Annotated in this window: 79 protein-coding genes, 1 other RNA gene and 1 other annotated feature; of the genes, 54 read left to right on the top strand and 26 right to left on the bottom strand. The window is 45.7% G+C overall.

The window, feature by feature from the left end; translation table 11 throughout:
* Positions 1-27: 27 nt before the first annotated feature.
* Positions 28-846: a potassium channel family protein gene (locus BCT11_RS16535; protein WP_039974721.1), complete on the bottom strand. Its 819-nt coding sequence runs from the start codon at positions 844-846 to the stop codon at positions 28-30.
* 42 nt (positions 847-888) lie between these two features.
* Here BCT11_RS16535 and BCT11_RS16530 point away from each other — a divergent pair, with 42 nt between their 5' ends.
* From BCT11_RS16530 to hldE, 3 genes are all read left to right on the top strand, one after another.
* On the top strand, positions 889-2,145 hold the full coding sequence (locus tag BCT11_RS16530; RefSeq protein WP_102388768.1) for a methyl-accepting chemotaxis protein: 1,257 nt from the start codon (positions 889-891) through the stop codon (positions 2,143-2,145).
* 118 nt (positions 2,146-2,263) lie between these two features.
* Positions 2,264-5,107 carry a bifunctional [glutamate--ammonia ligase]-adenylyl-L-tyrosine phosphorylase/[glutamate--ammonia-ligase] adenylyltransferase gene (gene glnE, locus BCT11_RS16525; RefSeq protein WP_102388767.1) on the top strand — a complete coding sequence of 948 codons (2,844 nt, stop codon included), beginning with the start codon at positions 2,264-2,266 and terminating at the stop codon, positions 5,105-5,107.
* A gap of 77 nt (positions 5,108-5,184) precedes the next feature.
* Positions 5,185-6,615, top strand: a complete 1,431-nt coding sequence (hldE, locus tag BCT11_RS16520; protein ID WP_038866208.1) for a bifunctional D-glycero-beta-D-manno-heptose-7-phosphate kinase/D-glycero-beta-D-manno-heptose 1-phosphate adenylyltransferase HldE — start codon at positions 5,185-5,187, stop codon at positions 6,613-6,615.
* A gap of 308 nt (positions 6,616-6,923) precedes the next feature.
* Here hldE and tolC read toward each other — a convergent pair whose 3' ends face one another.
* Positions 6,924-8,246 carry an outer membrane channel protein TolC gene (gene tolC / locus BCT11_RS16515; RefSeq protein ID WP_102388766.1) on the bottom strand — a complete coding sequence of 441 codons (1,323 nt, stop codon included), beginning with the start codon at positions 8,244-8,246 and terminating at the stop codon, positions 6,924-6,926.
* Positions 8,247-8,475: 229 nt separating this feature from the next.
* On the opposite strand from tolC, the gene nudF reads away from it, so the two are divergent.
* From nudF to parC, 6 genes are all read left to right on the top strand, one after another.
* Positions 8,476-9,123 (top strand): ADP-ribose diphosphatase, encoded by a 648-nt coding sequence (gene nudF / locus BCT11_RS16510; protein WP_038866210.1) that lies wholly within the window; start codon positions 8,476-8,478, stop codon positions 9,121-9,123.
* Positions 9,124-9,126: 3 nt separating this feature from the next.
* Positions 9,127-9,570, top strand: coding sequence for a DUF1249 family protein (locus tag BCT11_RS16505; RefSeq protein ID WP_038878249.1), 444 nt, complete (start codon positions 9,127-9,129; stop codon positions 9,568-9,570).
* A gap of 61 nt (positions 9,571-9,631) precedes the next feature.
* Positions 9,632-10,438, top strand: a complete 807-nt coding sequence (cpdA, locus tag BCT11_RS16500; RefSeq protein ID WP_038866216.1) for a 3',5'-cyclic-AMP phosphodiesterase — start codon at positions 9,632-9,634, stop codon at positions 10,436-10,438.
* A gap of 57 nt (positions 10,439-10,495) precedes the next feature.
* Entirely contained in the window at positions 10,496-11,080 is a 585-nt protein-coding gene (yqiA, locus tag BCT11_RS16495; RefSeq protein WP_042605358.1) for an esterase YqiA, read from the top strand.
* Positions 11,081-11,327: 247 nt separating this feature from the next.
* Positions 11,328-13,208: a DNA topoisomerase IV subunit B gene (gene parE / locus BCT11_RS16490; RefSeq protein WP_038866219.1), complete on the top strand. Its 1,881-nt coding sequence runs from the start codon at positions 11,328-11,330 to the stop codon at positions 13,206-13,208.
* A gap of 3 nt (positions 13,209-13,211) precedes the next feature.
* Positions 13,212-15,500 carry a DNA topoisomerase IV subunit A gene (parC, locus tag BCT11_RS16485; RefSeq protein WP_102388765.1) on the top strand — a complete coding sequence of 763 codons (2,289 nt, stop codon included), beginning with the start codon at positions 13,212-13,214 and terminating at the stop codon, positions 15,498-15,500.
* Between the two features lie 38 nt (positions 15,501-15,538).
* Here parC and degS read toward each other — a convergent pair whose 3' ends face one another.
* From degS to zapG, 3 genes are all read right to left on the bottom strand, one after another.
* Positions 15,539-16,606: an outer membrane-stress sensor serine endopeptidase DegS gene (gene degS / locus BCT11_RS16480; protein WP_038866223.1), complete on the bottom strand. Its 1,068-nt coding sequence runs from the start codon at positions 16,604-16,606 to the stop codon at positions 15,539-15,541.
* Between the two features lie 180 nt (positions 16,607-16,786).
* Positions 16,787-18,154 carry a Do family serine endopeptidase gene (locus BCT11_RS16475; protein WP_038866225.1) on the bottom strand — a complete coding sequence of 456 codons (1,368 nt, stop codon included), beginning with the start codon at positions 18,152-18,154 and terminating at the stop codon, positions 16,787-16,789.
* A gap of 199 nt (positions 18,155-18,353) precedes the next feature.
* Positions 18,354-18,797, bottom strand: a complete 444-nt coding sequence (gene zapG, locus BCT11_RS16470; protein ID WP_038866227.1) for a Z-ring associated protein ZapG — start codon at positions 18,795-18,797, stop codon at positions 18,354-18,356.
* 197 nt (positions 18,798-18,994) lie between these two features.
* On the opposite strand from zapG, the gene zapE reads away from it, so the two are divergent.
* The 8 genes from zapE (at position 18,995) to sspB (ending at position 25,581) form a co-directional block, all read left to right on the top strand.
* Entirely contained in the window at positions 18,995-20,098 is a 1,104-nt protein-coding gene (gene zapE / locus BCT11_RS16460) for a cell division protein ZapE (RefSeq protein ID WP_102388763.1), read from the top strand.
* A 254-nt stretch (positions 20,099-20,352) separates the two neighbouring features.
* A complete protein-coding gene (rplM, locus tag BCT11_RS16450) occupies positions 20,353-20,781 on the top strand; it encodes a 50S ribosomal protein L13 (protein ID WP_005436093.1) in 429 nt (142 codons plus the stop codon).
* Positions 20,782-20,796: 15 nt separating this feature from the next.
* Positions 20,797-21,189 (top strand): 30S ribosomal protein S9, encoded by a 393-nt coding sequence (gene rpsI, locus BCT11_RS16445; RefSeq protein WP_038866232.1) that lies wholly within the window; start codon positions 20,797-20,799, stop codon positions 21,187-21,189.
* A 564-nt stretch (positions 21,190-21,753) separates the two neighbouring features.
* Complete coding sequence (petA, locus tag BCT11_RS16440; RefSeq protein WP_038866234.1) at positions 21,754-22,344, top strand: ubiquinol-cytochrome c reductase iron-sulfur subunit; 591 nt, start codon at positions 21,754-21,756, stop codon at positions 22,342-22,344.
* Positions 22,344-23,609, top strand: a complete 1,266-nt coding sequence (locus BCT11_RS16435) for a cytochrome bc complex cytochrome b subunit (RefSeq protein WP_038866236.1) — start codon at positions 22,344-22,346, stop codon at positions 23,607-23,609. Before petA ends, BCT11_RS16435 begins: the two co-directional genes overlap by 1 nt.
* The gene (locus BCT11_RS16430) at positions 23,606-24,343 is read left to right on the top strand and encodes a cytochrome c1 (RefSeq protein WP_038878240.1); all 738 of its coding nucleotides are present in this window, start codon (positions 23,606-23,608) and stop codon (positions 24,341-24,343) included. Before BCT11_RS16435 ends, BCT11_RS16430 begins: the two co-directional genes overlap by 4 nt.
* Before the next feature lie 97 nt (positions 24,344-24,440).
* Positions 24,441-25,076 carry a stringent starvation protein SspA gene (sspA, locus tag BCT11_RS16425; RefSeq protein ID WP_102388762.1) on the top strand — a complete coding sequence of 212 codons (636 nt, stop codon included), beginning with the start codon at positions 24,441-24,443 and terminating at the stop codon, positions 25,074-25,076.
* 22 nt (positions 25,077-25,098) lie between these two features.
* Entirely contained in the window at positions 25,099-25,581 is a 483-nt protein-coding gene (gene sspB / locus BCT11_RS16420; RefSeq protein WP_038866241.1) for a ClpXP protease specificity-enhancing factor, read from the top strand.
* Between the two features lie 52 nt (positions 25,582-25,633).
* Here sspB and BCT11_RS16415 read toward each other — a convergent pair whose 3' ends face one another.
* From BCT11_RS16415 to BCT11_RS16400, 4 genes are read right to left on the bottom strand one after another with little or no spacing between them, the layout of a single operon-like run.
* Complete coding sequence (locus BCT11_RS16415) at positions 25,634-26,308, bottom strand: BON domain-containing protein (RefSeq protein ID WP_038866243.1); 675 nt, start codon at positions 26,306-26,308, stop codon at positions 25,634-25,636.
* 22 nt (positions 26,309-26,330) lie between these two features.
* Positions 26,331-26,921 carry a phosphoheptose isomerase gene (locus tag BCT11_RS16410; protein WP_038866245.1) on the bottom strand — a complete coding sequence of 197 codons (591 nt, stop codon included), beginning with the start codon at positions 26,919-26,921 and terminating at the stop codon, positions 26,331-26,333.
* 3 nt (positions 26,922-26,924) lie between these two features.
* On the bottom strand, positions 26,925-27,293 hold the full coding sequence (locus BCT11_RS16405) for a YraN family protein (protein WP_038878239.1): 369 nt from the start codon (positions 27,291-27,293) through the stop codon (positions 26,925-26,927).
* The gene (locus tag BCT11_RS16400) at positions 27,280-29,091 is read right to left on the bottom strand and encodes a penicillin-binding protein activator (protein WP_039974726.1); all 1,812 of its coding nucleotides are present in this window, start codon (positions 29,089-29,091) and stop codon (positions 27,280-27,282) included. The genes BCT11_RS16405 and BCT11_RS16400 overlap by 14 nt, the downstream gene beginning before the upstream one ends.
* 68 nt (positions 29,092-29,159) lie before the next feature.
* On the opposite strand from BCT11_RS16400, the gene rsmI reads away from it, so the two are divergent.
* From rsmI to lpxC, 16 genes are all read left to right on the top strand, one after another.
* On the top strand, positions 29,160-30,023 hold the full coding sequence (gene rsmI / locus BCT11_RS16395; protein WP_038866251.1) for a 16S rRNA (cytidine(1402)-2'-O)-methyltransferase: 864 nt from the start codon (positions 29,160-29,162) through the stop codon (positions 30,021-30,023).
* Between the two features lie 382 nt (positions 30,024-30,405).
* An RNA gene (rnpB, locus tag BCT11_RS16390) (RNase P RNA component class A) lies at positions 30,406-30,834 on the top strand.
* Between the two features lie 176 nt (positions 30,835-31,010).
* Complete coding sequence (gene rsmH, locus BCT11_RS16380; protein WP_038866252.1) at positions 31,011-31,961, top strand: 16S rRNA (cytosine(1402)-N(4))-methyltransferase RsmH; 951 nt, start codon at positions 31,011-31,013, stop codon at positions 31,959-31,961.
* A gap of 5 nt (positions 31,962-31,966) precedes the next feature.
* On the top strand, positions 31,967-32,284 hold the full coding sequence (gene ftsL / locus BCT11_RS16375; protein WP_038866253.1) for a cell division protein FtsL: 318 nt from the start codon (positions 31,967-31,969) through the stop codon (positions 32,282-32,284).
* Positions 32,281-34,092 carry a penicillin-binding transpeptidase domain-containing protein gene (locus tag BCT11_RS16370; RefSeq protein WP_096030829.1) on the top strand — a complete coding sequence of 604 codons (1,812 nt, stop codon included), beginning with the start codon at positions 32,281-32,283 and terminating at the stop codon, positions 34,090-34,092. The genes ftsL and BCT11_RS16370 overlap by 4 nt, the downstream gene beginning before the upstream one ends.
* A 60-nt stretch (positions 34,093-34,152) precedes the next feature.
* Entirely contained in the window at positions 34,153-35,634 is a 1,482-nt protein-coding gene (gene murE / locus BCT11_RS16365; RefSeq protein WP_102388761.1) for a UDP-N-acetylmuramoyl-L-alanyl-D-glutamate--2,6-diaminopimelate ligase, read from the top strand.
* Positions 35,631-36,995, top strand: a complete 1,365-nt coding sequence (gene murF / locus BCT11_RS16360; protein ID WP_039974729.1) for a UDP-N-acetylmuramoyl-tripeptide--D-alanyl-D-alanine ligase — start codon at positions 35,631-35,633, stop codon at positions 36,993-36,995. The genes murE and murF overlap by 4 nt, the downstream gene beginning before the upstream one ends.
* Positions 36,995-38,077: a phospho-N-acetylmuramoyl-pentapeptide-transferase gene (gene mraY / locus BCT11_RS16355; protein WP_038866256.1), complete on the top strand. Its 1,083-nt coding sequence runs from the start codon at positions 36,995-36,997 to the stop codon at positions 38,075-38,077. Before murF ends, mraY begins: the two co-directional genes overlap by 1 nt.
* Before the next feature lie 39 nt (positions 38,078-38,116).
* The gene (murD, locus tag BCT11_RS16350; protein WP_102388760.1) at positions 38,117-39,430 is read left to right on the top strand and encodes a UDP-N-acetylmuramoyl-L-alanine--D-glutamate ligase; all 1,314 of its coding nucleotides are present in this window, start codon (positions 38,117-38,119) and stop codon (positions 39,428-39,430) included.
* A gap of 18 nt (positions 39,431-39,448) precedes the next feature.
* Positions 39,449-40,645, top strand: a complete 1,197-nt coding sequence (gene ftsW / locus BCT11_RS16345; RefSeq protein ID WP_038866261.1) for a cell division protein FtsW — start codon at positions 39,449-39,451, stop codon at positions 40,643-40,645.
* Complete coding sequence (gene murG, locus BCT11_RS16340) at positions 40,632-41,699, top strand: undecaprenyldiphospho-muramoylpentapeptide beta-N-acetylglucosaminyltransferase (protein ID WP_039974732.1); 1,068 nt, start codon at positions 40,632-40,634, stop codon at positions 41,697-41,699. Before ftsW ends, murG begins: the two co-directional genes overlap by 14 nt.
* 22 nt (positions 41,700-41,721) lie before the next feature.
* A complete protein-coding gene (murC, locus tag BCT11_RS16335) occupies positions 41,722-43,179 on the top strand; it encodes a UDP-N-acetylmuramate--L-alanine ligase (RefSeq protein WP_038866265.1) in 1,458 nt (485 codons plus the stop codon).
* Between the two features lie 191 nt (positions 43,180-43,370).
* On the top strand, positions 43,371-44,156 hold the full coding sequence (locus BCT11_RS16330; RefSeq protein ID WP_038866267.1) for a cell division protein FtsQ/DivIB: 786 nt from the start codon (positions 43,371-43,373) through the stop codon (positions 44,154-44,156).
* A complete protein-coding gene (gene ftsA / locus BCT11_RS16325) occupies positions 44,149-45,411 on the top strand; it encodes a cell division protein FtsA (RefSeq protein ID WP_102388759.1) in 1,263 nt (420 codons plus the stop codon). The genes BCT11_RS16330 and ftsA overlap by 8 nt, the downstream gene beginning before the upstream one ends.
* A gap of 30 nt (positions 45,412-45,441) precedes the next feature.
* Complete coding sequence (gene ftsZ, locus BCT11_RS16320) at positions 45,442-46,689, top strand: cell division protein FtsZ (protein WP_038866270.1); 1,248 nt, start codon at positions 45,442-45,444, stop codon at positions 46,687-46,689.
* A 101-nt stretch (positions 46,690-46,790) separates the two neighbouring features.
* Positions 46,791-47,708, top strand: a complete 918-nt coding sequence (gene lpxC, locus BCT11_RS16315) for a UDP-3-O-acyl-N-acetylglucosamine deacetylase (protein ID WP_038878223.1) — start codon at positions 46,791-46,793, stop codon at positions 47,706-47,708.
* A 103-nt stretch (positions 47,709-47,811) separates the two neighbouring features.
* Here lpxC and BCT11_RS16310 read toward each other — a convergent pair whose 3' ends face one another.
* Positions 47,812-48,270 carry a DciA family protein gene (locus BCT11_RS16310; protein WP_038866275.1) on the bottom strand — a complete coding sequence of 153 codons (459 nt, stop codon included), beginning with the start codon at positions 48,268-48,270 and terminating at the stop codon, positions 47,812-47,814.
* Positions 48,271-48,690: 420 nt separating this feature from the next.
* Here BCT11_RS16310 and secA point away from each other — a divergent pair, with 420 nt between their 5' ends.
* From secA to carB, 5 genes are all read left to right on the top strand, one after another.
* Positions 48,691-51,420 carry a preprotein translocase subunit SecA gene (gene secA / locus BCT11_RS16305; protein ID WP_102388758.1) on the top strand — a complete coding sequence of 910 codons (2,730 nt, stop codon included), beginning with the start codon at positions 48,691-48,693 and terminating at the stop codon, positions 51,418-51,420.
* Between the two features lie 338 nt (positions 51,421-51,758).
* Positions 51,759-52,157 (top strand): 8-oxo-dGTP diphosphatase MutT, encoded by a 399-nt coding sequence (mutT, locus tag BCT11_RS16300; protein ID WP_102388757.1) that lies wholly within the window; start codon positions 51,759-51,761, stop codon positions 52,155-52,157.
* 113 nt (positions 52,158-52,270) lie between these two features.
* The gene (dapB, locus tag BCT11_RS16295) at positions 52,271-53,080 is read left to right on the top strand and encodes a 4-hydroxy-tetrahydrodipicolinate reductase (protein ID WP_038866282.1); all 810 of its coding nucleotides are present in this window, start codon (positions 52,271-52,273) and stop codon (positions 53,078-53,080) included.
* Between the two features lie 481 nt (positions 53,081-53,561).
* A complete protein-coding gene (gene carA, locus BCT11_RS16290; RefSeq protein WP_038866284.1) occupies positions 53,562-54,701 on the top strand; it encodes a glutamine-hydrolyzing carbamoyl-phosphate synthase small subunit in 1,140 nt (379 codons plus the stop codon).
* Between the two features lie 16 nt (positions 54,702-54,717).
* The gene (carB, locus tag BCT11_RS16285) at positions 54,718-57,951 is read left to right on the top strand and encodes a carbamoyl-phosphate synthase large subunit (protein ID WP_102388756.1); all 3,234 of its coding nucleotides are present in this window, start codon (positions 54,718-54,720) and stop codon (positions 57,949-57,951) included.
* Between the two features lie 80 nt (positions 57,952-58,031).
* Here the strand turns inward: carB and BCT11_RS16280 are convergent, their stop codons facing one another.
* Together BCT11_RS16280 and BCT11_RS16270 are read right to left on the bottom strand one after the other, a co-directional pair.
* Entirely contained in the window at positions 58,032-58,424 is a 393-nt protein-coding gene (locus BCT11_RS16280) for a hypothetical protein (RefSeq protein ID WP_198593958.1), read from the bottom strand.
* A gap of 549 nt (positions 58,425-58,973) precedes the next feature.
* Complete coding sequence (locus tag BCT11_RS16270; protein ID WP_241909026.1) at positions 58,974-59,840, bottom strand: hypothetical protein; 867 nt, start codon at positions 59,838-59,840, stop codon at positions 58,974-58,976.
* Between the two features lie 269 nt (positions 59,841-60,109).
* On the opposite strand from BCT11_RS16270, the gene BCT11_RS16265 reads away from it, so the two are divergent.
* Positions 60,110-60,889: a TSUP family transporter gene (locus BCT11_RS16265; protein ID WP_102388754.1), complete on the top strand. Its 780-nt coding sequence runs from the start codon at positions 60,110-60,112 to the stop codon at positions 60,887-60,889.
* Here the strand turns inward: BCT11_RS16265 and BCT11_RS16260 are convergent.
* The 10 genes from BCT11_RS16260 to gltB (BCT11_RS16215) form a co-directional block, all read right to left on the bottom strand.
* Positions 60,825-61,685: a LysR family transcriptional regulator gene (locus tag BCT11_RS16260; RefSeq protein WP_102388753.1), complete on the bottom strand. Its 861-nt coding sequence runs from the start codon at positions 61,683-61,685 to the stop codon at positions 60,825-60,827. The genes BCT11_RS16265 and BCT11_RS16260 overlap by 65 nt on opposite strands.
* A gap of 130 nt (positions 61,686-61,815) precedes the next feature.
* On the bottom strand, positions 61,816-62,436 hold the full coding sequence (locus BCT11_RS16255; RefSeq protein WP_038866298.1) for a TRIC cation channel family protein: 621 nt from the start codon (positions 62,434-62,436) through the stop codon (positions 61,816-61,818).
* 77 nt (positions 62,437-62,513) lie between these two features.
* On the bottom strand, positions 62,514-63,338 hold the full coding sequence (gene btuF, locus BCT11_RS16250) for a vitamin B12 ABC transporter substrate-binding protein BtuF (protein ID WP_198593957.1): 825 nt from the start codon (positions 63,336-63,338) through the stop codon (positions 62,514-62,516).
* Positions 63,338-64,291 (bottom strand): cobalamin biosynthesis family protein, encoded by a 954-nt coding sequence (locus tag BCT11_RS16245; RefSeq protein ID WP_102388751.1) that lies wholly within the window; start codon positions 64,289-64,291, stop codon positions 63,338-63,340. Before BCT11_RS16245 ends, btuF begins: the two co-directional genes overlap by 1 nt.
* 14 nt (positions 64,292-64,305) lie before the next feature.
* On the bottom strand, positions 64,306-65,001 hold the full coding sequence (mtnN, locus tag BCT11_RS16240; protein WP_005436177.1) for a 5'-methylthioadenosine/S-adenosylhomocysteine nucleosidase: 696 nt from the start codon (positions 64,999-65,001) through the stop codon (positions 64,306-64,308).
* Between the two features lie 65 nt (positions 65,002-65,066).
* Positions 65,067-65,495 carry a DUF1499 domain-containing protein gene (locus BCT11_RS16235; RefSeq protein ID WP_038878196.1) on the bottom strand — a complete coding sequence of 143 codons (429 nt, stop codon included), beginning with the start codon at positions 65,493-65,495 and terminating at the stop codon, positions 65,067-65,069.
* A 91-nt stretch (positions 65,496-65,586) separates the two neighbouring features.
* Entirely contained in the window at positions 65,587-66,999 is a 1,413-nt protein-coding gene (locus BCT11_RS16230) for an FAD-dependent oxidoreductase (protein ID WP_039974748.1), read from the bottom strand.
* Between the two features lie 20 nt (positions 67,000-67,019).
* A complete protein-coding gene (gene gltB / locus BCT11_RS16225) occupies positions 67,020-71,483 on the bottom strand; it encodes a glutamate synthase large subunit (RefSeq protein WP_102388750.1) in 4,464 nt (1,487 codons plus the stop codon).
* A gap of 451 nt (positions 71,484-71,934) precedes the next feature.
* The gene (locus BCT11_RS16220) at positions 71,935-73,404 is read right to left on the bottom strand and encodes a glutamate synthase subunit beta (protein ID WP_102388749.1); all 1,470 of its coding nucleotides are present in this window, start codon (positions 73,402-73,404) and stop codon (positions 71,935-71,937) included.
* Positions 73,404-77,954: a glutamate synthase large subunit gene (gene gltB, locus BCT11_RS16215; protein ID WP_102388748.1), complete on the bottom strand. Its 4,551-nt coding sequence runs from the start codon at positions 77,952-77,954 to the stop codon at positions 73,404-73,406. Before gltB (BCT11_RS16215) ends, BCT11_RS16220 begins: the two co-directional genes overlap by 1 nt.
* Positions 77,955-78,508: 554 nt before the next feature.
* Between gltB (BCT11_RS16215) and BCT11_RS16210 the strand changes: the two genes are divergently transcribed.
* The 4 genes from BCT11_RS16210 to BCT11_RS16195 all read left to right on the top strand — a co-directional run bounded on the left by BCT11_RS16210 (position 78,509) and on the right by BCT11_RS16195 (position 84,281).
* On the top strand, positions 78,509-79,453 hold the full coding sequence (locus tag BCT11_RS16210; RefSeq protein ID WP_038878188.1) for a TIGR01212 family radical SAM protein: 945 nt from the start codon (positions 78,509-78,511) through the stop codon (positions 79,451-79,453).
* Positions 79,454-79,503: 50 nt separating this feature from the next.
* A complete protein-coding gene (locus tag BCT11_RS16205) occupies positions 79,504-81,249 on the top strand; it encodes a diguanylate cyclase (protein WP_102388747.1) in 1,746 nt (581 codons plus the stop codon).
* A 220-nt stretch (positions 81,250-81,469) separates the two neighbouring features.
* Positions 81,470-83,830: an aerobic respiration two-component sensor histidine kinase ArcB gene (gene arcB / locus BCT11_RS16200; protein ID WP_042605375.1), complete on the top strand. Its 2,361-nt coding sequence runs from the start codon at positions 81,470-81,472 to the stop codon at positions 83,828-83,830.
* A 1-nt stretch (position 83,831) separates the two neighbouring features.
* Positions 83,832-84,281: a hypothetical protein gene (locus BCT11_RS16195; RefSeq protein ID WP_038866326.1), complete on the top strand. Its 450-nt coding sequence runs from the start codon at positions 83,832-83,834 to the stop codon at positions 84,279-84,281.
* Between the two features lie 69 nt (positions 84,282-84,350).
* On the opposite strand, the gene arcA is transcribed toward BCT11_RS16195, so the two are convergent.
* Positions 84,351-85,067 carry a two-component system response regulator ArcA gene (gene arcA / locus BCT11_RS16190; RefSeq protein ID WP_038866329.1) on the bottom strand — a complete coding sequence of 239 codons (717 nt, stop codon included), beginning with the start codon at positions 85,065-85,067 and terminating at the stop codon, positions 84,351-84,353.
* Positions 85,068-85,428: 361 nt separating this feature from the next.
* On the opposite strand from arcA, the gene BCT11_RS16180 reads away from it, so the two are divergent.
* Together BCT11_RS16180 and BCT11_RS16175 are read left to right on the top strand one after the other, a co-directional pair.
* Positions 85,429-85,836, top strand: a complete 408-nt coding sequence (locus tag BCT11_RS16180) for a DUF3293 domain-containing protein (protein ID WP_038866331.1) — start codon at positions 85,429-85,431, stop codon at positions 85,834-85,836.
* A gap of 53 nt (positions 85,837-85,889) precedes the next feature.
* The gene (locus tag BCT11_RS16175; RefSeq protein ID WP_038866333.1) at positions 85,890-86,372 is read left to right on the top strand and encodes a putative 4-hydroxy-4-methyl-2-oxoglutarate aldolase; all 483 of its coding nucleotides are present in this window, start codon (positions 85,890-85,892) and stop codon (positions 86,370-86,372) included.
* On the opposite strand, the gene BCT11_RS16170 is transcribed toward BCT11_RS16175, so the two are convergent.
* Complete coding sequence (locus BCT11_RS16170; RefSeq protein WP_038866336.1) at positions 86,369-86,839, bottom strand: hypothetical protein; 471 nt, start codon at positions 86,837-86,839, stop codon at positions 86,369-86,371. The two genes, BCT11_RS16175 and BCT11_RS16170, sit on opposite strands and share 4 nt — an antisense overlap.
* 440 nt (positions 86,840-87,279) lie before the next feature.
* Positions 87,280-87,399 (top strand) — a sequence feature (Thr leader region).
* A 53-nt stretch (positions 87,400-87,452) separates the two neighbouring features.
* Between BCT11_RS16170 and thrA the strand changes: the two genes are divergently transcribed.
* From thrA to BCT11_RS16150, 4 genes are all read left to right on the top strand, one after another.
* Positions 87,453-89,912 carry a bifunctional aspartate kinase/homoserine dehydrogenase I gene (gene thrA / locus BCT11_RS16165; protein ID WP_042605376.1) on the top strand — a complete coding sequence of 820 codons (2,460 nt, stop codon included), beginning with the start codon at positions 87,453-87,455 and terminating at the stop codon, positions 89,910-89,912.
* Between the two features lie 20 nt (positions 89,913-89,932).
* Complete coding sequence (gene thrB, locus BCT11_RS16160) at positions 89,933-90,889, top strand: homoserine kinase (RefSeq protein ID WP_038866340.1); 957 nt, start codon at positions 89,933-89,935, stop codon at positions 90,887-90,889.
* Positions 90,886-92,166 carry a threonine synthase gene (gene thrC, locus BCT11_RS16155; protein ID WP_102388746.1) on the top strand — a complete coding sequence of 427 codons (1,281 nt, stop codon included), beginning with the start codon at positions 90,886-90,888 and terminating at the stop codon, positions 92,164-92,166. Before thrB ends, thrC begins: the two co-directional genes overlap by 4 nt.
* 139 nt (positions 92,167-92,305) lie before the next feature.
* A complete protein-coding gene (locus BCT11_RS16150; protein WP_102388745.1) occupies positions 92,306-92,965 on the top strand; it encodes an NAD(P)H-dependent oxidoreductase in 660 nt (219 codons plus the stop codon).
* 111 nt (positions 92,966-93,076) lie between these two features.
* Here BCT11_RS16150 and grcA read toward each other — a convergent pair whose 3' ends face one another.
* Positions 93,077-93,454 carry an autonomous glycyl radical cofactor GrcA gene (grcA, locus tag BCT11_RS16145; protein WP_005434930.1) on the bottom strand — a complete coding sequence of 126 codons (378 nt, stop codon included), beginning with the start codon at positions 93,452-93,454 and terminating at the stop codon, positions 93,077-93,079.
* Positions 93,455-93,780: 326 nt separating this feature from the next.
* Between grcA and nfo the strand changes: the two genes are divergently transcribed.
* The 3 genes from nfo to BCT11_RS16125 all read left to right on the top strand — a co-directional run bounded on the left by nfo (position 93,781) and on the right by BCT11_RS16125 (position 96,398).
* Positions 93,781-94,668, top strand: a complete 888-nt coding sequence (gene nfo, locus BCT11_RS16140) for a deoxyribonuclease IV (RefSeq protein WP_102388744.1) — start codon at positions 93,781-93,783, stop codon at positions 94,666-94,668.
* 354 nt (positions 94,669-95,022) lie between these two features.
* Positions 95,023-95,703 carry a uracil-DNA glycosylase gene (gene ung / locus BCT11_RS16130; protein ID WP_102388743.1) on the top strand — a complete coding sequence of 227 codons (681 nt, stop codon included), beginning with the start codon at positions 95,023-95,025 and terminating at the stop codon, positions 95,701-95,703.
* Positions 95,704-95,846: 143 nt separating this feature from the next.
* Positions 95,847-96,398, top strand: coding sequence for a hemerythrin domain-containing protein (locus tag BCT11_RS16125; protein ID WP_045422041.1), 552 nt, complete (start codon positions 95,847-95,849; stop codon positions 96,396-96,398).
* A gap of 228 nt (positions 96,399-96,626) precedes the next feature.
* On the opposite strand, the gene BCT11_RS16120 is transcribed toward BCT11_RS16125, so the two are convergent.
* The gene (locus BCT11_RS16120) at positions 96,627-96,812 is read right to left on the bottom strand and encodes a DUF3545 family protein (protein WP_039977404.1); all 186 of its coding nucleotides are present in this window, start codon (positions 96,810-96,812) and stop codon (positions 96,627-96,629) included.
* A gap of 722 nt (positions 96,813-97,534) precedes the next feature.
* Here BCT11_RS16120 and BCT11_RS16115 point away from each other — a divergent pair.
* Positions 97,535-98,971 carry a sodium:alanine symporter family protein gene (locus BCT11_RS16115; RefSeq protein ID WP_038876224.1) on the top strand — a complete coding sequence of 479 codons (1,437 nt, stop codon included), beginning with the start codon at positions 97,535-97,537 and terminating at the stop codon, positions 98,969-98,971.
* Positions 98,972-99,079: 108 nt separating this feature from the next.
* Positions 99,080-99,856, top strand: coding sequence for a peroxide stress protein YaaA (gene yaaA / locus BCT11_RS16110; protein ID WP_102388742.1), 777 nt, complete (start codon positions 99,080-99,082; stop codon positions 99,854-99,856).
* The last annotated feature ends 88 nt before the right edge of the window (positions 99,857-99,944 follow it).

The raw sequence follows: 99,944 nt of genomic DNA, 5'->3' as shown, positions 1-99,944 counted from the left end.
TTGTGATCAAGAGACAGCCTTAGGGTCCTATTTTTTTGTCTGCTGCTTTTGTTCTTGAAGCTCTTCTTCAATCACTTGTAGCCGGTTCAAAATCTGTTCTTGTCTGTCTAGCACCTGCTCTAACAGCTTTTCTTTATTTTTGGAGCGATGATCTTGCTGTCTGGTTGGCGCAGTCAGAATCGATGTAATCAAGCCAGAAATCATACCGAAGATACCGACACCACAGATGATGACCAGTACAGCCAGTAGTTTGCCGCCTGTCGTCACCGGATAATGGTCACCATAACCAACTGTTGAGATGGTCACAAATGCCCACCACAATGCATCTGTTCCCGTTTGGATGTTTGCCTCTGGACTTTGTCCTTCAATAAACAACATGGCACTGGAACCAAGAGTTATCAGAACCACCATTAGCAATAAGATAGAGGCTAGAGTGGTTTCTCGGCGGTTTTGCTTGAGCTGTAAAAGAATGAACTTTGAAGAGCGTAAGACCAAAATGACACGCAAGATGTGAAACAGTCGAGCGAAGCGTAAAGGCTCAACCATTGGGATACTCGCCACAAAATCGATCCAGTGATGCTTAAGAAATGACCTGCGATCTGTGGCCCGGATCAAATCTATGGTGAGCTGTAATAGAAAAATACTACAGATTATAAAATCCAGACCGATAAGAACTTGACGGGTTTCGTTATCAAGCGGGAAAAACAACAGGCCAGAGATCACAAATAGTGCCATAAAGGACAATATTAGTGATAGCAGCCCCATCGGTTTGGTGCTGTCTTTGATATCATGGTTTTTCATACGAAGCTCGAAATAAATCGCGCAGGCAATGTTAAGTGCGCGCATAAGTATAAGTAAGACTATATAAGACTCGGTGGAGAACTGACAATGGAAAAGCTGGCATTTAAGCCGTGGGAAAGGGTGATATCCGACATCAAGCTCGTTCCGAAAATGGTCATGTTGATGGTATTTAGCACCATCCTAATTGTGGCGAAGCAACTGTGGGATGCGAGCACATTCTACGATTCATTACTAGCGGCAACTCAGAACGAACAAGTTGCCCAGCAGCATTATGAAGCGTATCTCACTCAAGTTGCTTGGCAAACAGCGATCTTAATTGTGGTGTTTGTGGTACTACTGCTGGCCGCTGCGCGCGTGATGTTGCGTCAGACGCAATACCTTAATGAAGCCATCAAATTAATGGCAAGTAAGAACCTTTCTGTTCCTTTTGGAATGGATTGTAAAGACGAATACGGCGATGTGGCTCGTGAACTTGAGACCACTCGTCGCCAACTGCATGATGTCATTCAAATGCAAATCAACTCTTCGGAAGAGCTTTCTACTCTCACAGAGGTGATGACATTGAGCATGTCCGAGACGAAAGAGTCAGCACAAGAAGAGTTTAATGAAATCGACCAGCTTGCGACGGCCATGAGCGAGATGTCTTCAACCGTACAAACTGTAGCTGAACATGCGCAAACAGCGTCAACTTTAACCGAGCAAGCTTCAACTCAAGCGGTGACTGGCCAGCAGTTCTTGCAAAAAACCGTGTCTAAAATGAGTGAACTCTCTTCTGATATTGCGTCTTCGGCAAGTGCCGTTAACCAAGTAGAAGAACGCGTAGAAGCGATTGGTAGTGTAGTAGGGACTATTCAAGGTATCTCAGAGCAAACTAACCTACTTGCGTTGAACGCAGCGATTGAAGCGGCGCGTGCAGGTGAAGCAGGTCGAGGTTTTGCCGTGGTTGCGGATGAGGTTCGTAACCTTGCCCAGCGTACACAACAAGCGACCGTTGAAATTCAAGAAATGATCACACAGCTTCAATCGAGTGCTGAATCTGCCGTCGAATTGATGGAAAAGAGCGTGGTTGAAGCAGCTGAAGGGGTTGAGTTGGTGTCCAATGCAGGCTCTGAACTGGATGGCATCGTGGGTCAAGTGACACAAATCAACGACATGAACTTCCAGATTGCGACGGCTTCAGGCCAACAAAGTAGCGTCGCAGAAGAAATGAGCCAAAACCTCACTAACGTTCGTGAGTTGGTGGAAGCATCTGTTGTTGTTGTAACGGAGCTGCTTGAAACGTCTGAAATGATGCAAACTAATGCCGAAGAGTTAGATGAGAAGATTAAATCCTTCCAAGTCTAAGTCTAACAAGCTTTGATAAAACGCCCACAAACCTTTTGTGGGCGTTTTTATTTGTGCTAACTCTGGTATAAATAAGTGATAACACCTAATCACAGTGCTTTTCAAACAAGGAAGAAAAATGCAGCTGCCTTCGTCACTGATTTCTGTCGCGGATTCTGCGGTTCAAAACGCCGAGCAAGCGGGATACTTTCAACAATGGCCAACCGAGATTGCTGAGCAATTTCGTTTTGTGTCTGGGTTAAGTAAGTTCATAACCGAAGCGATTCATCGTGATGAGACACTCGCACAAAACTTGCCAAGCATGCTGGCAGAAAGGAGTCGACAACAAGCCTATCGTGTACGCCTCGCAGAGCTTCTGGCGGAATGCCAAGATGAAATGGCTGGACACCGTGTGCTGCGCCAATTTCGCAACCGTGAAATGGTCTACATTGCGTGGAAAGACTTCACCCACACTTGGACGCTAGAAGAGTCACTTAGTCACTTATCACAATTGGCAGAAGCGATGATCTTCGAGACCTACCAATGGCAATATAAGATTTGTTGCAATGAGTGGGGAACCCCAACCAATGCCGAAGGCGAAGCGCAACCTATGCTGATCATCGGTATGGGTAAGTTGGGTGGTGGCGAGCTGAACTTTTCTTCCGATATCGACTTGATCTTCACCTATCCAGAAAATGGTGAGACGCAAGGTGCACGTCGTAGTATTGCCAATGCACAGTTCTTTACCCGTTTGGGTCAACGCATCATTAAAGCGCTCGACCAACAAACCTTTGATGGTTTCTGTTACCGCGTTGACATGCGTCTACGTCCGTTTGGTGAAAGTGGCCCCTTGGTCATGAGCTACGCAGCTCTCGAAGATTATTATCAAGAGCAAGGGCGCGACTGGGAACGTTACGCGATGATCAAAGCACGCGTCATGGGCAGCGAAATGTATCCGCAATACCAAGAATTGCGCCAGATGCTGCGCCCATTTGTGTTCCGCCGTTATATCGACTTCAGTGCGATTCAATCTCTGCGTCGAATGAAATCGATGATCAGCAGTGAAGTACGTCGCCGTGGTTTGAGTAACAATATTAAATTAGGCGCTGGTGGCATTCGTGAAATTGAGTTTATTGCTCAAGTATTCCAGTTAATTCGTGGTGGTCGAGAGCCTTCTTTGCGAGGTCGTGGTTTACTAGAAACCTTGAATGCCATTGGTGAATTAGGCCAGTTAACCCCATCAGAAGTCGAGAATTTAGAAACGGCCTATAAATACTTACGTAAGCTGGAAAACTTGCTGCAAGCGATGGCCGATAAACAAACCCAAACCTTGCCTGATTGCGATGATGAACGCCTAAAACTGGCCATTGCGATGCGATTTGATGCTTGGGATGATTTGATGGCTCAAACTCAACAGCATATGGCTAACGTACATAAGGTGTTTGAGAACTTAATTGGTGATGACGAAGAGGACGAGACGGAAACCATCGCACGTCATTTCCATGAACTTTGGGACATGGCGACCAAGCAAGATGTGCTTGAACATGTGTTGCAAGAAGACATCAAAACGGAGAACTCGGAAGCGCTTGCTAAAACCATCATGCAGTTTAAGGCAGACTTAGCGAAAAAAACGCTTGGCCCACGTGGGCGTGAAGTCTTAACTAAGTTAATGCCGAAAGTCTTCGATGCGGTGTTCGCCCATCCTGATGCACAGTTTGGTCTGCCACGAGTTCTGCATTTGCTGCATAACATTTGCACGCGCACTACGTATTTAGAATTGCTGGATGAGCACCCAGCCGCATTGGTGCAATTGGTGCGTCTGTGCACTGCAAGTCCGATGATTTCCGAGCAGCTATCGCGTTACCCAATACTGCTTGATGAGCTGATCGACCCTCAGCACCTTTATAACCCAATCCCACTCGACAGCTACCGAACGGAGCTGCGCGACTTCCTTGCTCGTATTCCAGAGGATGATATGGAACAGCAAATGGAGGCGTTGCGTCAGTTCAAGCAGATTTGCATCCTCCGCATTGCTGCAGCAGACATTGCTGGAGTGTTACCAGTGATGAAAGTAAGTGACCACTTAACTTACTTAGCTGAAGCCATCGTAGAAGCGGTAGTGAACCAAGCTTGGCTACAAGTGTCGGAAAAGTATGGTGAACCAACACACGTAAAAGATCGTGAAGGTAAAGGTTTTGCTGTGATTGGTTATGGGAAAGTTGGTGGTTGGGAATTGGGCTACAACTCAGATCTCGACATTGTGTTTATGCACGATTGTCCGGTGAATGTGTATACCGATGGTAAGAAAGAAATCGACGGTCGTCAGTTTTACCTTCGTTTGGCACAGCGCATCATTCATATTTTCTCGACCCGCACTGCATCAGGCATTCTGTACGAAGTGGATACTCGCTTACGTCCTTCTGGCGCATCAGGATTACTGGTAAGCCCGACCGATGCATTTGATGATTATCAACATCAAGATGCGTGGACTTGGGAACATCAGGCGTTAGTACGTGCTCGCATGATTTATGGTGACGAACCATTAGCGATAGCTTTCCATAACACGCGCCATGATGTGCTGTGTAAATCGCGTGACCAAGATACGCTGAAGAAGCAGGTGGTCGATATGCGGGAAAAAATGCGTGATCACCTTGGCGGGAAAAAGTCTGAGCGCTTTATGCTTAAGCAGGATAAGGGCGGTATTACCGACGTTGAATTTCTCGCTCAATACCTTGTGCTCAACTACAGTCACAGTAAGCCTAAACTAATACGTTGGTGCGATAACGTAAGAATTTTTGAAACCTTGATTGCTCAGGGTGTTATGGAAGAAAATCAAGCGATGCAGTTAACTCGCGCATACACATTGATGCGTGATGAGATTCATCGCCGTAATTTACTTAATTTGGATGCTGATGTGGCGGAAGATAAGTTTGTTGCGGAGCGCGAGTGGGTGAAGCAAGCATGGAATCAATGGTTTGCCTAAGCAGAAGTCATGTGCAAGGTTCAGCCTAGAAAAAGGCTGTGTTAAACTCACCACGATTTAATTTTTGGAGACCAATAATGAAACCAATTCTACCTGATTACAACAGCGCTGGTGTGCTTATCATCGGCGATGTCATGCTAGATCGTTACTGGTATGGCCCGACTGGACGTATTTCTCCTGAAGCGCCAGTACCTGTTGTGAAAGTAGAAAACAATGAAGAGCGTCCAGGTGGTGCTGCGAACGTCGCAATGAATATTGCTTCACTTGGCGGTCACGCTCACATTGTTGGTCTAACGGGTATGGATGAGCCAGCGAAAGTGCTGACTGAAACCCTGAACTCGCTAAAAGTAAAATGCGACTTTGTGGCGCTTCCTGAATACCCAACGATTACTAAACTGCGTGTCATGAGCCGTGGTCAACAGTTGATTCGTTTGGATTTTGAAGACAAGTTCGAGAACACAGATGCAGAGCCTGTATTGTCTCGCATGGAAGCCGCGCTACCAAGCGTGAAAGCGGTCATCATGTCTGACTACGCAAAAGGTTCGCTTGAGCATGTACAGGCGTACATCCAAAAAGCACGCGCAGCAAACATTCCCGTATTTATTGACCCTAAAGGGGCGGATTTCGAACGCTACCGTGGCGCAACCCTTCTGACTCCAAACATGAAAGAGTTTGAAGACGTTGTGGGCAAAGTGAAATCTGACCAAGAGTTAGTAGAAAAAGCGCTAGCTTTAGTTGAAGAGTTCGAATTTGAAGCTCTGTTGGTGACACGCAGCGAAAACGGCATGACATTGATTCGCCGTGGTGCAGAGCCATTCCACCTACCGACACAAGCGAAAGAAGTGTATGACGTAACAGGTGCGGGTGATACGGTTATTTCTGTATTAGCAGCATCGGTAGCCGCTGGTAAATCGTTTGAAGAAGCTTGTGCACTAGCAAACGCAGCCGCAGGTGTTGTGGTTGGTAAATTAGGTACATCAACACTATCTGAGATTGAATTGGCTGAAGCTATTCACGGCAGTCAAGATACAGACTACGGCGTGATTTCAGAGCAAGCGCTGATTGAAGCCGTGAAGAAAGCACGTGCAAAAGGCGAGAAGGTTGTGATGACCAATGGTTGTTTCGATATTCTACACGCAGGTCATGTTTCTTACCTAAATCATGCTGCTGAGTTAGGTGACCGCCTAATCGTTGCAGTGAATACTGATGACTCAGTGAAACGCTTGAAAGGCCCAGGTCGTCCAGTGAACCCAACAGATCGTCGTATGGCAGTCTTGGCGGGTCTTGGCGCGGTTGATTGGGTTGTACCGTTCAGTGAAGACACACCACAGCGTTTGATCTCAGAAGTGCTGCCTAGCTTATTGGTGAAAGGTGGTGATTACAAACCAGAAGAGATCGCGGGTGGTAAAGAAGTGATCGCTGCAGGCGGTGAAGTTCGTGTACTGAACTTTGAAGATGGTTGTTCAACCAGCGAGATCATCAACGCTATCAAAGGTGGTAAGGGTTAATACCTTGCTCGCCAAACTGATTACTACAAACTGATTATTAAAGGTCGCTTTCGAGCGGCCTTTGTTGTTTTTGGAGGAGTGCATCTAACCACAAACGTATTCCAGACCTCCCTCTTTTCAAGGGGGAGTTAGAGGGGGGGAATACTCGGTCTGATTGAAAACCAGTGTCGTCAATTAGATCGAGAAGCAACCCCTTCCGAATCCTCCCCTTCGAAGGGGAAGGGGCCTAGAGCGCACTTGGCTTGGTTACTTAGCCCAAAAAAAACGCCAGTTGAAATCAACTGGCGTTTTTCGTGTTACTTAGACGTTTATTTTGCTGGCTTAAGGCCCGCGTCTACATCTAGGATGTCTTGCTCACTTAGCGTACCAACTGCTTGGCGTAGTTGAAGACCTGCAAGAATGTAGTTGTAACGTGCATCTGAAAGGTTTTTGTTTGCATCGTAAAGACGACGAGTTGCGTCTAGCACGTCAACGATAGTACGAGTACCAACATCGAAACCAGCTTCTGTTGCTTCAAGTGCAGACTGTGCAGAAACCACAGATTGTTCGTACGCTTTTAGTGCGCCGATAGAGGCGTTAATGTTGTTGTTTTGTGCTCGCACTTCTTTCACAACACTACGGTATTCAGCTTCTAGGTTTTCACTAGCAGCAACGTAGCTGTATTCCGCTTGTTTCACTTCAGATGTTGTACTACCACCTGTGTAAAGTGGCACGGCTAGGTTTACACCAACATTGAAGCCATCGGCTGTATTATCGTTAATGCTTTCCGCAGTATCAGCGTAGTTGTAACCACCGTCCAGAGATAGCGTTGGTAGGTGACCAGAACTCGCTAGCGAAATATTGTCACGCGCAATGTCTTGTGAAATACGTGCTGATAAAAGGCTTAGGTTGGTTGTTTTTGCTTCTTCTACTAGTGTTTCAGCTGGTGTGCTTGGACGACTTGCAGAGAAACGAGCAGTATCAAGAACATTTAGGTTTTTGTGTTCTTGGCCTGTAATTTCACGTAGTGACTCGTAGCTGTTGATCAGATCGTTTTCTGCTAGAACTTCATCAGCCAATACTGCATCAAATTGTGCTTGTGCATCATGTACGTCAGTAATTGCCGATAGGCCAACTTCAAAACGTTGTTTAGTTTGCTCTAGTTGGCGACCAACAGCGGCTTTCTCTGCACGGACAAACACTAGGTTGTCTTGTGCACGCAGTACTTCAAAGTAAGCTTGAGAAACGCGAAGGATCAAACCTTGTTGCGTTGCTGCATAAGTTGCATCTGATTGACGTGCCGTTTTCTCTGCAGTGTCTAGGGTAATCCAAGACGCGCGGTTGTACAGCTCTTGTGTAAAGCCAACGCCAGCAGATAAGACGTTTTGGTCCGTCGATACTTTACCACCTAAGTCTTGATCTCTGTCGCCACGTGTAATGTCATAACCCGCGGTTAAGTTGATTTGTGGTAGTAGGGCACTGCGGCTAGAGTTGATTGCTTCAAAAGCTTGATCACGCTGCGCTGCTACGCTGAGCAATTGTGGGTCATTTTGTTTTGCTAAGTCATAAATTTCAGCAAGGGAGTCTGCCCATGCTGCTGTGCTCATACTGCCTAGCGCTGCACTGATAAATAGTGGAAGCAGTTTTTTCATTTTCCATTCCCGCGGTCAATAGATTGGTTAATTCTCAGTAGTTTAACTCAATTTGGACGATATTTACTCTAAACTTTGCACTTTTTTACACGTAATTATCCACCTGTGCAATAAATTTTTGAGAAAGGCTTAAAATAATTTATAACTATTGTACAAAAAGTTGAGCCAAGTCCTTTGAGCAAGCGAATAACAATGAGTAAACTACAAGATTCACTCAGAGAGGTGTTGAATGCAACAGTGTGACAAGCAACAAAATGATTTTACTCCCCAAGATGTGGAAATAATCTCAAAGGAAACCGTGTTTAAAGGTTTCTTTAAAATGGTGAAATACCGTTTTAAGCATAGGTTATTTGCTGGTGGTTGGAGTGGGATTGTCGAACGAGAAATGTTCGAACGTGGTCATGCTGCGGCCATGCTCCCGTATGATCCTGTGACTGATCAAGTTGTGATCATTGAACAGATCCGAGTTGGGGCATTGGAACATTCATCTCCTTGGCAATTCGAAATTGTTGCAGGAATGATAGACCGTGATGAGTCCGCTGAAGAAGTGATTCGTCGAGAAGCAGAAGAGGAAGCAGGGATCCAAGTGGGACGCGTCACCTCGGTTACTTCTTATTACCCTTCTTCTGGTGGTTGCTCGGAAAAATTAGATGTGTTCATTGGAGAAGTGGATGCAACTAAAGCGCATGGCATTCATGGTTTAGACTATGAGAATGAAGATATTCGTGTTCATGTACTGAGTCGCGAAACGGCGTATCAATGGGTGAAGGATGGAAAATTCGAAAATGGTGCTTCTATCATTGCATTGCAATGGTTACAACTTAACCATCAAGAATTGAAATCACAATGGGGAGTTTCCCCAATCGGTGGAGAATAAGTAATGGCACAAGTAGCGGTAAAACAGCGATACCATGTTGACTTAGCGGGTCTGATGAGAACCTATGAGACCAACTACGCTAAGCTCAATGCTTTGCTGCCTGCTTCTGCCGAAGTTGGTGATATTCGTTGTTATCAAGCAGCGAACATGGTTTACCAACTGACCGTGAATGAAATCACAAAATACACCACAGTTGTTGAGATATGTCAGAGTGATGAGATGCCGGTGTTTCCTTTACCGACGATGTCTGTCAGGCTTTATCACGATGCAAGAGTTGCTGAAGTATGCTCAAGCGGAGAGTTCTCTCGCATCAAAGCTAAATATGATTATCCCAACGACCAGTTGATGCAGAAAGATGAAAAACATCAACTTAATACGTTCCTTGGTGAATGGCTGACGTTCTGTTTACGAAGTGGCATTAGTCGATCGCCACTTGCCTTCAATTGATTGTCACGTCACTAAGGGAAAATAACAAAAAATTAAATAGTGGACGAATCAGGTTTTCATTTTGCAATCATCTAGTGACAGCATAAAGCTTATACAAATCACGGATACTCATCTGTTTGCCGCAGATGAGGGCAGTTTGCTGAGCGTAAGAACCGCCGACAGCTTTGAAGCCGTGGTGAAAGAAGTTCTTCATCGTCAAGTGCAGTTTGAATACATCTTGGCGACGGGTGATATTTCACAAGATCACAGTGCCGAGTCTTACCAGCGTTTTGCCGAGGGTATTGCGCCGCTGGAGAAAGCGTGTTTTTGGTTGCCTGGCAATCACGACTTCAAACCAAACATGGGGACGGTTCTACCATCACCTCAAATTCAATCTGTTGAGCACCTTTTGCTAGGTGAACATTGGCAGTTGATCTTGCTAGATTCACAAGTTGTGGGCGTGCCTCATGGGCGTTTAAGTGATCAGCAACTTTCCCTATTAGAAGAAAAGTTGTCTGACTACCCAGACCGACACACACTTGTGTTATTGCACCATCACCCGTTGTTAGTTGGTAGTGCTTGGCTTGACCAGCATACACTGAAGGATGCTGAGGCATTTTGGCAAGTTGTAGACCGTTTTGAGAACGTAAAGGGCATTTTATGTGGTCATGTGCACCAAGACATGAATGTTCTTTATAATGGTATTCGAGTGATGGCAACGCCTTCAACCTGTGTGCAGTTTAAGCCGAACTCCGATGACTTTGCGTTAGACACAGAGTGCCCAGGGTGGCGAGAATTAGAACTTCACCCGAGTGGTGACATTTCTACTGAGGTTAATCGCCTGACGGATGGGCAGTTTCAGCCAGACTTTACCTCAAACGGCTACTAACCAAATATCACGCCCGAACTTTATGTTCGGGCTTACTTTTTCTTCTGTGAGGCTTTTATGAGCAAACCGGCGCTACTACTGTATATCCATGGTTTTAACAGTTCGCCACTTTCAATGAAGGCGAATTTGATGAAAGAGTACTGTGAACAGCAGCGCCCAGACATTAAAGTTGTTGTGCCTCAATTGCCATGCTTTCCACAGCTTGCCGCTCAATGTCTATTAGACATTGTTGAGCAATATAAAGGTGACTATAACATTGGTTTAGTGGGCAGCTCTCTGGGGGGCTACATGTCTACGTGGTTGAACGCGCAATTTGGTTTTCGTGCGGTCGTGGTTAACCCTGCGGTTAAGCCTTATGAGCTGTTGGTTGACTATTTGGGGGAGCAAACTAACCCATACACGCACGAAACCTATACACTTGAAGCTTGTCATATTGACGAGCTGAAAGCTCTTGATGTAAAAACCATCGCGTCGCCTCAATCTTTCTGGCTGTTACAGCAAACAGAAGATGAGGTTCTGGATTATCGCCAAGCGGTAGAGAAATTTACCGATGCTAAGAAAACCGTAGAAGAAGGCGGTGATCACAGTTTTATTGGCTTTGAGCGTTATCCTGCTCAAATCATTAAATTCTTAAATTTGTGATTTCTAGAGCGATTGGAATAGGCTCATAGTTTTTATTGATATATCCAACCGTTTCTTGACATAGCGGGTATGCTTTCCGACTATGTTTTGCCGAAAAGATCTTAGGGGTGTAAAGCCCTGACTACTTTGTTATGCATGACCGATCAATGAGAAGGGTGCTGACGGGGTAGCTTTTTCGTTTCTCGAGTATCGCTCACCCATCGGTGAGGCTCGGGTTACAAGTAAACTTTGAGAACAATTCCGTATTATGACTGAACAATATAATGCTGGTGCCATTGAAGTACTGAATGGCTTAGAGCCAGTACGTCGCCGACCAGGGATGTATACGGATACAGCGCGCCCAAACCACTTGGGCCAAGAAGTTATCGATAACAGTGTCGATGAAGCGCTAGCCGGACATGCCTCAAAAGTACAAGTCATCCTACATGCTGACCAATCACTAGAAGTGATCGATGATGGTCGAGGCATGCCTGTTGATATCCACCCAGAAGAGAAGGTTTCAGGTGTTGAACTGATCCTATGTAAGCTTCACGCGGGTGGTAAGTTTTCCAATAAAAACTACCAGTTCTCTGGTGGTCTACACGGTGTAGGTATCTCAGTAGTAAACGCACTGTCCAAGCGTGTGGAAGTGACCGTACGTCGTGATGGTCAAGTGTATGAGATTGCTTTTGAGCACGGCGATAAAGTTTCTGACCTAACGGTAGTCGGCACATGTGGTCGTCGTAACCGTGGTACCAGTGTGCATTTTTGGCCAGATGCTAAGTACTTTGATTCTGCAAACTTCTCAGTAACTCGTCTGGTGAATAACCTGCGTGCGAAAGCAGTACTTTGTCCTGGCCTAGAAATTACTTTCACAGATAAAGTAAACAACAAAGACTACAAGTGGTTCTATGAAGATGGTTTGAAAGACTATCTAGCGGAAGGTGTGAAAGGTTATACCGTTCTGCCAGAAGAGCCATTTACTGGTGAATTCTCAGCCGAAACAGAAGCAGCAAATTGGGCCGTGATCTGGCAGCCAGAAGGCGGCGAGATGATCACCGAGAGTTACGTGAACCTTATCCCGACGGCGCAAGGTGGTACACACGTAAACGGCCTTCGCCAAGGTTTGCTTGATGCAATGCGTGAGTTCTGTGAATTCCGTAACTTGTTGCCTCGTGGCGTAAAACTAACTGGCGATGATGTCTTCGACCGTTGTTCATACGTCCTGTCGGTTAAGATTCAAGATCCACAGTTTGCCGGTCAGACTAAAGAGCGTTTGTCTTCTCGTCAAACCGCTGCGTTTGTATCTGGTGTAGTGAAAGATTCATTCAGCCTTTGGTTGAACGAAAAACCACAACTTGCAGAGCAACTTGCTGAAGTTTGTATCGCGAACGCGCATCGTCGTATGCGTGCGAGCAAAAAGGTTGTACGTAAGAAGGTAGCATCTGGTCCTGCACTGCCTGGTAAGTTAACGGATTGTTCAGTACAAGACTTAAACCGCACAGAAATCTTCTTTGTAGAGGGTGACTCGGCGGGCGGTTCTGCCAAACAAGCTCGTGATCGTGAGTTCCAAGCGGTGATGCCACTGCGCGGTAAGATCCTAAACACGTGGGAAGTCTCTGCAGACCAAGTTTTGGCTTCTCAAGAAGTGCACGATATCTCAGTTGCTTTGGGTATCGACCCAGACAGCGACAACCTAGACAGCCTTCGCTACGGTAAGATCTGTATCCTTGCCGATGCGGACTCGGATGGTCTGCACATCGCAACGCTATTGTGTGCACTGTTCACACGTCACTTCCGTGCGCTGGTTGAAGCTGGTCATATCTATGTAGCGATGCCGCCTCTGTACCGTATCGACTGTGGTAAAGAAGTATTCTATGCCCTCGATGATGACGAAAAAGATGGCGTATTAGAGCGCTTGTCGAAGAAGAAAGCCAAAATCAACGTGCAACGATTCAAAGGTCTGGGTGAGATGAACCCACTTCAGTTGCGCGAAACTACCATGGATCCAAATACGCGACGTCTGGTTCAGTTAACCATCGATGATTCTGCGGCGACCATGGAAATGATGGACATGTTGCTTGGTAAAAAACGAGCAGATGACCGTCGCACTTGGCTACAAAGCAATGGCGATATGGCAGAGGTTTAACGGATGTCTACAGAAATTACTTATGATGGCGTTGAACAGTTGCCAATGCGCAAGTTCACTGAAGACGCTTATCTGAACTACTCGATGTACGTAATCATGGATCGCGCATTGCCATACATTGGTGATGGTCTAAAACCGGTTCAACGACGCATCATTTACGCAATGTCAGAGCTTGGTCTTTCGGCATCAGCGAAATATAAAAAATCAGCACGTACCGTTGGTGACGTACTGGGTAAATACCATCCGCATGGTGACTCAGCGTGTTACGAAGCGATGGTACTCATGGCTCAGCCATTCTCTTACCGTTACCCATTGGTAGATGGTCAAGGTAACTGGGGTGCGCCAGATGACCCGAAATCATTCGCTGCAATGCGTTATACCGAAGCAAAACTGTCCAAGTTTGCTGAAGTTCTACTAGGCGAGTTAGGTCAAGGCACGGTTGAATGGCAACCAAACTTTGATGGCACGATGAAAGAGCCACAAATGTTGCCTGCGCGTCTGCCTCATATCCTGCTAAACGGTGTAACCGGTATCGCGGTTGGTATGGCGACGGATATTCCGCCTCACAACGTTCGTGAAGTGGCAGATGCAACCATCCACTTAATCGACAACCCGAAAGCAGAACTGCCGGATGTGATGCAGTTTGTGAAAGGTCCAGATTACCCAACGGAAGCAGAAATTACTTCACCACAAGCGGATATCGAGAAGATTTACCGTAACGGTCGCGGTAGTATCAAGATGCGTGCGGTATGGCACAAAGAAGGTTCTGATATCGTCATTACCTCTCTGCCACACCAAGTATCGGGTGCGAAGTTACTAGAACAAATCGCGAACCAAATGCGCGCGAAGAAACTACCAATGGTAGACGACCTTCGTGACGAATCGGATCACGAGAACCCAACACGTATTGTCGTGGTGCCTAAGTCAAACCGCGTTGACTGTGACTTGTTGATGAATCACTTGTTCGCTTCAACGGATCTTGAGCGCAGCTTCCGCGTTAACTTGAACATGATCGGTCTCGATAACCGTCCTCAAGTGAAAGGTCTGGTACAAATTCTGTCTGAGTGGATTGAGTTCCGTCGTACTACTGTGCGTCGTCGTCTACAACACCGCCTAGACAAAGTGATGGCTCGTTTACACATCTTGGAAGGTTTGTTAGTTGCTTACCTAAATCTAGATGAAGTGATTGAGATCATTCGTACTGAAGACGACCCAAAAGCGGTCTTGATGGAACGCTTTGGTATTACTGATATCCAAGCGGATGCGATTCTAGATACTAAACTTCGTCATCTAGCAAAACTAGAAGAGATGAAGATTCGTGGTGAACAAGACGAGCTAGAAAAAGAGCGTGAGAAGCTAGAACAGCTGCTTGGTTCTGAGCGTCGTCTGAACACACTACTGAAGAAAGAGATTAAAGCGGACGCAGAGAAATACGGTGATGACCGTCGCTCTCCATTGGTTGAGCGTGCAGAAGCAAAAGCGTTGACTGAGCGTGACCTAGTACCAAGTGAGCCAATCACAGTGGTGCTTTCAGAGAAAGGCTGGATTCGCCATGCGAAAGGCCACGATGTTGATGCAGAAGGCTTAAGCTATAAATCTGGTGATAACTACCTTGCGCATGCTCGCGGTAAGAGCAACCAACAAGCGGTGTTCTTCGGTAGCGATGGCCGAAGCTACTCATTAGAGTCACACTCACTACCATCAGCGCGAAGCCAAGGTGAGCCGATTACTGGCCGCCTGAACATCACGGCTGGTAGCAGTATTCGCCAAGTGATCATGGGTGAAGATGAGCAGCTATGGCTAGTTGGCTCTGACGCGGGTTACGGCTTTGTATGTAAAGGCTCTGAGCTACTGTCTAAGAACCGAAGCGGTAAAGCCTTGGTGACGCTACCTGCAAACTCTGAGGTGATGACGCCGAAGACGATTGCGGATTTGGATTCGGATGAAATTCTCGCAATTACCAACCAAGGTCGTATGCTGTTGTTCCCGATTAAAGACCTGCCGCAATTGGCGAAAGGTAAAGGCAACAAGATCATCAATATTCCAGCGGCGAAAGCTAAAGAGCGCGAAGAGGTTCTGTCTCACTTGATGGCATTGCCACAAGGTGCTTCTCTGACGTTGTATGCCGGTAAGCGCAAGTTGGGATTGAAACCAGCGGACTTAGAAAACTTCCGTGGTGAACGTGGTCGCCGAGGTAGCTTATTGCCGAGAGGCTTGCAGCGCGTAACGCGTATTGAAGTGGATATGGGGGGAGCCTCAGACACTTCAGAAGAGCCAAGTGATAGCGAGTAACACACAAACAAAAATCCCAGCCAATGGCTGGGATTTTTTTATGCTTCTTGTTTGTCTTCGGCGATGGTGACTTTTACGTTCATCTCTTTACCCTTGCGGATAATCCCAACGTCGACTGACGTTCCTGGTCGCAAGTCAGTGACAATGTCCATAACGCTTTGTCGCCCTTGAACTTTGGTGCCATTGATACTGATGATGATGTCTTGTTTCTCAAAGCCAGCAGCACTTGCAGGGCCATTTGGATCAATGCCAAGTACGACAATGCCACCAATGTGTTCATTGCCCAATAGACGAGCGGTCACGGCGTTAATATCTTGGCCATCAATACCGATATAGCCACGGATTACTCGGCCATCTGCGATGATCTTCTGCATGATCTTGTTGGCGAGCGGTGCCGGAATGGCAAACGAGATACCGTAGGTTTCAAGGTCTGTCGCTTGTTGGAATGACGCGGTATTGATACCGACCAGTTCACCTTGGGTGTTCACCAATGCACCTCCAGAGTTACCCTCGTTGATTGCTGCATCGGTCTGAATAAAGGCTTGTCGACCATCACTGATTGATGAACGACCTGTCGCAGAGATAATGCCGAATGTTGTGGTTTGTCCCAAGTTGTAAGGGTTACCAATAGCCAGTACAACATCGCCCACCTGAGGCTTATATTCAGAGTTCAGAGGGATAACCGGTAGGTTAGAGCCTTCGACACGCAAAATCGCGATATCTGTGCGTTTGTCAGTCCCCACCAACTGTGCGGCTGCCACTCGGCCATCTTGAAGTGCGACAACAATTTGGTCTGCTTGCGCCACTACATGATAGTTCGTGATGATGTAGCCTTTCTCACTTACGATCACGCCGGAACCCAAGCCTTGTGTAGAAAGCTTGCTGCGGTCGTTTTCAACGTATTTTCGGCTGTAGATATTTACTACGGCAGGTGCGGCTTTTCTCACGGCTTGATTAAAAGACACTTCAAGTGAGGCGATATTACTCGGTTGTGTATCAACGAGGGCGTCAGGAATGACATTGCTACGCAAAGAAGGGACAGCGAGCAACACTATGACGGCAGTTGCTAAGCCTAAAAAGACAGAACGTAACAAAAAGCTAAGCATAACCTCTCCATGATTGGGCGCCCGATTGGGATAGAAAAGAGAAGGATAGCACTACATTGAAAAATAACAAAAGGGCAAGACGTGATTGCCTTGCCCTTTTAAAAAACCATGACATACAAGGTAAAGTATAGGAGTGTTCTCGAATAAAACGGAGAAGCACTCATCGCTCTTGTTGATGGATTATCGAATAACTAAGTAAACCGTGCGGTCTCCACGTTGAACATTGATTGCTAACACGCCTTTGTGCTTCTCAACGATGGCGCGCAGCTCCGCTAAGTTCTTCACGCGTTTGCGGTTCACACCAATGATGATATCGTCTTGCTCAAGTTGGTACTGTGCTGCAGGTGAGTTCTCGACCACGCTGGTCACCTTGACCCCTTGAATCTTATCGTTTGGTGTCGTGTTACTTAACTCGGCACCTTTTAAGCCCTCATGTAACGTTTCAGCTTTCGCTTTGATGTTGGTAGACTCGCCTAAAGTGACATCAAAACTCTTGCTCTTACCGTCACGAATCACACCAAGTTCAATTTTTTTGCCAGCACCTAGTGTTGCAACTTTGGCGCGAAGTTCAGAGAAGGTATCAATCGATTTACCATTGACGGAAACAATGACGTCTCCGGCTTTCAAGCCTGCTTTATCAGCGGCACTGTCTGGGACCACTTGACTAACAAAAGCGCCTTTGCTTGACTCGTAACCTAGTGCTTCTGCCAATTCTGAAGTGACTTCACCACCCTGAACGCCCAACATACCGCGTTTCACTTCACCAAACTCTAGAATTTGATCCGTTAGGTTTTGCATCATGTTGGATGGAATGGCAAAGCCGATACCAACATTACCGCCATTTGGGCCTAGGATTGCGGTATTAATACCAATCAGTTCGCCATTGAGGTTCACTAATGCGCCGCCAGAGTTACCGCTATTGATAGCCGCATCGGTTTGAATGAAGTTCTCAAAGTTCTCCACGTTTAAGCCGCTTCGGCCAAGTGCAGAAACAATACCAGAAGTGACCGTTTGTCCTAGACCAAATGGGTTACCAATTGCCACGGTAAAATCACCCACACGCAATGCGTCTGAATCTGCCACTTTAATTTGAGTTAGGTCTTTCGCCTTTTCTAATTTAAGCAAGGCAATGTCCGACATTTCGTCACCGCCAACCAATTCTGCGTCGTACTCTCTACCATCGTAAAGGCGAACTCTAATATCATCTGCGCCTTTTATTACGTGGTAGTTTGTTACTATCTGACCTTTCTTCGCGTCAATAATCACGCCTGAGCCCAACCCTCGGAATGGACGTTCGCGAGTTTGTTCTGTTGGAAATTCAGGGCCAAAGAAAAACTGAAACTGTTCTGGAATACGGCTGGTTTGCACCTGTTTGCCCTCTACCGCAATGCTGACGACCGCAGGGGTCACTTTTTCTAGCATGGGTGCAAGGCTTGGTAATTGCTCACCATCAACACTTAAAGGAAGTGCTGCCGTAGCTGAGATTGGGGTGATGATTGAACTTAAGCTTAAAGATAGAACGGTTAACGCAAGCAACGGTTTTTTCATCCAATAACTCCTCTTGAAACCAGTCTGCCAAAAAGAAATATCCTAACCATTATGTGTTTAAGTATTGGTCTGGATAATCGAAACGGGGTGGCAGGTCACTGCAAGTTAGAGATGAGTTGCTTAAGAAAAGTTCAAAAAGGGTCAACACAAATTGATAAGAAATGAATATGTATTGACCCAATAGGAAGAAGAGAGAAGATTAAGAGGCTTTTGCTGTGACGGCTTCAGGTGCGTCGATGATCTCTTTTTCTTTATCTTTCAAAAGGCCGGTTGCGCCATTAGCATAGTCTTTTGGTTGTTCATTGACTTCAGATGGTTGCTCTTCAATTTGCTCTGAAGACATCGCCGTTTTCTTGTCGAATGGGTTGTCTTGCTCAGGCAAGTTTGGCAAGAGTTCTGATGAAGTCTTTGCCATATGTTGGTACAGCTTAGTGTAATCTTTACCTAGCGTATCCAACATTTCTGCGGTTTGTGCAAAGTGATCGACCAGCTCTTGACGTTGTTGCTCTAGTTCAAATTTGGCTGCTTCTAGCTCTTTTTGCACAGACTTTTGTTTTTTGTATTCGGGGGTGGTTAGTCTACTAATGACTACGCCTACGATTGTACCGACCAGCAAACCCACAATGGCATAAATCCAAGGCATAACTGCTCCTTATAGTTGTTTTAACAAGTCTTTTACTACTTAGTTACACGCGGTGCTTGTCCATGTTACTATGGCTTGAACAGCCGATAAAGAAAAATAGCGGTATGTCTTCGGGGACTGATATCCACATCTCTCTATTCCTAATACTGACCCCGAGGTGACAAAATTTCTCTGTACCTCTGATACGACCCAGTGCCATGACACCATTAAAACGATACCAACAAGACATAGCCAAGCATGGATTCCAACGTGATGAAGCGCAATATAGCGCGGTCGTCGCTTTAGATGAACTTTTCCATGCCATCGCCGACTTTCAGTCAGCACCTATTCCTCAGCTTAGCACTTGGCAAAAGTTACTAGGTAAAAAAGTCGAAATGCCAGAACCTCCTAAAGGACTGTACTTTTGGGGAGGTGTAGGGCGCGGTAAAACTTACCTTATGGATGCCTTTTTTGACGCCTTACCAACAGAAAGGAAAATGAGGGTGCATTTTCATCGCTTTATGTACCGAGTACATGATGAATTAAGGCGTTTAGGTGATGTAGAAAATCCGCTTTCTAAAGTAGCAGACTTGTTTAAGAAAGAATCAGATATTGTTTGTTTTGATGAGTTTTTCGTTTCAGACATTACCGATGCAATGATCTTAGCGACGTTGCTTCAAGAGATGTTTAAACGTCAAATGATTTTGGTCGCGACCTCGAATATTGAACCTCAAAATCTATATCGCAATGGTTTGCAACGAGCACGTTTCATGCCAGCAATTGCCATGATCTTAGAGCGTTGTGATGTGCTCAATGTCGATAGTGGTGTGGACTACCGTTTAAGAACCCTAGAGCAAGCTGAAATTTACCATTACCCACTTGATGAGCAAGCGTCCGTTAACCTTAATCAATACTACCAACAGCTGATTGGGGAAAGAAAAGCCGCAACGAATACGATTGAAGTGAATCATCGTGAAATTGCAGTGATTGAGGCCAGTGATGGTGTGTTGCATGCTTCTTTTGCTCAGTTGTGCCAAACTCCGCGTAGCCAAAATGATTACATTGAGCTGTCTCGAATCTACCACACCGTATTGCTTGCGGACGTGATGCAGATGGACCGTAAAGTCGATGATGCAGCAAGGCGCTTTATTGCGTTAGTCGATGAGTTTTACGAGAGAAACGTGAAATTAATCATTTCCGCCGAAGTGGCGATGGAGGCGCTTTATAGCGATGGGCTACTGGAATTTGAGTTTAAGCGTTGTTTGTCTCGATTAACTGAGATGCAGAGTCGCGAATACCTAGCGAGAGAGCATCTGGCGTAAAAAACAGCAACTCATCTTAAAAAAGTGAAGAAAAAATTAGTGATTTGGCGCAAAAAAAGGTGATTTTTTCTTCGCTCTTCTCTATAATCCTGCGACCCACCGTTACTGCAGACCTGAATATCGAAGTTATTTCGGCATAGAAGGTCGAGAGAACCAACGACTCGAAGGGGTGATGACTGGGCTCTTAGACAGTGTGGGAACACAATACTGTGTTCCTTTAAAGTTTAAAATTTAATTAACGGGTTATTATTAGCATGAAAACTTTCGTTGCTAAACCAGAAACTGTAAAACGCGACTGGTATGTTGTAGACGCAGAGGGTAAAACTCTTGGCCGTCTAGCAAGTGAAATTGCATCTCGCCTACGTGGCAAACATAAAGCTGAGTACACTCCTCACGTTGACACTGGTGATTACATCATCGTTATCAACGCTGAGAAAGTTGCTGTAACTGGCAACAAAGCTAAAGGCAAAGTGTACTACCGTCACTCTGAATTCCCAGGTGGTCTAAAATCTATCACTTTTGAAAAGTTGATCGATCGTAAACCTGAGATGGTTCTTGAGCTAGCAGTTAAAGGCATGCTTCCACGTGGTCCTCTAGGCCGTGCTATGTACCGTAAGCTTAAAGTTTACGCGGGCGCTGAGCACAACCATGTTGCTCAACAACCACAAGTACTAGACATCTAATTGGGGATTTCGAAAATGGCAGAGAATCAATACTACGGCACTGGCCGTCGCAAAAGCTCAGCTGCGCGTGTTTTCATCAAACCAGGCAGCGGCAACATCGTAATCAACAAGCGTAGCCTTGATGAGTACTTCGGTCGTCCAACTTCTCGCATGGTTGTTAAACAACCTCTTGAGCTAGTTGAACTAACTGAGAAGCTAGACCTATACGTTACTGTTAAAGGTGGCGGTATTTCTGGTCAAGCTGGTGCTATCCGTCACGGTATCACTCGCGCTCTTATGGAGTACGATGAGTCTTTCCGTCCTGCTCTACGTGCAGCTGGTTACGTTACTCGTGACGCTCGTTGCGTTGAACGTAAGAAAGTTGGTCTACGTAAAGCACGTCGTCGTCCACAGTTCTCTAAGCGTTAATTTCCTCTTACTGGAAATTATGCTTTTCCAGAGTTTCTCTGGATACTGTGTACCAAAGCTCGGCTATATGCCGAGCTTTTTGTTTTTATAGCCTTCTGTTTTTATAACCTCAGTTAAACGTCTGTTTTTTGTTTCCCGTCGCTTCAGCATCTCTCCTTAATATCCTGGCAACATTTGTTTGTCTTATGTACTGCTTTATGCAATTTATTCGTGCTACAAATCGCACATGATAAAAGTGGAGAGTACCTTCACATTCTTGAAATATCTTTCTGCTTAATCCGCTGAAAACAACCGAAATAAAAGGTGTTAGCTCTTGTTTTTAGTCGTTATTCGTTTCGCTTTCTTGTTACAAATCACATCTATTTTTTATAATTTTGCCGCTTTTGTGACGGCGTGGGCGATTTGCCTCACAAATGTTACAAAAAGGTAGCTTTATCTTGTCAAAAAGTAGGGTTTTCTTTATCATTTCCCCCCAATAAATAGAACTAAATTCATAATTTGTTAGCCATGCTCTTATAAGCGGAATAATAACGATCCAAAGGGAGCAAATGGGAGAATGTTTGGATGAGCAACGCGCCTTTAAATAACGGTCGCAGGCGTTTTCTAACCGCTACAACGGCAGTTGTTGGTGGCTTAGGGGCAGCTGCCGTCGCCGTTCCTTTTATCAAATCATGGAACCCGAGTGCCAAAGCGAAAGCTGCTGGCGCGCCGGTGGAAGTGGATATCAGTAAAATTGAACCAGGCCAAATGGTCCGTGTTGAGTGGCAGGGTAAGCCTGTATGGGTAGTACGCCGAACTCAAGAAGTGGTCGATAATCTTAAGAGTATTGATGGTCAGCTTCGTGACCCGCAATCAGAAATGGAACAACAACCAGTTTATGCTCAGAACGAGTACCGCTCGATCAAACCTGAGTATTTTGTGGCGGTTGGTTTCTGTACTCACTTGGGCTGTTCACCTACTTACCTACCAGATACGTTCTCAGAACAAGTACAAGGCGTTAAGTCGGGCTTCTTCTGTCCTTGTCATGGTTCTAAGTTTGATATGGCTGGTCGAGTGTTCCAGGGTGTTCCAGCGCCACTGAACTTGGTCGTTCCTAAGCACATGTACTTGAGCGACACCAAGCTCATGATCGGTGTTGATGAGGGAGATGCATAATGCAAGCGATATTAGACTGGGTAGAAAAACGTATTCCAGCGATGAATGCTTATAAAAAGCACTTGTCTGAATACCCAATGCCAAAGAACTTCAACTTTTGGTACCTTTTCGGTTCCTTGGCAATGTTGGTACTTGTTAACCAGATTCTTACCGGTATTTGGCTAACGATGAACTACGTTCCGTCTGGCGATGGCGCGTTTGCTTCTATCGAATACATCATGCGTGATGTTGAGTACGGTTGGCTATTGCGTTACATGCACTCAACTGGCGCTTCGGCGTTCTTTGTCGTTGTGTACCTACACATGTTCCGTGGTCTGATCTACGGTTCTTACCAAAAGCCTCGTGAGCTACTGTGGATCTTCGGTATGTTGATCTTCTTGGTTCTAATGGCAGAAGCGTTCATGGGTTATCTACTACCATGGGGTCAGATGTCATATTGGGGTGCCCAAGTAATCATTTCTCTATTTGGTGCGATTCCTGTTATTGGCGACGACCTAACGCTTTGGATCCGTGGTGACTACATCATCTCAGGTGCAACACTAAACCGTTTCTTCGCACTACACGTAATTGCACTACCTATCGTTCTGCTTCTTCTTGTTGTGCTACACGTACTGGCCCTGCACGAAGTCGGCTCTAACAACCCTGATGGTATCGAAACGAAGCTACCAAAAGGCTCTATGGGTGACGATTACAATACGCAATTTAAGTTCCACGAATACTACACGAAGAAATACGACATCATCGACTCAATTCCTTTCCATCCATACGGTACGGTTAAGGACCTTGTTGGTGTTGCTGGCTTCTTGTTCTTCTTCTGTTATGTATTGTTCTTCAACCCAGAAATGGGTGGGTACTTCCTTGAGCCGCCTAACTTTGAGGCAGCAAACCCATTGAAGACACCTGAGCACATTGCTCCGGTATGGTACTTCACACCGTTTTACGCAATCTTGCGTGCGGTTCCAGACAAACTGTTGGGTGTAATCCTAATGGGCGCGTCTATTGTGGTGCTGTTTGTTCTTCCTTGGCTGGATCGCTGTAAAGTACGTTCGTACCGTTACCGTAGTAAGATCCATCTATTTAATATTATTCAATTCACTATCGCCTTTATTGCTCTGGGTATTTTGGGTGCATTGCCGGCAACGCCGTTGTACACGATTCTGTCTCAGATCTTTAGCTTGTGTTACTTCATGTTCTTTGTATTGCTGTTCTTCTACAGCAAAAATGAAGCAACCAAACCATTACCAGAGAGGGTGACATTCAAATGAAGAAGTGGATTGTAATTCTATTTGCTATGCTGCCGTCTCTTGTTATGGCAGCGGGTGCCAACGTTCCGTTAGATAAGGCGAACGTGGACTTAACGGATAAGGCTTCGCTGCAAAATGGCGCGAAACTATTCATGAACTACTGTTTTGCTTGTCACTCAACGCAATACCAGCGTTACGAGCGTGTTGCGACAGACTTGGATATTCCGATTGATCTAATGAAAGAAAACCTGATCTTCGATCCAGAAGCAAAGGTTGGTGATCTAATGGTAAATGCAATGCCTGCGAAGCAAGCGGCTGACTGGTTTGGTGCTCCGCCACCAGACTTAACTTTGGTTGCTCGAGTTCGTGGTGCAGATTGGCTATACACTTACCTGCGTTCTTTCTATGTTGACCCATCTCGTCCATTTGGGGTGAACAACATTGTATTCCCAAGTGTTGGTATGCCGCATGTGCTTGAAGAGCTTCAAGGTATTCCTATGCCAGTTTACGGCACTAAAATCGTAGATGGTGAAGAAGTACAAGTCGTTGTTGGCACACAAACCAGCGGTACTGGTGAGCTAAGTTCTGGCGAATACGACAAAGCAGTCGGCGACCTCGTGAACTTCTTGGTGTACTCCGGTGACCCTGTTCAACTAGAACGTCATGCAATTGGCTGGTGGGTAATGGGCTTCCTAGTTCTATTAACTATCGTTGTCGTGTTGCTCAAGAAAGAGTATTGGCGTGATGTGCATTAATTGTGCTATCATACCGTGCTAATTCCCAATTTTAATTGACGAATAATGGAGGCTAGCGCCTCCATTATTTTTATTTGTAAGTGTACTGGAGGGCTCCATGGCTGTAGCTGCCAATAAACGTTCTGTGATGACTCTTTTCTCGAGTGCATCAGATTTGTATAGCCATCAGGTTCGCATCGTACTAGCTGAAAAAGGCGTAAGCGTTGAAGTTGAGCTTGTAGATGAAGCAAACCTTCCTGCTGAGCTTGTAGAGTTAAACCCATACAGATCAGTGCCAACTCTTGTTGACCGTGAGCTAGCTCTTTACGATTCAAAAATCATCATGGAGTACCTGGACGAGCGTTTCCCTCATCCACCTCTAATGCCTGTTTACCCAGTAGCTCGTGGTAACAGCCGTTTGATGATGTACCGTATCGAACGTAACTGGTACTCACTCGCTGAAAAAGTGGTTAAGGGTAACGCGGAAGAATCAGAAAAAGCGCGTACTAAACTACGTAATGATCTTCTGACTCTAGCGCCTATCTTTGCTGAGTACGAATACTTCATGAGTGAAGAGTTCAGCCTAATCGATTGTTACCTAGCACCACTATTGTGGCGTCTACCTCAACTAGGTATTGATCTTGTTGGCCCTGGCTCAAAAGAAATCAAGGTTTACATGAACCGCGTGTTTGAACGTGATTCATTCCTAGCTTCTCTAACAGAAGCTGAACGTGAAATGCGCCTAGTTCGCTAATTAACGGTTCAGTTTACTTGTTATGGATATTGCTAAAATGACTGCTCGCCGTCCGTATATGCTTCGTGCATTTTACGATTGGCTAGTAGACAACGACTTAACTCCGCACTTGGTTGTAGATGCAACTATGCCAGGTGTGCGTGTACCAGTTGAGTTTATTCAAGATGGTCAAATCATCTTGAATATTGCTCCACGTGCTGTTGGTCATCTAGAGTTGGGTAATGATGCGATTACCTTTCAAGCCCGCTTTAGTGGTCGCCCGCATTCCGTTATCGTGCCAGTGTATGCTGTTCAAGCTATCTATGCTCGCGAGAATGGCGCTGGGACTATGTTTGAGCCTGAAGAAGCTTACACTCACATCGAAGAAGAAGGGATTGTTGAGGAAGATGTATCTCCAACGTTCTCTACCGTAAGCGATGAGCCTTCTGAGGCTGCGGAAACCGAATCGGAAGAGGAAGAAACGCCTCGCCCGAAAGGCAGACCAAGCTTAAGAGTTATCAAATAAAAAAAGCAGCGTTTACGCTGCTTTTTTCTTTTCATTTATCTACGCTGCAACACTAATTCACGTCAGTTTCTTCTATCGGCGTTGCTTTTGTTGTGGTATTCAAGTCACTGACTTCAGCTTCTTGGCTTTTCACCACTTCGGACTCTTCCACTTCGAGTGGTTTTTCATCGCCGTATTGGAACCCTTTAATGACTTGTTTTACTCCAGAAATGTTTCGTGCGATATCAGTTGCTTTCTGACTTTGCTCAGGTGTCACGTAACCAAATAAGAATACGTCGCTGTCTTCGGTAATGACTTTTACTTTCACACCGTTTAGATCGCTGTCAGTCAACAAGGCGGATTTTACTTTTGTGGTAATCCAACTGTCGTTGCTGATTTGAGTTACGCTCAGTGGCTCTTTCTGTTTAATTTGATTATGGATGTTCTCAACGCCATCAACTTCACGTGCTCGATTTTCAAACTCATTGATGAGCTCTTGAGTCGGTGCTTGTCCCATTAGAACAACCGTTCCGTTGTATGCGCTAGCGACGATACGAGCCTTGCCTTTGAAGGGGGCTTTGTTACCGATGGCCGCAACTTCGAATTCGATGTTGTTGTCTTGCCAAATCTCTTTGGTGGTTCGCGTATCAGTGACGATATTGGCAGTTGTCGCTGCCCCGGCAATAAATAAACCTGCACAACCACTCATACTGAGTGCTGCACATAAAATGACAAGACTACGTATCATAATTCTAAACTCTCAATCTGGATTATTCTTCGTGAGCTGGGAAAAGCACTTGGTCGATTAGATCGCACAGGCAGTGAAGTGTCACCATATGAACTTCATGAATGCGCGCTGTACGGTGGGATGGAATACGAATTTCAACGTCGTGCTCACCCAGTAGACCAGCCATTTCACCACCATCTTTACCCGTAAAAGCAATGATCGTCATGTCGCGAGTTACTGCGGCTTCCATTGCTTTAATGACGTTTTTGCTGTTGCCACTGGTTGAGATCGCCAACAAGATATCGCCCGGTTGACCAAATGCGCGTACTTGCTTAGAGAATATCTCTTGGTAGTGGTAATCGTTCGCTACAGCAGTCAATGTTGTGTTGTCTGCTGTTAAAGCCATTGCTGGAAGGCTAGGGCGTTCAGTTTCGAATCGGTTCAAAAGGCAAGAGACAAACTGTTGCGAGTTCGAAGCACTGCCACCGTTGCCACAGCATAGGATCTTGTTGCCATTGAGCAGGCTCGACACCATTGCTTGAGCGGCGTGAGTGATGGCATCTGGCAGCGCTTCTGCTGCCGCAATTTGAATTTGAATACTTTCTGTAAAACTGTCTTTAATGCTGTCTAGCATCGTTTATCCTTCAGAGATTGCATTTTGTATCCAGTTAATGTCTCTACCACTGTCGTGAATGGCGACCACATCAAACCGATAATCTATATTTTGTGCCATACGTTTTTGCTGGCTTAGCCAAATTTGGGCTGTTTTGACTAGTTTACGCATTTTTGCGCGAGTGACCATCTCTGCTGCTGAGCCAAAGCGATCATTATTACGATATTTGACCTCAACAAAGACGATAGTTTCACCTTGTTGGAAGATTAAATCAATTTCGCCGACTTTGGTCAGAAAGTTTTGAGCTATAAAGCGTAAACCCTGACGCTGCAAATATTGCTTCGCCAGGGTTTCGTATTGATCACCGATTTGTCGCTTGCTAAAGAGCCCCACGCTCGGCCCAGTCTAGCTCGCGTTGCACAACACAGTTGTTGTCAATGCTAAGTACACCTGTTTGGCCGCTTACTGAGTAACCCGGCAGAAGCTTCATCTGTGGTAACTCACCAATGAGCTTATAGGCGTCCATACCAAGTGCTTCTAAACGTTTTTCCATGTTGGATTGATCTGACCATAACTCGTTCATTTCTGCCATAACGGTAGGGTCAGGGTTGATCAACATTGGAATGTCACTGTAAGCCACACCAGATAGATCTTCATACGTTGCACCACCACTGTTACTGCGTGAATTTGAGAACAGTTTTGGCGGCTTCGCATCTGGGTTAATCGCTACTTCAATAAAGGGCTTAATCAGTGTTAGCTCAGAGCTTCGTGCGACAATGTAAACCGCATCGACATCACGACGACTGCGTGGTGGGCTCTCTAAAGAAATACGCATCAGTGACTGCATTTGGGCTATACGCTGCTGGCTCTCTTGTAGACCGAATACATTGTTAATGTTCTTCTGTAACTGACGTTTATCGCCAAAGTAGCTCGAAGCCACTTTATTTGAGCTGTACTTGCGCCACTCTTCATTGAAGGCTTCAACCACACGCTGACCGTAGGCGCCATTCGGAGCCAAGATCATTGGGAATTGGTAGCCCTGATTGAAAAGGTACTTCGCCGCTTGTGCGACTTCTTGCTCTGGAGACAGTGCTAGGTAACACATGTCTGTTCCTGGTTGAACTTCCTCTGGGATGTTCAATGCCAGTGCTGGGATCTTCACACCAGTTTCTGAGCCATCTAGTGTTGCTTGCAGTTTCTCAACGTTTTCTTTCTGTAGTGGTCCCACAACAAAGTCGATATTCTCATTGATTAAGCGCTGTTTGATTTGGTCTGCACTGTACGCGTGAGTATCAATTACGGTTAACGTTGCACTTGGGTCGCGTACATCATCATTCATCATTGCGAAGATGAAACCATCACGGATCAACTGAGCTTGCGGTGCAAATTTACCGGTTAGTGGTAACAACAGCGCCGTATTGTTTGGTTTCACAATATCCAGCGACAAGATATTTTGGATTTCTGCTGGCGTATAAACCGCAGCTGGGTGTGATGGATTTTCGTCTAACCAGCGCTCTAAGGTGTTTTGTAATTGAGGTAAGTTACTTGAAAGTGTTTTGGCGTAGATAGCTAATTGCAGCCACCCGTCCAGCACATCTTCATTTGGCGCTGTTTGCAATGACGTTAATTCGTTTTCAGAATAGCTGCCAAAATTCATCCAAATTCGGCTAGAGATCTCACGTTGTTCTGCGGATGAAGCATATTGACCTTGAGCTACGAGCTGACGGTTTGCTTCGAACGGTTGGTTCAGACTTTGATAAGCGTCAGCACGCAATTGGTAGTAGTCTTTCCACTGCTCACTTGGCAGCTTCCACCATGATTGGAAGTTCAACGTTTGCAGCAATTGAGAGTAATTGCCTTGCTTTTGTTGTATGGTCGCTCGAGCCAGTTGCCATTCAGCTTGTTGAACTTCGGTCAATTGCTGGCGGCCAAGTCGCTTGATAAGCAACTCTGCTTGATCCAATTCGTTGGCTTGAATCGCCGCTTTTGCAGCCATGATCAACCAGTCGTTTTGTAGGCTACCTTCCGTGCTATCAGCTTGAATCATGTAGTTCTGAGCAGACTGTGTAGGCTCTAGTGTAATGTCTACGCTATCTGGTTGGCGCGGGCCTGAAGAACAGGCGGCGAGCGTAATTGCCAGTGCAACAGGAGTGAGTAAGCGTGGTACACTGAGTCTCTTATGGTTCATCATTGCCGTGAGTTCTCTATAATTTTGTACAAAATTGTCTCTATATTAATCGTTGAAGTGATCGTAAACAAATGACAGATAAAAATAAGTTGCCGAATGAGGGGCCAACTCTCTACATCGTACCGACTCCAATCGGAAATTTAGCGGATATCACTCAACGTGCTATCGAAGTTCTGTCGAATGTGGACATCATTGCCGCTGAGGATACTCGACATACGGGCAAATTACTGTCTCACTTCAATATCCAAACCAAAACTTTCGCGCTACACGATCATAACGAGCAGCAAAAAGCGCAAGTTTTGGTTGAAAAGCTACTATCAGGTCAGTCAATCGCTTTGGTGTCTGACGCTGGTACGCCGCTAATAAGCGATCCAGGATACCACTTGGTAACAAAATGTCGTCAAGCGGGCGTTAGAGTTGTGCCTCTTCCTGGTGCGTGTGCGGTCATCACTGCGTTAAGTGCGTCTGGTTTGCCATCGGATCGTTTTAGCTTTGAAGGCTTTCTACCACCGAAAAGCAAAGGCCGTAAAGACAAGTTCTTAGAAATTGCGTCAGTAGAACGCACTTGTATCTTTTATGAATCACCGCATCGCATTTTAGACTCTCTACAAGACATGTTAGACGTTCTTGGCCCAGAACGAGAAGTCGTGTTAGCTCGTGAGTTAACGAAAACCTTTGAAACTATTCAGGGAATGCCACTTGGCGAACTGATTGAATGGGTGAAAAGTGACGGAAACCAACAACGTGGTGAGATGGTACTCCTTATTCACGGTCACCGTGATTCAAGCGAAGAATCGCTACCAGACGAAGCGACCCGCACTTTGGCTATTCTGACAAAAGAACTGCCGTTAAAGAAAGCTGCAGCATTAGCCGCAGAAATCTACAGCCTGAAAAAGAACGCACTTTATAAGTGGGGCTTAGAGAATCTGAACTAGAAGTCCGTAGAGCGTTGGCGCTTCGGTAGTTTCCTTTAAGCGCCGTTAGTTTTCAGAGTTATCTAGATAAGATTAAGAAGGGGAGTCGTTAACGCGACTCTCCTTTTGTTGTTTATGAGTGGAGGAGTTTTTAATCTTACATAGACAGGGGTAAGAAGTGCGTTGTTAATGTAACTGTGCATTTATTTTCCCACTTTAACTTTCAAGGCCATCCTTCGGAGCATCATGATCTCGAGTTCCAAACCTTAGTGCTCCATTTTTCTTTCTCTCGGAGCGAAGCGTTTCCATTCGCTGCTGTCTTTTTGAGCACTTAACCCGCCGTTTTCAGCAATTCTGTGATCTCACTAGACTCTGAGTAGATAACTCTATACAATCCGCCCTCGGAGCTGACTGGGTAGTCGCTGCTTTGTTGATGTCCTTCGGGAGACTGACGTTGAGGTCCCTTTGGGAGACTGACGTTGACGTCCTTCGGGAGACTGACAAAGGGGAGGAAAGTCCGGGCTTCATAGAGCAAGGTGCCAGGTAACGCCTGGGGGGCGCAAGCCTACGACAAGTGCAGCAGAGAGAAGACCGCCGATGGCCTTAGGGCACAGGTAAGGGTGAAAGGGTGCGGTAAGAGCGCACCGGACGACTAGTAATAGTTCGTAGCAGGGTAAACTCCACCTGAAGCAAGACCAAATAGGCCTCCACATTGCGTTGCTCGCGTAAGGAGGCGGGTAGGTTGCTCGAGCCAGTGAGTGATTGCTGGCCTAGACGAATGGCTACCGCCGCGCAAGCGGAACAGAACCCGGCTTATGTGTCGGCTCCACCTATTCGAGACCCATCACTACTTCGGTAGTGATGGGTTTTTTGCATTTTATTGACGCAAACTATGTCATTACCAATAAACTTGGCGCTGAATCACGTCTAACTTTAGACTTGAGGTGGCGATGATGTGGGAAATCAGTACACTAAAGAATCGCTTCAAGATCATTCAACGAGAAAGCTATGACCGAAACATTTCAACATATCTCAGTGTTATTAAATGAATCCATTGATGGCTTGGCTATCAAACCCGATGGTATCTATATCGATGGAACATTTGGCCGTGGCGGTCACAGCCGAACTATCTTGTCCAAATTAGGCGAAAACGGCCGCTTGTACAGCATCGATCGCGACCCTCAAGCGATTGCTGAAGCAGGCAAAATTGACGATCCTCGTTTTACTATCATCCATGGCCCATTTTCAGGCATGGCACAGTATGCAGAAGAGTACGATCTTGTGGGTAAAGTCGATGGTGTATTACTAGACCTTGGCGTTTCTTCTCCACAGCTTGATGATGCTGAACGTGGCTTTAGCTTTATGAAAGATGGCCCGTTAGATATGCGTATGGACCCGACTTCTGGCGTTCCAGTTTCACAATGGTTGATGGAAGCTGATCTTGATGATATCACTTGGGTGATTCGTGAGTTTGGTGAAGACAAACATGCACGTCGCATTGCCAAAGCTATCGTGGCATACCGCGAAGACGAAGAAAACGAGCCGATGGTTCGCACTGGTCAGCTAGCGAAGCTGATTTCGGACGCCGCACCAAAGAGCTTCAAAGAGAAAAAACACCCAGCAACCCGTGCTTTTCAGGCTTTTCGCATTTACATCAATAGTGAATTAGAAGAAATTGATACTGCACTAAAAGGCGCGGCAAGCATTTTGGCTCCAGAAGGTCGCCTATCGGTCATCAGCTTCCATTCGTTGGAAGACCGCATGGTGAAACGCTTTATCCGTAAAGAGAGCAAAGGCCCAGAAGTGCCACATGGCATCCCAATGACGGAAGAACAAATCCGAGCATTGGGCAGTGCAAACATGAAAGCGGTGAGCAAGGCGATTAAGCCAACGAAGCAAGAAATCGAACTCAACCCTCGCTCTCGTAGTTCAGTACTAAGAATTGCAGAAAAGCTTTAATTATTATGACGAAAACCACTCCTAATCTTGCTAAGTTGATTGCGACGGATTTGATTTCCGTTGGTCGCTGGTCGTTATTGTTGATGATTTTAATATTCTCATCGGCAATGGGAGTGGTCTTTGCCACCCATCATGCGCGTCAAGCGATCACTGAAAAAGATCATACATTGGTTGAGCGAGAGCGATTGGATAGCGAATGGCGCAACCTAATGTTGGAAGAAACAGCCCTCGCGGAACACAGTCGCGTTCAAGACTTGGCAAAGAAGGATCTTGAAATGAAACGACCAGATGGCGATAAAGAAGTGGTTATCACGCTAAAATGATTGGAAAGAAAGCCAAATCGAAACAAGGAAATTCGCGCAAGCCAGCAGCCAAAGAAAAGAAAGTGGTTGCTGCAAAGTCGCAACCCACCAAAGAAGCAAAAGAACCTCAAGAAACAGACGTTGTTGAACCCGAATCCTTTTTGATTCGCTGGCGCTTTCAGTTACTGCTGTTTTTCGTCTTTTGTGCATTTGCCCTACTCGTTGGGCGCGTTGCCTACATTCAAATCATCGAGCCTGATAACCTTATCAAGCAAGGTGACCTTCGTTCAGTCCGTGTTAAAGCCATTCCTTCTGCGCGCGGTATCATCTCTGATCGTAATGGCGAACCTCTTGCCGTTAGTGTTCCTGTTGAGGCTGTATGGGCCGATCCAAAAACCATCTTCAAAGAGGGCGCGCTACAGCAAACCAAAAGTTGGTATGCATTAGCTGACGTTCTTGGTTTGGACCGACAAGGTCTGATCAATAAGATCAAGAAAAATGAAAAGCGTCGCTTTATCTACCTTCAGCGTCAGGTAAGCCCTGCGATGGCTAACTACATTCGTGAACTCAAACTACCTGGTGTAGGTTTGAAATCTGAATCTCGTCGTTACTATCCTGCAGGTGAGGTTAGTGCTCACTTAGTCGGTGTTACGGGGATTGATGGTCATGGTCTAGAAGGTGTAGAGCGAAGCTATGATGAATGGTTAACTGGTGCTGCAGGCAAGAAAACCATTCGTAAAGACCGCTATGGCCGTGTTGTTGAGAATATTGCTCTTGAAGAGAAACAAGAAGGTAAACCGCTACAACTGACTATTGATCAGCGAATTCAAGCTGTTGCTTATCGCGCAATTAAACAAGCGGTTGCTGACCATCGCGCAACATCTGGTTCTGTAGTGGTGCTTGATGTAAAAACGGGCGCTGTGTTGGCGATGGTGAACGCGCCATCTTATAACCCAAATAATCGTAGCGATTGGCAAAGTTACAAAATGCGTAACCGAGTAATCACCGACTCTTTAGAGCCGGGCTCTACAATTAAGCCATTCGTTGTTTTAGCCGCCTTAGAAAATGAGGTCGCAGATAAAGACACCATCGTAGATACTGGAAACGGTATTCTTCAATTGGGTGGCAGCCGTGTTCGTGATGCACCAAAGGTAGGAAAAGCGAGCTTAACGACCATCTTGAAGAAATCGAGTAATATCGGTGTGACCAAGTTAGCTATGCGTATGCCAGTAGAAGCATTGCTTGGTTTATACAGTTCTGTTGGTTTGGGAGAACTTTCTGGCTTGAACTTAGTCGGTGAAGTTGTGGGTATTTTTCCGAGTCGCTCGCGTTGGTCGCCAATTGAACGCGCCACCATCGCCTTTGGTTACGGTTTATCGGTGACCCCAATTCAGTTAGCGCATGCTTACGCAACCTTGGGTAACTTAGGTAAATATGAGCCGATTCATATTATCGAAAGTAACGACAACGATATGGCTCGCCAAGTTGTTAGCCAAAAAAATGCACGCCTTGTACTCGATATGCTGGAAACGGTAACGCAAAAAGGCGGTTCAGCCCGTCGTGCTGCGGTTCCGGGCTATCGAGTTGGTGCCAAAACGGGTACGGCTCGAAAAGCAACCGCTGGTGGCTATAGTGATGAGTACATCAACTACACGGCCGGTGTTGCTCCTGTGAGTGATCCAAGACTTGCATTGGTTGTTGTAGTTAATGAACCGCAAGGTGATGACTACTATGGCGGTTCAGTTGCTTCGCCAGTCTTTTCTGAAATCATGAAAGGCGCGCTGCAAATTCTGAATGTTGCCCCTGACGAAAACAAATTCCAACAGTAGGCTTCGATGTTTACTGAGAAACAAAATCTAGAAAGCTGAGCTAAAGCTCGGAGAACAAATATGACCAAAGCCATCAGTATGGACGCGCTGCTTTCCAATTGGGTTGATTGCCCAAGTTTGTCGTCCGTTCTTGTCTCTGAACTGGAACTCGATAGTAGACGAGTTCAGTCCGGCACTACTTTTGTTGCCATCATTGGCCATGCTGTCGATGGACGTGATTTTATCGCGAAGGCCATCCAGCAAGGTGCTAACGCGGCGATCGCTCAAGCCTGTGAGCGAAAAGCACACGGTACGATTGAGATTGTTGATAATGTTCCAGTGATTTACCTCGATGCACTGGATAAGTGCCTTTCTCAAATCGCAGGTCAGTTCTACCATTATCCCAATATGGAGCTGATTGGTGTCACTGGCACCAACGGCAAAACCACCATCACTCAGCTTATTGCCCAATGGATTGATTTGGTCGGTTCCAAAGCGGCGGTAATGGGGACAACAGGGAATGGCTTTCTAGATGATCTGCAAGAAGCCGCAAACACCACAGGCAACGCAGTTGAAATCCAAAAGACCCTATCCTCGCTCGCCGAGCAAAAAGCACAATACACTGCGCTTGAAGTTTCCTCTCATGGTCTGATTCAAGGTCGTGTTAAAGCATTGTCTTTTACCGCTGGTGTGTTCACCAATCTGAGCCGTGATCACTTGGATTATCATGGCACGATGGAAGAATATGCAAAGGCGAAGCTGATGCTGTTTACCACTCACCAATGCGAGCATGCGATCATCAATGTCGATGATACAGTGGGAGCTGCGTGGGCGAAGCAATTATCGAATGCCATAGCTGTTTCACTCAAGCCGAATTCAGAATTCCTACAATCCGTATTTGCTACTGACATTGTTTACGCAGAGTCAGGCATTATGATTGAGTTTGATGGCAAGTTTGGTGAAGGAATACTTCATGCGCCGCTGATTGGCGAGTTCAATGCAGCGAACCTGATGTTGGCATTCACAACGTTACTTAGTCTCGGTTTTAGCAAGCAAGATTTGCTGGCAACGGCAGGCCAATTACAGCCTGTTCTTGGACGTATGGAACTCTTCCAAGCTGACGACAAGGCAAAAGTCGTGGTGGATTACGCCCACACGCCTGACGCGCTAGAAAAAGCGCTGCAAGCATTGCGTGTGCATTGCCAGGGTGAGCTTTGGGCTATTTTCGGCTGTGGTGGTGACCGTGATGCTGGTAAGCGCCCAATGATGGCGGAAATCGCTGAGCGTTTGGGTGACAAGATAGTGCTTACCGATGATAACCCTCGCATTGAAGACCCTGTGCTGATCATGAAAGACATGCTGGCCGGCCTAACAAAACCTGCTGAGGCGATTGTGCAGCATGACCGTTTTAAAGCGCTGTCTTACGCACTGGAACATGCTTCTCCGCAAGACATTATCCTTCTGGCAGGTAAAGGTCATGAGGACTACCAAATTCTAAACTCTGGAACCATCCATTACTCTGACCGCGAGTCAGCCATGACGCTATTGGGGCTTTCATCATGATCACAGTAACGCTTTCTCAAGTCGCGGATATGACTGGCGGTGAACTGGTTGGCAATGACCTATTTATTGAATCTGTTTCTACCGACACTCGAGCGATCGAACAGGGTGCTCTTTTTGTTGCTTTGGTTGGAGAGCGTTTTGATGCTCACGATTTCTGCCAACAAGCGGTGGAGTCAGGGGCGGGTGCACTGTTAGTGCAAAAGCAACTTAATGTGAATGTCCCTCAAGTTGTTGTTACCGATACTAAGATAGCGTTAGGTGAAGTCGCATCTTGGGTACACAATTCGTGTCAAACACCGACAGTGGCGATTACAGGCAGTTGTGGCAAAACTACAGTAAAAGAGATGGTTGCAAGTATCCTGCAGTTGAAAGGCAAAGTGCTGTTTACCGCGGGCAACTTCAACAATGACATTGGTGTTCCGCTTACGTTATTGAGATCGCAACAAGACGATGATTACGCTGTGATTGAGCTTGGGGCCAACCATATTGGTGAGATCGAATACACGACTCAACTGGTTCATCCTAACATTGCGTTAGTCAACAACGTAGCCGCCGCTCACTTAGAGGGATTTGGTTCGATTGATGGCGTAAAACAGGCTAAAGGCGAGATTTATCAGGGATTGCCTGCGGGCGGTGTTGCGATTGTGAACCTCGATAGCAATGGTGGTGAGAAGTGGAACCATGTTCTTGCCGATAAGCAAGTCATCACATTTTCTCAAACGAACACAGATGCTGACTTTTATGCAACAAATGTTGTAATGAACGCCGCCGGCGAAGCAAGCTTTAACCTACATCTCGCAATAGACTCACAAGAAATTGAACTGTCTCTGGGTATTATAGGTCAACACAACGTTGCGAACGCGATTGCGGCTTCTATCATTGCGTTACAAATGGGCGCGACGTTAGAAGAAGTTCGTGATGGCCTTAAACATTTAAACAAAGTGAAAGGTCGAGTCGAAGTTGAGGAACTCAGCGATAAAATCAAGCTAATTGATGACAGCTATAACGCGAGTGTTCCAGCGATGAAGGCCGCGGTGGACTTGCTTAGTGCATTCCAAGGTGAGCGTTGGTTGATTTTAGGCAATATGGCGGAGTTGGGTGAGGAAAGTCTTGCACTTCATCGTCAAGTCGGGGAACATGCTGCCCCACAAAAATTTGAACACGTTCTCACGTATGGTGCAGACACGAAGGTCATTAGCGAACTTTGTGATGGCATCCATTTCGAGACACATCCAGAGATGATTGACTACATCAAGCAGCATCTAGACCAAACCGCACCTCAACACCATACAATGTTGGTGAAAGGAGCGAACGGTGCTCGTATGTTTGAAGTCGCTGCTGCTTTGAAGGAGTATTATTAATGATTATTTGGCTTGCCGAGCTGCTACAGCCATACCTGTCTTTTTTCCGATTGTTTGAATACCTGTCGTTTCGAGCAATCCTTAGTGTACTTACTGCTTTAGGTCTGTCTTTATGGATGGGGCCTATCATGATCAAGCGTCTACAGATGCTACAAATTGGTCAGGTTGTTCGTAACGAAGGTCCAGAGTCTCACTTTAGCAAGCGTGGTACCCCTACAATGGGGGGGATCATGATTTTGGCTGCTATTTCAATCACTATTCTTTTATGGACTGATTTATCGAACCCATACGTGTGGGCGGTGCTGACGGTACTGCTTGGTTATGGGGCGATTGGTTTTGTTGATGATTATCGTAAAGTCGTTCGTAAGAATACCGACGGCCTGATTGCTCGTTGGAAGTACTTTTGGCAGTCGCTGATTGCATTTGTCGTGGCGTTTGCGTTGTACGCTTACGGCAAAGATACCGCAGCTACTCAACTTGTTGTGCCATTCTTTAAAGACATCATGCCGCAACTTGGCTTGATGTACATTATCCTCACTTACTTCGTTATTGTGGGTACTAGTAATGCGGTAAACCTAACCGATGGCCTAGACGGCTTGGCTATCATGCCAACGGTTCTGGTTGCGGCTGGCTTTGCTGTGATTGCTTGGGCAACAGGTAACATTAACTTCTCTGAATACCTTCATATTCCATACCTCCCACACGCTTCTGAGCTGGTTGTCGTTTGTACTGCAATCGTTGGTGCGGGCCTTGGTTTCTTGTGGTTCAACACTTACCCAGCACAAGTATTCATGGGCGATGTTGGTTCACTTGCTCTAGGTGGCGCGCTTGGTACTATCGCTGTACTGGTTCGTCAAGAGTTGGTACTGGTGATCATGGGTGGTGTGTTTGTAATGGAAACGCTATCGGTAATTCTACAGGTAGGTTCTTATAAACTACGTGGTCAGCGTATTTTCCGTATGGCACCGATTCACCATCACTACGAATTAAAAGGTTGGCCAGAGCCTCGCGTAATCGTGCGCTTCTGGATTATTTCTATGGTTCTTGTTCTGATTGGTCTAGCGACTCTGAAAGTGCGTTAATCGCACTTTCCAAGAACAAGACAAATTGCGTGATCAAATATGGAACGTTGGCAAAACATACATAAGGTCGTCGTCGTAGGGCTCGGTATTACCGGGCTCTCTGTCGTTAAACACCTCACAAAAACTCAACCGCAACTGACGATCAAAGTCATTGATACGCGCACTAACCCTCCGGGGGCTGAGCGTTTGTCAGAGCAGGTAGAACTCCACAGCGGTGGCTGGAATACCGAATGGCTTGCAGAAGCTGACTTAGTCGTGACTAACCCAGGCATCGCCTTAGCGACACCAGAAATACAATCGGTTCTTGCGAAAGGAAAGCCAGTTGTTGGTGATATCGAGCTCTTCGCGTGGGCAGTCGATAAACCTGTTATTGCGATTACCGGTTCTAATGGTAAAAGCACGGTAACAGACCTAACAGGCGTGTTAGCAAAAGCTGCCGGGTTAACGGTCGGTGTTGGTGGCAATATCGGGGTTCCTGCTCTCGATTTGCTAGAGCAAGACGCAGATTTGTATGTACTTGAACTATCTAGCTTCCAACTAGAAACCACATCAAGCTTGAAGCTTAAAGCGGCTGCGTTTCTAAACCTTTCGGAAGACCACATGGATCGTTATGACGGCATGGCGGACTACCGACAAGCTAAGCTGCGCATTTTTAATAACGCAGAACTGGCATTGGTTAACCGTGATGATCGAGAAACCTTCCCTGAGACTGAAATACCGTTGGTGACGTTTGGTAGTGATGAACAAGCATACGGCCTTGAAGTTGACGGTAACCGTACTTGGCTGCTTGATCATGGTCAGCGCGTGATTGCCAGTGATGAATTGAAGTTGGTTGGTAAGCACAATCTGGCTAACGCTCTCGTCGTACTTGCTCTGCTTAAAGCGGCGGATGTGGATTATCACAAATCCTTGAATGCACTGAAAACTTACACTGGTTTGACACATCGATGCCAAGTGGTTGCGGATAATCATGGTGTAAAATGGGTGAATGACTCCAAAGCAACTAATATTGCGAGCACTATGGCTGCGCTTTCTGGCTTAGAATCAATGGGTAAATTGTATTTGTTGGTTGGTGGTGTTGGTAAAGGCGCAGATTTCACACCATTAAAGCCGATCTTAGCGACGCTTAACTTGCAGCTTTGCTGCTTTGGCAAAGATGGCGATGATTTTATGCCACTGCATGAATCCGCAACTCGTTTCGACACCATGGAAGATGTGATTCAACAGATATCTTCGCAGTTAAATACGGGCGATATGGTGATGCTATCTCCGGCATGTGCTAGCTTTGATCAATTCGACAACTTTATGGCAAGGGGTGACGCATTTGCGGCTCTTGCTGAGAAATATGCATAATTAAAGGTCACACACTTCGTGGGTTTAGGTAACGTTAAACGCAGCATTGGCACTTGGCTTAAGCATCCTGCTCCAGAGGCGCTCTTTGACCGTCAACTCGTATGGATTGCACTGGGTTTGATGTTAACCGGTTTGGTGATGGTGACATCAGCATCATTTCCAATAAGCTCACGTCTGACGGATCAGCCATTTCACTTTATGTTCCGTCATGCCACTTTCTTGGTGCTGGCGATTGGTGTGTCTGCCGTCATTCTTCAAATCCCACTAGAACAATGGTTTAAGCGAAGCCATTACTTATTGTGGATCTCGTTTGGTTTACTCATCATCGTATTATTGGCTGGTAAGTCGGTAAACGGTGCATCGCGTTGGATCCCGCTGGGACTGTTTAACTTGCAACCGGCCGAAGTCGCGAAGCTCTCGCTATTTGTCTTCATGTCCGGTTATCTGGTGCGTAAGCAAGACGAAGTTCGCCAAACCTTCTTTGGCGGTTTCATGAAGCCCATCATGGTGTTTGCCTTCTTCGCCGTGTTGCTTCTAGGGCAGCCCGATCTAGGTACCGTGGTTGTAATGCTGGTGACACTGTTTGGCATGCTGTTCATTGCTGGAGCCAAGCTGACTCAGTTTTTAGCGCTCATGATTGCTGGTATTGCTGCCGTGGTTGGCTTGATTTTGGTCGAGCCATACCGTATTCGTCGTGTTACCTCGTTTCTCGACCCTTGGGAAGACCCATTTGGTAGCGGCTATCAGTTGACTCAATCTCTCATGGCGTTTGGTCGTGGTGAATGGTTTGGGCAAGGCTTAGGCAACTCGATTCAAAAACTGGAATATCTTCCAGAAGCGCACACCGACTTCGTGTTTGCGGTACTGGCTGAAGAGCTGGGTTTTGTTGGCGTCGTGTTAGTGCTAATGCTGATTTTCAGTTTGGTGCTAAAAGCAGTTTATATCGGCAAACGTGCTTTTGAAGAAGGCGAAATGTTTGGCGGTTACCTCGCATTTGGTATTGGTATTTGGTTTGCTTTCCAAACGCTGGTTAATGTTGGCGCAGCGGCCGGTATCGTTCCAACCAAAGGTCTTACTCTGCCGCTGATCAGTTATGGTGGTTCGAGTTTAATCATTATGTCTGTAGCGGTGTCTATATTGCTGCGTATCGATCATGAATGCCGTTTGAAGCACGGCCAGAAAGAACTAGAAAAACAAATTGATGAAGAAAAATAAACGTTTGATGGTGATGGCTGGTGGTACTGGCGGTCACGTGTTCCCAGGTTTAGCGGTTGCAAAACAACTGCAGGAGCAAGGCTGGGAGATCCGCTGGTTAGGTACTGCGGATAGAATGGAGGCGGATTTAGTGCCGAAACATGGCATTGAAATCGACTTTATCAAAGTAAAAGGTCTACGAGGTCAAGGCGTTAAGCGTCTTCTTGTGGCACCATTTCAGATTATTAATGCCATCAAGCAGGCTCGTGCTCACATGAAACGCTGGCAGCCAGATGCCGTGCTTGGTATGGGTGGTTACGTGAGTGGTCCTGGTGGTATTGCTGCTTGGATGAGTGGTATTCCTGTTGTCCTGCATGAACAAAATGCTGTCGCGGGTTTAACTAACCAATGGCTGTCGAAAATTGCCAAAAAGGTATTTCAAGCCTTTCCTGGTGCTTTTCCAAAAGCAGAAGTCGTTGGCAACCCAGTTCGTGAAGACGTGACTCAATTGGAAGCGCCAACTGAGCGGATGCAAGAGCGACAAGGTCCGATTCGGATTTTGGTGATGGGAGGAAGCCAAGGCGCACGAATTCTTAACCAAACTCTGCCAGAAGTGATGGCTAAATTGGGCGAAGATTACTGTATTCGTCATCAAGCGGGTAAAGGTGCTGCTGAAGAAGTGAATACAGCGTACCAAGCCAATGGTGTTGTGAATGCAGAAGTAACCGAATTCATCGACGATGTAGCAAATGCTTATGCATGGGCTGACCTTTTGGTTTGTCGTTCAGGTGCACTCACTGTTTCTGAAGTTTCAGCGGCCGGTGTTGGTGCCATTTTTGTGCCGTTTATGCATAAAGACCGCCAGCAAGCATTGAATGCAGACCACTTGGTGGATTGCGGTGCGGCTAAGATGATTGAACAACCAGATTTAACCGTTGAGTCATTGACTCAACAGATCCAACAATTGGATCGACAAGCTTTACTTACAATGGCTGAGCAAGCACGCAGTGCAGCAAAGTTAGATGCGGATAAAACAGTCGCACAAGCCATTGTCGCTTTGACCGAAAAGCGTTAACGAATTATTGAGAATAGAATTGATGACAATCCAACATACACAAGACTTAGCTCAGATTCGCGCAATGGTGCCAGAGATGCGCCGCGTGAAATCCATCCACTTCATCGGTATTGGTGGTGCGGGCATGAGCGGCATTGCAGAAGTGCTGTTGAACGAAGGCTACCAAATCACGGGTTCTGATTTATCAGAGAACCCAGTGACGGAGCGTTTAGTATCAAAAGGTGCAACCGTGTTTATCGGTCACCAAGCCAGCAATGTGGAAAAAGCCAGTGTGGTTGTGGTTTCAACAGCGATCAACGAAGAAAACCCAGAAGTCATCGCGGCTCGCGAATTACGTATTCCAATTGTACGCCGTGCAGAGATGCTTGCCGAGCTAATGCGATTCCGTCATGGTATTGCCGTTGCAGGCACGCACGGTAAAACGACGACGACTGCGTTAGTGACACAAATCTATTCTGAAGCAGGTTTAGATCCAACGTTTGTTAACGGTGGTCTAGTTAAGAGTGCTGGCACTAACGCGCGTCTAGGTTCTAGCCGAATTTTGATTGCAGAAGCGGACGAGAGTGATGCGTCATTTCTGCATCTACAACCTATGGTGAGCATCGTCACGAACATCGAAGCAGACCATATGGATACGTACGGCGGCGATTTTGAAACTTTGAAGCAAACCTTCATCGACTTCCTTCATAATTTACCGTTTTACGGTCAAGCGATCGTGTGTATAGATGATCCTGTGATTCGCGAGCTGATTCCACGTATTAGCCGCCAAGTGATCACTTACGGTTTTTCTGAAGATGCCGATGTACGTATCGAGAACTACCACCAAGAAGGCCAGCAAGGCAAGTTCACCGTGGTTCGTGAAGGGCGTGCGAATCTGGATATCACACTAAATATCCCAGGTCGCCACAATGCACTCAATGCGTCAGCCGCGATTGCCGTAGCGACAGAAGACGACATCACTGATGAAGCTATCTTAAAAGCAATGGCGGGAACCCAAGGTACAGGTCGTCGTTTTGATCATTTAGGCGAGTTTGATACTGGAAACGGCCATGCAATGCTTGTTGATGACTACGGTCACCACCCAACAGAAGTGGATGTGACGATCAATGCAGCGCGCGCCGGTTGGCAAGACAAGCGTCTTGTTATGATCTTCCAGCCACATCGTTACAGTCGAACTCGTGACCTTTACGATGATTTTGCTAACGTGCTGGAGCAAGTTGATGTACTGATCATGCTCGATGTCTATGCGGCGGGTGAAAAACCTATCGCTGGCGCTGATGGTCGTGCTTTATGCCGAACGATTCGTAGTCGTGGGAAGGTAGATCCAATTTTTGTGCCTGAAATAGAGCAATTACCGTCAGTTTTAGCTAACGTTATACAAGACGGCGACCTGATCTTAACTCAAGGTGCCGGTGATGTTGGTAAAGTCGCTAAGCAATTGGCAACGCTTGAGTTGAACATAAATAATATGCTCGGGTAATCACGAAAATTGACGCAAAGCACAGAGAAAGACATAGATCTCGATTTTGCGTCAAGATCGTTGTGATTTATCGCTATCAGTGTTTGATAGTTTACAAGAGCTCAGTATAATCCCAAGGTTAAAGTCAATACTTTTGCCGATGTGTACTCACACGGTGAAAAGTACAAGACAAAAGTCAGGAAGCAAAGACGTTGTTGAATATTGCACTGAATGAAGAGCGACTTAACACGGAGACTAACCGTGGTCGCCAAGAGAAAATCTTGGGTGTGCTATTTTTCGTTGTCGTCGTGACCTTAATCAGTTCTGTTTTGTACTCAGCGATCAGTTGGATGTGGGATGACCAAAGGTTACCTCTCTCCAAAATCGTGCTTCAAGGAAAACTAGAGTACGTCACCGCAGACGATGTTCAAGCAGCGTTTAGCAAGATTGATCATATCGGCACGTTTATGTCGCAAGACATCGATGTGTTGCAGCAAAGTGTGGAAGCCTTACCTTGGGTCGCGCATGCCGCGATCCGTAAGCAATGGCCAGACACGGTAAAAGTATTTTTGACAGAACATCGCCCTGTCGCCATCTGGAATGGCATCGAGCTGTTAGATAACAACGGTTTGGTATTTGAAGGCGATGTCGGCCTGCTAAAGGAAGAGAAAGTTAAGTTATATGGACCCAATGCAACTGGGCCGGAAGTCTTGCAAACCTACCGCGAACTCCGACCTAAGTTCCAACAATTGGGTTTGGCTATATCGTCTCTGGTTTTAAATGAGCGACGAGCTTGGCAAATCATCCTTGATAACGGTATTCGACTAGAGCTTGGTAAAGAGTCTCTGGATGAGCGAATAGAGCGCTTTTTCTCGCTTTATAACAAGCTTGGCAGTGACACTCAAAGAATCAGTTATATCGATCTTCGATACGATACGGGAGCCGCGGTTGGTTGGTTTCCTGAACATGAGTTAGAACAAGAGAGTACAGATGACTAAGGCCGCTGATGACAACATTATTGTTGGTCTGGATATAGGCACTGCAACCGTATCAGCTCTAGTGGGCGAGATTCTACCTGATGGCCAAATAAATATTATTGGTGCTGGTAGCAGCCCCTCACGTGGCATGGATAAAGGCGGCGTGAATGATTTGGAGTCGGTTGTAAAATCAGTACAACGCGCAATTGATCAAGCTGAGCTAATGGCGGAATGCCAAATCAGCCGAGTATTCATTTCGTTGTCTGGTAAACATATCGCAAGCCGAATTGAAAAAGGCATGGGCACGATTTCTGATGAAGAAGTGTCTCAAGAAGATATGGATCGTGCTATCCATACAGCCAAATCGATTAAAATCGGTGATGAACAACGAATCCTTCATGTGATTCCACAAGAGTTCACCATCGACTACCAAGAGGGCATCAAAAACCCACTTGGTTTATCTGGAGTGAGAATGGAAGTAAGCGTCCATTTGATCTCATGCCATAATGATATGGCACGCAATATTATTAAGGCCGTAGAACGTTGTGGTCTTAAAGTAGAGCAACTTGTGTTTTCTGGGCTTGCTGCGAGTAATGCAGTAATTACCGAGGACGAAAGAGAGCTTGGGGTTTGTGTGGTGGATATCGGTGCCGGCACGATGGATGTTTCTATCTGGACCGGTGGTGCGTTGCGTCACACAGAAGTATTTTCTTACGCAGGAAATGCGGTAACTAGCGATATTGCTTTTGCTTTTGGTACGCCAGTGAGCGATGCTGAAGAAATCAAAGTCAAATATGGCTGCGCCTTGAGTGAACTGGTCAGTAAGGATGACACGGTTAACGTCCCAAGCGTAGGTGGTCGACCTTCACGTAGTCTGCAACGTCAGACTTTGTCAGAAGTCATTGAACCACGCTACTCTGAGCTGATGGGATTAGTTAACCAAACTATCGACTCTGTACAAGCGAAATTGCGCGAAGAAGGCATTAAACACCATCTTGCTGCGGGTGTAGTTCTCACCGGCGGTGCTGCGCAAATCGAAGGAGTGGTAGAATGTGCGGAACGCGTATTCCGCAACCAAGTAAGGGTCGGCAAACCGCTCGAAGTCAGCGGATTAACTGACTATGTAAAAGAGCCGTACCATTCTACGGCAGTTGGATTACTTCATTACGCGAGAGACATGCAGTCTAGCGACGATAGCGATTATAATGAACCTAATCGCTCATCTGTTACTGGCTTCTTCGGTAAATTGCGTAATTGGATACAAAAAGAGTTTTAACCTGAGTTGCAGGATAAACGGAGACAACACATGTTTGAACCGATGATGGAAATGTCTGACGATGCAGTAATCAAGGTCGTTGGAGTTGGTGGCGGCGGTGGTAACGCTGTTGAACACATGGTGCGTGAATCCATCGAAGGTGTGGAATTCATCAGCGTCAACACTGATGCGCAAGCACTTCGTAAGACAAGCGTTGGCAATGTTATTCAGATCGGTGGTGATATCACTAAAGGTCTGGGGGCAGGTGCGAATCCACAGGTTGGCCGTGAGGCAGCTCTCGAAGACAGAGATAGACTTAAAGATTCCCTAACTGGTGCCGATATGGTGTTTATCGCAGCAGGTATGGGTGGTGGTACAGGTACTGGTGCAGCTCCTGTTATCGCAGAAGTCGCTAAAGAGCTTGGCATTCTGACTGTTGCGGTAGTAACAAAACCGTTCAGCTTTGAAGGCAAAAAGCGTTTGGCATTTGCAGAGCAAGGTATCGATGAGCTTTCTAAGCATGTTGATTCTTTGATTACGATTCCAAACGAAAAGCTACTTAAAGTACTTGGTCGTGGTGTTACGCTACTTGAAGCATTTGCGAGTGCGAACGACGTTCTTAAAAACGCTGTTCAAGGTATCGCAGAGCTAATCACTCGTCCTGGCATGATCAACGTCGACTTTGCAGACGTACGTACTGTGATGTCGGAAATGGGTCACGCAATGATGGGTAGCGGCATCGCGAAAGGCGAAGACCGTGCTGAAGAAGCGGCAGAGATGGCAATTTCTAGCCCACTTCTAGAAGATATCGATCTAGCGGGTGCTCGTGGTGTTCTTGTTAACATTACGGCTGGTCTGGACATGCGTCTTGACGAGTTTGAGACCGTAGGTAACACAGTGAAAGCATTTGCTTCTGACAATGCAACAGTGGTTATCGGTACATCTCTAGACCCTGATATGACGGACGAAATCCGCGTAACTGTTGTTGCAACAGGTATTGGTAATGAGAAGAAACCAGATATCACGCTAGTTGCGGGTGGCAAAGCGAAAGTGGCTCCGACTCAGGCAGCTCCTCAAGCTCAACCACAGCAGCAAACTGCGGCACCGCAAGCTGAAGAGAAACCGGCACAAACTTTGCAAACTTCACCAGTGCAAGAGAAGCCACAGGTAACTCCTCAGCCGACAAATACCGTTTCTTCTCCAGCTTCTTCTGCAAGCCAAAGTTCGGCGGCACCGAAGCAAGAGAAAGAAAGTGGTTACTTAGATATTCCGGCATTTTTGCGTCGTCAGGCTGATTAATCTTTAACCCGTAAATTTGACATAGCTCAAAATTATGGTAGCATTCACGGTCGACGTTACAGACGGCCGTGTTTTGTAGCATATTTTAGAGAGGCAAGCAGATGATCAGACAACGTACTCTGAAAGAAATAGTGAAAACAACTGGTGTGGGTCTCCACTCTGGTCGTAAAGTCACACTTACTCTGCGCCCAGCTGCTGCAAACACAGGTATCATTTACCGTCGTACCGATGTAAATCCACCTGTAGATTTTCCAGCTGATCCGGCATCTGTACGTGACACTATGCTTTGTACGGCATTAGTGAACGACGAAGGTATTCGTATTTCAACTGTTGAACACTTGAATGCGGCACTCGCTGGTATGGGTATTGACAACATCGTAGTTGAAGTTGACGCACCTGAAATCCCTATTATGGATGGCAGTGCAAGCCCATTCGTATACTTGCTACAACAAGCAGGTATCGAGATGCAAAATGTACCTAAGCGCTTTATTCGTATTAAAAAACCAGTTCGTTTTGAAGATGGCGATAAGTGGGCAGAATTTGTGCCATTTAACGGCTTCCGCATGGACTTCGAGATTGACTTTAACCACCCTGCGATTGAATCAGACGAGCAGCGCCTTATGTTTGATTTCTCGTCTCAAGGTTTCGTTCGCGAAATTTCTCGTGCACGTACGTTTGGTTTTATGCGTGACATCGAATACCTGCAATCTCAGAACCTTGTTCTAGGTGGTAGCTTTGATAATGCAATTGTTTTGGATGACTACCGTATTCTTAATGAAGAAGGTCTTCGTTTTGAAAACGAGTTTGTGACTCACAAAGTGTTGGATGCCATTGGTGACCTTTACATGTGTGGTCATGCAATTATTGGTGAATTCCGCGCTTATAAATCAGGTCACGGTCTGAATAACCAACTTCTGCGTGCTGTTCTTGCTGATCAAGAAGCATGGGAATGGACAACATTCGAAGAAGAAGTCGGTTCACCAGTTGCATTTGCAGAACCAAACATGGTGCTTGCGTAATCAACGCTGACGCAAAATAGATTAAAAAAACCAGGCCGCCGCCTGGTTTTTTACTATCTGAGCTTTGAACAGTGAGGTCACTGTTCTTTCTTCGCTCTACTTATCACTTGTCTTTCTTCTTTTCTGCCATTTCCGCAAGACGTTTTAAACGCTCTTGAATCTTTGGTGGCGCCATATCTGCGATGATCATTAATGAATTTGCTGCAGCTTCAGTAAGAGGTGGACGCTTTGGTCTGTCATCGTGCTCGAAACGATTCCGGTATAGTGATGGGTTGATTCGAACTTCCACACTCATCAGCTTTGCATAGCCTTGAGTTCGAAGCTTATTTAGGATCATTAAACGATCGTAATCGATCTTCATCTTTAGTGAAGCGCTGGCCACATCAATGAGCAAATGACCGTTACGTACGTTAGCCACTCGGCAATGATCTGCCGTACCCTTAGGTAGGATCTCTTGCAGCGCCTGATTAAGTTGCAGGATGTCTCCCGCATGTTCTTGTATCTTTTTGAACTGGGATTCGGCAATAAGATCGTCTGTTGAGGTAGGGCGATGATCACGCATAGGTAAAATCTAATTTTGTTGAGATATGGGTATTCTAGAGCAGCTTTCTGCTTAGGTATAGTTTACATTATGGCCTTTATCTTCAGCTCGCCCATAAATTTTTGATATAGCATGGCGAGACGGATTGTTTTGATAATGCCGATTGAGCAGCGATATGTATGTGTAATACTGGCGAATCCGTCATCAGTTTGGTTAAAAACTTACGAGTGCTTCAAACAAATACGTCTATTTATGGTTGTATCGATGAAAAATCCTTACACTAAGCCACATTGATTCAAAATTAAGCCTTGAAATATGGACGTTTGAACTCAATATCTTTGATAAATGATTTATCTCAGTATTCTTAGTTCTAAACTGGCAGAGACTGAAGGCATTACGAGTAGATCGGGAACGGTCTGATAAAAGAGAGATTCACGAAAAATGATAGCTAAGCTACTGACAAAAGTTATTGGCAGTCGCAACGACCGAACACTGCGCCGCCTTAGAAAAATTGTAAAAGAGATCAATAACTACGAACCAACGTTCGAAGCACTGTCTGATGAAGAGCTAAAAGCAAAGACTGTTGAGTTCCGTGAGCGCCTAGAGCAAGGTGAAACTCTTGATAAGCTACTTCCAGAAGCATTTGCTACGGTTCGTGAAGCATCTAAGCGTGTTTACGGTATGCGCCACTTCGACGTGCAGCTTATTGGTGGTATGGTCCTTAACGGTGGCCAAATTGCTGAAATGCGTACTGGTGAAGGTAAAACTTTAACGGCGACTCTTCCTGCTTACCTAAACGCACTTCCTGGTAAAGGTGTCCATGTTGTAACGGTGAACGATTACCTAGCAACACGTGACGCGGAAACAAACCGTCCACTATTCGAGTTCCTTGGTATGACTGTTGGCATCAACGTGCCAAACATGCCTCCTCAAGCTAAGAAAGAAGCTTACGAAGCCGATATCCTTTACGGCACAAACAATGAGTTTGGTTTTGACTACCTTCGTGACAACATGGCTTTCCGCAATGAAGACCGTGTTCAACGTGAACGCTTCTTCGCTGTTGTCGATGAGGTGGATTCAATCCTAATCGATGAAGCTCGTACTCCTTTGATCATTTCTGGTCCAGCAGAAGACAGCTCGGATCTATACACTCGCATCAACTTGCTTATCCCACAGCTTCAGAAACAAGATAAAGAAGATTCTGAAGAGTACCGCGGTGACGGCCACTACACTGTGGATGAGAAGTCTAAACAAGTTCACTTAACCGAAACGGGCCAAGAGTTCGTTGAAGAGCTGATGGTTAAGAACGGTTTGATGGAAGAGGGTGACACGCTTTACTCTCCAACCAACATTAGTTTATTGCACCACGTAAATGCGGCACTTCGTGCGCACGTATTGTTTGAACTGAACGTAGACTACATTGTAAACGATGACGGTGAAGTGGTTATCGTTGATGAACACACTGGCCGTACAATGCCAGGTCGTCGTTGGTCTGAAGGTCTTCACCAAGCGGTTGAAGCGAAAGAAGGCGTTAAGATTCAAAACGAAAACCAAACGCTGGCTTCTATTACTTTCCAGAACTACTTCCGTTTATACGAAAAACTGTCGGGTATGACAGGTACAGCAGATACAGAAGCGTTCGAATTCCAATCTATTTACGGTCTTGAAACGGTGGTTATTCCAACCAACAAACCAATGATCCGTAATGATATGCCAGATGTGGTCTACCGTACTGAAGCAGAAAAATTTGCTGCAATCATCGAAGACATCAAAGAGCGTGTAGAAAAAGGTCAACCATCTCTAGTAGGTACGGTTTCTATCGAGAAATCAGAACTTCTTTCTAATGCACTCAAGAAAGCGAAGATCAAACACAACGTATTGAACGCAAAATTCCACGAACGCGAAGCTGAGATTGTTGCGGAAGCGGGTACGCCAGGTGCGGTAACAATCGCAACCAACATGGCAGGTCGTGGTACCGATATCGTATTGGGTGGTAGCTGGCAGGCAAAAGTTGAAACGCTGCAAGATCCAACCAAAGAACAAATTGATGCGATTAAAGCAGAGTGGAAACAGGTTCACGATCAAGTATTAGATGCGGGTGGTCTGCACATCATTGGTACGGAACGTCACGAATCTCGTCGTATCGATAACCAGCTACGTGGTCGTTCTGGTCGTCAAGGTGATGCGGGTTCTTCTCGTTTCTACCTATCAATGGAAGACTCACTACTTCGTATCTTTACTTCAGACCGTATGGCGAGCCTTATCCAAAGTGGTATGGAAGAAGGCGAAGCGATCGAATCGAAGATGCTGTCTCGTTCAATCGAAAAAGCACAGCGTAAAGTAGAAGGTCGTAACTTCGATATCCGTAAACAGCTTCTTGAATACGATGACGTTGCGAACGATCAACGTAAAGTGGTTTACGAATTGCGTGACGAGCTAATGAGTGTTGACGACATTAGCGATATGATCGAACAAAACCGTGAAGACGTAATCACAGCGATCATCGACGAGTACATTCCGCCACAATCTCTAGAAGACATGTGGGATGTTGAAGGCCTGCAAGAGCGTTTGAAAGCGGACTTCGATCTAGATGCTCCTATCAAACAGTGGCTTGAGCAAGATGACAAGCTTTACGAAGAAGCATTACGTGAGAAGATCGTTAACCTAGCAGTAGAAGTTTACAAGCAAAAAGAAGAAGTGGTTGGTGCACAAGTGCTACGCAACTTCGAAAAGTCGGTCATGCTTCAAACGCTAGATACGCTATGGAAAGAACACCTAGCGGCGATGGATCACTTACGCCAAGGTATTCACCTTCGCGGTTACGCACAGAAGAACCCGAAACAAGAATACAAGCGTGAGTCGTTTGAATTGTTTGAAGGTCTACTAGAAGCGCTGAAAACAGACGTAATTACAGTATTGTCACGCGTGCGTGTTCAACAGCAAGAAGAAGTAGAACGCATGGAAGAGCAACGTCGTGCTCAAGCTGAGGAAGCGGCTCGCCGTGCTCAAGCTCAACACGCGGCAGCTCAAAACCCACTGACAGAAGGTGAAGAAGCAGAGGAAGGCTCTAGCCAACCAATGGTTCGTGACGAACGTAAAGTGGGCCGTAATGAGCCTTGTCCATGTGGCAGCGGTAAAAAATACAAACAGTGCCACGGTAAAATTGACTAATACAGTCAGAAGATATTAAGAAAGAGTCGCTTAAGCGGCTCTTTTTGTATTGATATACCCAAGTAACCTCGAGATGCTTGGTTCAGCGAGAATGACTTGGTTTGAAGGCGAGGCAACAATTTGAAGATCTAGTGGTTCTAAATCGAAAATTGTTAACGAAGCATGCGAACCAAGGCAACTCGCCCTTCGGGAGCGTGTCACTGAAGCAACTTCATCGTCAAACAACTTGGAAATAGCGTGCTATTCCGCTTCGTTGTTTTCCTTGAACTTGAATCAGTGACGACGCTCTGAAACTAGCATCTTGAAGTCACTTGGGTATAGATCTAGGAATGAATCTAATGAAAAGAATTCACATTGTTGCGGCGATTATCTTCAATGAAGACAGGTCGCAAATCTTCATCACTAAACGTCCGGACGATAAACACAAAGGTGGATTTTGGGAGTTTCCTGGTGGCAAAGTTGAGCAAAATGAAACAGTCGAGCAAGCGATGATTCGTGAACTTGAAGAAGAGATTGGTATCACAGTCACAGAACAAGCCTTATTTGAGCATTTGGAATACGACTACCCAGATAAATCTTTAAAGTTTGATTTCATTACCGTTTCTCAATTCAACAATCAGCCTTATGGACGTGAAGGGCAAGAAGGGCGTTGGGTCGATATTATTGCGTTACCTAACTACGCTTTCCCAGAAGCTAATGTGCCGATTCTAGAGCGTGTAGTGAAAGAGTTTTCCTAACCTGCATCTAACTGTCTTGTGGTTAACACGGGATATTGTTAGTTTAAAAAGATACCGCGAAACGAAAGAGAACGAGTGCAAACCTCGTTATCCAGAGAAGGAGAGAAAGCGCAATGGTTCGTATTGCAATCGCAGGAGCGGCTGGCCGTATGGGTCGCAACTTAGTAAAAGCTTCACACTTCAACTCAGAAGCCGCTGTAACGGCTGGTTCAGAGCGTCCAGAGTCTTCACTTGTTGGCGTTGATGTGGGTGAACTGTGTGGTGAAGGTAAGTTTGATGTCTTTTTGACGGATGATTTAGCAAAAGAAGTCGACAACTTTGATGTTGTTATCGATTTTACTGCTCCAGTGAGCACGCTGGCGAATCTAGAGCTATGTAAGCAACATGGTAAGTGCATTGTTATTGGAACAACGGGCTTTAGCGAAGAAGAACGTGAACTGATTGACGAGGCTGCTAAGCAGGTGCCAGTTGTCATGGCTCCAAACTACTCTGTTGGCGTGAATCTTGTCTTCAAGCTTCTTGAGAAAGCAGCGAAAGTTATGGGTGACTACTGTGATGTTGAAATCGTAGAAGCGCATCACCGCCATAAAGTGGATGCGCCATCTGGCACCGCGATTGGCATGGGGGAAGCGATAGCTGGAGCGATGGGTAACAAACTGAGTGATGTCGCTGTGTACGCACGTGAAGGCATTACCGGTGAACGTACTAAAGATGAAATTGGCTTTGCCACTATCCGTGCCGGTGACATTGTCGGCGAGCATACTGCTATGTTTGCTGATATCGGCGAGCGTGTTGAGATTACTCATAAGGCAACAGATCGTATGACCTTTGCTAATGGCGCGGTAAAAGCCGCCGTTTGGCTGCATTCGAAGCCATCAGGCTTCTATACCATGACCGATGTGCTCGGCTTGAACGAGCTTTAAATACATAATTATTCGCCGGCGTAAGCCGGCTTTTTTGTATTTAGAGGAAAGTATGTAAATAAATTGAGTCGTATCATCTGCGATTTCATCTTGAGTTGTGGTGTGTTTTTGGGTGTCTTGTTGTGAAAATCGATTGAGTTACTCAAAAGTATGGGTTGTTTTTGTGTGATGAACGTTTGCGCAAAAAACTCACAAAATTTTGTGATCTGCAATAAGTTCAAATTTGTAAAATTTACAAAAAAGGCCAACTGTCGGGAATGAATAACGATAAAACTTACAATTTTAGGGCTTTTTCTGTTTAAATGCCCTTACTCGCTAGAAAGTGATAATTTATTTTTCAATGTGTGTTGACAGTTTTGAAGTCCGTCATTAAAATACCGCCAATTTGTCAAAAATACCTGTTTATGTAAGTTTTCAAGGTAAAGGAAGGCAAATTTGCAGCTTAATTTATTTTTTATGCATTTTTATTCTGGAGGTTGTCTTGGGTAAATTAGCACTGTTAGTCCTAGAAGATGGGACAGTGTTCCGCGGTGTTTCCATTGGAGCAGATGGTATTTCCGTTGGTGAAGTTGTTTTTAATACCTCGATGACGGGGTACCAAGAAATTCTCACTGATCCTTCCTATTCTCAACAAATCGTTACTCTCACTTATCCTCACATTGGCAATACCGGAACCAATTCCGAAGACGAAGAATCTTCTTCAATCCACGCACAAGGCCTTGTGATTCGCGATCTTCCTCTTATCGCTTCTAACTTCCGTAATGAACAATCCCTTTCTGATTACCTCAAGTCGCAAAATATCGTCGGCATTGCAGACATCGATACTCGTAAGCTAACTCGTATCCTACGTGAGAAAGGTGCACAAAACGGTTGTATCGTTGCAGGTAACAACCTAGATGAAGCTTTGGCATTAGCAAAAGCAAAAGAATTCCCTGGCTTGAAAGGTATGGATCTTGCGAAAGAGGTTACAACAAAAGAAGCGTATCAATGGAAACAAGGTTCGTGGACGCTTGAAGGTGGACTTCCTGAAGCGAAAGACGACAGCGAATTGCCATATCACGTTGTTGCCTACGACTTCGGCGCAAAACGCAACATCTTGCGCATGTTGGTTGACCGAGGCTGCCGCCTAACGGTTGTTCCTGCTGAAACGTCAGCAGAAGAAGTTCTGGCTCTAAACCCAGATGGTGTCTTCCTATCAAACGGCCCTGGTGACCCAGAACCATGTACTTACGCGATTGAAGCAACAAAAACTTTCCTAGAGAAAGGTCTGCCAATCTTTGGTATCTGTCTAGGCCACCAAATCCTTGCGTTAGCATCGGGTGCACAAACAGTGAAAATGAAGTTTGGTCACCACGGCGCAAACCACCCAGTAAAAGATTTGGAACGTAATGTTGTGATGATCACTTCTCAAAACCACGGTTTTGCAGCAGATGAAGCAACGTTGCCAGAAAATCTACGTGCTACTCACGTATCGCTATTTGATGGTTCTCTACAAGGTATTCACCGTACAGACAAGCCAGCATTTAGCTTCCAAGGTCACCCAGAAGCGAGCCCAGGTCCACACGACGCGGCACCGCTATTTGACCACTTTATCGAACTAATCAAAAAACACAGCGCTTAATTCGGAGTAGTAGATAATGCCAAAACGTACTGACATTCAAAGTATTCTTATTCTTGGTGCTGGTCCGATTGTTATCGGTCAGGCATGTGAGTTTGACTACTCTGGCGCACAAGCGTGTAAAGCACTGCGTGAAGAGGGTTACCGAGTTATCCTTGTGAACTCTAACCCTGCAACCATCATGACTGATCCAGACATGGCGGATGCAACTTATATCGAGCCAATCCAGTGGGAAGTGGTTCGCAACATCATCGCGAAAGAAAAGCCAGATGCAGTTCTACCTACAATGGGCGGTCAAACAGCATTGAACTGTGCTCTAGACCTAGAGAAGCATGGCGTTCTTGAAGAATTCGGCGTTGAGATGATTGGTGCAACGGCTGACGCTATTGATAAAGCAGAAGACCGTTCTCGTTTCGATAAAGCGATGAAGTCTATCGGCCTTGAGTGTCCACGTGCGGATACGGCTAAAACCATGGAAGAAGCTTACGGCGTTCTAGATATGGTTGGCTTCCCATGTATCATCCGTCCATCATTCACGATGGGTGGTACAGGCGGTGGTATCGCTTACAACAAAGAAGAATTTGAAGAAATCTGTCGTCGTGGTTTGGACCTTTCTCCAACCAACGAGCTTCTAATCGATGAATCTCTTATCGGTTGGAAAGAGTACGAGATGGAAGTGGTTCGTGACAAAGCGGACAACTGTATCATCGTATGTGCGATTGAAAACTTCGACCCAATGGGCATCCACACGGGTGACTCAATCACGGTTGCACCAGCGCAAACACTAACAGACAAAGAATACCAACTGATGCGTAACGCTTCTCTAGCAGTACTGCGTGAGATTGGTGTTGAAACTGGTGGTTCTAACGTACAGTTTGGTATCAACCCGAAAGATGGCCGTATGGTTATCATCGAGATGAACCCACGTGTATCTCGCTCTTCTGCTCTAGCTTCTAAAGCAACAGGTTTCCCAATCGCTAAGATTGCAGCGAAACTGGCAGTTGGCTTCACGCTAGACGAGCTAATGAATGACATCACTGGCGGCGCAACGCCAGCATCATTCGAACCAACAATCGACTACGTAGTAACTAAGATTCCTCGTTTTAACTTCGAGAAATTTGCGGGTGCTAACGACCGTCTAACGACGCAAATGAAGTCTGTTGGTGAAGTTATGGCTATCGGCCGTAACCAGCAAGAATCTCTACAAAAAGCGCTTCGCGGCCTAGAAGTTGGCGCGACTGGCTTTGACGAAATGGTTGATCTAGATGCGCCAGACGCACTAACAACAATTCGTCACGAACTAAAAGAAGCTGGCGCAGAGCGTATTTGGTACATCGCAGATGCATTCCGTGCGGGTATGTCAGTAGATGGCGTATTCAACCTAACGCAAATCGACCGTTGGTTCCTAGTTCAAATCGAAGACATCGTTAAACTTGAGCAAGAGCTAAAAGCAAAAGGCTTCGCGGGTCTGAACAAAGACGAGCTAAACAAGCTGAAGCGTAAAGGTTTTGCTGATGCGCGCCTATCTAAGATTCTAGGTGTAGCGGAAAGTGAAATCCGTCGTCTACGTGACCAATACGATATCCACCCTGTTTACAAGCGCGTTGATACGTGTGCGGCTGAGTTCTCTTCAGACACGGCTTACATGTACTCATCTTACGATGACGAGTGTGAAGCAAACCCAACAGACAAAGACAAGATCATGATTCTTGGTGGCGGTCCAAACCGTATCGGCCAAGGTATTGAATTTGACTACTGTTGTGTACACGCATCACTAGCTCTACGTGAAGATGGCTTTGAGACTATCATGGTTAACTGTAACCCTGAGACAGTTTCAACAGACTACGATACATCTGACCGTCTGTACTTCGAACCAGTCACTCTGGAAGATGTACTAGCAATCGCTCGCGTTGAAAAGCCAAAAGGCGTTATCGTTCAGTACGGTGGCCAAACGCCACTGAAACTGGCTCGCGCACTTGAAGCTGCTGGCGTGCCAATCATCGGTACTAGCCCTGACGCAATCGACCGTGCAGAAGACCGTGAGCGTTTCCAAGTTGCTGTTGACCGTCTAGGTCTTCTACAGCCAGATAACGCGACAGTAACAACAATGGAGCAAGCGGTAGAGAAATCTCGCGAAATCGGCTTCCCATTAGTTGTACGTCCTTCTTACGTACTTGGTGGTCGTGCGATGGAAATTGTATACGACGAGCAAGACCTACGTCGCTACTTCAACGAAGCAGTAAGCGTATCGAACGAATCTCCAGTTCTTCTTGATAGCTTCTTAGATGATGCTGTTGAAGTGGATATCGATGCTATCTGTGACGGTGAGCGCGTAGTTATCGGCGGTATCATGGAGCACATCGAACAAGCGGGTGTTCACTCAGGTGACTCAGCATGTTCTCTTCCTGCATACACGCTAAGCCAAGAAATCCAAGACGTAATGCGTGAGCAAGTTGAAAAGCTGGCGTTCGAGTTGGGTGTTCGTGGCCTAATGAACACGCAGTTTGCTGTTAAGAACAACCAAGTGTACCTAATCGAGGTTAACCCTCGTGCAGCACGTACGGTACCGTTCGTATCTAAAGCAACTGGCGCACCAATTGCTAAGATTGCAGCACGTGTAATGGCGGGTCAATCGCTAGAGTCTCAAGGCTTTACGAAAGAAATCATCCCACCTTACTACTCAGTGAAAGAAGTTGTACTGCCATTTAACAAGTTCCCAGGTGTTGACCCACTATTAGGCCCAGAAATGCGCTCTACTGGTGAAGTTATGGGTGTTGGTGCAACGTTCGCAGAAGCATACTCTAAAGCGGAATTAGGTTGTGGCAACATTTACCCAGAAGGCGGCCGTGCACTTCTTTCTGTTCGCGAAGGCGACAAAGAGCGCGTTGTAGACCTAGCATCTAAGCTATCTAAGCTTGGTTACCAGCTAGATGCAACACACGGTACAGCAGTTATCCTTGGTGAAGCGGGCATCAACCCTCGTCTAGTTAACAAGGTACACGAAGGTCGTCCTCACATTCTTGACCGTATCAAGAATAACGAGTACACCTACATCGTGAACACTGCAGCAGGCCGTCAAGCGATTGAAGACTCTAAAGTTCTTCGTCGTGGTGCACTGGCTGAGAAAGTGAACTACACGACTACGCTAAATGCGGCATTCGCAACTTGTATGGCGCACACGGCAGATGCGAAGAGCACAGTAACTTCGGTTCAAGAGCTGCACGCAAAAGTGAAAGCTAGCCTAGAAGCGTAATAGATAAAAATCAGTAAGCCCGTTTATTAGGGCTTATATGACAACCTCATTGCCCGCTCATTTGAGCGGGCTTTTTTTCTTTAAGATTGCTTAAAATGGAGGGAGTTGAAGTGTGCCAAGAAAGCTTGATAGAGCGGACTTTTATAAAGCATCAAACTAATAACTGAAAGTAACGTCCCTAAAGATGAAGAAATAGTACTGCCATTTGTAATAACAAAATTAGCGCTGCAAGTAACAAGAATAAATGCAATGGTGAGCAAGTTTACTTTCGCTGCAATACTCAAGCCCTTGCTTATAGTCAGAATGTTTGGCACACATATCACTGTTGCAGTTATGGTACCGGAGATAATGAAATAAGTATCGAGTTCTATTTGTTGAGTGATAGAAAACCACTCATTCCAGATGCTTAGGCTTATTGCTAGACCAATGGTCAAGCATAAATATAAAGCTATAGGGAGAACCATTTTAGTCATGCGACCCTCTTTAATTTTTAAAATGAAATTTGGTATGTGTCCGACATTACGAAGTAATTCATAATTAGTACAGTGCTCCACATGCTGAGCTCTATAACTGTGGTAGTTATAAAATAAACTCTACTTGCTTATTTATTTTGTATGCTCTCTTTTCCAGTAAAACATTGTAAGTCGACTCGTCTTTGCTAAATGTATAGTTATTAGACTTAGCAAATACATCAGCTAAGATAGTTGCAGGGTATAATGATAAAAAAGTAGTTATGGAGAGTGCTAAAAAAATCTTACTTGATTTTTTGAATTGGCTCTTAGTTACAAAGTTATTTGATATAATTGAGATGACAAGTATTCTTAAGCATTCAAAAAGAATGAAACTCGCTCCAAGCATATATACATAGACTTGATCAAAAGTTGTTATTTCACTTTTAGTGGTTATATTGTCATAGAAGCCAGTTATGCCTTTTAGTGAGTATATAAATAGAGAGGTTGATGATATGATTAAGAATATCAAGTAGAATAATGCTTGTTTTCTATCGTAGTTACCATGCGTCATCACAGTAGCCCTTTGCTCATGTTCTGAGAAAATACCATTGAATGAGCTCTTCTGATAGTTTCGTTGTGTTCTTCTTCTATGTCGCTCTTTATGCTCTCTATATAGCTGTCAATAGAACGAATTAGCTTTTGAGTTAAGCCTTTATCCTTATCTTCCTTATTTAGATAAAGGCCAACAGCGCTACTTATTACAATGGCTGCAAGAATAGGTCCAGCACTTAAAGTCACAGTTACACCAGCAACAGAAGCTGCAAAATTAACAAATATGGCAGCAGCAGCTGATGAAAGTCCAACCTTAATAATATCGCTCGCTATAGTTCCTAATAGCTTAGAAAGGGTTTGCTTATCACCTAAGAAGTAATCAACAACTCTGTATGAGCTCAAAAGGATTATCGTGATAACACCACCACTTTTTATCGATTTAAGAGCAGCTTCAGGCCCAACTGCAAATTTTGCAACTGTTGGTGTAGGTAATAATTTAGCAACTCCTTTTATCTTGACTTTGATAGCTGGCGAGCCTGTAACTATAATATGCGGTGCTCCAGAGTAGTTCTTGACAACTATCGTACTATTATTCCCGTACAAGTAATTTGCTAAGGTAGATATGAATACTAGGTCTTGTCCTGTAGCAAAATATCCAGCTGAGTTTTCAAACGTTGATTTAATGTTTTCCCAACGAGTTAGCCTTATTTTGTCTTTGATGTAATGTTTAACTATGACATCGAAACTATCTAAAGAAAAAATAACGACTTCTTTGTCACTTCTTTTTCTCTCACTTAGAGGATAAGCGCTATTGAATAAATCTGTACTTCGACTGTTACTGTGTTTTAGTGGGTAACTACTCATTAGTTGGTTTGCATCCTGCATTCGTTGTTTCTAAAGAATGATGATATAGAACAATGTTAAGCATCTAGTTTTATACCTTTGCTTCGGTTCGTCTTCTCAAGTTTGGGATTGTTTTTGCGATGGTACTCTAAACTTCATTTTTTCATTCGTGTTTTTGAGTTGCTTTTGCTAACTGTGCTCTTATTGATGAAAATCTGGAATAGGTTGGTATCTTGAGTTTCCTTTTGTGCGTTTGTAAGGCAATGCTATCGTTGCCTCATCTGGTTACAAATATTTACAAGGACGCACGAGTGGAAATCACTTTCGAGATGTTAATTGCATTGTTTTTTGTCGCATCAGCAGCAGGATTTATTGATGCCATGGCTGGTGGTGGTGGTCTATTAACATTGCCAGCTCTACTGGCAGCGGGGCTTAGCCCAACTCAGGCATTGGCGACGAACAAACTCCAAAGTTCATTCGGAAGCTTCTCTGCTAGTTGGTACTTTGTGCGTAATGGCATTGTTAGCCTTAAAGAGATGCGCCTAGCGATTCTATGTACCTTTATTGGCTCTGCTATTGGGGCAGAGGCTGTGCAGTTTATCGATGCAGGTATACTCACTAGCCTTATCCCTATATTGCTGATTGCGATTTCACTCTATTTTTTGCTCTCTTCAACTAATAAAACAGCTGAAGGAGAACCAAAGCTTTCTGAAGCGATGTTCGCTTTGTGCGTTGGTGGCGGCGTGGGCTTTTACGATGGCTTTTTTGGTCCAGGTACTGGCTCTATCTTTGCGCTTTGCTTTGTCGCACTTGGTCACTTCTCTTTGGTTGATGCGACCGCTCGTACTAAGATTCTCAACTTCACCTCAAATATCGCGGCTCTGCTGTTCTTTATTCTTGCTGGTTTGCCTGTGTGGGAAATCGGTCTGACCATGGCTGTAGGTGGCTTTATTGGTGCTCAACTTGGTGCCAAAGTTGTCGTCACCAAAGGTCAAAAATGGATTCGACCTTTAGTGATTACCATGTCTATGTTGATGGCGACAAAACTTCTTTGGCAACAACATCACCAATGGTTTCTATCACTGTTCTAACTCTTGGTGACTGGTACACGTTTTGTCTAACGCAGATATGAATCGGTCGAATTAAAGATGCCAGTTGTTCGAACATGAAGCAGTTATGGTCAGGGATCTTTAACGCTCTAACGATCGATAACGGTATTAATGCTGGCGCTGCCCCTCCAAGTGCGAGTTGGGCTGCTGCAGTATAGGCATCCATTTCCATCAACGGCATAATGCCGATTTTCTCTAATGCTGGCAGTTGGTAGCTATTGGACGGGTTAGTTAAATCATTTGTGATGACTTTTTTCGGAAGTTCATTCAGTTGTTGATCACTAACGAGGAAAAAAGGTTCATCACATAAGTGGAAAGCCATCAAGCCATGATGTGGTGGAAGCAAACCAGCGCAAAGCCCAATGGTCGCTTTACCAGATTGAACTCGCTCAACGATTCTAGGGCTGTGGTTGGTGGTTATGGTTAAGTACTGATCTTGCTTGAGGTAATCACCAATAGTTTTTCCAAGATAACCCGCAATAAGTGACTTTGAGCTATCGAGGGTGATTAATGATGTGTCCTCTAGCTCTTGTTGTTCATAGATAAGGCCACGTAATTCGTTAAAAGATGGACCAATATTCTCGATCAAAGCCATGCCATCAGGTGTGAGTTTAATGGTTCTCCCCGAGGGTTCTACTAGCTTCTTTCCCAGCTTTTTCTCTAGGTTAGCGATACGTTTACTCACCGCAGATTGGCTGATATACAACAAACTCCCAGTGCGACTCATTGTTTTCGCTTTGCTTAACACTAACAGTGTTTCGATACCTTCCAGTAACATGTCTATCCATGAATGTTGGGAATAATAGGCCTAATATAGCCAAGCTTGAGATGAGAAGCGACAGGTGATTTTACAAACAAAAAGAGCCGACATTTCAGTCGGCTCTTTTGCGTAAATTCATTCGTATCGATCAACGATTGATAGCAAAGGTTGGCAGTGACAAGTGCCAGCGAATCGCACCAAGGCGAATAATCAACGTTGAGATGACACCTGCGAGTAAAGCGACAGAGTGATCATACCCCATGCTTAGAGCCATGGTGTGGAAGATGCCGCCAATAATACATGCGGTCGCATAGACTTCACTTCGTAATACCATGGGTACCTCGCGAGCCAGCACATCACGGATAATGCCGCCACCGCAACCAGTGATAACGCCCATGATCACCGCTACCATGCCAGAAGCGTTGTAGGCGAGAGCTTTCTCGACACCGATACCGACGAATACCGCCAAACCAATTGCGTCACAGACAGGTAGAACCCACCAAGGCAAGCGCTTAGGGCGACGAATGAGAATCATCGTGAGTAAACAAGTGATGAAAATTACCCAAAGATAAGTGGTGTCAGTGATCCAGAAGACCGGGGTTGCGCCAAGCGCCATATCACGAATAGTGCCGCCGCCAATAGCTGTCACACTACCGAGTACGATCACACCGAAAGGATCCATCTTTAATCGGCCTGCGAGTAAAACGCCAGAAACCGCAAAGACAGCAGTACCGAATAAATCGATCATATAAAGCAGCATGGAGTCCATGTTACTTGGTACCTTTTAAACAAATTGTGGGGGAACAGAAATGGGACGGAAATTGTACGGGATTTCCAACGAAAACGTTAGCGTTTTTGCCGAACGGTTTCAAAGTGTTCACACACCTCTGTGATCGCGTTTAAGGTTCTTGGGGTTGGGCGGTTGATCCAGTCGGAATTGAGTGACCAAACGTGGTTGTTCTTTAATGCTGGGATGTCGTTTTTCCATTCAGCCCACATGCCATCATTACTCATGGCATGGCGAGAGGTAAACAGGACTTCGGGTTGGCGAGTAATCACTTGCTCGATGCTGACTTGTGGGTAAGGGGCTCCGCCTTTGGCAAAGATATTTTCACCACCGCAGAAGGTGAAAACTTCACTTGGCCAGTTCTTGCCCGCAACGGTGATGATCGGCTTCTCACTTAATTGATAGAAGTAACTGACTTTATCCTCGGTATTGTATTTTTCTTTTAATGCTTCTAGCTGCGCGCGGAATTCTGCGGCGGCTTTTTGCCCAACTTCCGGCTTCTCACTGTACTGGCTAAGTTGTTCAATGTTCGTAGCGATGTCTTCTAACGTTCCAGTGGTTGAGTAGTAGATGGGAATGTCAAACTGCTTGAGCTTTTCAAGTTCTTTGGCTGGATTACCTGCTGGCCAAGCGATAACTAAATCGGGTTGAAGGGCAATGATGCGCTCTAACTTGATGCCTTGATAGTTTGATACTTTCTCTAAATCTTTAGCTTGCTCTGGGTAGTCACTCATTTCACTGACGGCAATCAGTTTGTCACCAAGACCTGCAGCATAGGCGATTTCTGTTGAGTGTGGTGCCAGGCTGATGACGCGTTGCGCTGGTTCATTGGCAAAAGAAGCGGCAGAAAAGATAAGAGGAAGAGCAAAGCAAAGTTTGTTCATCATAGTCCTTGATAAATGAGTCCGAGAATCAGGCTTTGGATAACGACCCAAGCAAAAATACGCCATACAATGAGGGTTTGGATTTGTGCTAAATGAATAGCAGATGGCGCTATACGACCACCAATTTTCGCTCGTTCAGCTCGTTGACCTTGGTACAGCGCTGGGCCGCCAAGTGACAATTGAAGCTTGTTACCAATCGAGCACAACAACCATGCAGGTCCAGGAAGCGGCCAAGATTTCGCTTGTTGAAGCATGGCAGTCGAAACACTCGATAGGTTTTTACCCATGCTAATGAACACGGCAAATAAGCGCAAAGGAACGATCTCCAATGCAGCCGTTAGCTGAATAGCTGGCTTACCAAAAGGTGAATACTGACGGCGACTTGGGGACCAAGCACGAGCGAGCTCTGCCGTTAGGCGATACATTAACGCGCCAATTCCACCAGTCAATCCATACCAAAACAACACACACACAACGTTACGTCCGTAACCCATGATAATGGTCTCTGCACCTGCTTTACCAATACCAAGCAGTGATAAGCTCTCGGTATCTCGATTAAGGTAAGGCTTGAGTAACGCTCGGCACTGCACTTTGTTCTCATTCGACATTGCGGTGACGAGTTGTTTAGCAAGTGACTCGTTGTTTCGCCAGTCGAGAGCAATAAGCAGTAATGCCAGCTCAAATAAGGGCGCTTGCCAAACTAAGGGCTTCATAGCGAGCAGTAATATCAAGCAGGGTACGAGCATAAGAAGCAGTGCGAGCCCGCCAGAGATAATGCTTTGTGAGTAGTTGTGGTTGTTATTAACTTTGTTCGCCAGTTGTTCTGCGAATTTATGCCACAAAGTCAAAGGATGAGCAGCGTGAGGAATGGGGATTAATAAATGAAATAGTAATGCGCCCCACATGACGAGGAGCGCACCATTGGCATAGAGCTGTTGAAATATTTCTTCCATGAAATTCTGGGGACTTACTTAGTCAGTTCCAACATTTTGCATACCATTTCTGAAGAGCTTTTCGCTGCTAGCGGTAGGAACTCTTCGAAGCTCATTGGTGATTCTTTGTCTGCTACGTCAGAGATAGCACGAACAACAACAAACGGTGTGTTGAACTGATGGCAAGTTTGAGCGATAGCAGATGCTTCCATTTCTACAGCGATAACTGAAGGGAAGTGTTTACGGATAAACTCTTGGCGTTCTGCCGTGCAAACAAACGCATCACCAGTACAGATCAGGCCGCGAACTGCGTGAGTGTTTTCCATTTGAGCCAGTGCTTTTTCAGCAAGGTCCATTAGCTTCTCATCCGCTTTGAATGCTGCTGGTTGGCCTGCCATTTGACCCATTTCGTAGCCAAACGCGGTTACGTCTGCATCGTGGTGACGAACTTCTGTTGAGATAACAACGTCGCCTAGGTTTAGGCTTGAATCGAAGCCACCTGCAGAGCCAGTGTTGATAACCACATCTGGTTGGTACTCGTCTAGCAGAATAGTTGTACCTACTGCTGCCGCTACTTTACCGATGCCAGATTGAAGCAGTACCACATCAACGTCGTTAATCTGACCAGAGAAAAACGTACAACCTGCTTTGCTCACTGTTTGGCAGTTTGTCATAGCTTCTTTCAGGATGGTGACTTCTTGTTCCATCGCACCGATGATACCAACTTTCATAACACTCTCTTTCGATAAAAATTTAAGTTGGCGAGAGTATATCACTCTGCACCAATATGTGGTCGTTATTTGATTAACTCAGCATTCGCCAACAGTGAACGTAATTGTTCGGCACGCTTACGGTTCACGCCAAAGTCTGAATAGCCAACGCGAGATTCCGAACGAACAATAAGCTGGTCGCCTTCGATCTTAAGCTCTAAATCGTCCACAAAGCGCATGATTTTAGATGTGCATTCGATACGTAGGTAATTGCCTTCTTTAACGGCTGTCTTCGCGCCTGGCAGTTCAAGCGCCACTTGCTCAATTGCATCGATGTTCGTGGATTCGGTTAGGGTGAATGGTGTTAGGTTGTATTCTTCACGCGTGTCTTGGGTGGAGACGCAGTTGGGTTTGTCACCACAAGGTGATTGAGAACGATCCGTCATGGTTGTGACTCCTTGGCTACAAGCGGTTAAGCCGAGTAAAGTAATGGAAAGGAGAGCGGCTTTTTTCATTGGTTCTATCCCTTATCTTAGGAATTTAATTATATGTAATAAAAGAAAAAAGGATCCAATAGTAGGATCCTTTTTGAGACGTTAACAGTGATTAAACTTCAAGGTAATCGAGAATACCTTCTGCGGCTTTTCGACCTTCATCAATCGCGGTTACTACCAGATCTGAGCCTCGTACCGCATCGCCACCAGCGAAGATCTTTTTGTTGCTGGTCTGGAATTGGAACTCTTGTTTCGCAGGAGCTTTGATACGGCCCCATTGGTCCAACTCGACATCAAACGGAGCTAACCAATCCATTTTGTGTGGTTGGAAGCCAAACGCCATGATAACGACGTCTGCTGGTAGAACGTGCTCGCTGCCTTCAACTGGTTCTGGACGTCGGCGACCTGCGTCATCAGGTTCACCAAGTGCGGTTTTCACCACTTTGACCCCTGAGACTTTGCCTGACGCATCCACTTCAATTCCTAAAGGCTGAAGGTTGAACATGAACTTCACACCTTCTTCCTTGGCGTTTTTCACCTCGCGGCGAGAACCAGGCATATTGGCTTCATCACGACGGTAAGCACATACAACGTTTGACGCGCCTTGGCGGATAGAGGTACGAACACAGTCCATCGCGGTATCACCACCACCGAGTACCACTACGCGTTGCTTTGCCATGTCGATAAATGGTTTGTCGTGCTCCAAGCCCATGACCTTGTACGTATTTGAAATCAAGAATGGCAGAGCATCGTAAACGCCCGGCGCACCCTCATTTTCTAGTCCCGCACGCATGTACTTGTAAGTACCAACACCCAAAAAGACAGCATCGTACTCATTAAGCAGCTCTTGCATTTGTACATCTTTGCCTACTTCCACATTCATCTGGAACTCAACGCCCATCTCGGTGAAGACGCGACGACGATTTTCCATCACGCCTTTTTCAAGCTTGAATGAAGGGATACCGAAGGTCAGTAGACCTCCAATTTCAGGATAGCGGTCAAATACGACAGGTTTCACGCCATTGCGGACTAGGATATCAGCGGCAGCCAAGCCTGCTGGTCCTGCACCAATGATGGCAACCCTTTTATCGGTCCACTCCACCTTGGACATGTCAGGCTTCCAGCCCATTTCGAAGGCTTTGTCGGTAATGTATTTTTCAACGTTACCTATGGTGACAGCGCCAAAGTCCTCATTGAGAGTACAAGAGCCCTCACACAGACGATCTTGCGGACACACTCGACCACAAACTTCAGGTAGGCTGTTGGTTTGGTGCGACAGTTCAACGGCCTCAAGGATACGACCTTCATTGGCTAACTTTAGCCATTGCGGGATGTAGTTGTGGACAGGGCACTTCCATTCACAATATGGGTTACCACAATCCAAGCAGCGATCCGCCTGTGCAGTCGCTTGTTGTTTGGTAAATGGTTCATAGATTTCAACGAACTCGATCTTACGAACTTTTATAGGCTTCTTCGCAGGATCTACGCGTTGAACATCGATAAATTGATAAACGTTCTGACTCATGATTCAAACATCCTCCATGATTATTGGGCTTGAACGCGCAGTTCTGCGGCACTGCGACTCTGGTGACCAAGTAGCGTGCGTAAGTCCGCCGCTTGTGGTTTCACCAAGTAGAACTTTGGAATCCATTCATCAAAGTTCGCCAAGATATCTTCTGCGTGGCTAGAGCCGGTTTCTTCAAGATGTTCGGCAATCAGACCACGTAAGTGCTCTTGATGGATGTAGAGATCCGACAGAGAAATCGCTTCAACCGATTCGTTGTTCACGCGACCTTGGAAGTCTTGGTTCTCATCTAATACGTAAGCAAAACCGCCAGTCATGCCTGCGCCAAAGTTCACGCCTGTCGCGCCAAGAATGGCGACAATACCGCCAGTCATGTACTCACAAGCGTTATCGCCAGCACCTTCAATGACGGCAATCGTACCTGAGTTACGTACGCCGAAACGCTCACCTGCTTTACCTGCCGCAAACAGTTTACCGCCGGTTGCACCGTACAGACAGGTGTTACCAATGATGGTCGCCTCATTACACTTAAATGTAGTGCCAAGGTGAGGTTTGATAACCACCTTACCGCCAGCCATGCCTTTACCTACGTAGTCGTTTGCATCGCCAGTGAGGTAAAGCTCTACGCCACCTGCGTTCCAAACGCCAAATGACTGACCAGCGGTGCCATCCAAGTGCAGTTTGATTGGCGTTGCCGCCATGCCTTGGTTGCCGTAACGCTGAGCGATTTCACCAGATAGGCGAGCACCCACAGAACGGTCGGTGTTGATCACGTTGTAGAAGAAGCTGGCAGATTGACGTTTCTCAACCGCTTGCAGCGCGTCTTCAATGATCTTGTTGTTTAGCTCTGCTTTATCAAATGGTGTATTTGGCCGTGTCCAGTAAAGAGGGTGTCCTTCTGGAGAGACTGGCGCCTCAAGGATATTCGACAGATCTAGCTTGGTTTGTTTCGCTGTCAGACCTTCAACGGTTTCCAACAAATCCGTGCGACCAATCAAGTCAGTCAGTTTTTCAACACCAAGTTCAGCGAGCAATCCTCGCACTTCGTCCGCCAGACCGATGAAGTAGTTCATCACCATTTCCGGTAGACCTTTGAAGTACTCTTTACGCAGCGTTTCGTCTTGAGTCGCGACTCCAGTAGCACAGTTGTTGAGGTGACAAATACGTAGGAACTTACAACCCATTGCCACCATTGGCGCAGTACCAAAACCGAAGCTTTCTGCACCGAGAATCGCCGCTTTCACCACGTCTAGACCAGTTTTTAGACCACCATCTACTTGTAGTCGGATCTTGTGGCGCAGACCATTAGCAACCAGTGCTTGTTGTGTCTCTGCCAATCCCAACTCCCAAGGGCTACCTGCGTATTTCACGGAAGTTAAAGGGCTTGCTGCGGTACCGCCGTCGTAACCCGAAATGGTAATGAGATCTGCGTAAGCTTTCGCTACACCTGTTGCGATGGTGCCGACGCCTGGTTCAGATACTAATTTCACCGAAACTAGTGCATTTGGATTGACCTGCTTTAGGTCGAAGATCAGCTGGGCCAAATCTTCAATCGAATAAATATCGTGGTGCGGAGGAGGGGAGATCAGAGTCACCCCTTGTACCGAATAACGCAGTTTTGCGATTTCTGCGGTGACTTTGTGTCCCGGTAACTGGCCACCTTCACCCGGCTTCGCACCTTGTGCCACCTTGATTTGCAGTACGTCTGCATTGGTGAGGTAGTGAGGCGTGACACCAAATCGTCCCGATGCGATTTGCTTGATGCGTGAGTTACGCTCTGTGCCGAAGCGGCGTGGATCTTCACCACCTTCACCCGAGTTTGAGTGGCCGCCGAGACGGTTCATCGCCATCGCTAGTGCTTCGTGTGCTTCGGGGCTGAGTGCGCCAATGGACATCGCTGCAGAATCAAAGCGTTTGAAGAGTTCTGTATTAGGCTCAATTTGCTCTAAAGGTAGCGGTGAATCTGATTTCTTCAGTGACATAAGGTCACGAAGCATAGCAACAGGGCGTTGGTTCACCTGCTTAGCAAAGCTCTGGTAATCGTTACTTTCTCCCGATTTCACAGCGGTTTGCAGTGTGCTTACTACGTCAGGGTTGTAGGCATGATATTCACCATCATGGACATATTTTAATAGTCCACCATGGTCGATGGTTTTGCGCTTCGCCCATGCTTTGCGAGACAGGTTATACAAGTCTTGTTGGAAGTCTTCGAAGCTTGCCCCTTCAATACGAGTCGTCACGCCTTTAAAACACAAATCGACTAATTCTTGGCTTAAACCAACCGCTTCAAACAGTTGTGAACAACGGTACGATGCAATGGTGGAAATCCCCATCTTCGACATGATCTTGTACAGACCTTTATTGATGCCGTATTGGTAGTTTTGCATCACATCGCGATAGTCTTTATCAAGCGCACCATCGTCAATCAGTTTACCCAACGCCTCATAGGCTAGATATGGATAAACGGCCGTTGCACCAAAGCCAAGCAAGACAGCAAATTGATGCGGGTCGCGCGCTGTGGCAGTTTCAACCACAATATTGGCGTCACAACGCAAATTTGCATCAATCAAGCGAGTTTGTATCGCACCGACGGCCATAGCCGCAGGGATAGGCAGTTTGCCTTTGACTAAAGCTCGATCGGAAAGCACAACCAAAACGGTGCCTTCACGGACAACGTGTTCGGCTTGATCACACAATTCATTGATGGCTTGCTTTAGATCTTTCTGCTGTGGATCGTAGTTGATATCGAGAATGGTATTACGGTAATGATCGTCACCAAGCTCCAGTAATTGTTGCATGTCTGAGTAAAGTAATACTGGCGAATCGAAGGTGACTCGGTACGCGTGGCCATCGGTTTCACAGAAGACGTTCATCTCCTGACCAATACTGGTTGCCAGTGACATCACGTGCTTTTCACGCAGTGGATCGATTGGCGGGTTAGTTACCTGAGCAAACTTCTGACGGAAATAATCCGTTACCAAACGCTCTTTGGAAGAAAGGACGGCCATCGGGGTGTCATCACCCATAGAGCCAACAGCTTCTTGGCCCATATCGCCGAGCACTCGAAGTACTTGATCGACTTCTTCATTGCTCATGGCGAATTGCTTTTGATAGGTCCTAAGTACGTCTTCATCAAAGCTGCGTTCACCGACTTGATCTTCAGGTAGCTGAGAAAATGGCGTCAGTTTGCGAACGTTATTTTCCATCCATTCACGATAAGGATGGCGAGATTTCAGGTCATTATCGATTTCACTTGATTGCCACAACTTGCCTTTGCGTGTGTCGACAACTAATAGCTCACCCGGACCAACTCGGCCTTTTTCGGCGACTTCATCTGGTGCGTAATTCCAAATCCCCACTTCAGAAGCCAAGGTAATGAATTTGTCTTTAGTAATCACGTAGCGCGCAGGACGTAGACCGTTGCGGTCTAGGTTACATGCTGCGTAACGACCATCTGATAGTACGATCCCTGCTGGGCCATCCCATGGCTCCATATGCTTTGAGTTGAAATCATAAAAAGCACGCAGGTCTGGGTCCATGTCTGGGTGGTTTTGCCATGCTGGTGGCACAAGCATGCGCATTGCACGGAAGATATCCATCCCGCCAGAAAGGAACAGATCCAACATATTATCTAGGCTGGAAGAGTCTGAGCCTGTCTCGTTGACAAAAGGTGCAGCCGTTTGTAAATCGGGCAGCAGTGGGGAAGAGAACTTATAAGCTCGTGCTCTAGCCCATTGGCGATTCCCTTCGATGGTGTTGATCTCACCGTTATGTGCAAGATAGCGGAATGGCTGAGCCAGTGGCCAACGCGGTTGAGTGTTGGTAGAAAAACGCTGGTGGAACAGGCAGATAGCGGATTCCATGCGTAGATCAGCAAGATCAAGATAGAAGCGCGGTAAGTCCGCAGGCATGCACAAGCCTTTGTACACCAGAACTTGTGTCGACAAGCTACAGATGTAGAAATCTGGATCTTCAGTGATTTGTTTCTCGATACGACGGCGTGCAATGTAAAGGCGGCGTTCAATATCACGCTCGCGCCAGCCTGCCGGTGCAGAAATAAAGACTTGCTGAATATTCGGAAGTGAGTCGGCAGCAATTGGGCCGAGAACCTCTGAATTGGTTGGGACGTCGCGCCAGCCTGCAATCGTTAAAGTTTCTTGGGCGAGTTCTTTGTTTACGATGTCTTTTGCTTGTTGAGCTTTAACAGGGTCTTGATTGAAAAAAATCATGCCCACGGCATATTGTTTGCCTAGATTAAAGCCGTTTTCTTCAGCGATCAGGCGTAAGTAGGAATCGGGTTTTTGTAGTAGAAGACCACAACCATCACCAGTTTTGCCGTCAGCGGCGATACCACCACGGTGGGTCATGCGATCAAGTGCAGAAATTGCTGTTCGAACCAGCTTGTGACTTTGCTCCCCTTCCATGTGAGCGATTAAGCCAAATCCACAGTTGTCTTTCTCAAGACTTGGATCATAAAGAGCCATTGCAATTCTCCCTTTGCTTATCTGTCGTCCGACAGATATATCAACACTGCTCAAGTTGATAATGATGACTAACTATGCGTCACTTTTATGGTTTTATGTATATTTATTCAATAAAAATCGTCAATTATCTTAACAAAAAATGGTTGTTTTATTTTCATCGACTTCACAACCTATAGCTTATTGTAAAAAAGGTCAAGTTATTAGTGAATCATCACGTGAATATGCGATTTACCATTTAATTGGCTAAAATATTTCAATAAATTCAGCTAGATAGGAATTTGATTGTTACAAAAAAGTAACATTTGATTCTGTGAGGCATAAAAAAGACCAGCACAAAATGCTGGTCAAAATAAAAAGATTGGAAGGAACTGTTTTCTTTTCTTATCACCAGCCATCGATACTACTGATGGCTGGATTTATGACTTAAAAAGAGGAAGCGAGAGCACTCCCTTTAAGCTGAAAGCATTAATGAATCTGCTTTCGCTTCTAGGTTTGTGCCACCCATCAAATAATCATCGATGGCACGAGCTGATTCACGGCCTTCATTGATACAACGAACAACCAGAGATTGGCCTGTACGCATATCACCAGCCGCAAATACGCCTTCTTGGTTAGTAGCAAAATCTTGGGTTGCTACGTTACCGCGATCATCTAGTGCGATGTCCAGTTGAGCAAGAACACCAGTTGGTTCCGGATGCAGGAAGCCCATAGCAAGAAATGCCATATCACATGGGATCACACGCTCACTGCCTTCTACTTCTTTGAAGCTTGGACGCTCGCCAGGTTTTGCATCTTGCCAAACGATATCGGCAATACGCAGACCAGTCACTTCACCTTTGTCATTGCCGATGAACTCTTTGGTTAGGATATTCCAGTGACGATCAACGCCTTCTTCATGAGACGTCGAAGTACGCATGATCATTGGATACTGTGGCCACGGCATGTTTGCTGGGCGTTTTTCTGGCGGAATCGGCATGATCTCAACCTGAGTAATGCTTGCTGCACCGTGACGGTTTGATGTACCTACACAGTCAGAACCCGTATCACCGCCACCGATGACAACCACATGTTTACCTTTTGCGTGAATTTCTTCCGTTTTTAGGTCCATGTTATTTGCACGACGGTTGTTTTGACCAAGGAACTGCATGGCAAAGTAAACACCATTTAGCTCGCGCCCAGGAACTGGAAGATCACGTGGAACGGTTGAGCCACCAGTAAGAAGCACAACATCGTATTCTTGACGAAGCTGTTGAGCGTTTACGTCGACACCGATATGTTGGTTTACTTTGAATTCAATGCCAGCTTCTGCCATCAGGTTGATCTTGCGATCAATGACATCCATGCCCAGCTTGAAATCAGGAATACCAAAACGTAGTAGGCCACCCACTTTCTCGTCTCGTTCGAATACCGTCACAGTATGACCAGCGCTGTTTAGCTGCTCAGCAGCCGCAAGGCCAGCAGGACCCGAACCAATGATCGCGACTGTTTTACCAGTGCGAGAACGCGGTGTTTTTGGTTTGGCGTACCCTTCACGATACGCCGTTTCTACGATGGTTTTCTCGATATTACAGATAGTGATTGGATCTTGGTTGATACCAAGAACACAAGCACTTTCACATGGAGCAGGACAAACACGACCAGTAAATTCTGGGAAGTTATTGGTTGAGCTTAGAATGTTCCATGCTTCTTCCCAGCTATCACGATAAACCGCATCGTTAAACTCTGGGATGATGTTACCGATAGGGCAGCCGTTATGACAAAACGGCACACCACAATCCATACAACGAGAAGCTTGAGTATTGATCTTGTCACCAAACTCCTCGTTCAGAACGAATTCTTTGTTGTTCTTGATACGTTCAGCTGGATCGATCTTCTGTGGTAGTTCACGACCATGCTCTAAAAATCCAGTAGGCTTGCCCATTATACGGCCTCCGCTTGAGTTTCGTTTCCTTGAGACTGTGCTTCAGCTTTACGCTTTTGAAGAACCGCTTTGTAGTCACGCGGCATTACCTTAACCATAGAGGCTAGGCTTGCTTCAAAGTTGTCTAGGAAAGACTGAGCGACTTCACTTCCTGTGAATTGAACATGCTTAGTTAGCATGTCGAGTAATAGATCTCTGTCTTCTTGCTCGATTGGATCTAGGTCTACTAGCTCTGGGTTCAGTTTTGACTCAAAGTCGCCTGATTTATCCCATACGTAAGCCACGCCGCCACTCATACCTGCGGCAAAGTTACGACCTGTTGAACCAAGGATAATTGCTGCACCGCCAGTCATGTATTCACAACCGTGGTCACCGACGCCTTCTACTACTACTTTCGCGCCTGAGTTACGAACACAGAAACGTTCACCAGCCATACCGCGAATGAAAGACTCACCCGAAGTTGCACCGTAGAAACACACGTTACCAACCACGATGTTGTCTTCCGCGACAATGCTTGATTTCGCATCTGGATAAAGTACTAAGGTACCGCCAGATAAGCCTTTACCCCAGTAGTCGTTCGCATCGCCTTCTACTTCGAACTTCACGCCCTTAGCTAGGAATGCGCCGAATGACTGACCTGCAGAACCTTTGAACTTCACGTTCATTGGTTGAGGTAGACCGGCATCTTTGTACACTTTCGAGATTTCGTTCGACAGCATGGTACCTGCAGAGCGGTCTGTGTTGACGATAGGGAACTCGGCATTCACCGCTTCGCCTTTCTCGAGTGCAGGAATCGCTGCTTGAATCAGCTTGCGGTCTAGCACTTCTTCTAGATTGTGGTTCTGCTGAGCTTGGTTGAATACACCATCAGCTTCACGTGGTTGCTCAACGTGAAGAACAGGAGACAGATCTAGGTTCTTGTATTTCCAGTGAGAAACGTCTTGGCGAATCTTCAGCTTCTGACCTTGACCGACCATCTCATCGATAGTGCGGAAGCCAAGTTCAGCCATGATGTCACGCAGACCTTGTGCCATGTATTGGAAGAAGGTTACGACGTCTTCAACGCGACCATCAAAGCGCTCGCGGAGGGTCTTGTTTTGAGTCGCGATACCAACAGGACAGGTATTCTTATGACACTTACGCATCATTATACAACCTTCAACCACCAAGGCTGCGGTTGCCACGCCCCATTCTTCTGCACCAAGTAGTGTTGCCACTGCAAGGTCACGAGGTGTCTTCATCTGACCATCTGCTTGAACCACGATACGGTTACGTAGGCCGTTCTTCAGTAGCGTTTGGTGCGTTTCTGCCAAACCAAGTTCCCAAGGAAGACCGGTATGACGGATTGAAGACATTGGTGAGGCACCAGTACCGCCGTCAAAACCTGCGATTAGTACAACGTCCGCTTTCGCTTTCGCTACACCAGAAGCGATCGTACCTACGCCAGCTTCCGATACCAGCTTCACGTTTACACGGCCCGCGCGGTTCGCGTTCTTCAAGTCGTAGATAAGCTGAGCCAAATCTTCGATTGAATAGATATCGTGGTGTGGTGGTGGTGAGATAAGGCCAACGCCCGGAGTCGAGTGACGTGTTGCACCGATCCAGTCATCTACTTTATCGCCTGGTAGCTGACCACCTTCACCTGGCTTCGCACCTTGAGCCATTTTGATTTGCAGCTCTTCAGCGTTAGTTAGGTAGTAAGAGGTTACGCCGAAACGACCAGAAGCCACCTGCTTGATTGCAGAGCGCTCCCAATCGCCGTTCTCTTTACGCTCGAAACGCATTGGGTCTTCACCACCTTCACCAGAGTTCGATTTCGCGCCAAGACGGTTCATCGCAACAGCCAGTGTGGAGTGTGCTTCGTAAGAAATAGAACCGAATGACATTGCACCTGTCGCGAAGCGTTTCACGATGCTCTCAATTGGCTCGACTTCGTCGATAGAGATAGAACCTGCTGGATTCTTAATAAACTCAAGTTGGCTACGCAGGGTTACCGCGTTGTCACCTTGCTTATCTACGGCTGTCGCGTACTGCTTGAACTGATCGTAGTTCTTGTTGCGTGTAGACTCTTGCAGTAGAGAAATAGTTTCTGGGTTGAATAGGTGCTTCTCACCGCGTTGTTTCCATTGGTAAACACCACCAACATCCAGCATTTGAATCGGGATTTCGCGTTGCGGGTAACCGATGCGATGACGGATCAGCACTTCTTTGGCGATATCATCAAGGGTGAGACCTTGGATGCGAGAAACGGTACCTGTGAAGTATTTGTCGACCACTGACTTGTGGATGCCCAACGCTTCGAAGATTTGCGCACCATGGTACGACTGTAGCGTAGAGATACCCATCTTCGAGAAGATCTTCAGAAGACCGCCATTGATTGCTTTACGGTAGTTGTTGAACAGATCGCGAGGGTTCGCTTCTGGATCCAACTTCTTCGTACGTTGAAGCTCAATGATGGTTTCGATTACTAGGTATGGGTTAACCGCGTTTGCACCGTAACCAAGTAGCGTTGCAAAGTGGTGTGTTTCACGCGCGTCACCGGTTTCAACCACAATGTCACACTTCGCACGTAGACCTTTACGGATCAAGTGGTGGTGCACTGCGCCAACTGCTAGCATTGCTGGAATCGCCGCGTGGTTTGAGTTTACTGCACGGTCAGTGAGTAGGATGATTGAGTAGCCATCGATAACCGCGTCTTCTGCGTATTGGCAGATACGTTTTAGTGCACGCTCAAGCTTGCCTTGATCTTCATTGGCTTGGAATACGATATCCAAAGTCTTCGCTTGTAGGTGCTCGTTATCGATCGCACGCAGCTTTTCAAGCTCAGAGTTCGCCAGAACAGGTGATTCCAATTCTACTTTCTGACAGTGAAGTGGTGTTTCAGTCAGAAGGTTTTGGTCTTTACCCAAGTAAGTGTTCAGCGACATAACCATACGCTCACGGATCGGGTCGATCGGTGGGTTAGTTACCTGTGCAAACAGCTGCTTGAAGTAGTTTGAAAGATGTTGAGACTGATGAGATAGAACCGCAAGAGGCCAGTCGGCACCCATTGCTGACAATGGCTCTTTCGCGTCATTCGCCATTGGAACGATGATTTCGTTCACTTCTTCAGTGCTCACACCGAAAGCTTGCTGACGATGCAACAAACGCTCTGGAGAAGGTTGGCTGAACTGGTTGCTCGCATCTGGCAGCTTCTTCAAGCTCAGCAGGTTTTCTTCTACCCACTTCTCGTAAGGCTGTGCCGTTGCGATGGTGTCTTTCACTTCTTCATCAGAGATGATGCGACCTTGCTCTAGATCTGCAACGAAGATACGACCTGGTTGTAGACGACCGCGGAACTCTACGTTCTCTGGTTCAATATCCACAACACCAGATTCAGATGCCATTACAAGGAAGTTGTCTTTAGTCACTGTGTAGCGAGAAGGGCGCAGACCGTTACGGTCTAGTGTCGCACCAACTTGAACACCATCAGTAAAACATACTGAAGCTGGACCATCCCATGGTTCCATGATGTTCGCGTGGTACTGATAGAACGCGCGACGTTTAGGATCCATGTTTTTGTTTTCTTGCCATGCTTCCGGAATCATCATCATCAATGCATGTGGCAGGCTGCGACCAGAAAGAACTAGGAGCTCAAGTGCCATGTCAAAGTTAGATGAATCCGAGCTACCTTCCTGACAGATTGGAAGAAGCATTTCGATTTCAGCCTGAGTAAACAGGTCTGATTCTAGGATTGCTTCACGGGCTTTCATCCAGTTCAAGTTACCGCGAACTGTATTGATTTCACCGTTGTGGGCAATGTAACGGAAAGGCTGTGCAAGACGCCATTTCGGGAAGGTGTTGGTAGAGAAACGAGAGTGTACCAGTGCCAGTGCGGTCACCATGGTCGGGTTTTGCAGATCAAGGAAGTACTGAGGTACTTGCTCGGTCGTTAATTGACCTTTGTACACCAATGTCTTGTAAGACATTGAGTTAATGTAGAAGTCGTCACCAATGTTAGAAACGCTTTCTAGGCAAACACGTACAGTGTAGTTACGAAGTACGTACAGTTTGCGCTCTAGCTCTTCAGGTGTGATGCCAGGGCCACCAGAGATAAACACATGCTCAAACTGAGGCTCTGTGCTTAGAGGGTCTGCACCGATCATTGAGTTGTCGGTTGGCAGTACTCGGTAGCCGATAACTTCAAGATCTAGACGCTGTGCGTTACGTTCTAGAATGTCACGGCATTGTTCGCGTTTGTATTCGTCTTTCGGGAAAAGAACGACACCAACACCATACTTTTCAAACGAAGGCAGTTTAATGCCTAGCTTAACGGCTTCTTCTAATAGGAATTCATGAGGTTTCTGTAGCAAGATACCTGCGCCATCACCGCTACATGGGTCACAGCCTTGACCACCACGGTGTTCCATGCGAGCCAGCATATCTAGTGCTTGAGTCACTACTTCATGAGATTTACGGTTTTTAAGGTGAGCAACAAAACCGATACCACAAGCGTCATGCTCCAGCTCCGGAGTGTACAGACCCTGTGAATTTTGCTCTCTATCTACCATAGATACATCCTTCCAGTTCAATGTCGACGCAAGAATCCCAGACAGATCTTGGCTGTCTTAGGTACGCTCTGTGCGTCTTGTCCTTTATATTTATGATTCGAAACCGACCTAGGTTGGTCAGTTTTGATTCCTTTCCGTATCTCGCAGGAAAAATTTTGCGAGAAAAACAATCCTTGGTGATATCCCTTTATTTATTATCACTATCTAGTGATTTATATCGGTGGGAGCGGGGTATCGCCGACAATTCCCGCAGTTGTCATTGTAATAAAAGTCACAAAAACAGCGGGGTTGTGTAAGTATCCTACAATTTTGTGACTTCGTAATGCAATGAAAAGTCGCTTTTGTGACCCAATTTTTTCGTTTAAATATGCACTTTTTGTTTAACAATTGCGCAACATAGCTGCTTTTAGGTTGGTTTTATGCAGTTTTATTGATTTCAAACCATTATGCTCTTGTTTGAATTGACTAGAATTATTGGTTTTTTCTTGCAGGGATGTAATTTATTTACATAGATCGTAGTGAGATTTATTACGGTTTACGATTGGTGAGAATCTATGCAGTTACATGAGTTGGTCAACACACTAGGTCAAGACCTTCAGCGTCGTTACGGCGAAAAAGTCCATAAGCTGACTTTACATGGTGGCTTTAGCTGCCCAAACCGCGACGGCACCATTGGTCGAGGTGGTTGCACGTTTTGTAATGTCGCGTCCTTTGCGGATGAAGAAGTCCAGATCAAAAGCATTCATGATCAATTGAAAGATCGTGCGGGAGAGATCCACCGTGCGAAAAAGTACCTTGCTTACTTCCAAGCCTATACCAGCACATACGCGGAAGTGCAGGTATTGAAAAATATGTATGAAGAAGCTCTCAAGGCCGCTGACATCGTGGGGTTGTGTGTAGGCACTCGTCCAGATTGTGTTCCTGATGCCGTATTGGATCTGTTGTCGGATTATGTCAATCAAGGTTATGAGATCTGGTTGGAATTGGGCCTTCAAACTGCCAAAAACGACACACTTAAGCGAATCAACCGAGGTCACGATTTTGAATGCTATGCTGATATCACCAAGCGCGCTCGTGCGCTAGGTATCAAAGTATGTACTCATCTTATTGTTGGCTTACCAAAAGAAACACGCAGCGATAACATTGAAACACTGCGTAAAGTCCTTGAAGTAGGCACTGATGGCATCAAGTTGCATGGTTTGCATATTGTTGATGGTAGCACGATGGCAAAGGCATGGCGTGCTGGAAAACTAGAAGCTCCAGAATTGGAAGAGTATGTAGCGATTGCCAGTGAAATGATCCGTATGACCCCTAAAGAGGTGATTTATCATCGTGTCTCTTCGGCTGCACGTCGCCCAACATTGCTCTCCCCGCTGTGGTGTGAAAACCGTTGGCTAGCGATGACAGAGATAGGAAGAGCTTTGGATCGCGAAGGGGCTCAGGGCAGTTTGAATGGTGACCCTTTCATCTATAGTAAGCCAGAATTAAAGGCAGATTGATCGATTAATAACTGGTATATTTTTCCCGATTTGCATTAAAGGTCGGAAAAATGGATCAGTTACTCGATTGGTTATGGGATGGGTGGGGCAACTACGAATTTGTAGTCCTGCTCTTTTTCGTGTTTGCCGTTGCCGTTACATTAATTTATTTACGTTTTCAAACCGCTTTAAAGTACGTTGTTACTGATTCTCCTTATCCTGTGCTTGTGGTTGATGCTAACCATGGGCAGCTTCTGTTATCTAACCATCCCGCGATGCAACTATTGGGTATTCGTCCTTTAGGTTCTGGTTTTCTTTATCCGGCTTCATTTAATTTAGATGAACTTGTCGTATTGCTTGATAGCTTTTCAAGCCGACAATTTCGCCAGCAAATTTTTGACTGGCGTTTATCCGATGGTGAAAGCATCAAAGTTGAGTTATCTGGTCGAAAGAGCTTACTGCGTAGGCAAAGAGTATGGATTCTGTATGCTCAAAGTCATCAAATGACCCAGAAAGATCAGCAACAAGAACTGGCCCAACTAAACATTGCTCGTTCTGCCTTGGACTCGTTGTCTGAATTGATTTGTTTGCAAGATCAAAAAGGTAAAGTACTGACCACTAACCGCGCGTTTGATCAATTTTGGCAAGGTCGAGAAAACGAAGCATGCACTTCAAAATCCAGTTCGATGTCTGCTAGAAAAAGTGACCGTCGTTGGACAACGGATCCTCAAGGACGCAGTTGTTTGCTAGAAGTGAATCAGAATTCACTAGTGTCTCAAACTGGGGAAATGATAGGGACGCTGTCAATTAGCCATGATGTAACTGAATGGCATAAGATGCAGCAAAACTTACGTGATGAAATGGAGCGTCGTAAAGATACGGAAGTGGCTCTAGCTCAACGTGACACCATTCTTCAGACCATTTTGGACGCCAGTCCAGATTCGATCGGTATCTTCAATGAAAACATGGTGTATCAAGCGTGTAATAAGCCGTTTGTGAATGCTTTAGGGATTCCAGATGTTTCAGACCTAATTGGAAAGCGTCTACAAGATGTGATCCCTGAAGATATTTACATCCGCCTAGAAGCCAGTGATCTTCAGGCTTTACAGCAAACTCACCCCGTGCGTTATATCGACAAAGTGACCAGTACCGACGGTTATTACACATGGTTTGATGTGGTGAAGTCACCCTTTAAAGATAAAGCTTCTGGTACCAATGGTGTGCTGATCATGGCTCGCGATATTTCTGAACGTTATCTTGCGGAGCAGAAACTGGAAGAAGCCAACTTGGAGTTGGAGAAACTCAGTTTCTTAGACAGCCTAACTCAAGTCGCAAACCGACGCCGATTTGACGAGCAACTCGATACACTTTGGTACCATCATGTTCGAGAGAAGCTACCTCTGTGTATCATGCTATGTGATATCGACTTCTTTAAGCGCTATAACGACTGCTACGGCCATCAACAAGGTGATGAGGCGCTAATTAAAGTGGCATCGGTATTCCAGCAGGTGGTTAGTCGTTCTTCTGATTGTGTTGCTCGTTATGGTGGTGAGGAGTTCGCTTTCATCTTGCCAAATACCACGACGGAAGGGGCTCAAAAAGTCGCTCTGCGGATACATGAACGCATTCATGACCTCGGCATCGAACATTGCTGTTCAGAAGCTTTTGCTCAATTGACAGTCAGTATCGGCTTTGTCTCTTACATTCCTCAGCACGGCGATGAACCTGAAATGGGGGTCGCGATGGCAGACAGTGCACTCTACCAAGCGAAGGCCGATGGTCGTGATCGAACCAGTGTTCATCCAAGTTCTTGCTAACGCTTTGTGACCGCTTGCTCTAAGTTGAGAGTAGGCGGTTTTAATCACCGTATTAAACACGTTAAACTGCTCATACATGGTGTGAGGTGTTTGCTAGCCCTGAAGCTTCGCTGGTTCGCCAATGTGTATTGCCAAACTTAAAACAGCTCGAAATATCTTCACTGTTTTAACCTCTCTAACTGTCAGGGTTCGATATCTAGCTTGTTCCATGGAGTAGTGAATGAAGCCCATGAAAAACCTCGCCCAGTACTATGTTGACCTATTGGTTAAGCTGGGGATTGTCCGTTTCTCTATATTGCTGGCCTTAGCGCTGGTGGCACTGGCTGTTGTGGTGCAAGTTGGTATTACGCTCGCCTTGAAAGGAAACGTCGACGATATTGATATTGTTCGTTCTGTTTTCTTTGGTCTGCTTATTACCCCTTGGGCGGTGTATTTTCTTTCCGTTGTTGTTGATCAGCTAGAAGAATCTCGTCAACGATTGACCAAACTAGTCTCTAAGCTGAAAGACATGCGCTCGCGTGACCAAGAACTGAACTTCCAATTGCAGCAGAACATTGAAAAGCTCAATCAAGAAATTGAAGAGCGCATTAAAGCGGAAGAAGCGCGCGAAGAAGCCATGCAAGATTTGGAGAACGAAGTATTCCAACGTGAACGCACTCAGTTAGAGCTTGCCGAGCGTACCGCACTTTTACGCTCTTTCATTGATGCATCTCCAGACTTGATTTACTACCGTAACGCCGATGGTGTCTTCTCTGGTTGTAACCGAGCAATGGAAGAACTCACTGGTAAGAAAGAGCATCAATTGGTGGGCCTAAGCCCATGGGATGTTTACAGCAAAGAAGTGGCCGAGCACATCGTTGATACCGACCAAAAGGTCTTTGCAGACAATCAGGCCATCACTTACGAGCAATGGCTTGAATATCCAGATGGTCGCAAACACTACTTCGAATTGCGCAAAGTACCTTTCTACAGTAAAGATGGCCGTCACCTTGGTCTAGTTGGCTTTGGACGAGATATTACCGAACGTAAACGCCATGAAGAATCGTTAGAAAAAGCCAGCCGTGACAAGACCACCTTTATTTCCACCATCAGTCATGAACTGCGCACGCCATTGAATGGCATCGTTGGTTTGAGCCGAATGTTGCTCGATAGTCAGTTAACGCAAGAGCAGCGTAAGCACATGCAAACCATTAACGTCAGTGCCATTACCTTGGGCAACATCTTCAACGACATTATCGATATGGATAAATTCGACCGTCGTAAATTGGAACTGCTGCCTGCACCATTGAACTTTGAGGATTTTGTAGCAGAGATTGAAAGCATCTCTGCTCTGATGGCGGAGCAGAAAGGGTTGCGTTTCGACCTTGAACGCTTGAGCGCATTACCAAAAGCGATTGAAGTGGATGCGACCCGACTGCGTCAGGTTATCTGGAACTTGGTTAGCAACGCAATGAAGTTCACCAAAGAAGGTGGCGTCGTCATGACAGTCAGCGCAGATGTCGAAGACGACTACGCGACCATCATCATGGAAGTAGAAGACACTGGCATTGGTATTCCTGAAGAAGAGCTGGATAAGATTTTTGCGATGTACTACCAAGTGAAGTCAGGCAAAGACAACCTTCATGCGGTTGGTACCGGCATTGGTTTGGCGGTTTCTAAGCAGCTTATCAACATGATGGATGGCGATATTACTGTTGCGAGTGAAGAGGGCTTCGGGAGTACCTTTACCGTTTCGATTCACGTTCCGATTGTTGAATTGGAAGAGCCTGTTATCGATGCTCAGCGAGATAAAGTGCATCTAAATATCTTTATGGTAGAAGATATCGAACTGAACATTACTGTTGCTAAGTCACTGCTTGAAAGCTTGGGACATACCGTCACTGTAGCCATGACAGGTGAAGAAGCGCTGGTGAACTTTGTACCAGACGAATATGACTTAGCGTTGCTGGATATACAACTACCAGACATGACAGGTTTTGATGTGGCTAAGTACTACCGTGAGCATTACGACAACTTGCCGCCATTAGTAGCACTAACAGCGAATGTGATGAAAGATCGTCGTGAATACTTAGACAATGGTATGGACGATGCAATCAGCAAACCACTTGCGGTACAAGCGATGCAATCAGTGATTGATAAGTTCTTCGTTAATCGTATTGATAACCAAGAGGAAGAGGTTGTTGAGCCTGAGCTCGTTGAGGATGTTACACCGACCCCATCGCCCGTCATCAATACCCATTTACTTGATTTGGATATGCTAGAGTCATACGTGGATATCGTGGGTGTGAAACCTGTTTATGACAGTATCAAGATGTTCGAAGACATGATGCCAGACTACATTCAGATTTTAGACTCGAACATGATGGCGAAAGACCAAGATGGTATTGTTTCAGAGGCGCATAAGATCAAAGGCGCCGCGGGTTCTATTGGTCTTAAACACATCCAAAGTGTTGCACAGAAGGCACAATCTCCGGATATGCCTGCTTGGTGGGAAAATATCTCGGACTGGGTCGAAGAAATAAAAAATGAATATCAAAATGACATTCAAGTCTTAAAAAGTTGGTTGGAACAGAGGAAATAACATGAAGAAGTTTGCATCGGCAGCACTGGCAATCGCATTACTTGCTGGTTGTAGTTCTGCTCCTCAAGTGGGTTGGCAAGAAGACAGCCAAATCACCATGAATAAAGTGAATGTTGAGCTGAAAAGCAACTTGTGGGTAAACCTAATGCCAACCATTGGTGAGGTTCAAGAGCAAAACGTACATGGTGCGTTGTACTTGAAATCAGACAAGGAACTACCAGCCAACTTGACCGTGGATTCATTGATCATCAAACAAGGCGATTCTGAATGGCAAATTGATGGTGACTTGCTTGAGTTACGTACTCATAGTGAGAACCAGTGGGAAGTCGCCTTTGTTTGGCAAATTGAAGCGGATATGGAAAAGTCAGTCGACTTAGCTTTGTTATTAGATGATGCTGGTAAGAAAGGCTGGTTGGTTGAGAAACACATTAAGATCGATAAAGTATACTGATATTGCTTTTTCTCAGATAAAAAAAGGGCTTGCTCATGGTGCAAGCCCTTATTGTTTGTGTTGAAGCGATTAGTCTTCTAGATCGCCACAGAAGCGGTAACCTTCACCGTGAATCGTCGCGATGATTTCAGGAGTACCTGATACAGATTCAAAGTGCTTACGAATGCGACGGATAGTCACGTCAACAGTACGGTCGTGTGGCTTAAGCTCACGGCCCGTCATCTTCTTAAGAAGATCAGCACGAGTTTGAATCTTGCCTGGGTTCTCACAGAAATGCAGAAGTGCACGGAACTCAGAACGAGGCAGTTTGTAGCCATCGCCAGCTGGGCTCACAAGAGAGCGGCTGTTGATGTCTAGCACCCAACCGTTGAACTCATATTTTTCTACCGAGCGCTTCTCTTCTTGTACTGCGTTAGTGCTCATTGAGCGGCTTAGCAGGTTACGTGCGCGGATAGTCAGTTCACGTGGGTTGAATGGTTTAGTGATGTAGTCATCAGCACCGATTTCAAGACCTAGGATCTTGTCTACTTCATTGTCACGACCAGTTAGGAACATCAGTGCGATGTTCGCTTGCTCGCGAAGTTCACGTGCTAAAAGGAGACCATTCTTGCCTGGAAGATTAATGTCCATGATAACCAAGTTGATTGAATTTTCAGACAACACTTGGTGCATCTCTTCACCGTCACTGGCTTCAAAAACAGCGTATCCCTCTGCTTCAAAAATACTCTTAAGAGTGTTACGAGTTACTTGCTCATCTTCTACGATAAGAATCTGCGGGGTTTGCATTGGCGGTACCTAAATTTGTGACAAAATTGTGCTAATAGAATAAATTCTAGGCAAAAATATAACATACAGGTAATGTGATTTTGATAATAAATCAAGTTGATCAAAAAAACACTTCTTTCAGTTATCCGCCTTCCTTGGAATTTTGCCAACTCACCAGTATCCGATGGCGACGTTTATTCTATAGGGCTTGTTTACCTTTCATTTCCTAGCCTTCGCGGGGCCTGAAACGTAAACACCCTAAGATATGGAGCGGATTTTATATTGTTAACAGCATGCTAACAATGCTCAAATGTTAATTCCATTCAGTTTGTTGATTTACATCAATTGATGAAATGTAACCGTTATTAATCGTTTAAGAGTTATGATAGAAAAAAGTAATACGAACATAGACGCATCGTTATGGAATGCTTATTCAGAATCTTTCTTTCGTTTTCATACTGATTGGTGCTCTTCAAGTTACGCAGTGATAACCGCTTGGAACCCTTACAGTAATTTGCGGTCAAAAGAGATGAATTGCATAAGTAATCATGAACTCGAAAAGCAATTAAACCACGTTAAACACGTGCCTGTCACGGTTGGTGATCAGGCATTCGAATGGTTTGAAGAAAGTTACGCAGCAGAACTCACGCCAGAAGCGGCGATAGTGCTGGCAAAAGATTTCCAACAGAATGCGATTTACTACGTCATTGATGACGAGCTTTACCTGATAGCGTGTTCAGAGCCAGAGATTTTGCACAAGCTTGGTTCGATGAAATCCAGACTGGTATAGAAGGATACTACTCACTGGAGTTTTGCTCGGGTGAGACATTTCACGGAGGAACTATGAGAGACATAACACCAGATATTTGTGACCAATTTGAAGAACAAGTTACGTTACTGAGTCTGCCATTGCAGAATTTTGGTCAACGTACCGCGTTTCATGGAGAGATAGTCACAGTGCGTTGCTACCATGATAATTCAAAAGTTCGCGAGGTACTGAGCGATAATGGTACTGGCAAAGTACTAATTGTTGACGGACACGGCTCTTGTCAAAAAGCCTTGCTAGGCGATCAATTAGCGATTCTTGGGATCGAAAATGGTTGGGAAGGCATCATAGTGTACGGCGCGATTCGCGATGTAGCTCAGATTTCTCAAATGGACATTGGTGTTCAAGCCCTAGGCACATGTCCGTTTAAAACAGAAAAGCGTGATGTCGGAGAAGTGAATGTTACGCTGACAATGCAGAATCAAATTGTTCAACCTAAGCATTACGTTTATGCGGATTGGAATGGCGTATTGATCTCTAAAGAGGCGTTGGATTTTTAAAAGCGGAAACCAAGTCCGACTTCAAAGCCTTGTTGCCAATCTTGATAATCTAAAGTGGCGTGAAGATCTAAGTTTTCGGTGATTTTTACGCGGCTTGAAACCTCGGCAGCGAGGCTACTGTCTTCTTCACGAATACCTTCGGTCGTTTCCGCTTTATAAGAGCGAACCGTACTTTTAACGGTGACGCGATCATTTAAGTGATAACTGATCCCACTCAAAAAGCCACTTTGGTTTTGCGTTGGTGAATTATTTACACGCGCACCGACGTAAAGATCAACCGAGTCAAACAGCTCATACGCGTAACCGCCATCAATATTCCAGACGTCAAAGCTCTCGGTATGGTAGTTTTCACTAGAAATGAAAAGCTTGTGTGGGGAAGCTGTGGTTTTTCCTGGGAGAGGTGGCAACTCATTTGCAGCACAAATGCTAGGCACAACAAACAGTAACAGAAAAATCCATTTTTTCATGTTGACCACTCCTTGTGTCGAACTTTGTTATTAGTATGTGCTTAAAGCTTCTCAATATTAAAGCATAGAATATGAAAGTCAGCTCACTTATTTTCTACTTAATTCAATCCTATGAACCTTGATCACAGTTAACTTGTTGTTAATTAGTATTCATGAGGATCGATGTTTTGATCATATGTAGATAGAAGAGGATCAGGTGTCATCACCGCTATTTGCTTCTATATCAAACAGACCGTTGTAGAGAGAGAAAAAGTTCAATTGACTATGATAATTCGCAACCATTTGTAATTACATTGAAATATCAAAGACATTGCGTAGCAGAAATCACTACAAGACCGGAAAATAGACAATTTTTTGTTGACTCTGTACCAGAAACTCGGTAAACGTAGAGTTAAGCAAACACACAATTATCGTTGAATATTTATTTATGCCATCAAACAGCCTAGTAGTAATGACCACAACCATTATTATTACCAACACGACCAATGTTGGGGCAGGCTGCTGAGCGAAAGAAATTCACAAAAAAGGCCTGTATCCAACAAGATACAGGCCTTTTTTTATGCTTTTTTAAATGAAATTTAGACAGAATTAAGAAGATACATCGGAGGAAGGGATGCGAGTATTGAAGTTTGGCGGCTCATCATTAGCAGATGCAGATCGCTTTTTAAGAGCAGCGGATATCATTGCCAATAACGCTCAACAGGAAGACGTTGCCGTTGTGCTTTCTGCACCGGGTAAAACGACCAATAAGCTTGTTGCGGTGATCGAAGGCGCACTTCGAAACGGTGAAGCAGAGCTTCAAATCAATGAGCTAGAAGCGTCGTTTAAAACGCTATTTTCCGAAATCCAAGCGGTTGTTCCAAATGTGGATGGCACGGCTTTCGATAACCAAGTTAAAACCTCACTTTCTCAATTACGTCAATTTGTTCACGGCATTAATCTTCTTGGTATGTGTCCAAACAACGTCAACGCACGCATTATCAGCAAAGGCGAGCGTGTGTCGATTCAACTGATGAAAGCGGTACTAGAAGCAAAAGGCCAACCTGCGCATCTTATCGATCCGGTTGAGTACCTATACGCGAAAGGCGATCATCTAGAAGCGATGGTTGATGTTGAAGTCTCTACGCAGAACTTCCGCCAAAACCCGCTTCCAGAAGGTCATGTCAGCATCATGCCGGGCTTTACAGCTGGTAATGAAAAAGGTGAATTGGTAACTCTGGGTCGTAATGGTTCTGATTACTCCGCAGCGGTACTGGCCGCATGTTTGCGTGCAGACTGCTGTGAAATCTGGACTGATGTAGATGGCGTTTACAACTGTGACCCTCGCCTAGTTGAAGATGCACGCCTACTCAAGTCGCTCAGCTACCAAGAAGCGATGGAGCTTTCTTACTTCGGTGCTTCCGTTCTGCATCCAAAAACCATCGCACCAATTGCACAATTTCATATCCCATGCCTGATCAAAAACAGCTTTAATCCACAAGGTGCGGGTACATTGATTGGCCAAGATACTGGCGAAGATAATCTAGATATCAAAGGCATCACGACGCTAAATGATCTAACGATGGTTAACGTGTCTGGCCCAGGTATGAAGGGCATGGTAGGCATGGCAAGCCGTGTCTTTGGTGCGATGTCATCAGCGGGCGTGTCTATCGTCCTTATCACACAATCTTCTTCTGAGTACAGCATCAGCTTCTGTATTGAAGCGCAAGATAAAGCCAAAGCACAGCAAGTGTTGGCTGACGCATTTGAGTTGGAACTAAAAGACGGTTTACTTGAACCAGTCGAGTTCATCGACGATGTGTCTATTGTGACGTTGGTTGGTGATGGTATGCGTACTTCTCGCGGTGTCGCTTCTCGCTTCTTCTCATCTCTTGCTGAAGTGAACGTAAACATCGTGGCAATCGCACAGGGCTCATCTGAGCGTGCTATCTCTGCCGTGATTCCTGAAGACAAAATCTCTGAAGCGATCAAAGCGTGTCACGAGAACCTATTCAACTCTAAGCACTTCCTAGACGTTTTCGTTGTTGGTATTGGCGGTGTTGGTGGTGAGCTGGTGGATCAGATCGAACGTCAACAAGCGAAGCTTGCAGAGAAAGGCATTGTGATCCGCGTGTGTGGCTTGGCAAACAGCAAAGGTCTTCTGCTTGATAGTGAAGGTCTGCCTCTAGAGCATTGGCGTGACCGTATGTCTGCTTCAACTGAAGAATTCAGCCTAGCGCGTCTGATTTCACTGGTGCAACGTAATCACATCATTAACCCTGTGTTAGTTGACTGTACGTCCAGCGAAGCCATTGCGAATCAGTATGCAGACTTCTTAGCCGCAGGTTTCCACGTCGTAACACCAAACAAAAAAGCTAACACGGCAAGCATGGCTTACTACCATCAACTTCGCGATGTAGCGCGCAGCTCTCGTCGTAAGTTGATGTACGAAACAACCGTAGGCGCAGGTCTACCGGTAATCGAAAACCTACAAAACCTCATCTCAGCGGGTGATGAACTAGAGCGCTTCAGCGGCATCCTTTCTGGCTCTCTGTCATACATCTTCGGTAAGTTAGATGAAGGCATGAGTCTAAGTGAAGCGACAAATATCGCGAAACAAAACGGCTTTACGGAACCGGATCCGCGTGACGATCTATCGGGTATGGATGTGGCACGTAAGCTTCTGATCCTTGCTCGTGAAGCTGGCATGTCTTTAGAACTAGAAGACGTTGTGGTTGATCAAGCTCTGCCACCAGGTTTTGATGATTCAGGCAGCGTTGAAGAGTTTATGGAGCGTTTACCAGAAGCGGACGCGTACTTTAAAGAGCAGTCAGCAAAAGCGGCAGAAGAAGGTAAAGTACTGCGCTATGTGGGCGAAATTGTCGATGGTAAATGCACAGTGAGCATTGCTGCCGTCGATGAAAACGACCCGATGTTCAAGATTAAAGATGGTGAAAACGCACTGGCATTCTACAGCCGCTACTACCAACCAATTCCACTGGTATTGCGTGGTTACGGTGCGGGTACCGAGGTAACGGCAGCGGGCGTATTCTCTGATGTGATGCGTACTTTAGGTTGGAAGCTAGGGGTATAACGGCAATGAGTTCAAGTGATATGGATGTTGTGGTTTATGCCCCAGCATCAATTGGTAATGTAAGCGTTGGTTTCGACGTTCTGGGGGCGGCGGTGTCGCCAGTTGATGGCACTCTTTTGGGCGACCGAGTATTGGTAAAGTCAGGAGCTGAGCCATTCAGCCTAAAAACCTCCGGTGACTTCGTTGAAAAGTTGCCTACCGAGCCAAAAGAGAACATTGTTTACGATTGTTGGGTGGTGTTTGCTCGTGAGCTAGACAAAAAAGGCGTCGAGCTAAAACCACTTGAGATGACGCTAGAAAAGAACATGCCAATTGGCTCTGGTTTAGGCTCAAGTGCATGCTCTATCGTTGCGGCATTAGATGCATTGAACCGATTCCATGGACAGCCACTTAACGAGACAGAGTTACTGGCACTGATGGGAGAAATGGAAGGCAAGATCTCTGGTGGTATTCACTACGATAACGTCGCACCATGTTACCTTGGCGGCGTACAGTTGATGCTTGAAGAGTTGGGTATCATCAGCCAGGAAGTGCCTTGCTTTGATGATTGGTATTGGGTGATGGCATATCCGGGCATCAAAGTGTCCACTGCAGAAGCGCGTGAGATCCTGCCATCTCAATACCGTCGACAAGATATCATTGCCCATGGTCGCCACCTTGCAGGCTTTATCCATGCGTGTCATTCTGGTCAGCCAGAACTTGCTGCAAAAATGATCAAAGACGTGATCGCAGAACCGTATCGTGAGAAACTGCTTCCGGGTTTTGCGAATGCACGTCAATACGCAGCGTCTGCGGGTGCATTAGCTACCGGTATTTCTGGCAGTGGGCCGACACTGTTCAGTATTTGCAAAGAGAAAGATGTCGCTGAGCGAGTTGCTCGCTGGTTAGAACAGAACTACGTACAAAACGAAGAAGGATTCGTCCACGTTTGTCGTCTAGATAAGCAGGGTTCGAAAGTAACAGGAAGTGAGCTATGAAGCTTTACAATATAAAAGAAAATGATGAACAAGTTTCCTTTGGCCAAGCCGTTCGCCAAGGGTTAGGTCGTAATCAAGGCCTATTTTTCCCATCGGAATTACCAAAATTTGAAGATATCGATGCGCTGCTTGCAGAAGACTTTGTCTCTCGTAGCACTAAGATTCTATCAGCGTTAATTGGCGATGAACTTGCAGAAGAGCAAGTGAATGCTCTTGTTGATGCTGCGTTCCAATTCCCTGCGCCTATCAATCAAGTAAAAGACGGTGTTTATGCACTGGAGCTGTTCCATGGTCCAACGCTTGCGTTTAAAGACTTTGGTGGTCGCTTTATGGCGCAATCTCTTGCTGCGGTTTCGGATGGCGGCAAGATCACGATTCTGACTGCAACTTCTGGCGATACTGGCGCAGCCGTTGCGCATGCTTTCTACGGTATGGAAGACATCAACGTTGTGATTCTTTACCCGAAAGGCAAGATCAGCCCACTGCAAGAGAAGCTATTCTGTACGCTTGGTAAGAACATTCACACTGTTGCGATCGATGGTGACTTCGATGCCTGTCAGGCTCTGGTTAAGCAAGCTTTTGATGATTCTGCGCTGCGAGAAGAGATCGGTCTGAACTCTGCAAACTCAATCAACATCAGCCGTTTGATGGCGCAAATCTGTTACTACTTTGAAGCCGCTGCGCAAATGAGCAAGCAAGAACGTGAAAACCTAGTTGTGTCTGTACCAAGCGGTAACTTTGGTAACCTAACTGCTGGTCTATTGGCAAAAGCGCTGGGTCTGCCTATCAAACGCTTTATCGCTGCAACTAACGCTAATGACACTGTTCCTCGCTACCTAGAAACAGGTAAGTGGGATCCAAAACCAACAGTAGCAACGACATCGAACGCGATGGACGTGAGCCAACCAAACAACTGGCCTCGTATCGAAGAGCTATGCCGCGTGAAAGAGTGGGGCTTGGAGACGCTAGGTAAAGGTGCAGTAACGGATGAGCAAAGCGCGCAGTCAGTAAAAGATTTATACGCCATGGGTTACTTGTGTGAGCCGCACGGTGCGATTGCTTACCGCGTGCTTGAAGAACAACTGCAAGACGGTGAAACAGGTCTGTTCCTATGTACTGCACACCCTGCGAAGTTCAAAGAAGTGGTAGATGACATTCTGCAATCTGACATTGATCTTCCTGCGCCACTAGCGAAGCACGCTGCGATGGAACTGCTATCGGAAGATCTCGACGCAGACTTTGACGCATTGAAACAAGTACTGCGCCGCGTGCAGTAAGCTTCAAAATACAGTCAGTATCAAAAACACAAATAACGAGAGGTGAATGAGCAATCATTCACCTTTTTTATTGCCGGTAAGTTTTAACTCTCTTTATTATTGAGAAACGAACTTAACTAAATGAGATGGAAAGAGAAGCATGCATTTTTTGATTTTTCTTGGCTCAGTGAGAGACAGCACGCCACCACGACCAGCCCGTTTAGGAATGCGAGTCAGTAGAGCGTGTCAAAAACTCATCGTGAGTCAGCATTCGCAACATACTGTCGAAATCATTGACCCATTGAACTATGACTTTGGCGATGTGTTTAAGCCCGAGTTTGCTTATCACCGCTCTAAGGTGCCGGAGCACCTAAGTGAGCTGGCAGACAAAATCAAACATGCCGATGGGTATGTGATGGTTAGCCCGGAATACAACCATTCGATGAGTCCTGCCTTGGCAAACATGCTTAATCATTTTGGCAGTTCGCTGTTTTCCTATAAGCCAAGTGCGATCGTGACCTACTCTGCTGGGCAATGGGGTGGTGCTCGTGCTGCGGTGTCGATGCGCACTTTCTTATCCGAGTTGGGATGCTTACCCGTGTCGGCAATGATCCATATTCCAAAAGCACAAGAGGTGTTTGATGAACAGGGTGTGGTTGCGGATGAATCGGATCAGGCGCAGTGGGATAGCTATATGAATCGCACCCTGCATCAACTGATTTGGTGGGCAGAAGGGGCGTCATTGCAAAGAGAGAGGCTTGAACCAACCTCGTTGGCACAAGCGTTTCAGAAAGATCCTTCGCAAAGAAACGCACCTTAGAGGCGAGTTGCTTTCTGCTGTCGGAAGGTTTTAGAAGGATCCAGAAACAAAAAAAGCTTGGTCATTGCTGACCAAGCTTTTTAAATTCTAGCAAGCTAGTTTACTGAGAGATTATAGAGACTCAGTAAAAGTACGAGCGATTACGTCACGTTGCTGTTCTGGAGTTAGCGAGTTGAAACGTACTGCGTAACCAGAAACACGGATAGTTAGCTGTGGGTAGTTCTCTGGGTGTGCAACTGCGTCTTCTAGAGTTTCACGCTTAAGAACATTTACGTTTAGGTGCTGACCGCCTTCGATGCGAGGAGCTGTTTCGATTGCTACTTCACGGCTTTCGTATTCACCTAGGTCGCTAATTGCGATAACTTGGTCTGCTTCGTAAGTTGATGCTGCAGCAACACAACGCGCTTCGTTCTTCTCGCTATCTAGTAGCCAGATTGAGTTTAGTAGTTCGTCGTTAGCTGCTTTAGTAATTTGGATACCTTGGATCATCACTATCTCCTAGACCACTTACGTGGTGATTATTGGTGTTAATTTTCGAATTTTTGTCGAGCTAAGTATTATATAGCCAATATCCATTATTTTAATATTGATTTAAGTCAAAAAACAACCAAAAACCTTAATTTTCTGAAGGTGATTTTCTTGAGTTAAATCAATAAAACGTTTGAAAACATACTATTTACAATTTATTTGATAATATAAAAAATATTTAAAAGTTAATTTTGTTGTAAATTTACTACAAAACAAGCTCAAAACTTAACCTTGTTTACGCAACTGCCTGTATTTAGGTAGCCATACTGAAAGTCTAAAGTGATTAAATGACAAACATGAAAAACAAGTTTGGAAACAAATTTATTGGTGCTCACGTATCTGCGGCTGGAGGGGTTGATCAAGCGCCTCTTCGTGCTCGTGAAATTGGTGCGAATGCGTTTGCTCTGTTTACTAAGAACCAACGCCAATGGGTTGCAAAACCACTCGAAGAAAAAACCATTAGTGCGTTCAAAGCAAACTGCAAAATGCTTGGTTTCGGCGCGGAACACATTCTTCCCCATGACTCTTATCTGATTAACTTGGGTGCTCCAGAAGAAGAAAAGCTGAACAAATCCCGCGCGGCATTTATTGATGAGATGGAGCGTTGCAATCAATTAGGTTTAACCTTGCTAAACTTCCACCCTGGTAGCCACTTAAAGAAAGTGTCGGAACAGGCGTGTTTGGCGACGATCGCCGAGTCGATTAACCTGGCGCACAAAGCAGTGCCGAATGTGATCGCTGTGATTGAGAACACGGCAGGTCAGGGCACTAACTTAGGTTGGAAGTTTGAACATTTGGCTGAAATCATCGATCAAGTGGAAGACAAAGAACGTGTTGGCGTATGTCTCGATACTTGTCACACGTTTACCGCTGGTTACGATCTGCGTACTAAAGAGGATTGTGGGCATACCTTTGCTGAGTTCGATCGTATCGTAGGCATGCACTATTTAAGAGCAATGCATCTAAATGATTCAAAAGTCGAATTCGCTAGCAAGGTTGACCGTCACCACTCATTAGGCAAAGGCGAGATCGGCTGGAGCTGTTTTGAGTACATTGCTAAAGATCCACGTTTTGATGGTATCCCTCTGATTTTAGAAACAATTGACCCAGATATCTGGCAGCAAGAAATCAACACTTTACGCCAATTCCACATTGAAGAAATGGTTAATTCCTAACGGGATGGCAAAGTTGGCATCCTTCTTTCTTAGCTAAAACCATTGAGCGGTTATGCGCTTGTTTTAAACGCCTGAACTCAACGTTGTAGTTAGGCGAAGCTAGTTAGGAGGATGACAATATGTCTCGACCAGTTTCTTTTATCCCAGCGACACACTCTCGACGAGTATTACGTTTACCTACTCCAAACCGCCATATCACCGGACAGGGGCATTTTCGAACGCCGCAACGACATTAGCGAGGGCTCTCGTTAATGTCATGATTTTTTGAAAAGCCATCTCAAGCTGATAGTAAGTTTTTGTTTGTTTGGACTTCGCTCGGTAGAATAAAGGAAAACCCTAGGACAGGAACTTTCCATGAATCAGTTACCGACTTGGCACGATGTGATCGGCGAAGAGAAACAACAGAGCTACTTTGTAGATACCCTGAATTTTGTTGAAGCAGAGCGCGCCTCAGGCAAAGCGATTTATCCGCCAACTAAAGATGTGTTTAATGCGTTTCGCTTTACTGAATTCAATGATGTGAAAGTCGTGATTTTAGGGCAGGATCCCTATCATGGACTGAACCAAGCACACGGTTTGTGTTTCTCTGTGCTACCAGGCATTAAAACTCCGCCATCTTTGGTGAACATGTACAAAGAGTTAGCGCAAGATATCGAAGGCTTCCAAATTCCGCAGCACGGTTTTTTACAAAGCTGGGCCGAACAAGGTGTGTTGTTACTCAATACAGTATTGACAGTAGAGCAGGGTAAAGCACATTCACACTCTAAAACCGGTTGGGAGACCTTTACTGACCGTGTGATTGAATCGATCAACCAGCATCAGCAAGGTGTGGTGTTCTTACTGTGGGGAGCACATGCACAGAAGAAAGGTCGTTTCATTGACCGTAGCAAGCATCATGTGTTGGCCGCTCCACATCCATCGCCGTTATCTGCTCACCGCGGTTTCTTTGGCAGTAAACCATTTTCACAAGCGAACCAGATCCTGCTTCAGCAAGGTAAAGAAGCCATTAATTGGCATTTGCCTTTAACGGTGTAAATCTCACTTTTCCTCTTATATAAAGAGGTAATTCTCAGTACAGCGATCGTGACACAACGATCGCTGTTTTTTTGAACATCGTCGAATCAGATATTAGGTTTCTCATATACACTTATAGAAAGTAGGTGTTAAGGAGAGACGCTATGATGATCGAAAGAATTCGACGAGAACACGGCTATATGGTCCGTTTACTGGCGATATTGCGCCATAAATTAAATGAGATTAAACAAGAGAATGCCATCAATTATGCGTTGGTGAGCGAAATCGTAGATTACCTCTCTAACCATTCTGAAAAAATCCACCACCCTAAAGAAGACATTCTCTACCATTACTTCCTAAAACAGTACGGTCAGCAGAAGACAATTGAGAACTTAGAGCTTGAGCATCAAGTGTTGGCGAGCAAAACCAAAGATTTCTCAATGCTATTAGAAATGATCCTGCAAGATGCTGTCGTTCCACAAGAGTTATTCATAACACAGTTAGAGGACTTTATTGTGACGCAAAAACGCCACCTTGAGTTGGAAGAGCGCCAGGTACTGCCTCTTATTGAAGAACTGTTTACCTCGGACGATTGGCAATATGTAGAAAGCCTATGGCATCAGAGTGAAGATGATCCTGTATTTGGTAGTACTATTGCAGATCGCTATAAACAATTGGCTGAACGAGTGCGTCAGAACGATGTTGAGTTCGTTTAAAGCGAATTATGACAAGGTAAACGATTGCTTTAGCGCGGTTTATTTTGCGTTTTCTTATTTGATGAGAATTAAGGGTAAATTGGATTCTTACAAATAGGGCAGAATTTTGAGGTAAATTCTCAATCAATAAGAATGGGTGTTATAGGACGAAATTCAACGCAAAAACACCCATCAAATTCATAGGTCTATAAATGACAAAAGGCACCCACGAGGTGCCTTTTGTCTAAATTATAGTTTGATATCTTCTAGAGAGATGTCGTGACAGACATCCAGTTCACGCAGTTCCTTTAGCAAATTACGTCGGTCGTTCATTTCTTCTATTTCTCGCCACTTACGCTTCAATGGTTTCGCACGAGATTTTGATGTTGAGGTAGTATCCAGACCAAATAGGTCATCGAGTTGAAAGCCTTCCATAAGCCACCTTTACCTTTCTATATCTAAACTGTTGTAACCAGTCCTTGTGGAGCTTTTTAAGTACCACAATAGACGTGAGGATAACCATGATATATTTCGCATTTGTGTCGGTAACATGACATTTTCGCGCAAAAATACTCACAGAATCACATTTTGCATGGGGACGGAGTGCGCAAAAAATAAGCGAACGAACTCACGAAAACGATTAAATGAAGAGATTTGGTATGTTAATTCGAGCGACAGATTTTACTTAAATTTTGAATACTAAGGTTGCATAGCATCGCTTTGATGAAAATGTATCCAATCGTAACAGAGTGAGGTCATTAAAATTTGTCAGATACCTTGTGGTTGCTAGCCTCGCTAAAAATAAATGGGATGGTGTTTTGTTAACGATTGCGGGGCTATTTATGTTGAGTTTTGATAAACGCAATGTTGCTGTTTGTGAGCGATAAGTTTTCATTTTATGTTAATCAATAGTGACTTTATAGTGAAAAATAACAAGCTTATTTTACTGGTTGCATATTGATTTTTGCTTGTCGAGGCTGCATTATCCGCCCGTCAAAAAATACGCTGGTACGTAAAATGGATGCATGAAGCGACGTTTACGATTCTAGATTGCGAAATAAACATTATTCAAAAAGCTAAGCAGACTTTGACACTTAGCATGCAATCTGGTGGATGGCTCGGAAGCAAAGACTGGCGCAACTCACTTTGAGGTACACATGACAGACTTAATCAATTTGATGAACGACCTCCTTTGGGGCTCGATTCTTGTTTATCTTCTTGTTGGTGTAGGAATCTACTTCACCGTTCGATTGGGATTCATTCAATTCCGCCATTTCGGCCACATGTTCTCTGTTCTAAAGAACAGTCGTAAAGCAGACAAAGCTGGTATCTCTTCTTTCCAAGCGCTTTGTACTAGTCTTGCTGCACGTGTTGGTACGGGTAACATGGCGGGTGTTGCAGTTGCACTGACTGCGGGTGGCCCTGGTGCAATCTTCTGGATGTGGTTGATTGCGATGCTTGGTATGGCGACGTCGTTTGCAGAAAGCACACTGGCGCAGCTATACAAAACCAAAGATGATGATGGCAACTACCGCGGTGGTCCTGCTTACTACATGGAAAAAGGCTTGGGCATGCGCTGGATGGGCGTGTTGTTCTCAATTTTCCTAATCATCGCTTTTGGTTTGGTATTTAACGCCGTTCAAGCAAACTCTATCGCGAATGCAATGAGCAATGCATTTGGTTGGGATGACCTTTACGTAGGTATCGCAGTTGTTGCTTTGTCCGCTATCGTTATTTTTGGTGGTATTAAGCGTATCGCGAAAGTTGCTGAGTTAGTTGTTCCTGTAATGGCTCTGGCTTACCTCGTTCTTGCGATGTTCGTGATGCTTTCTAACTTAGAGAAACTACCAGACGTTCTAATGCTTATCTTCAAGAGCGCATTCGGCCTGCAAGAAGCTGCTGCTGGTGGTCTTGGTTATGCCATCGCACAAGCGATGATCAACGGTATCAAACGTGGTCTATTCTCGAACGAAGCGGGTATGGGTTCTGCGCCAAACGCGGCAGCATCAGCAACGCCTTACCCACCACACCCAGCATCTCAAGGTTACGTACAGATGCTAGGCGTGTTCATGGATACAATCGTTATCTGTTCAGCGACAGTTGCTATCATCCTGATGTCAGGTGAGTACGTAGGTCAAGCAACAGAAGTGACGGGTATTGAGCTAACTCAGCGTGCATTGAGCTCGCAAGTGGGTGATTGGGGCGGCATCTTTGTTGCGGTTGCGATCTTCTTCTTCGCATTCACCTCAATCATTGCTAACTACTCGTACGCTGAAACAAACCTTATCTTCCTAGAGCATAACCACAAAGCGGGTCTAGGCATCTTCCGTATCGTTGTACTAGGTATGGTTATGTTTGGTGCGTTAGCTTCTCTGCCTGTGGTTTGGTCGCTTGCTGACGTCTCTATGGGTCTGATGGCGATTGTGAACTTGGTGGCGATCATCTTGCTATCTGGCATCGTGATTAAACTGGCGAAAGACTACAACCGCCAGTTGAGTGAAGGTAAAGTGCCAACGTTTGATCCGAATGACTTCCCTGAGCTGAAATCTCAGCTAGAGGAAGGTATTTGGGACAACAACAAGAAGGCAGACTAAGTCGCTTAATCATTGTTGAAAGCTATCAACACGATTCAAAAAGCCATGCAGACAATGCATGGCTTTTTTTGTACCCTAATGGAAAACAAAATTAGGGAAGTTAAAGTCATGCTTATCGTCGTTTCTCCAGCTAAAACGCTTGATTACGAGTCTCCACTTGCAACCGAGAAGTTTACTCAACCAGACTTGGTTAGCTATTCAAAAGAGCTGATCGAGGTATGCCGTAAATTAACACCTGCCGATGTTTCGTCACTGATGAAAGTGAGCGACAAAATCGCTGACTTGAACGTCGGCCGTTTCCAAGAGTGGAGTGAAACCTTCACGACAGATAACGCTCGCCAAGCGATTTTGGCGTTTAAGGGCGATGTGTATACAGGTCTTGAAGCGGAAACTCTTTCAGATATCGATTTCGATTACGCTCAAGGTCATCTACGTATGCTGTCTGGCCTTTACGGCCTGCTTAAGCCGCTTGATTTGATGCAGCCATACCGTCTTGAAATGGGCACTAAGCTAGCAAACGAAAAGGGCACTAACCTCTACCAGTTCTGGGGTAATGTCATTACCGATAAGCTGAATGAAGCGATTGCTGAGCAAGGCGACAACGTGCTGATCAATCTTGCATCGAACGAATACTTCAAAGCGGTGAAGCCAAAGAACTTGGATGCTCAAGTGATCACACCAATCTTCAAAGATTGTAAGAATGGTCAATACAAGGTGATCAGTTTCTACGCGAAGAAAGCGCGCGGTATGATGGCTCGCTACATCATCGAAAACCGTATCGAAAGCGTTGCTGACCTCACTAAGTTTGATGTTGCGGGTTACTACTTCGTTGAAGAAGAGTCGACGCCAACTGACTTGGTGTTTAAGCGCGAAGAGCAAAACTGATTGAAGTAAGTGAATCGCGAGTTGATGACTCAGCGAAATAAAGTACGCCAAAAAGCCGGATAGTTATCCTGTCTCTTGATCACAAGTC

Source organism: Vibrio sp. 10N.222.52.B12 (assembly GCF_002875385.1).
Lineage (GTDB): Bacteria > Pseudomonadota > Gammaproteobacteria > Enterobacterales > Vibrionaceae > Vibrio > Vibrio jasicida.
Note: the sequence above shows the minus strand (reverse complement) of the source record. Positions and strands in the feature narration are given on the sequence as shown.

Bases quoted from the DNA above. Each gene is read 5' to 3' on its own strand.
- BCT11_RS16535 (WP_039974721.1), bottom strand. From the start codon at position 846: ATGCGCGCACTTAACATTGCCTGCGCGATTTATTTCGAGCTTCGTATG.
- BCT11_RS16530 (WP_102388768.1), top strand. From the start codon at position 889: ATGGAAAAGCTGGCATTTAAGCCGTGGGAAAGGGTGATATCCGACATC.
- glnE (WP_102388767.1), top strand. From the start codon at position 2,264: ATGCAGCTGCCTTCGTCACTGATTTCTGTCGCGGATTCTGCGGTTCAA.
- hldE (WP_038866208.1), top strand. From the start codon at position 5,185: ATGAAACCAATTCTACCTGATTACAACAGCGCTGGTGTGCTTATCATC.
- tolC (WP_102388766.1), bottom strand. From the start codon at position 8,246: ATGAAAAAACTGCTTCCACTATTTATCAGTGCAGCGCTAGGCAGTATG.
- nudF (WP_038866210.1), top strand. From the start codon at position 8,476: ATGCAACAGTGTGACAAGCAACAAAATGATTTTACTCCCCAAGATGTG.
- BCT11_RS16505 (WP_038878249.1), top strand. From the start codon at position 9,127: ATGGCACAAGTAGCGGTAAAACAGCGATACCATGTTGACTTAGCGGGT.
- yqiA (WP_042605358.1), top strand. From the start codon at position 10,496: ATGAGCAAACCGGCGCTACTACTGTATATCCATGGTTTTAACAGTTCG.
- parE (WP_038866219.1), top strand. From the start codon at position 11,328: ATGACTGAACAATATAATGCTGGTGCCATTGAAGTACTGAATGGCTTA.
- parC (WP_102388765.1), top strand. From the start codon at position 13,212: ATGTCTACAGAAATTACTTATGATGGCGTTGAACAGTTGCCAATGCGC.
- degS (WP_038866223.1), bottom strand. From the start codon at position 16,606: ATGCTTAGCTTTTTGTTACGTTCTGTCTTTTTAGGCTTAGCAACTGCC.
- BCT11_RS16475 (WP_038866225.1), bottom strand. From the start codon at position 18,154: ATGAAAAAACCGTTGCTTGCGTTAACCGTTCTATCTTTAAGCTTAAGT.
- zapG (WP_038866227.1), bottom strand. From the start codon at position 18,797: ATGCCTTGGATTTATGCCATTGTGGGTTTGCTGGTCGGTACAATCGTA.
- zapE (WP_102388763.1), top strand. From the start codon at position 18,995: ATGACACCATTAAAACGATACCAACAAGACATAGCCAAGCATGGATTC.
- rplM (WP_005436093.1), top strand. From the start codon at position 20,353: ATGAAAACTTTCGTTGCTAAACCAGAAACTGTAAAACGCGACTGGTAT.
- rpsI (WP_038866232.1), top strand. From the start codon at position 20,797: ATGGCAGAGAATCAATACTACGGCACTGGCCGTCGCAAAAGCTCAGCT.
- petA (WP_038866234.1), top strand. From the start codon at position 21,754: ATGAGCAACGCGCCTTTAAATAACGGTCGCAGGCGTTTTCTAACCGCT.
- BCT11_RS16435 (WP_038866236.1), top strand. From the start codon at position 22,344: ATGCAAGCGATATTAGACTGGGTAGAAAAACGTATTCCAGCGATGAAT.
- BCT11_RS16430 (WP_038878240.1), top strand. From the start codon at position 23,606: ATGAAGAAGTGGATTGTAATTCTATTTGCTATGCTGCCGTCTCTTGTT.
- sspA (WP_102388762.1), top strand. From the start codon at position 24,441: ATGGCTGTAGCTGCCAATAAACGTTCTGTGATGACTCTTTTCTCGAGT.
- sspB (WP_038866241.1), top strand. From the start codon at position 25,099: ATGGATATTGCTAAAATGACTGCTCGCCGTCCGTATATGCTTCGTGCA.
- BCT11_RS16415 (WP_038866243.1), bottom strand. From the start codon at position 26,308: ATGATACGTAGTCTTGTCATTTTATGTGCAGCACTCAGTATGAGTGGT.
- BCT11_RS16410 (WP_038866245.1), bottom strand. From the start codon at position 26,921: ATGCTAGACAGCATTAAAGACAGTTTTACAGAAAGTATTCAAATTCAA.
- BCT11_RS16400 (WP_039974726.1), bottom strand. From the start codon at position 29,091: ATGATGAACCATAAGAGACTCAGTGTACCACGCTTACTCACTCCTGTT.
- rsmI (WP_038866251.1), top strand. From the start codon at position 29,160: ATGACAGATAAAAATAAGTTGCCGAATGAGGGGCCAACTCTCTACATC.
- rsmH (WP_038866252.1), top strand. From the start codon at position 31,011: ATGACCGAAACATTTCAACATATCTCAGTGTTATTAAATGAATCCATT.
- ftsL (WP_038866253.1), top strand. From the start codon at position 31,967: ATGACGAAAACCACTCCTAATCTTGCTAAGTTGATTGCGACGGATTTG.
- BCT11_RS16370 (WP_096030829.1), top strand. From the start codon at position 32,281: ATGATTGGAAAGAAAGCCAAATCGAAACAAGGAAATTCGCGCAAGCCA.
- murE (WP_102388761.1), top strand. From the start codon at position 34,153: ATGACCAAAGCCATCAGTATGGACGCGCTGCTTTCCAATTGGGTTGAT.
- murF (WP_039974729.1), top strand. From the start codon at position 35,631: ATGATCACAGTAACGCTTTCTCAAGTCGCGGATATGACTGGCGGTGAA.
- mraY (WP_038866256.1), top strand. From the start codon at position 36,995: ATGATTATTTGGCTTGCCGAGCTGCTACAGCCATACCTGTCTTTTTTC.
- murD (WP_102388760.1), top strand. From the start codon at position 38,117: ATGGAACGTTGGCAAAACATACATAAGGTCGTCGTCGTAGGGCTCGGT.
- murG (WP_039974732.1), top strand. From the start codon at position 40,632: ATGAAGAAAAATAAACGTTTGATGGTGATGGCTGGTGGTACTGGCGGT.
- murC (WP_038866265.1), top strand. From the start codon at position 41,722: ATGACAATCCAACATACACAAGACTTAGCTCAGATTCGCGCAATGGTG.
- ftsA (WP_102388759.1), top strand. From the start codon at position 44,149: ATGACTAAGGCCGCTGATGACAACATTATTGTTGGTCTGGATATAGGC.
- ftsZ (WP_038866270.1), top strand. From the start codon at position 45,442: ATGTTTGAACCGATGATGGAAATGTCTGACGATGCAGTAATCAAGGTC.
- lpxC (WP_038878223.1), top strand. From the start codon at position 46,791: ATGATCAGACAACGTACTCTGAAAGAAATAGTGAAAACAACTGGTGTG.
- BCT11_RS16310 (WP_038866275.1), bottom strand. From the start codon at position 48,270: ATGCGTGATCATCGCCCTACCTCAACAGACGATCTTATTGCCGAATCC.
- secA (WP_102388758.1), top strand. From the start codon at position 48,691: ATGATAGCTAAGCTACTGACAAAAGTTATTGGCAGTCGCAACGACCGA.
- mutT (WP_102388757.1), top strand. From the start codon at position 51,759: ATGAAAAGAATTCACATTGTTGCGGCGATTATCTTCAATGAAGACAGG.
- dapB (WP_038866282.1), top strand. From the start codon at position 52,271: ATGGTTCGTATTGCAATCGCAGGAGCGGCTGGCCGTATGGGTCGCAAC.
- carB (WP_102388756.1), top strand. From the start codon at position 54,718: ATGCCAAAACGTACTGACATTCAAAGTATTCTTATTCTTGGTGCTGGT.
- BCT11_RS16280 (WP_198593958.1), bottom strand. From the start codon at position 58,424: ATGACTAAAATGGTTCTCCCTATAGCTTTATATTTATGCTTGACCATT.
- BCT11_RS16270 (WP_241909026.1), bottom strand. From the start codon at position 59,840: ATGCAGGATGCAAACCAACTAATGAGTAGTTACCCACTAAAACACAGT.
- BCT11_RS16260 (WP_102388753.1), bottom strand. From the start codon at position 61,685: ATGTTACTGGAAGGTATCGAAACACTGTTAGTGTTAAGCAAAGCGAAA.
- BCT11_RS16255 (WP_038866298.1), bottom strand. From the start codon at position 62,436: ATGGACTCCATGCTGCTTTATATGATCGATTTATTCGGTACTGCTGTC.
- btuF (WP_198593957.1), bottom strand. From the start codon at position 63,338: ATGAACAAACTTTGCTTTGCTCTTCCTCTTATCTTTTCTGCCGCTTCT.
- BCT11_RS16245 (WP_102388751.1), bottom strand. From the start codon at position 64,291: ATGGAAGAAATATTTCAACAGCTCTATGCCAATGGTGCGCTCCTCGTC.
- mtnN (WP_005436177.1), bottom strand. From the start codon at position 65,001: ATGAAAGTTGGTATCATCGGTGCGATGGAACAAGAAGTCACCATCCTG.
- BCT11_RS16235 (WP_038878196.1), bottom strand. From the start codon at position 65,495: ATGAAAAAAGCCGCTCTCCTTTCCATTACTTTACTCGGCTTAACCGCT.
- BCT11_RS16230 (WP_039974748.1), bottom strand. From the start codon at position 66,999: ATGAGTCAGAACGTTTATCAATTTATCGATGTTCAACGCGTAGATCCT.
- gltB (WP_102388750.1), bottom strand. From the start codon at position 71,483: ATGGCTCTTTATGATCCAAGTCTTGAGAAAGACAACTGTGGATTTGGC.
- BCT11_RS16220 (WP_102388749.1), bottom strand. From the start codon at position 73,404: ATGGGCAAGCCTACTGGATTTTTAGAGCATGGTCGTGAACTACCACAG.
- gltB (WP_102388748.1), bottom strand. From the start codon at position 77,954: ATGGTAGATAGAGAGCAAAATTCACAGGGTCTGTACACTCCGGAGCTG.
- BCT11_RS16210 (WP_038878188.1), top strand. From the start codon at position 78,509: ATGCAGTTACATGAGTTGGTCAACACACTAGGTCAAGACCTTCAGCGT.
- BCT11_RS16205 (WP_102388747.1), top strand. From the start codon at position 79,504: ATGGATCAGTTACTCGATTGGTTATGGGATGGGTGGGGCAACTACGAA.
- arcB (WP_042605375.1), top strand. From the start codon at position 81,470: ATGAAGCCCATGAAAAACCTCGCCCAGTACTATGTTGACCTATTGGTT.
- BCT11_RS16195 (WP_038866326.1), top strand. From the start codon at position 83,832: ATGAAGAAGTTTGCATCGGCAGCACTGGCAATCGCATTACTTGCTGGT.
- arcA (WP_038866329.1), bottom strand. From the start codon at position 85,067: ATGCAAACCCCGCAGATTCTTATCGTAGAAGATGAGCAAGTAACTCGT.
- BCT11_RS16180 (WP_038866331.1), top strand. From the start codon at position 85,429: ATGATAGAAAAAAGTAATACGAACATAGACGCATCGTTATGGAATGCT.
- BCT11_RS16175 (WP_038866333.1), top strand. From the start codon at position 85,890: ATGAGAGACATAACACCAGATATTTGTGACCAATTTGAAGAACAAGTT.
- BCT11_RS16170 (WP_038866336.1), bottom strand. From the start codon at position 86,839: ATGAAAAAATGGATTTTTCTGTTACTGTTTGTTGTGCCTAGCATTTGT.
- thrA (WP_042605376.1), top strand. From the start codon at position 87,453: ATGCGAGTATTGAAGTTTGGCGGCTCATCATTAGCAGATGCAGATCGC.
- thrB (WP_038866340.1), top strand. From the start codon at position 89,933: ATGGATGTTGTGGTTTATGCCCCAGCATCAATTGGTAATGTAAGCGTT.
- thrC (WP_102388746.1), top strand. From the start codon at position 90,886: ATGAAGCTTTACAATATAAAAGAAAATGATGAACAAGTTTCCTTTGGC.
- BCT11_RS16150 (WP_102388745.1), top strand. From the start codon at position 92,306: ATGCATTTTTTGATTTTTCTTGGCTCAGTGAGAGACAGCACGCCACCA.
- grcA (WP_005434930.1), bottom strand. From the start codon at position 93,454: ATGATCCAAGGTATCCAAATTACTAAAGCAGCTAACGACGAACTACTA.
- nfo (WP_102388744.1), top strand. From the start codon at position 93,781: ATGACAAACATGAAAAACAAGTTTGGAAACAAATTTATTGGTGCTCAC.
- ung (WP_102388743.1), top strand. From the start codon at position 95,023: ATGAATCAGTTACCGACTTGGCACGATGTGATCGGCGAAGAGAAACAA.
- BCT11_RS16125 (WP_045422041.1), top strand. From the start codon at position 95,847: ATGATGATCGAAAGAATTCGACGAGAACACGGCTATATGGTCCGTTTA.
- BCT11_RS16120 (WP_039977404.1), bottom strand. From the start codon at position 96,812: ATGGAAGGCTTTCAACTCGATGACCTATTTGGTCTGGATACTACCTCA.
- BCT11_RS16115 (WP_038876224.1), top strand. From the start codon at position 97,535: ATGACAGACTTAATCAATTTGATGAACGACCTCCTTTGGGGCTCGATT.
- yaaA (WP_102388742.1), top strand. From the start codon at position 99,080: ATGCTTATCGTCGTTTCTCCAGCTAAAACGCTTGATTACGAGTCTCCA.